This is a genomic window from Lysinibacillus sp. 54212, from assembly GCF_036662795.1.
Classification (GTDB): Bacteria; Bacillota; Bacilli; order Bacillales_A; family Planococcaceae; genus Lysinibacillus_B.
Genome location: NZ_JBAFWZ010000004.1, coordinates 1 through 115,343, shown reverse-complemented (window position 1 = coordinate 115,343; position 115,343 = coordinate 1). Strand labels below are relative to the sequence as shown.

Sequence of the window (115,343 nt, the reverse complement as noted above, 5' to 3'; positions counted from 1 at the left end):
AACGCTAATAATTAATAGCGGACCAACACCGAGTACGACAGCGATACTTTTATGAACCGATGCATGCAGAGAAGATATTCTCGCCATTTCATCATAATGCTTGTTTTTCTTGACTATTCCAAGTACTTCTAATAGTACAGCACTAGAGGATAGCGAAATAGTAAAGTTAACAAATAAAATATGCAAAATAAATGTAACAATAATTAATACTTCTAATAGACCAATACTGGCTGGTATAGGTAAAGCGATGTCGTTTGTAATGAAGGCTAGAACAAAATTATTCATTCGTAACTACCTCATTATCATTTGACGTTACTTCGATTAAATATTGGGCAAGTGCATCTAGCTCTTCTTCTGTACCCATAAAAGGTGGCATTTCTGGTCGAGCCAAGTGCATTGAAGGAATGAATGTCTTTAAATCCTCCTTAGCCCAACCGACTAAACGATCGGACATCGCTCTATTTGAACGCCATCCATCGACTGTATGGCAAACGATACATTGCCCAACAAAAACATCTCGGCCAGCTTCAGCAGGTGTTGTATAGTCATCGACATTATCATACTTCGCCCAAGTGGCATTTGCTAAATAGCCTTCCTCATTAATCTCATCCTCACGTTCCGATAGCATTCCATTAGCATACATATAGTCATAAATTATATAAGGTTTACGTACATATTCGCGGACTACCTCGAATTCACCGATAAAGCAAATGGTAGTAATACATACGCTAGCTGACAAAATCCATGGTAGCTTTTTAGGCTTAATCGTAATCCAAAATAAAAAGATAACGAGTAAAATAAATGCGATGCCGTTCATTACGTTGAAGAGGGTAATGCTCATACCTGTAGATTTTACAATCATATCAGTTGCTTGCTCTGGTATGCTCTTTAAATACCATAAGCCAGTGATCAATGTTCCAGGTAAACTAATAGCCCCCCAAAATGCAAAAACATTTAACATCTCGGACCGTAGCTCTGTATCCTTTACCCGCCATCGAATAAAGAATGACAAAATTGTAATGGCAAGAATGACAGCTAAAAACATTCGGAAGCCTAGAGAAGGTAAATATGTAGGGTTAATAAATGCATCCCAAAATGATTTTGTTGCGATCCAATCACCAGGTGTTAGCTTTGCAGCGAGTACCCCGGTAATAATGGCCATTGTAAGCCATGAAAAAATTGCGAGCGAAATACCTAAATTAATATGCTTTTTGCGCTGAGAGATCGTTTTGCATTTATCCCATGTATAGAAATAAATAACAAGAAGAACCACTTCAGTAATAAACACCATCCATTCTGCTACCCATGCCCAGAAGAAAATGCGTAACAGGGACCCTATTGAATCCGGCTGTAGCACGGTAGTTGAAAACCAAATACCAACCCCTGTCATTGCTCCGGCGGTTGTAGTGATAATTAAAACCCATTTCGCCATATTTTTTGCTAATAGATTTAATTTTTCGTTGTTCTTTTTCATTGCCCGGTACTCTGCAGATACTGTTAATACGGTCATACCAATCGCTACACCGTGGCTAATAATAACGTGAATAATCGCAATTACGGCAATTACAGTTCCGTTTCCAAACCATGAAAAATCGATCGACGGAAAATTCATTGTATATCCTCCTTTTGTTAGAATGCCTACATCATAAAGGAAAATATTGAGGGAAATTTGAAGAAAGGTTGAGAGGGAGGTGAAATTTAAGGAGTTCACTAATTTGTCCTTTAGATTTCACGCTTTTTTGACAAATAAGAATCCCGGTGAAAAGCATAATTAATAGCTTCTCACCGGGACATTGATTGTTATACTGTATTGTTTTTAGAATTGTAAATGTTTTTCGATATAAGCTTTAACGTCAGAGATCGGCATACGAACTTGTTCCATTGAATCACGGTGGCGTACTGTTACTTGGCTGTCCTCTTTTGAATCGAAGTCGTATGTGATACAGAATGGTGTACCGATTTCATCCTGACGGCGGTAGCGTTTACCGATAGATTGTGATTCATCATAATCTACTGGGAATGCTTTACGTAAGTCAGCCCATACGTCGCCAGCTTCTTCTGCTAATTTTTTCGATAGAGGCAGAACAGCTGCTTTAAATGGTGCAAGAGCAGGGTGGAAGCGTAATACATTACGAACATCGCCGCCTTCTAGTTCTTCCTCATCATAAGCGTCACATAGGAATGCTAATGTAACACGGTCAGCACCTAGTGAAGGCTCGATACAGTATGGCACATATCGCTCATTTGTAACAGGGTCGATATAAGTGAAGTCTTCACCTGAATGCTCCATATGCTGCTTTAAGTCGTAATCTGTACGGTCAGCGATACCCCATAGCTCGCCCCAGCCGAATGGGAAGCGGAATTCGATATCTGTAGTAGCGTTAGAGTAGTGAGATAATTCGTCATCCTCGTGGTCACGTAGACGCATCGAATCCTCTTTCATACCTAGGTTTAATAACCAGTCTTTGCAGAAGTTTTTCCAGTATGCATGCCACTCAAGGTCTTCACCTGGTTTACAGAAGAATTCAAGCTCCATTTGCTCGAATTCACGCGTACGGAATGTAAAGTTACCTGGCGTAATTTCGTTACGGAAAGATTTACCAACCTGTGCAATACCGAATGGCGTACGTTTACGCATTGAACGTTGCACGTTTTTAAAGTTGACGAAAATACCTTGTGCTGTTTCAGGGCGTAAATAAATTTCATTTGAAGAAGACTCAGTCACGCCTTGGTGTGTTTTGAACATTAAATTGAACTGACGAATATCTGTCCAATCCGTTTTACCGCAATCAGGACAATTCACTTCTAATTCTTCCATTTTCGCTTTCATTTGATCGAAGCTCATACCATCAACGATAATTTCATTACCTGTTTTCGATAGGGAAGCATCCTCGATTAATTTATCTGCGCGGTGACGTGCTTTACATGCTTTACAGTCAATCATTGGGTCGTTGAAGTTACCAACGTGACCAGATGCAACCCAAGCACGTGGATTCATTAAAATTGCTGCGTCAAGACCGACATTATGCTCTGATTCTTGAACGAATTTTTGCCACCAAGCTTTTTTTACGTTGTTTTTTAATTCAACACCTAGTGGACCGTAATCCCAAGTGTTTGCTAGACCGCCGTAAATTTCAGAGCCGGGAAACACGAAACCACGTTGCTTTGCTAAACTTACGATTGTTTCCATTGATTTTGCCATTATTACTTCCTCCTTGTAGTTGCCCGGAAAAGAAAAAACTCGTCTCCGGGCGATTATAGCCCAGGGACGAGTTTTTACCCGCGGTTCCACCCTGATTGCTCCTTAGGCTAATCGTGTGTTTTCAAACTTGAAAACCACAGGATAGACTAAAAAACCTCTTTCAATACGTTAGCTCACAGGTGCCGTTTCGCTTTTCTCTTGTAGGCTTTCACCATCCCTACTCGCTTCTATATCGAAAAGTTACTTATTTCCTGCTCATCGCCTATTTGTTTATAAAGCTAATATGCATGAAAACTCCCTTTGTGTCAATACAAAAAGGTTAAGTTTAAACCTTAGCATTCCGAAATGAAATAGTATATAATAATTACCGAATAAGTATAACATTTTTTGAGGCGGGTGAGTCCAATAGAACTCAATAAACGTCAAGACGCCATTTTACAAATCGTAAAAGAGAATGGCCCAATTACTGGAGAACAAATTGCTGAACGACTCAATTTGACTCGAGCCACTCTTAGACCGGATTTAGCGATTTTAACAATGGCGGGCTTTTTAGACGCAAGACCACGTGTAGGGTATTTTTATGCCGGTAAAAAATCGGTCGTATCACTAACAGAGTCTATGATGAATTTAAAGGTAAAGGATTTTCAGTCTATGCCAGTAGTTGTCTCTGAAAATATGACTGTTTATGATGCCATTTGTCATATGTTTTTAGAGGATGTTGGTACATTATTTGTAGTAGACAAGGATTCGTTTTTACAAGGTGTGCTTTCTCGAAAAGATTTACTTCGTACGAGTATCGGATCTCAGGATTTAAATAAAATACCGGTACATATTATTATGACACGTATGCCGAATATTGCGTATTGCACTAAATATGAATCTCTCATATTAGCAGCAAATAAATTAATTGAACGAGAAATTGATTCGCTTCCTGTTGTTCATGAAACAGAAGAGGGCTTAGAAATTATCGGTCGATTAACGAAAACAAATATTACAAAGGCGTTTATTTCATTAGCTGAAACGCATGATTTATAAGGAGAATACGCTTGCGGAACTTACGTATCTTTGTTGTGTCTGATTCGGTCGGTGAAACTGGAGAGCTTGTTGTGAAGGCAGTAGTAAGTCAATTTAGACCTGCTTTTGAAAATGTCATATTACGCAGATTTCCTCATATAAATACGATAGAGCATATTGAAGAAATTGTGGACGGTGCCAAAAAACAGCATGCTGTTATCGTCTATACGCTTGTGGAAAAGGAACTACGAAAGGCACTTTACAATACGAGTGTGGAAAATGGCGTTGCAGCAATAGATTTGCTAGGTCCAATGATGGAACTAATCGAACGCTCGGTGGATGAAAGACCACTCGAGCGACCAGGCTTAGTGCATCAATTAGATGACTATTATTTCAAAAAAATCGAAGCAATTGAATTTGCAGTAAAATATGATGATGGGCGAGACCCGCGTGGCATTTTATTAGCAGATATTGTGCTAATTGGAGTATCACGAACTTCAAAAACTCCGCTCTCTCAATATTTAGCGCATAAACGATATAAAGTAGCCAATGTTCCTTTAGTACCTGAAGTTGTCCCACCTGCTGAATTATTTTTAGTAGATCCGAAGAAATGCTTTGGTCTAGTTATTTCTCCACAGCATTTAAATAATATTCGGAAGGAACGATTAATAGCGCTAGGTTTAACTGAAGGGGCTGCCTATGCACAACAAGCTCGTATTGAAGAGGAAATCGCTTACTTCTACGATATAGCCCAAAAAGTTGGCTGTGATGTTATAAATGTCACTAATAAAGCTGTAGAAGAGACAGCAAATCTTATCATTGAAACGATTGAACAGGGTAAAATACTATAAAAAAAAGAAAGCCACCTCAGTATAGGTAAAAAAGAGGGGTTTTTTTTAGCTGTTTTATTTAAAAAAGTATGGAAATATGCTCATGTTTGTTTTATAATGATAAAATTGTGGTAAAAATATAGGCATAGAGGCGAAAGTACGAAAAAATATAAAATTTTTGTCGAAAATTAAAGGGTTTTTATTTTTTTTCTCGAATTGTGTTATGTAGCAAATTAAGATGGTGATAAAATGACTGGGAAAATTCCTGAACAATTAATTGAGCAGATTCGTTCACAGTCTGATATAGTCGACGTGATTAGTGACTATATGCAGTTAACAAAGAGAGGGCGTAACTGGTTTGGATTGTGTCCATTTCATGGAGAGCAAACCCCCTCTTTTTCTGTGTCTCAAGATAAACAAATTTTCCATTGCTTCGGATGTGGTGCTGGTGGAAACGCAATAACCTTTATTATGGATATGGAAAATATTCCGTTTCCAGATGCAGTCGTGAAACTAGCTGAGCGTGTTGGCGTCCATATAGATGTAACACCGGGAGTAAATGCGCACACTTCAAAGGTTATTTCGCCGACAGAGCAAAAAATGCGTGAAGCACATGAGTTTGCTGTTGAATTTTATCATCATTTATTAGTGAACACGGAAGAAGGAGAGCCTTCTCTACAATATTTGCTGGATCGTGGCTTTACACGAGAGCTCATTGATTCCCATAAAATTGGCTGGGCTTTACCTGCCTGGGATAACTTGTCAATCTTGCTCGAACGTAAGGGCTTCAATCTTAAGGATATGGCAGAATGCGGCTTAATTATTCATAAAGAAAGTGATAATTCTTATTTTGATCGCTTCCGTGGGAGAATAATGTTTCCAATACGTGATGAAAATGGGAAGGTAATTGCCTTTTCAGGGCGAATTGTAAATAAAGAGGCTGATGAAGCAAAATATTTAAATAGCCCTGAATCACCGTTATTCCATAAAAGTCAAGTATTATACAACTTAGATAAGGCTAGGGCCTCCATACGAAAAACAAGAAGAATCGTGTTAATGGAAGGTTTTGCTGATGTTCTTTCTGCTAATCAGGCTGGTGTTTATAATACTGTAGGAACAATGGGTACGTCGCTAACACCTCAGCACGTCCAAAAGCTCAAACGCTTAGTGGAGCAAATTACGATTTGCTATGATGGGGACAATGCTGGGATAGAAGCTGCAAAACGTGCCGCAGAAATGCTCCATGCAGAAAAATTAAAGGTCGAAATAGCAGTCTTGCCAGACAAGCTTGATCCCGATGATTATATTAAAAGATATGGTGCTGAGAGCTTTACGGGGCAAATTCTTGAAAAACCGTATGCGTACATTGCATTTATGATGATGTACTCACGACGCAATAAAAATTTTCAATTCGAAAATGATACATTGCAATATATTCAAGAGGTGCTCATCCATTTAGTTGGAAAAACTTCACCAGTGGAACGCGATTTGTATATTAGTCAGCTTGCTAAAGAGACGAATATTACAAAAGAAGCCATTGAGTCGGAGTATCGAAAACTCGAAGCTGAACATGTTAAACAATATAAGGGTACGGAGAAGAAGGCGGAAAGGCAGCTGCAAGAAGTAGTAAAGGTCAGCAAATCCCTTACTGCAACCGAACGTGCAGAACGTTTATTGTTATCACATATGCTGTACAACATACATGTAGTGGATAAAATAATAAATAGTGACGATCCAAATCCATTCATCCGTGATGAATATAAGGCAGTGTTTGTGAAGCTTATCGGCTTTTATGAAGAATATACAGCCTCTGATTATCAACGATTCCTAGAAATACTTGATGATTCGGAGCTCCGTAAAATCGTCATGGAAGCAGCATTAGTTGAACGAGATCCCGACCATGGGGATCAGGAAATAATAGACTGCTTAAAGCATATAAAAAAGCATCGAATAAAAATAGAAATAGACAATTTAATTCATGAAAGAAATGAAGCGGAAAAAATGTTTGATTATAAGCGAGCACTCGACCTACTTGCGAAAGAAGTGGAATTAAAACGCACGCTATCAGCAATGTAATCCGATTCGGTTTGTTTATAAGGAGGAAGGTTTATGGCGGACAAGTCAGAGCGTTCGAATGAAAAGGTTAATGAACTTACTTTAGATGAGGTAAAAACGCAGCTAAAGGCAAAAGCAAAGCAAGAAGGGGAAATTTCGATGAAAGAAATTTCTGAAAAGCTTGCTTCATTTGATTTAGATTCAGAAGAAGTTTTCAATTTTGCAGATGAAATTGAAAAAAGTGATGTGCAAGTTGAAGGAAAAGAAGAATTTGAAGAGGAAGCCTTATCGAAGCAAGAAGCGAGCGAAGAAGCTTTTGATTTAAATGATTTAAGCGTTCCTCCAGGAGTCAAAATTAATGACCCAGTTCGTATGTACTTAAAGGAAATTGGTCGTGTTGACTTACTTTCTGCCGAAGAAGAAATTCGTTTAGCAGAACGTATTGAGCAAGGAGACGAGGAAGCGCGTAAACGTTTGGCAGAAGCTAACTTACGTTTAGTTGTATCGATTGCAAAACGTTATGTTGGGCGCGGTATGCTATTCCTTGATTTAATCCAAGAAGGGAATATGGGCTTAATTAAAGCGGTTGAAAAATTCGATCACCGTAAAGGCTTTAAATTCTCAACTTATGCAACATGGTGGATTCGTCAGGCGATTACACGTGCAATTGCAGACCAAGCACGTACAATCCGTATTCCAGTTCATATGGTCGAAACAATTAATAAACTAATCCGTGTACAACGTCAATTACTTCAGGATTTAGGTCGTGAGCCTTCTCCAGAGGAAATTGGAGAAGAAATGGATTTAACGCCAGAAAAAGTACGTGAAATCTTAAAAATTGCTCAAGAGCCGGTTTCTTTAGAAACGCCGATTGGGGAAGAGGATGACTCGCATTTAGGTGACTTTATCGAGGACTCTGAGGCACAATCTCCGTCAGATCATGCTGCATATGAGCTATTAAAAGAGCAGTTAGAGGATGTCCTTGATACATTAACAGACCGTGAAGAAAATGTATTACGTCTTCGTTTCGGCTTAGATGATGGACGTACTCGTACGTTAGAAGAGGTAGGAAAGGTATTTGGCGTAACGCGTGAGCGTATTCGTCAAATTGAAGCGAAAGCTCTGCGTAAGCTTCGTCATCCATCTCGTTCAAAACGATTAAAAGACTTCTTAGAATAAACAAAAGATGAAAGCACCTTGCATGTCAAGGTGCTTTTTTATGTTTTTTATCAAACTAGTAAATGATGATACTTTTAGTGGATATGTAAAAAATAGCAAATCTATTAAAATAGGTATAACTATACATACATTGATGGAGATAAGCCTATGTCAAATCAACGAAAGCAAATTATCGTTAATGAGATTTTATTTTGGAAAAAGAATAAAATGCTGCCCGATCATTACTGTGATTTTTTAATGACACTTTATACAGAGGGGAATAATGAACAGGAAGAAGAGTTAGGAGATCCAGGGCAATCTATAAAAGCGAAGGAAAAAAGAAAGAATATTGGTTTCTTTATAGCATTACCGCTAGTTGCAATAGTGTTATTAGCAATTGTTTATACAGTCGATATCGTGTGGCTTGCGGCAATTCCAGCTAGTTTAATGACCATTGCTTGCTTTATTGGTGCATTTTATTTTGCTAAGAAAAACAAGCTGTTAGCACCGATTTTACAGCTATGTGCAGCACTCTTACTATTAGGGCTAACAGTAAAGCTATGTTTAACATATTTCGCTGGGAATCATCTAGTTTTATACAGTGCACTCATTATTAATTGTGTTATTTGGTTCCTATCAGGTCTAAAGTTAAAGCTTACGTATTTTACTATTTCAGGTGCATTAGGGATTTTAGCAATTATTATTTATGGATCGATGAATGTATAAGAAAAGGCTTCAAACCTATTATAGAAGGGTTTGAAGCTTTTTCTGGTTACTTTGTACTTGTAGCTCGACAATCCAGCTTTCGCTAATTAGGAATTGTGCTATTATTCTATTTAATGCAAAAATATTCTGTTAATCGCGTAAATATTCTTATAAAATGGATGTAGCAGTACATTTTACTAGAGGGGTGATCAGGATGTACTTTGAGTTAACGGATGAACAAAAGATGATTGAAAAAATGATAAAGGAATTCTCGGATGAGGTTGTTGCACCTGGAGCGTATGAACGAGATAAGACGAAGGAGTTTCCGCTAGAAATTTTTAAAGAGCTTGCTGCAATGGGTATGATGGGTTTGCCTTTTTCAGAGGAATATGGAGGAGGGAATGCGGATACAATAAGCTTTGCCATCGTAACAGAGCATTTAAGTCGTGCATGTGCCTCAACAGGTATAACGTATTCAGCACATATTTCATTAGGAGGTGCACCGCTTCATTTATTTGGTACAGAGGTGCAAAAGCAAAAGTATCTAGTGCCAATTTGTACAGGTGAATCTTTTGGGGCATTTGGCTTAACTGAGCCGAATGCTGGTTCGGATGCGGGCGGAACAGAAACGAAGGCAGAATTACAAAACGGACAATTTACGATTAATGGCGCTAAAGTATTTATTACAAACGCTAGCTATGCAAAGCATTTAGCTCTTACAGCCATCACAGACATAGTAGACGGTAAAAAAGAAATTAGTGCAATTATTGTACCAACAGATGCTAAGGGCTTTACGATTAAAGCTGACTATGAAAAAATGGGCTTGAATGCCTCTAATACAACTGAGCTGATTCTAGATAACGTCGAAGTACCAGAAGAAAATTTACTCGGCACTCGTGGCAATGGCTTTAAACAATTTTTAACAACACTTGATGGTGGGCGAATCGGCATAGCTGCGATGGCGGTTGGCATTGCACAAGCTGCATTTGATAAATCAGTAAAATATGCAAAGGAACGAAAGCAATTTGGCAAAGCACTTGCAGATTTTCAGGCAACGCAGTTTAAATTAGCTGATATGGCGGTTAAAATAGAAATAGCTCGAAATATGGTATACAAGGCTGCATGGCTTAAGGATGCTGGTAAACCATTTGGTAAAGAATCGGCTATGGCGAAATATTATGCCTCTGAAATGGCTATGGAAGTTTGTGATGAGGCCATTCAAATTCACGGTGGCTATGGTTATATGAGGGAATTTGAGGTCGAAAGATATTTACGAGATGCAAAGCTTTTGGAAATTGGTGAAGGTACTTCTGAGATACAAAAAATGGTCATTGCACGATATATTTTGAATTCATGACGTAGAAATGTCGAATTTGTTACAATAGAGGGAAAAGTTACGCTTTAGGTCTTTCCGTTTGTTCATTAATGCAGTACAATAATGATTGTTGAAATAATTCTATCTTAATAGAAGAAGCTTTTATATGAGGGAGGGTATACAGATGAAAAACAATCCAGTTATTCCTTACATCCTAATTATGGCATTCGGTATCGGACTTATTTTCTTTATGTCATTAGATGGTGCTGGAAACAAAAAAGAAGAGGCAGAAGGCGGAGCTTCAACTGGTGCAGAGGATAACTCAGCATTAGTACAAACTTGTATCGGCTGTCACGGTGGTGACTTAAAAGGTCAAGCTAATGCACCTACTTTAGTTGGGCTAGATCAAGAGCGTATCGTTGATGTACTTGTAAATGGAATTGAAGGTACACCAATGACACCTAATATGAAAAACGAGGCAGAAGCAAAAGCGATCGCTGAGTACATTTCAACTTTAGAATAATAATAAATAAAACTGACAAAGTCCAAAAGGTTGGACTTTGTCATTTTTTTTATATAATAGAGTAGACACGTAAGAAGAAGTGAGGTAATTAAATGAACGCAAAAAAGCTTTCAAAGCGATTGGAAACAGTGGCATCTTTCGTACCGACAGGCGCAATCCTAGCAGATATCGGAAGTGATCATGCCTATTTACCATGTTATTTAGTGCACAAAGGGATTGTTCGTCATGCCATAGCTGGTGAAGTAGTGAAAGGACCTTATGAATCAGCCTTTCGCCAAGTTCGAACAGAAGGATTACAAGAGCAAATAACGGTAAGAATGGCAGATGGGCTAGCAGCGGTCAAGCTAGAGGATCAGGTTGATACGGTGACAATTGCTGGTATGGGTGGTCCTTTAATCGTTTCTATTTTAGAAAAGAATCCTGAAAGCTTAACGAATGTTACACGATTAATCCTACAGCCTAATATTCATGCAAAGGTCATTCGAGAATGGGCGCTGCGAAATGGTTGGGCTATTTTGGATGAAGTAATCTTAGAAGAAGATGAAAAAATTTATGAGGTGCTTGTATTGCAACGCGGCGAAATGAAATTAACAGGGGCCGAAATCCTTCTTGGGCAGCATTTAATTGCTGAACGATCCGCTATTTTTGTTGAAAAATGGACTAAAGAAATTGCTAACTGGCAACGAGTGTTAGCATCCATTGAAAACGCGGAAGCAAACCCTGAAATCGAAGGGAAGCGTGCTGAGTTAACTTATTTAATTCGATTAGTACAGGAGGCACTAGCATGAAAAAAGCGAATGGACACGAAATAATCCAGATTTTTGAGAGTTGGTCTCCAAAAAAGTTAGCCTGTATGCCGAATGACCCAATAGGACTCGCGATAGGTACGTTAAATAAATCTGTTTCAAAAGTACTTGTGACACTGGATGTGACGGATGCGGTTGTTGAAGAGGCCATTCAAAAGGGCTGTGAGCTGATCATTGCCCATCATCCACCTATTTTTTTTAAGCTAGCCCATTTACGAACTGATAATCCACAAGGTAAGTTATTCGAGAAGCTAATTAAGCATGACATTGCGGTTTATGCGGCACATACAAACTTAGATGTTGCACCGGGTGGAGTAAATGATTTACTAGCAGATGCCCTTCAACTTGTAAATCGAAAGTTGTTAGAGCATACGTATAGTGAGCAGTTAATGAAGCTAGCTGTTTTTGTGCCGAAAACACATAGTGAGGGGCTACGTGAAGCGTTAGGAAAAGCTGGTGCGGGTCAAATTGGTAACTATGATAGCTGTAGCTTTACCACAGATGGAGAGGGGCGTTTCCGTGCGTTAGCCGGTGCAACCCCGTTCCTTGGTAATATCAATGAGCTTGAAGTAGCAGAAGAAGAAAAGATAGAAGTTGTTTTTCCAGCGAGCATAAAAAATAAAATATTAAAGGCGATGTTAAACTCCCACCCGTATGAGGAGCCAGCGTATGATGTATGGACACTTGATACGCAAACAAATGAACAAGGACTTGGTCGTATTGGAGAGCTAGAAAAGCCGATGAGCCTAAAGGAATTTGCTCAGTTTGTTAAAGTACAACTCGATGTACCATGTGTTCGAGTAGTAGGGGACTTACACACTACGATTCAAAAGGTAGCGGTTGTCGGCGGTGATGGCAACAAATATATTCGCACTGCAAAATTTGCAGGAGCAGACGTATTTGTTACTGGGGATATCGGCTTCCATATGGCACAAGACGCAGAAATAAACGGTCTTAATATTATCGATCCAGGTCATCATGTTGAAAAAGTGATGATTAAAGGGGTAGCCCAAAAGATGAAGGCGCTTTGTGAGAATAAAAAGCTACCGGTTATATTTATCGAATCAACAATTAATACAGAACCATTTAAGTTTATTTAAGGGGAATGAGCATGGAAAATAGAGCAGAAAATAACGGGAAGATGTGGATTATTATCGGTGTAGCCATTGCGGTTATCGGCATCTTATTCACAATTGCAATGAGTGTTGTAAGCGCTCAAAACATTGAACGACTAGAAAAAGCGTGTATTAAAGATGGTGGAGAACCAAATGTAGTAGAAAAAGGCTTTATCATTACTACTTCGTACGAATTTAAATGTGAAAAATAGAAGGTGTTACTAGCTATAGGTAAACTCTAAGAAATTTGAGTTTGCCTACAGTTTTTTAATAGGTTTTAGAGATATTGAACTTGCTTCATTTGACTTAGAATCAAAAAGAGGCTGGGACAAAACCCGAAAACACCATTTTTCTAAACGAGAAAAATGGTGTTTTCTTAGTATGGAGAAAATTGATTTCCGTTCCGGGTACGCTTTCCGGGGGCACGGCCTGAGCCTGTAGTCTCAAGCGTCGTGCTGTTCCCCCAGGAGTCGCCCCTTCTCTACAATCAATTTATGAAGTAGCAAATTCTTGCTATAGGTGTTCCTCGATTTCTATAAAATCTTTACTTATGTCCCAGCCTCTATTAATAATAGGGAGAAAATGATCTTATTAAGCTTTAGTTGGTATCGCTTTTTTTGCCATCTCTTCGTCAAATTCATTTTCTGATTTTGATACAACTACACAAGCCACACCGTTACCGATTAAGTTCGTAACAGCACGCGCCTCTGACATAAAGCGGTCCACACCAATTAAAAGGGCAATACCTTCGACTGGTACCATTGGGAATGCTGCAAGCGTAGCTGCTAGTGTGATAAAGCCTGAGCCAGTAACACCAGCTGCACCTTTAGATGTAAGCATTAATACTCCTAAAAGTGTGAGAATTTGAATCCATGTTAATTCAATCCCATAAGCTTGTGCGATAAATAGGGCAGCCATTGATAAGTAGATTGATGTACCGTCTAGATTGAATGAATAGCCAGTCGGAACAACTAAACCAACTACTTGCTTCGAACAGCCAAAGCCTTCTAATTTACGCATCATGGATGGAAGAGCCGATTCAGATGATGATGTTCCAATTACAAGGAAGATTTCATCTTTAATGTATCCGATAAATTTGAAAATATTGAACCCGTAATATTTCGCGATTGATCCTAAGATGAATACGATGAATAGGAACATCGTAATATAAACGGCAGCCATTAATAAACCTAGTGATTTTAATGAACCTAAACCGAAGTTACCAATTGTATACGCCATTGCACCAAATGCACCGATTGGCGACAACTTCATAACCATACCCACAATTTTGAAAAAGATTTCTGAAACTTGCTCAAAGAATGTAATAACTGGACGAGATTTTTCGCCAAGTGATGCAGCGGCAACACCAAATAATACAGCTGAGAATAATACTGGTAATAGATCACCGTTTGCAAGTGCCCCAACAACGTTTTCAGGAATAATGTTATAAATAAATGTCATTAAACCTTGGTCAGTTTCCTCTGCAGCTGTTGTGTATTTTGAAATATCTGCATCAGCTGCTTTTGATGTGTCAATTCCAGCACCAGCATTCACCAGCACCGCTACCCCAATACCAATTGCAAGTGCGATTGTTGAGACGATTTCGAAATAAATTAGCGCTTTACCACCAATTTTACCGACCTTCTTCATATCACCCATACCGCCGATTCCTACAACAACTGTCAGGAATATAATTGGGGCGATTAACATTTTTATTAATTTAATAAATAAATCGGCTAGGATTTTTAAGCTTGCACCGAACTCTGGCCAAATTGCACCAACTATAACACCAAGTATGATGGCAATGATTACTTGAACAGTTAAATTCTTTAACCATTTCATATTCTTTTCTCCCTTTCTATTTCAAAAATTCTATTTTGTTATCGTTTTCATATTGCTATCATAGCGGAAAATTTTCCGAAAAATAGATTTAGTTTTTAAGAATCATATCGTTTATTTTGTTCAATTTCTTGCCCAATCTGCTAAAAACATCGTTAAATCAACGTTTGTGCTGTTATGCAACGTATCTATTAAAAAATCACTTGTTATAATACAAGCTCGTAAATATAATAAAAAAACAACACTTTTCAAACGAAAGTGTTGTTTTGTTCATTTTGTTCCATTGCTTATTTTGAGTTGTTCCATTAATAATTTATAGTAAGAGTCATCGATTATGCGATTACTATTGCTATAAATAGATGAAAGCTTTTCTTTCCAAGCTTTTTTCTGTTCATCAGTTAATGTATAAATGGATACAGCATCAATTGTTCGCAGCTCATTTAAGCTCTTTTCATTCAGAAGTATACTTTGCTCGAACTGCCAATCAGACATTTCGTTTAAGGCTTCTACTATTTGCTGCTGAATATCTTTATCTAAACCATTCCAAAATGATTCATTCATCATAACAGCGTAGCCCATTATACCGTGATTTGAAAGTGTAATATGCTTTTCATACGTATGAAAGCCCTTTGAATATAGATTAGAAATCGTATTATCCTGGGCTTTAATTTTTTTATTTTCAATTTCGTTGTAAACTTCGCCGAAAGAAGTCGCAATGGGTGTAGCACCGAGTCTGGCAAATTGCTCTTTTAATAGCTCACTATTCATCACCCGAATAGGTAAGTTTTGAAAATCCTCTACCTCTAGTATGGGATAGTCATTAGAGGCAATTTGCTTAAAGCCGTTGCTCCAAAATTTTAAGCCTTTAATATCCTGTTTTCCTAACTGAGCTAATAATTGGTCTTGCAATGGTCCAGATAGTACTTGCTTTAGCTCATCCTCAGATTCGATAATAAAAGGAAGGTCGAGAACTTGCCAAGACGGTAAATAGCTTGTTACCTTTGAAAATGTAGGAGCAATCATTTGGATATCATTGTTCTTCAATGCTTCAAATTCATTATAATCATTATATAAAATACCGTTAGGATATACTCGGATGATAACCTTACCATTTGTTTTTTCATGGACAAGCTCGGCAAATTTAGTAGCTGCCAATCCTTTTGGTGTATTTTCTGCAACAACATGGCTAAAGTGGATTATAATTTGATCCTCTAAACCATTTTGTTCATCGTCATAAGGTAACGAGGAGATAGAAGTCCTCCGATCCTGGTATATAATCAGTGATACAAATATTAAAATGACAACTATACCGCCAGTAAAAAAGTATTTCATTAATTCATCACCACTTTATTTAGTTTGTCCATACTTATATGAGTATAGCGTGCTTGTCTGTTGAAAAAAAGGAGAGAGTTTATTGCTCAGGTTAACAGTGAACAGAAAAATAATGCTTATGACTTTCTTTATTATTGCTTTCTCCTTCTTAATCGCAGGAACATTTATCTTAAGCAACTTGTTAGGAGAACAGGAAGAGGATTTTGGTCAACGAGCTATGTTAGTTGCAAGAACAGTTTCGAATATGACACAAATCAGTAATTTGCTCCAGCAAGAAAATAATGAAGAATCTATGCAAGCTGTTAATACGATTGTAGAAGAAATTCGAATTATTAATAAAGCTGATTATATTGTTGTGATGAATATGGACCGAATTAAATATTCGCATCCCTCTATACATGAAATCGGAGAAAAAAGTACTTCACAAGATTTAAATGCCGCGTTTAGTGAGCATTATTATATTTCAAATGCCCGTGGTGTAGAAGGGACGATGATAAGAGCCTTCGTACCAATTTTAGCAGACAATAAAAAGCAGGTTGGAGTCGTAGTTGTTGGTTATCCAATGCCTACATTTATCAAAATCATTCAAGAAAATATGTCTGAAATTATTGTCACAGTGCTACTATCGCTATTATTTAGTATGTGGGGAGCACGTACTTTAGGTCGACATATTAAGAAAAAAATGTTTGGCTTGGAGCCTGAAGAAATCGCAAAAATGTATGTCGAGCGGCAAGAGACCTTTAATGCTATGCACGATGGGATTATTGCGATCGATAAGGATTTAAATATTACGATTTTCAATGAAAAGGCGAGCTCCATTTTAGGTGTTGGTAATAATCCGAGCCAATATATTGGGAAAAATATATACGACGTGATTCCTGATACAAGAATTCCGGAAATTGTAGAAAATGATAAACCGATTTACAATCAAGAGATTTACGTTAATAATCATAGTATTTTAAGTAATCGTATTCCTATTCGGGTGGACGGGAAAAGTGTAGGGGCTGTTGCGATATTTAAAGATTTAACAGAGGTAAAGCAGTTAGCCGAGGAGCTAACGGGAGTTAAAGCATTTGTACAAGCGCTTCGTGTTCAAACGCATGAGCACAAAAATAAGCTACATACAATTAGTGGACTCCTTCAGCTTGGTCATACAAAGCAGGCGCTAGCCTATTTAACAAACGTTACTGAGCAAGAAGAGACGCTATCTAAGTTTTTTAATGATCGATTTCAAAATGAAAATATTTCTGGGCTACTATTAAGTAAAATTAGCCGCGGTAAGGAGTTAGGCATCACTGTAAGTATTGATGAGGAAAGTAATTTTAATCGAATACCGCCCTATTTAGATTATCATGATTTTGTTATACTGTTTGGAAACTTACTCGAGAATGCCTTTGATGCTTTAAATATTGTATCGAAGGAAGATAAACAAATTCTTTTATCGATTGATGAGCATGATGATACACTAGCTATTCTGGTCACTGATAACGGCATTGGCATGAGTGAAGAGGTGCAGGAAAAAATATTTGAAAACGGATTTTCTACAAAAGAAAATAGTAACCGTGGCATTGGACTCTATTTAATCAAAGAAATTGTCTCAAAGGGGCATGGGACGATTGAAGTGAAGAGTGAAGAAGGAAAGGGTACGAGCTTTTTAATACTGTTTGAGTTAGGGGAAGATAGAGTTGGGGACAATTAAGGTTTTATTAGTAGAAGATGATCCGATGGTACGTGAGGTGAACCGCCAATTTATCGAAAGAGTAGAAGGCTTCGAGGTTATTGCAATGGCAGCGAATGGCGTGGAGGGCTTTCAAAAAATACAAGAGCTGAAGCCTGATTTGGTAGTAATAGATATCTTTATGCCTGAGCAAAATGGTATAGAAACACTCCAAAAAATTAGGCAGGAACAACTTCTAGTTGATGTCATTTCAGTTACGGCAGCAAATGAAATGCCAACGATTCAGCATATGCTTCATTTAGGTGTATATGATTATATTATGAAGCCATTTACATTCCAAAGAATGGAGCAAACTCTTCAGAATTACAAGCAATTTAAAAGAAAAAAAGATACGATTCAGGATATCACACAGCAGGATCTTGATGAGCTCCTTCAAAAATATCGTAACGCAGATGAGGAAAGTCAGCCTGATGAGGCAGTGCTTGATTTGCCGAAAGGATTTAATCGTGCAACGTTAGATAAAGTGCTGGCTTATTTAAAGCAGGCAAAACAAGGAGCATCGGCTGATGAAGTAGCTGCTGCAATAGGGGTAGCACGCGTCACAGCACGTCGCTATTTAGATTTTATGGAAAAAAGAGATTTAATAAAAGTCGATATTCAATACGGAAGTGTCGGAAGGCCGATTAATCAATATTATGTATAGTATGGGAGGTGTCACGATTGAATTTGTGGCGCCTCCTATTTATTTTTGCTGGTGATTATTTATTTCTTTGAACTAAAGCAAGTATAGTTTTTTTGTACCTGATACTTATAACATGCAAGACCACGTTCATCATAAATTTCTTTACCAACAATTAATTCCATACTTCGATCTGCATATTCATCGTAATTAGTAACAGCCAATGTCGTATTTGAAACCCAATTTACACTTACACTTCCCTTAGCATCGCTAAAATATATTGTCTGTTCCTTATTTTCTTCTTTAGTATCAATGATATTGACGATTATATTTACGCCGCCAGCTGCACCGCCATAATTCTCGTAATAAATTTGAGCAGCATATACCCCATCTGGTGAGAGAATTGGTGCACCATCCTTTACATCACCTTCAAATTGAAAATCATAAGTAAAATATGCATTGATGATATAAATTAAAATTAGGCATAAAATACTCGCTAAAATGGTAATGGCTTTTTTCAATAATTTACCTCCGATATCGAATAATATGTTACTAGCGACCCAGAATAATCTAATATGGTATCCTGACTCCTTTTAAGGGATATTGAAACACCTTGAGGTAGGAGGGGAAAAATCAATCATGTAAAAAAGAGCCCGAAACTAAAAGAAAGCCAACATTTTAAACAAACTTTTAAAATGTTGGCTTTATTATGCAATTTCATATAGATTAATTATTTATTTAGTACGGCATAATCTTATCTACTGGTTTAGGCTCTTTAATTTTCGGTAAAATTTTATTAAGTGTCACAGTTCGGTGTATTTCATGAGTAGAAGGGTCATTCTTATCAAATTTTTCAAGGAATGTAATGACTTCTTTTACAATGGGTGTTGGCGTTGAGGCGCCTGCTGTAACAGCGACGTTGTCAATATTCATTAACCATTCAATTTTTAACTCAGAAATATCTGCAATTCGGTAAGATGGCGTACCCGCAACCTCTACCGATACTTGCGTTAAACGATTAGAGTTATTTGATTTTGGATCGCCCACAACAATTAATAAATCTGCGACACCAGCTTGCTCAGCAACGGCTTCTTGACGAACTTGAGTAGCAAGACAAATTTCTTTATGCACTTCAAGATGTGGGAATTTTTCCTCTAATGCATCCATTAAGAAGGATACATCCCATTGACTCATTGTCGTTTGGTTCGTTACGAGTAGCTTATCATTGTCTAGCTCAAGCGTATCAATATCCTTCATTGACTGCACAAGATGAACATGATCTGGTGCAACACCAATCGCTCCCTCAGGCTCAGGATGTCCTTTTTTTCCGATATAAATAATATCATAGCCCTCAGCAGATTTTTCTTTGATTAAATCATGCGTAACCGTTACGTCTGGACATGTTGCATCGATTGATACAAGTCCTTTTTTCTTAGCAATTTCTCGAATTTCAGGAGATACTCCGTGAGCCGTAAAAATAACTGTTCCTTTTTCTACCTGCTCGATAATTTCTTTTCGGTTGTCACCATCTAACGTAATAATGCCATCCTGCTCAAATGCATCTGTTACATGTTTATTATGAACAATCATACCTAAAATATAAATTGGACGTGGCAATGTTTTATCTAAAGCCGCATTTCGAGCAATAACCATTGCATCGACAACACCGTAGCAATAGCCGCGTGGATTAATTTTTATAACTTGCATGCTTCGAACTCCTTTCAAGCTTGTCTATTCATTATAACGGAGGGAGGGGGGGAATACAAAGAATCATTCTGAGAACACTATGTAGAAGAAAGAAAGGTGACCTAAAAGATCGTAGCTTAACGATTTTTCGGTCACCTTATCTGAGCTATGGCTGATATATTCTAGGTAAGGATGGTCTTTGTTCATACGCTTGAACCTGTTCTCTACGGTTCGGTGCTGGTGATGGCGATGGTTGTGGGGATGCTGCAGCTGCCTGATCAATATTTTCTTCATTCGGAAGACCTTTGAATCCTTTATAAAGATTATATAAAGCCGGCAAATTTCTCATTAGAGGTACGGCCTGCTGAACATAAGGTCCATACTGCTCTGCTGTTTTCATTAATTTGTCTGTTGTTTGTAGAAATTGATCAAGCCGAGATGCTTGAGGTGCCATTTGCTGGAATGATTGAAGTTGTGACATTTGTTGGAATGGTTGTATAGGTGAAATTGGCATTCTCATTGGTATACCCATAGGCGCTCCTGTAGGCATTCTCATAGGCATAGGCATTCCTGCATATGGAAATTGACGGTAAAATGAACCTGGATACATACTTTTCTCCCTTCATTCACACTATTATTTGACGAAAGTGTTCTTTTAAAGCTATAGTATGCAGATGGTCACTTAAATGTACGATTCATGGTACAATAGGTTAGATGTAGGAGGTACGAAAAATGTCGAAATATACAGATTATCAATTTAAGCCATTTTTGCAGGACGCCATTGCAAAACTAGGCTTTACAGAACCGACACCAATTCAGAAAGAAATGATTCCACTCGTATTAAAAGGGAAGAGTGCAATCGGACAAGCACATACAGGAACAGGGAAAACACATAGCTTCCTTTTACCAATAGTAGAGCGAATTCAAGAAGAAAAACAAGAGGTACAAGCGGTTATTACGTCCCCAACACGTGAGCTTGCACAGCAAATTTTCGATGCACTAAACCAGTTAATAGAAGAAACAAATATTGGAGCGAAGTTATTTATCGGTGGAACGGACAAACAACGCTCTATTGACAAATTAAAAACGCAGCCACATATCGTAGTAGGTACTCCAGGTCGTATTAAGGATTTAGTAAAAGAAGGTGCCTTACTTGTTCATACGGCGCCGGTTTTAGTTGTGGATGAAGCTGACTTAGCATTTGATATGGGCTTTATCGAGGATATTGATGGGTTCGCTTCGCACATGCCGGATAAGCTAGAAATGTTTGTATTCTCAGCGACTATTCCTGAAAAATTACAGCCATTCTTAAAAAAATATATGGATTCGCCAGTTCATATTAGTATGAATGATAAGCGACCTGTGGCGGAAAATATTGATTTTGTGTTAGTACCAGTACGTTCAAAATCAAGAAATAGCCGCCTGCTAGATGTAATTAAAGGAATTAACCCGTTTTTAGCGGTTATTTTCTGTAATACACGTAAAACTGCAGAGTCTGTGGCGGGTTATTTATCGGAGCAAGGCATTCGTGCAGGACAAATTCACGGAGATTTAAGTCCTCGTGATCGCAAAAAAATGATGAAGCAAATTCGTGATTTAGAATTCCAATACATTGTAGCAACTGACTTAGCTGCTCGTGGAATTGACATCCAAGGTATTTCCCATGTTATTAACTATGAAATTCCAGAAGACTTAGAGTTCTTTGTCCATCGTGTAGGTCGTACTGCGCGTGCAGGCAATAAAGGAACGGCCATTACGCTATTCCAGCCAGAGGATGAGGATGCACTAGCTCGAGTGGAGAAGATGGGTATTCCTTTCGTACAAAAAGATGTTAAAAACGGTGAATGGACAGAGCTAAAGGATCGTCATCAACGTAAAAATCGTGTGAAGCAGGAAAACGAAATTGATGCGAAAGCTAAGGCATTAGTGCGTAAGCCGAAAAAAGTTAAGCCAGGTTACAAACGTAACATGAAATGGGAAATGGAAAAAATTAAAAAACGTGAACGTCGCTTAAAAAATCGCGGTAAAAAGTAGGGGGAAGTAAGGATGTTGCTAGGTTCTCACGTATCAATGAGCGGGAAAAAAATGCTTCTTGGCGCAAGTGAGGAAGCATTATCATACGGCGCTAATACATTTATGATTTATACAGGTGCGCCACAAAACACTCGACGTAAACCAATTGCCGAATTAAACATTATGAACGGTCTTCTTCATATGAAGGAGAATGGTTTATCGAATATCGTTGTACATGCACCCTATATTATTAATCTTGGAAATACAACAAAGCCTGAAACATTCCAGCTTGGCGTAGACTTCCTGCAAGAGGAAATTAAGCGAACTGCAGCATTAGAGGCAACGCAAATTGTTCTTCATCCAGGAGCACACGTAGGCGCTGGTGTGGATGCAGGAATTGCCAAAATTGTAGAAGGTTTAAATGAAGTGTTATCTCAGGACTATCCTGTTCAAATTGCGCTTGAAACAATGGCAGGGAAAGGCTCAGAAGTTGGTCGTACATTTGATGAGCTTGCAAGAATCATTGATGGCGTGACAAATAACGAGCGATTATCGGTATGCCTAGATACTTGTCACGTACATGATGCTGGCTATAATATTGTAGAAGATTTTGATGGTGTCTTAAATGAATTTGATAAAATTATTGGTCTTGATCGTTTAAAGGTGCTTCATATTAACGATTCTAAAAATGTGCGCGGTGCAGCAAAGGACCGTCATGAAAACATCGGCTTTGGTGAAATTGGCTTCGATGCACTAAAATCTATCGTGCACCATGACCAGTTAACACACATTCCGAAAATTTTAGAAACACCATTTGTTGGTGAGGATGCAAAAAATAAAAAAGCGCCGTATAAAGTTGAAATTGCGATGCTACGTGAAGGGCAGTTCCAGCCAGATGTATTAGAGTCATTGCGAGTATAAATTAAATACAGAGATTTAATTATCTCGAGCTAAAGTGAGCCGAACTAATATTTTGTATTAGTTCGGCTTATTTTGTCGTTAATCTCGAATTTACTCTATGAAGTTGTATAAAAACGGGCGATTACCAAGCCTAATTATAGAAAGATTGCTTTTTTAAAGAATTATTTTTTCTACGTTTATTTTCCCAAAAATGGCGCACCTTATATAAAAAGTACGCCAATTCTGGGGGATTTTATGAACGTGAAATTAAAAATTAGTATATGGATATTTGTCCTTGTATTGTTCGCTACTACTTTACCTGCTTATGCAAGCTCTACAGTAAATTTAGATTCAGAGGTAACAAAGAAGATCACTTCATCTTCTGTCTCCGTTTCTCTTCGTAAGGCAAGCGATGGTAAATTAGTCTATTCATTTAATGGAGATATAAAACGTAAGCCTGCCTCTAATTTGAAATTATTAACGGGTGCAGCTTCCTTACAGGTTTTAGGAGAATCTTATCGTTATAAGACCGAGTTGTATATTGATGGTCTATTATTCCATTCTTCACTATATGGTAATGTTTATGTAAAGGGGAGCGGTGACCCGACCCTTCAATACAGTGATTTAGAAATGTTTGCTCAAATATTAAAAGGATATGGCATTGAAAAAATATATGGAGATATTTATGGAGATGACACGTATTTTTCAGGTGAAGAACTGACACCAGGCATTAAAAAAATTGACGAAAGCGATTATTTTGCTGCAAGAACCTCAGCACTTGTGCTATCGCCAACAGAGGAGTTTGATGCCGCTACAATAGTTGTTGAAGTTAGCCCAACAGAAATCGGACAAAATGGCTCGTACAAAGTGATACCAAATATTAGTGGAATGAGTATTACGAATCTAACAAAAACTGTAAAGGGAAACGAAGAGAATACGATAGAAGTTAAGCGTAGATTTCGCTCAAATGAAATAATTCTTTCAGGTAATATTCCTATGCATGATATATCGAAAAAGTGGGTTACTGTTCATGATCCAACAATCAATACGTTACACGCCATGAAAGCAGCGTTAAGTGAGCAAGGGATTCTAATCAATAAAGATTCTATAGTCACAAGAAAAAAGGTTCCAAAGAACGCAACCCGCATCTATACAAAGCGTTCTCAAACATTAAAAGAAATGATGCCAGTTTTTATGAAATTAAGTAATAATAGTATGGCCGATATTTTTGTGAAAACCTTAGGAGCGGAGGTTTACGGAGTTGGCGAAACAAATACAGGCTTAAAGGTGCTACGAGAGTATGGGGAGCAAATACGAATCAATACGACAGATTGGACTTTTGAAGATGGTTCGGGAATGTCTCATAGGAATCGGGTAACGGCTAACTCCTTAACATCTCTTCTCTTTAAAGTTCAGGGTGCATCTTCGTATGAGACTTTTTTTCATTCATTACCGGTAGGAGGGCAAAAGGAGCGTCTGATAGGTGGTACATTGCGAAATCGATTTAAGGATAGCACATTACTCAATCGTGTGGTCGCAAAAACAGGCAATATTGAAGGCGTCTATACGCTCTCTGGCTACATTACAACAATGGAGAATAATCATTATATTTTTTCGATTATGACAGAAAACGGAACAAGAGAGGCAATTAAAGAAATTGATGACATTGTCTGGCACATTATTAAAAAATATTAACAGAAAAACGAGCCTCTCACAGGTTGAGGGGTTCGTTTTTTGTTTTTAAAAATGTGACAAAAATAGGTCGGGAATTATTGAGCTAAAAATGATAAATACAGTTATGAGGAAGCGCTATCAAAGCGGATGTTTTAGGGCAGCTTTTTTATATACCAATAGTAGATAAAACCGTTCGAAAATAGCTATGTTATAAAATCTAACATTTTGTTGATGTTATGTTTAGCATCATTTATCGTAAAAAGTGTGAAAGGTGAGGTGAGTTCAATGTATAAAGATAAGCGCAGAGCGATACCATTGTTACCTATTAGCACCGTCATGGGGCTAACGAATTTAACTGCAAGACAAATCCGTTACTACGAGGAGCACCATTTAATTGAACCTTTACGTCCGGATGGAAATCGTCGTTTATATTCTTTAAACAATATTGATGAACTTCTTGAAATTCAAGAGTTACTTGAGCAGGGGATTAATATAGCTGGGATTAAAATAGTTTTCTCTTTAAAAAAAGAAGCAAATTCAAAAATGTATAAAGGAAGAAGATTGCAAGATATAAACTTCCGAAAAATGATTGAAGAAGAGTTAGAGCAATCATAATTAAAAGCGCCGACAATGACGGCGCTTTTTTATAAGATAAGTATAAATTTTTGAGTTCAAGCCGTGTTTAGCTCCAGCGCTTGTCGGGGCTAAAAAGGGTGCTTTCACATTCTTAACGGACATTTTTCTCTAGTAGTAATTTTTCAATCACTTTAAAGCGCTCTTTTCCGAGTAGTTTTTTTGTTGCGCGAAGATGGGTCTCCGGAATTCCTGTTATGACCCATACGACGGATGCATCTCGGAAAATATAACGTAGCTTTTCTACCTCAGCAGCCGATAACTCAATACCATTTTTCCTTGCAAATTTACGCGCCTCATCGATAGGAGCATTGTTTAAATAATTGAATAATTCAACCTGTTTCACAATTTCATCCTTTCAAGCAATAGCCTTTACAAATCAGAGTCTTTCCACTATACTTACAAAATGTAAATCGTAATGATTTTGAATTAGAAAGAAGAGAAAACAATGACAAAAACGATTATTGAATTAAAAAATGTGTCATTTCAATATGATTATACGCAGGTGCTAAAAAACATCTCATTCCGAGTAGAGGAAGGGGATTTTCTTGCGTTACTTGGTCCAAATGGGTCGGGTAAATCAACCCTGCTAAAAATAATATTAGGATTGTTAAAGCCAATGTCTGGGGAAATCGAGCTTTTTGGGCAAACCTCTCTAGCATTTAAAAATCGTGAGCTTATTGGTTATGTGTCTCAAAAATCAAATGCCTTTAACTCGGGCTTCCCTGCAACTGTTCAGGAAGTAGTCAAAAGCGGTCTTGCTAAAAAAACGGGTCTTCTAAAACGTTTGCCAGTAGATGCCAATAAACGAGTACAAAAAGCGTTAGAGGCTGTCGGTATGGAGCATTTTGCGAAGCGAAATATTGGTCAGCTTTCTGGTGGTCAACAGCAGCGTGTATTCATTGCAAGAGCCCTAGTGGCACAGCCGAAGTTGCTTATTTTAGATGAACCAACTGTCGGAATTGACCATGAAAATGTGCAAGCATTTTATGATATGCTAGCAAAGCTAAATGAGGAACAACAGATTACGATGATTTTAGTCACACATGATGTTGATACGGTGTCTAATCGTATTAGCCATGTAGCCTGCTTAAATCAGACGATCCATTTCCATGGTTATAAAAATGATTTTGACACGATTAGTCAGGGCGAGCTTGATGCCTGGTATGGACACAGTGTTCGAAAGATTCACTAAAGGAGAAGGCAACAATGATTGAAGCAATTTTACATTATGAGTTTTTACAAAACGCCTTTTTCTCAGGGCTTATTATAGGGGTCATTGCACCGCTTCTTGGTCTGTTTATCGTAGTACGACGACTTTCTTTAATTGCAGATGCACTATCACATGTCACGCTTGCTGGGATTGCAGGTAGTCTATATTTAAGTCAAACCTTCGTAGGGCTTGCACTGTTAAATCCTATATATTTAGGAATCGTAGCTGCAGTAAGTGGCTCCGTTTTAATTGAACGATTACGCCGACTATATAAGCATTATGAGGAGCTAGCGATACCGATTATTATGTCTGGAGGGATTGGCTTAAGTGCGATCTTTATTTCGTTAGCTAGTGGCTTTAGTACAGACTTGATGAGTTATTTATTTGGTTCTGTATCGGCTGTTTCAAGACAGGATTTATACGTTGTTCTGGCGATTGCAGGAATCGTTCTGTTATTTTTATTTGCCTTCTTTAAGGAGCTTTTTGTATTGTCCTTTGACGAGGAGTATGCAAAGGCGAGTGGCTTACCAGCGAAGTGGATTCATTTATTATTTATGGTTGTCGTGGCGCTCGTTATAGCAGCAAGTATGCGCATTGTTGGGATTTTACTTGTTTCGAGTTTAATGACACTACCAGTTGCCGCGGCGATGCGTTTAGCAAGAGGCTTCAAAGAGGCTATCTTTTACGCTATTGTTTTTGGTGAATTAGCAGTTATAGTAGGGCTAGTGAGTGCGTTTTATTTAGACTTAGCACCTGGTGGAACGATTGTTGTCACTTCTATACTTATTTTACTCTTTGTCATTTTAGCAAAAAAATTATTCGTACAATTTACAGCTAAAGGGGTGTCTTCGCGATGAACGTAACGCGAGCATGGGAGATTTTAAAAGAGAATGGATATAAAAAGACGGATAAACGTGAGCTCATTTTAGGTATGTTTGCCGATTCAAATAAATATTTAACGGCTCGCGATCTGTTGTCTGTTTTGAAGCCTGATTTTCCTGGTATGAGCTTTGATACGATTTATCGTAACTTAGCAACCTTCGTTGAGCTTGGTATTTTAGATGAAACAGAGCTAAATGGTGAGCGGAATTTCCGAATGCATTGTGAATCAGATCACCACCATCATCATTTTATTTGTAATGATTGCGGTGATGTAAAGGAATTATCGTTATGCCCGATGGAAATGCTAGGTGAAAAGCTTCCGGGCTATAGTATTGAAGCACATAAATTTGAGATTTATGGTAAATGCCCAGCTTGTCTATAATTGAAAAGGCTGGGACATAGGTAAAATTATTATAGAAATCATTGTAAACCTACAATAAGAATCTGCTACTTTATAAATTGATTGTAGAGAAGCGCGAAGCCTGAGACTACAGACTCAGGCCGTTCCCCCAGAAAGCGTCCCCGGAACGGAAATCAATTTTCTTTATACTAAGAAAACACCATTCTCGTTGAGAAAAATGGTGTTTTCGGGTTTAGTCCCAGCCTCTATTACTTATATGGATTCCTAAAATTATACGCTATAAAGTTTAGAATATAGTTCTTTGTGGAGTAATAGGGTCAACTATCTTTCCTAGTCAAATAAATCGATAATACTGCTGCTGGTAGCGTGCAAACGATCATTCCTAAAAATGCATATTGAGGATTGATTTCAAATAATTGTCCCCCTAGCAAAGTAAAGGCAGCTGTTGCCCAGCTTAAAGCTACAGCTGAATAAATGCCTTGGATTAATGGAATGCTTGAAGGCGAAATGTTTTTTGTAATCCATTTTACGAATGCAAAGTGTCCCATGGCAAAGGATAATGCATGAAGAACTTGTGTAAATGTAAAAATGAGAATGCTCGGAAACAGAAAGACAAGAATCCAGCGAGCTGTTGCACCAATTGATGCAAAGGCTAGTAGCTTACCTACTGACCATTTATGGAACATTGTGTCTGCCTTTGAGAAAAATATTATTTCTGCTAGCACGGCCACATTTAGGATCACACCAATCATCATTGTAGGTGTATCTATATGCTGTAAGTACATGTAGCCGTAGCTATAATACGTTGCATGTCCACCTTGTAAAAGCATAACAACAACTAATAAGAGCAATAGATTTTTCGTTTTCAATATCGATTTTAAGGAAGCTTGGTCCTCCGATTTGTTCGGCTTTTCTGCTAAAATAGCTGGTGTCTTCATGATAGAAAGTGCAGTAAAGACAAATGTGCCAAGTAACATTGCCCAAAGGATTACACTATCACCAAGCCAGCTAATAAACAAAGTTAATATTAATCCAGCTACAACAAACCCAATGGAGCCCCATGACCGACTTTTTCCATAATGTTGCAATTGATTATGCATAAGGAGCAAGCTCGCTGTACTATCCAGTGCCGGCATTAATGTCGGATAAAAAATATGAATCGAAATTGTTACGATCATTAGGCTCGAATACGATTCTGCTGGGATATATAGTAGTACGGATAAAAGTGTCCCAATCGCCATTACTTGTAGCAATGTTTTACTACTCATCCTTCTTGAAAAATACGGATATGCAAACAGGGTAGAGACTCCTCTTGCTACTAATCCTGTACTCATAATGATACTTGCCTCGGCAACAGTAATTCCTTTCTCGCTAACCATCCAACCTGTCCAATAAGGAAGGAACACGCCCCATGTCATAAAGAACATAAAAAATCGTTGACTCATCCAACGCTGTGTATTCAAATCTAATCCCTCCAATAAACCTTGTTGCATCATAGCATTGTTCTCATTACAATAATATGAGATATCTCATATTTTGCAATGATTTAATGGAAAGGATTTCTTTTATGTATAGATTACAAAAAAGCGAATATATTCAACATTTCCCGATTAATAAGTATTTTTCATATAATGTTGAGTCCTATGTTGAGGTCTTTGAATATAAGGTTGGCGATTGGATTATTGAAGAGGGCATGAATAGTAATTATTTATTTTATATTCATACTGGGAAGGCTAAGGTATTTGTGACTCATCAGAACGGGAAAATGGCGTTAATTAATATCGTAGGTGCTGGGGAATTTTTAGGTGATATGGAGCTATTACATGAGCAATATTACTCGAAAGCCGTTCAAGCCATCTCGACGATGATTGTTTTTGCAATTCCGTTTAAGCCATGCCGAGAGCCACTGCTGGAGGATGCAAAATTTTTAAAACAACTAGCGATTTATATAAGTGAAAAGGCGACAGATATGACTGCAAAGTATTCGCAGCGTTTGGCATTTCCTCTTGAAAATCGCTTGGCGGAGTTCATCTTGCAAACAGCGGTTGATGATATTTATCGTGAAAAACATGTATTAGTATGCGACTATTTAGGGGTTTCTTATCGGCACCTATTATTTACACTCGCTCAATTTTGTGAGGAGGATATTCTTGCAAAGGACGGGCGGAACTATCGAATACGAAATAAGAGTCGATTAATCGGTCTTTCGGAAATCTTAAAATAATAGTACTCAAATTAGGTTCATCTCTTTTTTGGAGACGAACCTAAACCCGTTTATTTTTAATTGCTTAACTCTATAACTTCATTTCTGTATGGAAATGAAGTTATATTTTGAAATTTAATACATATTAAATAACACGAACGATGATTTAATTATAAAAGGGGAGTGCGATGAGGAAAAAATGGGGAGTGGCAGCTCTTATTATCTTTGGGCTGTATACGTTAGCCTTGTACTTGTATATTTTTCATGGTGGTGGAGGGGGCATACCAAACGAGCTAAAGGGTACTGCAGCGGATCCAGCTGTATTTATGAACCCGAAGGAAATGCTGTTAAGTGGTGAGCTTTCGAAAATACGAAATTTCTTATTTTTTGTTTTAATACCACTTGAATGGCTTGTTTTCTTTTTTATTTTGATATTTGGTATCTCACGTCTATTTGAAAATTGGGCAACCTTTAAAAATAAGTGGAGTATCGTTAAAAATGCCGCGTATTTATTTTCATTATTGATTACAACGAAAATACTATTTTTCCCGATTGATTATTATAGCTATAAATTAAGTAGAAGCTACGGCATTAGCACACAATCATTTTCCTCGTGGATGCACGATAATGTACTTGATTTTTGGTTAAATATAGGTATAACAATTATTGTAGTAACGATTTTATATTGGTTAATTCAAAAGAGCACGAAGCGTTGGTGGCTGTATGCATGGCTATTAACGATCCCATTTTCCATTTTTATGATGTATATTCAGCCTGTTATTATCGATCCACTCTACAATGATTTTTCTCCATTAAAAGACAAGGAGCTAGAGGCAAAAATTCTTGCATTGGCCGAGCAAGCGAGTATCCCGGCTGAGCATGTATTTGAAGTAGGCATGGCTGATCGAACGAATGCATTAAATGCTTATGTGACAGGGATCGGGAGCAATTCGAGAATTGTGCTATGGGACACTACGATAAACAAGCTATCAGATGAGGAAATTCTTTTTGTGATGGCTCATGAAATGTCACACTATGTGAATAAAGATATTTATATTGGCATAGCTAGCTATATTTTAATGATGCTAGCTGGTCTATGGCTAACAAATAAAATTGCGACGTGGATCATAAAGCGCTACGGAAAGCTATTGAAAATTGAAAAATTAAGTGATATTCGGTCGTATCCGTTACTGCTACTAGTTTCCTCGTTTTTACTTTTTGCATCGAGTCCTCTCTCTAACTATCAATCAAGATATTTAGAAATTCGCGCGGACGAGTATGCAATTGCCTTAACTGGTAATGAGGAAGCAGCGATTACGGCCTTTCAAAAATTAACAATAGCAGGCTTAAGTGATGTGAATCCTCCACTACTAGTGAAATGGTTCCGTTACACACACCCGCCAATGCTTGATCGAATTAATAGTGTTAGAGAGGAAAATGATAGTGAAGAATAGAATAGTTATAAAAGAGGATGGTCTATACGTGATATCTTCAATTTGTTCTCAACATTTAAAAGAATAACTGAACTAAAAGGATGCGATACAATATGGATTACAAACAGGAGAAAGATAGTTTGAATCATCTTTCTCAAGAAAAAAATCTACCTGCTACGGCTCCTAAAAACAGCATGTTGCAATTTCAGCAACAGAACAAGAAGAAAAAAATATACGTAATACCGGTTGTGATAGCAACGATATTATTTGTAAGTTGCTTAGTTTTCATCTTCTCACTTTTTGGTGAATCGAAGCAAATTGCAACTGAAAATGATGTAACGCAATTGGACTCACAATCGATAGTGCATTATTCTCTTGAGGTAAATGGTATAGAAGTGCCGAAAGATGGCCAAGTGGAAATTGCAATAAACGGGGAGCAAATAACTATTGGTATTGTGCAGAAGCAGCCGACATCGACGGATCATTCAAAATATACCGAGGAAGAGCTAGCGAAAGCCTATTTATCTGGAAATACTGCCGATCATTTTGTTGATATGGATGAAACAATTTGGAAGGAATACGGAGCAGAAGGTGACACTATTAAAGTAGTTGGCTTTCAAACAAAAAACCTTCAACTGAGGGACCATTTAACGGTATCTATTTCAGATGAATTAAAAAATCGGCTTCAACTAGTGACAAATACCATTACAATTACAACCTTCGTTGAGAATTCGAACCTGCCAGAAGATATCGTAATAGTTGGGCAACAGGATGAGGCTTTAAAAGAGAAACTTCAACAAGAGATTCGCTCTTTGTATGCATTGAACGATGATGGCACAAATCTTGTTCATTCCGTTTTCCTAAAAGATAGAATCGCGGTCATTGATTTTACCGATGATTTTGTTAAATTTGTGAAACCTACCTTATCGAGTGATTCAAAAAGGGAGCTCGAGAGGACCATACAAAAAGTAATGCTTATCGGTGGAGAAATTGATTCTATTCATTTCGGGATTAATGGTGATTATAATGCTTGGTGGAATTTGATGGAATGATTGAAGGGGTAAGCAAAATCCCATAATTGCTCAATCTTTTCAAATTATGAGCAATATGCTATATTGTCAGTAACATAGATGAAAGGAAGATGGGTGACCGATGAAGTTTTAATCTTATTATTTGCAAGATCGAATAGAATCGATTAACAAACAATAGGATTAGTCTGCCCATTTTCATAAATAGTTGACCTAGTTTTTCTTTAAACAGGTTTATTTGTGTATACATTTGTAGGCTAATCCTTCCAAAATAGTTGGGAGGATTTTTTGCATTTCAATAAAACCTTCCTCCCATTAGGAGGCGTTCTCATGAAAGAAATAATGAAATTACACGAAGTAACATTGACATTCCATGAAGTTCTTCTGTTTGAAGCGAAGGATTTAACAATAAAAGAAGGAGAAAGAATAGGCATTGTCGGTAAAAATGGTGCGGGGAAATCTACGTTATTAGAAATGCTTGCAGGCAATATGCAACCAACAAAGGGTCAAATCAGCTTGTTAGACCCGGCTCTTTCCGTTGCCTATGTAAAACAAGAAGAATCATCATTTGGAATTGAAGAGCTTGAGAAAGAGCAGCAGGAGTGGTTTTCTCGATGGAATATTCCAATAGCCCCGTACGATAGTTTAAGTGGGGGCGAAAAGCTAAAGGTGCGTTTAATGCGTGGTTTCCATTCAAGGGCAGGACTACTTATGCTAGATGAACCAACGAATCACCTGGACGCTGCTTCACTAGAAATTTTAGTAGAGCTAGTAAATGGCTATAAAGGAACGATTATCATTGTTTCCCATGATCGCTATTTTTTAGACAGAGTAGCTACAGGTATTTTGGCCATTGAAGACAAGCAAATTATCTCGTATAACGGAAATTATTCGGATTATAAGCAGGAACGTGAGCAAAAGCGTCAGGCACAGCAGCATCAATACGAGGTTCAGCAGGCTTATATAAACAAAATAGAGCACCAATTAACAAACTTAAACGCATGGTCTGAAAAGGCTCATAGGGAATCTACAAAACAGGAAGGGTTTAAAGAATATCATCGGAAAAAGGCAAAGCGAACAGATGCCCAAGTAAAGTCAAAGCGAAAGCGTTTAGAACAGGAGCTTGAAAAGCATCGGATAGAAGCTGTTAAACCGGAGTATAAAGTGCAGTTTCAGTTACCGGACGATATAAAGAGGGGGAAACGATTAGCTGAGCTAAAAAATGTAGCAAAGGGCTTCGGGCAACGTACCCTTTTTAAAAATGTCAATCTGACACTGCAGGCGGGTGAAAAAGTTGCATTAGTTGGCCCGAACGGTAGTGGCAAAACAACGCTATTAAATATTTTAATGGGGCTTGAAAAAGCTAACGGTACAGTGTGGATGTCACCAAGCCTTAATATAGGTTACTTAACGCAAACTGTGTACGATCTGCCAATGGATGATACGCCGGACAGATTTTTCTATCAGCCTACATTTGAAATGCGCGGGAAGGTACAAAATTTAATGAGACATTTAGGGTTCTCGAGTGAGCAATGGGCACAGCCTTTTCGCGAGATGAGCATGGGGGAAAGAGTGAAGTGCAAATTAATGCAGTTTATTTTGGAGTCAAAGGATTTACTAATTTTAGATGAACCGACCAACCATTTAGATTTGCCATCACGGGAGAGGCTAGAGCAAACATTAGGTGAATATGATGGAGCGCTTCTTGTCGTATCTCATGATCGATATTTTGTTGAAAAAATAACAAAAAGTGAATGGCTAATTGATAATGAGACAGTAGCATTGCCAATGACAAAAACGATTGCTAATAACTCTGAGCTGCAACGACTTCAGTTAGTAAACGAGCAGCAAGAAATTTTAGGGAAGCTTTCTTTTATGACACCAAAGGACCCGAATTATTCAGCATTAGATCAACGCTTCAACAAAATTTTAAAGGAATTACGAGAGCTATAATAATAGAAGTACGGTTTGCTATTGAAAGGACAATAATAGAGAACCTTCTCATCCTCTTATTGACAAAAAAGCTATTCTAAAATGATATTTGTCATATGGAAGTCATGACACATTCCTCTTTTTGATAGGGCTAATTTCAATCATACTATCATTTAAGAGGTGATAGATATGGTACAGCAAGCAGTCGTTATGGACTCAGCTTATAGTAAGAAGGAAGAGTTTTGGAATGCTCTAACACATGGTGTTGGCTGTGTGTTAACAATTCCAGGGATACTATTATTAATGAATAAGGCTTTTCAAGAGCAGTCGATGCTTCATTTAGTAAGTTATTTAATTTTTGGCATATCCATGATGCTCATGTTTTTAGCGTCTACACTGTATCATACAGTGCCTGCGAAAAAAAGCTTATTTAAAAAACTAGATCATTCTGCAATATTTTTATTAATAGCTGGTACGTACACACCTGTAGCACTTATTGCGATTGGTGGAAAGCTTGGCTGGACAATTGTAGCAATTGAATGGGGATTAACCCTCTTTGGTATTATCATGAAGCAATTTTTTGTTCATCGCTTTAAAGCACTATCGCTTATCACGTATATTGGCATGGGCTGGATTGCCATCTTTGTTTATGAGCCACTTATTGAATATATCTCAATGGCTGGACTTGTAACCTTATTACTAGGGGGCATTTTTTATACAGCGGGTACGTACTTTTATAGGAATAATAAAATTCCGTATAATCACGCAATATGGCATGTATTTGTCATGGCAGGTTGCTTAATGATGTATTTAACGGTATATCTATATCTTTAATAATGATGATAAAATAGCTAACAAATGTTGGCTATTTTTTTTTATAAAAATAAACTTCGATTATTCTAGCGTCGTTTATAAGGTAGAGGGGGGAGTAGAATGAATCGTGAAGCACACTTAACTAGAATTATGGACGATTATACAGAGCTGTTATTTCGTGTCGCCTATTATTATATAAAAGATTTACACACGGCTGAGGATATTGTTCAGGATGTCTTTATAAAATTTTATCATCAAAGTGGCTACGAGGAACGAGGGGAATTAAAGGCTTATTTAATTCGAATAACGATTAATAAATGCAAAGATTATTTAAAAAGCTGGACATACCGAAAAATTTCACTTCAGCAAAAAATCTTTCCTAAGCAAGAAATGTTGGATAGAAATGAATTGCTGCAGAAGGATGAGGAGGCATTAATTGGGGATGCCATATTACGCCTACCTTTAAAGCAACGGGAGCCAATTATGTATTTCTATTTAGAGGGTATGTCTATTAAGGAAGTGGCTAATCTTTTAAATATTCCTGAGAATACCGTGAAATCTAGATTAAAAAAGGGCCGGGAATTACTAAAACTAGATTTGCAACATATACAATGGGAGGTGCTGTTAAATGACTAAGGCAAAAGTATGGGCATTGCGTGATATAGCTGAGCATAAGGAGTCTATCATCCAAAAAGTACAATCAAACCTTCATAAACCTCCTCAAAAAAAGAAAACAAATTTTTTAATTCCAGTTACATCTCTTATCGTGACTGCAGCAGTCCTATTTTTCGTATTTATGCTAGTAGGTGATAAAGATGATGATCCTCAGCTAGCTCAGCAAGGGTTTATGGAGACAGTACCACATCCAGAATCTACTGAAATTTTATATGAGCATAAAACAGACGATTATGAGGTTATCTTTTATACGGATGAAAGCGGCTTTCGAATAGGGTATAAACCGACTGATCATGAGGTATGGACTCATACAGGGAATGGAGAAGAAAATCCTGAGGACGGCTTTGAGTGGGTAATGGACCATAACCATTATATTCCAGTTGCATTATTTGGAGGCATTATTACAGATGAAAAAATCACTTCTGTTAAAGTCATGCAGCAAACGCTAGAGCAACAGGGAACAGTATTCCAACTAAACGATATGAAAGTCTGGTACGCAGTTTTCGATACGTTAGAATCTGGTACACCCGACCCACTAAAGATAGAAGCGTATAACGACGGGCAGCAGGTAGTATGGCGACACGGTATTTATGATAATGGTTTAGAAAGTGGCTTAGTTCAAAAGGATAAAGGCGGCAATATTAGTAAATCCATCACTATTTACAAGCCGGATGAAACTGTGAGCTACCTTGAAAAGCATGAGGTAGAGTATAGTGGTGATGGTTCTGAGGCGTCGATAATTAACTTTATTTACGAGCAAGCGAAAACGTTCAATGTCACCCTTAATAGTTATAGCTTTGAAAACAATGGGGCGTCTCTCATTTTAGATTTGGGAGAAGGGGTTTTTAATATACAGGGCTCTACTGGCGGCTCGATGTTTGCTGGTACGATTAATGGATCATTTTTTGAATATTTCCCAGCTCTCCAGCAAATTACCTTTACCCATAACGGCTCCTATGATGCGATTTTAGATCATTTTATGGTAGGTGAACCATACAAGAGACCGACTGAAGAACAGGAGCTTACTAATTTAACTTCGCTCGTTTTTAGTCATTTGTATAATGGAGAGTATGAGAAATTATCGGCAATGGTAGATCCATCTGAGGGCCTTACATTCTCATTGTTTGCTGACTTCGGTAACAAACCAGGGTACGGTGGGGATTATGTAAACCTTAAGCCGGATGAGCTAGTAAATGCTAAAAATCAACAAATTGATTGGGGACATGATGATAGCAATCGAGAGTTTAAAATGACATTGGAAGAATATGTGCAAACTATTTTGTTAAAGGTGAATGGAAAAGACTTTGTTTATGACACAGTTACATTTAACGGTCAGGCTGTTCAATTTGGCGGGGTTTTAAATACTATTCATGCAAATTATCCGAATGCGAAGTATATAGAGTATTACTCTAGCCAATCCTCTCAAGCCCTGCGATTCATTTTCCATAAATCGGGAGGGGGATGGTATTTAATCGGCATTGCGAGAGATGTACCTACAGGTTAATCTATACAATATTTTATGTAATATTGTACAGAACTAGTTGTTTGCGATGATTTTCCCTTAAATTATTAAATTATTTGTCAATTTAGCTTTATTTATGTTACATTCTTTATCAGGTGAATAAGCTTGCAGGAAAGAGAAAAGGGAATTCGGTGAAAGGCCGAAGCTATGTCCGTAACTGTATGCGCTGATGAAATGAGAGGATACCACTGTCTATGGATGGGAAGGATCTCAGAAGTAAGTTGATGCGCGAGCCAGGAGACCTGTCTTTTTCTATTCGTAACAACACTCTTCGGAACTAAAGGGAATGTGCGGCAAATACGAATAACAAATAGTATTGTTTTTTGTCTTTCTGCCATCCATTTTCTGGGTGGCTTTTTCTGTTGGACGAAGTTGTTGTAGTATTTTGTAATGGTTGTGAAAGGGAGATAAGAATTGAAGAAAGATATGCGCTATAGCTGTTATCCGTTTATGCGTGAAAAAAGCTGTTTAGTAGACTACGAGATTCGTACAGATTGTTTAACGACTAGGGTGGGCGAGGTTTTTCCAGCATTAGCTGATAGTGAGGCTGAAAGGATAGTACTTGAAGATTTACGGATCATTCAGCCAAATGTTTATCATGCGAACGGCTCTGTCCGTGGCAAGCTTGCGATAACAGAAGAGGATTTACAATGGCTAAGTGACCGCTATGATTTTTATGTAGCGTATGTCCAACAAGAAATACAGCAATTCGTTTTGCCGCAAGGAACTGAAGCAGCAAGTCGATTACATAGCTGTCGAAGTGAGGCAAAAAAGTCTTACAGAGCTCTACATAAAGTAAGTGAGGAACGAGTAGTACCGGAAATTCTATTCGATTATTTAGGACTACTAGCAAATGTATTTTTTGTAATGGCAGTATATTTAAATAAACATGGGCATCACTCAGAAATAATTTTTGAAAGTAAATCTTATCCAAAAAGAAAGAAGGCAGAACAATGAAATTTAAAATGAAATGGGTAACACCAATTGCTGCAGCCCTACTATTAGCTGCATGTGGAACGGATGAAGACAAAAATGCAAAGCAAAATGAACAAGAGCAAGAAAAGCCGGAAGTAGCGGAAGGTCCTTATAAAGTTGTCGATGACCGTGATGAGGAAATTACATTTGATGAAGTACCAGAATCAATTATTTCACTTCAACCGAGTAATACAGAAATTTTATTCTCTCTAGGCGCTGGTGAAAAAATTATTGGTGCAACAGATTATGACACTTACCCAGAAGAGGCAAAGAAAATCGAACGTGTTTCAGATTCGATGACAATCAATGCTGAACGTATTATTGAATTAAATCCAGATGTTGTAATAGCATATACTGCCGGTGATCCAGCTCAAATCGAGCAGCTTGAAGCGGCTGGGCTAAAGGTATTTGTTATTGATTCGGCTGCATCATTTGATGATGTGTATGGCGATATTGTTCAACTTTCTGAGGTACTTCAAGTTGAGGATACTGGTGAGCAAGTTGTAAAAGATATTAAAGCTCAAATTGCGGCAGTTCAAGAAAAAACAGAAAAGCTTGATCAGAAGAAAAAAGTATATTTTGAAATTTCACCAGCTCCAGATATTTGGACAGCAGGTGGTAACACATTCCAACAAGAAATTTTAACAGCAGCTGGTGTGGAAAATGTATTTGAGGAACAAGACGGCTGGTTTAGTGCAGCAGAGGAAGATGTCATTACAAAGGATCCAGAAGTGATTTTAACATCTGTCTACTATACAGATGATGCAGTTGGTGAAATTTTAGCTCGTAATGGCTGGGATAAAATGCAAGCAATTATTAATAAAAATGTTTATTTAGTGGATGCTGATATCACATCTCGTCCAGCAACTCGTATTGGTGAAGCAGTTGAGCTAGTAGCAGAAACAGTATATCCTGATTTATTTAAATAGTCAGGGAGTAGGCTGGCATACGAATTAAATTTTAAAAATATGTCAAGAGCAAATCTATCATTAGATTTGCTCTTTTCAAGTAGAGGTTGGTGCCAATGGGAGGACGAATAATTTTTATAACTGGTGGCGTTAGAAGTGGTAAAAGTGCATTTGCAGAAAATTATGCCCAGCAGCTTGCTAAGAATAACAGTAAGTCCTTGCTCTATATTGCATCAGGTGTCTCATTTGATGAAGAAATGCAGCAGCGAATCAATAGGCATAAAATCGATCGTCTGCAAGCAGCTATTCCCTGGAAAACACTAGAAGTGCCAGACCGTTTCCCAACAAAATTTTCCGTTCTGTCTTCGGACTATGTTCTATTATGGGATTGTTTAACAACGTGGCTCACGAATATAATATTTAGGAACGAGCTTTCCCCAAATAGAGAAAAAAATATTACTTTAGCCGTTGAACAGTTACAAGATCAGCTAAAAGAATGGCAGCAAAAGGGTATAGTCGTATTATTAGTTTCAAATGAAGTGTTAGATGAAGGCGCCTCACGCTACTGGGAAGTAAATGAATATCGGCAAATTATAGGTAAATTACATCAATGGATTGTTGCACAATGTGATGAAGCCTATGAGTTAGATTCTGGCATTGAAAAGAGGTGGAAATAATGGGGTTAAGAACAGGGTTTACAGGTATTTTATTAGCGCTACAATTTTTCACCTCATTACCTATTAAATTTCAGCTACCGATTACACGAATGACAGCAACTGCAATGTACGGGGCTATCCCGCTACTAGGTATCGGTATGGGGAGTATACTTGCTGGAATAATAGTTTTGAATAATAGCTATTTGCAGTTTTCCTCCCTTTTTATTGCTATCCTGTTAGTTGTTGCTCACTTTATAATGACAGGTGGCTTGCATATGGACGGAGTTGTTGATACTGGAGATGCCTTTTTCTCTTATAGAGATAAGGAAAGGCGTCTTGAAATATTAGATGATCCTCGTGTAGGGGCATTTGGTGCAATGACACTCGTCATTTTTGTACTGCTGAAAGTAGCAGTTTTATACGAGCTTTTATTACATAGCATCCCTATCTATTATTTTATTGTCCTACCGTTTATGGCACGGTTATCGATTTTATTGTATTTCCTTACGATGAAAACGTTCAAAAATAAGGGTATTGCAGCCTATTTTAAAGAGAGAGTTCATGCGAGAAAGCTATGGCTTGCATTGATTATTTATAGCTTATCTCTTATTGCAGTCTCTCTTTTTTTACAGCAATTAATTTGGCTTGTTCTATTCGTTGTGATGCTGCTGTTTGTAGCCATTTATCGATACTGGACGAAGAAAAATTTCGGCGGGATGTCTGGCGATTTAGTCGGAGCATGCTTTGAAGGGACGGAGCTTCTTTTATGGTTCACGCTATTACTATTCATTTAATTCGTCATGAAAAAACACAGGCGAATATCGAGCGTAAATACATTGGCTGGACGGATGAGGAGATTATACCAAGAGCTGGACATTTTACGCTCCCGCTAAATCCAGCTGTCGTTTATGGGAGTGATCTTATTCGCTGTAAGCAAACAGCAAATTTGTATTTTCCTAAAGCAACGTTTTTATCGGCTGTAGGGCTTCGTGAGCTGAATTTCGGAGATTTTGAGATGAAAACGTATGAGCAATTAAAGGACCATAAGTTATATCGAAGGTGGATAGATGATCCGTTATGTGTAACACCACAAAACGGTGAATCGTTCCAGGTATTTAAAGAACGTGTGTATGATGCGTTTTGGAGAATTGTAACGAAGCCAGGTGAATATGTATTTGTTGTGCATGGCGGAGTAATTAGACTGTTAATCGCATTATTTCTAGAGAGTGATTTTGCAAAGATAACGGCAAATCACCATACCGTCTATACATGTGCATGGGATTATTTCAGTCAATTAAAGGAGGGGCAAAGATGCAAGTCTATATCGGAGGTGCCTATAACGGTAAAAGACAATTTGTGATGAACAAATTAGCTTCCATACCTAAAGAGCATGTTCATTTTTTTGATGGGATAATACCTGAATCTAGCTTTACTGGAAAGGATTACGTAATTTTAATGAATTTTGAGAAGCTATCGTTACAATATAAGGGAATGCCTGAGCTTGTAGTAGCACAGCAGGTAGTAGATAGATTAAGTGAGCTTGAGCAGCAGACGAATGTTATTTGTATTTGTACTGATATCGGAAGGGGAATTGTGCCACTAAATCCTACAGACCGCTTTGTTAGAGATTGCTGTGGCCGAATCTATCAAAGGCTATTTCAAGAAGCGCGATCAGTGACTAGAATTTGGTACGGCATCCCTGAAAAGATAAAAGGAGAGTTATAATGGAAAAGAAAAAATTGACAATTTATGTATTAACGGGGTTAATTGCAGCGCTTTGTGCTATTGGAAATTTCATAAAAATTCCCGGTCCTATTACAACAGCAGCTCTTGATTCTGCACCAGCATTACTAAGTGTCGCATTTTTACCCCCTCTATTTTCCGGTCTGACAGCTGCAATCGGGCACATTGCAACAGGACTCACTGCTGGTATGCCACTCGGGCCTTTTCATGCGGTTATAGCGCTAGAAATGTTTTTCATTTTATATATATTTAATATATTACATCGGAAAGGTTTCTCTGTGTTAAAATGGACTTTTGTAATTGTAGCGAATGGAATTATTGCACCAATGCCATTCTATTTCCTTGTATCACCGGCATTTTATTTCGCTTCAGTTCCTAGCTTAACTGTTGCTACGATCATTAATGTAATAGTAGCCATAATCGTATTACCTGTATTACAAAAGGTAATTGCGCGAAAAGGCGCGCTAAAGAGCATATGAGAAATGCGGTTTTATATAATGAATCAACCGTTATTACTATAGATAATTCGGGCTGTATCGGTAATAAGGATGAAGACTTGGTAAAGGTTCCAAATGAGATTACTGGATATTTTTTAGCGCGTGTCACAATTCTTGAACAGTGGTGTGCTGGAGCAGAGCCAGCTCAACTATTGTTGGCTAATTTTTCAGGTGAAAAAGCTTGGGAAGAGTATATTGATGGGATATCGCAGGTCTTTGAACAAATAGATCAACCGATGCCACCACTATCAGGTTCTACAGAATCGAATTTTCACGCTTTACAATCCGCGGTTAGTTTGACAATGATTGGTGAGAAGGTTCGTCAGCCCTCCTTAGAAAATTGCCACTATTATGTTGTCGGAAAGCCTCTCGTCGGTCAAGAGGTGATGGATGATAGAAAGAGTATAGCTAGTTTAAAGGAGCTTTCCACGTTAATAGGAAATGGGATCATTCAATGTATTTGGCCAACAGGATCGAAGGGAATTGGCGCGGAGATTAGTAGAGTTTTGGGAGTAGGATATACGTGTCTTTGTGATTTAAATAAATCGGCAGGACCTTCCACCGCTGTTATTGTAGCAGTAAAGGAAAAGGATATATCACGATTTAAAGAGATGATATCCTCCCCGATAGTTCGGATTGAAATGAGCCTATAAATCTCTTTACAGTGCAGAGTTGGATTGAATAATTAGTGAATTTTCAAGAATATTCATCGTATTTCGTTAATATATTACGTGCTTTACAATGACATGCTATACTAATAAGAAGAGCAACATAAAGGAGTTACTAGTATGCATACAATGGAGCAATATTTTTATAGTGGACAATTTCATTTAAGTTTGCAGGAGGCACGCGAGGCATTACAGGATGATCGATCCTCCCAGCAAGCAAGCCAATTAATTCAATTATACAATCGACATGAACTGGATAGCATTCCGCTTTATACAAATATCGATGCAAGGCAAAGTGAAGAGAGAGCTGATGAAACGTATGAAGAGCAGGATGAGGTGCATAAGATTCGTGAAATACAAGATGAAAGCACCTTTAATGAGAGAGTTAAAGAGCTAGAAAAGGTTGCAAGAGTAGGACAGGATATCGAGAAAGCACAATCTTTCTTCACACAGGGGCAGTTATTTTTATTCGCCCATCATTATGATGAAAGTGTACATTGTATGCTTCAAGCGGTGAAGTGGAATCCAAATAAAGCAGTGTTTTACGGCATTGCAGCGCAAACGATGCATCGCTTTGGCTGGTCTCCATTCGAAGTACTTGGTTACTTAGAGCGTGCTATTGAGTTAGATGCTGAAAATGCACGCTGGTATTGGAATAAAGGGCTAGTGTTAACGCAGCTCTATAAGGATTTGAAGCAGGACCCATTTTTAGAAAATGCCCTTATTACATTAGAGAAGGCTTTAGAGTCGTGTCGACCTCAACAAAGATCGTTAAAAATTGCGATTGAAAATACGTTGGATAATATGCGTGACTATGTATTAGAGTAACATAAGCTAGATAGCGGGAAGTGATCCGCTATCTAGTTTTTAAATGGGGAAGTAATTATATATTTTTGGAGTTTGAGCATTGTCCAACTCCAGCACCCAACTCCTCGAGGTCGCTTCATCCCGTCGGTCGAAAGCGGGAGAGCTGCTTGCGATTCGGATCTGCAAGCAGCTGTCGGGCTGAACGAGGCGCTTCCGCTTTTCTAATGTCGTAATTTAAGTGATTAAAGAGTGCCTAATATCAAAATGAATGGTACCATAAGATATGTAATTGTAAGACGTTTAAAGGAAGTGAATATGATGAATAATCAAGCGGGGCGAGATAAGAATAAATATATAGAGGGATTATTGGCTCAATTGGTTGCAAAAGCCGACGTAAAGCAATTTGAGAAAACCATTCGAAATAATATTCTATTAAAAAAGCAATCTGCAAAGGATGAGCAAGATTATTTTGATCGCTTAATGCTAAATATTACGTATTTTGTTGAAAATAAAGCAGCATGGACAAAAATTATTCAACAGACATTTGGGCAAGGAATTGTGCCACAACGAGAAATGGTCGAAAGTGAAGCACTTGCCCAGCAAATGCGTATTCGCCAATTCGTGGCTGAAAAAACGGAAGATTATACGAAGTTGTTTCATAGTCAGTATAAGGCATTAAAAGTAACGGAAGAGGCCGTTGTTTATGATTACGCCTACGCTTCTGTGGAACATTCTTTACGATTTGATTTTTTAACATACGTTACACTTCAGCCTGATGCGATCATGCTAGTACAAGGTGACTTTGATGAGACGGTACGTATTATTGATGGCTACGTTGCGTATTATGCAGATCAATTTGTTAATGGGATGGAACTTTTATAGGGAGGAAACAACATGCAATCACCATATACATTTGTTCATACGGCACCGCTACCAAGTAACGGTAAACAGCCGGCCATCTTTTTATTACATGGTCTAGGAAGTAATGAACAGGATTTACTACAATTAGTTGAGGACTTTAAATCGCAATGTCACATTTTTAGCTTACAAGGACCAATTGCGCATTCGCCCGGCTATGCATTTTATACATTTGAAGAAGAGGGAAGACCTACTCGTGAAGTATTCGATAAAGTTATTCAATATACACAAGCGTTTATTTTTGAAGCGATTCAGGAATATGATCTTGATATGGAGAAAATTTATATTGTTGGCTTCAACCAAGGAGCAGTACTAGCACAGACACTCGCTCTTGTGATGGGAAGTGCAATTCGTGGAACCGCAGCGCTAAGTGGCTATATTCCAGAATTTGTTGCAGTGGAATATAATAAGCTTCCAATGGATAAATCGAAAATTCTTATCTCTCACGGAGAGTATGATTATGTGTATCCACTCCAATGGGGAAAAGGAAGTGCAGCGTTTTTCACAGATTACGGTGCAGAAGTTACGTTTAAAACATTTGAAGATGGTCATGGGGTAACACCAGAAGTGAAGCAAGCTTTAATTGCCTTTATTGCAGAGGATGGAATTTCAGAAATAAACTAAAGAAAGGGGAAGTGCCAATTCAAGCACTTCTCCTTCTTTTTATCATGGTGGATAAGCAAGTATAAAGTTCAATGAGCATCCTATTTTAGCTTGAAATCGGCTTGCTAAATAAGTAAAGAGGCTTCGTCAAGGGACATTGGTTTGTAGAAGTAATAGCCCTGACCAATTTGACATCCCATGTTTTTTAGGTTTTCAAGTTGATCCAATGTTTCAATTCCTTCTGCAACAGCCTTCATTTTTAAATTCGATGCAAGCTGTACAATCGTTTGAACAACTGCATACATCCCGGGATTATCCATTCCGTTAATAAAGCTTCTATCGATTTTTATTTCTCTAAATGGCAGCTGCTGTAAATAACTTAATGAAGAAAAGCCTACACCAAAGTCATCAATGGAGCTTTCTATACCATTCTCCTTCAGCAGAGATAAAATGTTTTTAGCTCGTGAAAGATCGACTAGCTCTACACTTTCGGTCACCTCAAGCTTAATTAAATAAGGGGGTACATTGTATTGCTGAACTAAGGATATAAAATCCTGTACAAAAGACGCCTCATAAAAATGGTCGGGTGAAATATTGACAGCAATTGGAACGACCTTTTCACCTTGCAATAGGCGAAGCTGTAGCCAACGTAAGACCTTCGTTAATACTCTTTTGTCTATTTCCTTTATTTTTCCTGCCTGTTCTGCAATAGGTATAAACGTTGCAGGAGAAATCACCCCAAGTACGGGACTATACCAACGACACAATGCCTCAAACCCCTCAATTTCTAATGTATGAATATTCATTTTCGGTTGAAGAGCAACAGTGAATTCATCATTTCTTAGTGCAAGAGTAAGCTGGTTTAAGGTATCCATTTCAAGCTGTAGCTTAGCCGTACTATCCTCTTCGAAAAATGCAATATTCGTTCCACTTATTCCACGTGCTTTCGATAACGCAACATCCGATTTACGAATACTATCATCAACATTACTTTCTGTATCAAAGTAGCCTACACCAATTTTTAAAGTTATATATAGCTCCTGACCGTGAATAAGGTAAGGGGCAAGAGTAAGCTGTCTAACACAGGACTCATATTGAGTTAAGTTTAGCCTGCTATTTTTATAGGCAACAATAATAGATGAACTTGAAAATTTTGCAATAAAATCATAAGGATATTGATTCTCATATTGGCTTAGACGATCCACCATTTGGCGCAATACATCATCACCAGCTCGTCTTCCGTACAAATCGACTATTTGAGAATATTCACCTGGCTGGATAGTAAAGATAATACCTTCAAGTCCTTGCTCAATCCATTAGGTTAATTCCGTTTGAAAATAATGCAAATTAGGTAGGTTTGTTGCGCTATCATAATAAGCAAGCTGTCTGAGCTGCTGTGTTTGTGCGGCGTATTTAATAGCCAATGATATGACAGGCGCTAAACGATTTAAAAAGTCGATATCAGTTTGCTTTAGTATCGGTTCATTTTCAAAATAAAAAGTAAAAAAACCGACTATTGCATCTTTAGAATCACAAATAGGCTTTGACCAGCTACATCGAATAGGGAATCTTAAAGGTGCTGCTAGTGTATTTTCTATTTTGCGTAAAGATGAAATCTCTGTTGGCTTAAATTTTTTTACATACACTGTTTCACAGTCACTCGTTAAATAGCATTTAAATTCATTATCCTGTATAGCGGAAGCTATTTTTTTAGGTAAAGAGCTAACTGCTGTCACGTAAGTCGATTGATCTGTTCCTATTAAATGAATAGCACAGTAAACATTCCGTGTATAGTACGTTTCAATTTGTGTTGTAATGAGCTGTAAAATATGTTCAAGCTCGCCACCTTTTTCAATATCTCGATACACCTCATGCTCTAACTTCGAGAGCATTTTATAAAGTGTTTGAAACGTCACATCGGTAAAATGAACCATTATAAATTGGACTTTTTCATTTTCATCCTGAATCGGATGTGCTGTTATTTCATTCCAAAATGGGCTAGCATCCCTTTGGTAATGGAGTATTCTTGTTTTAATTGGTTTAAAATTTTTTAAATGGTGCTGTAATTCATTGTTTAATTTAGTATCGGTTTTTAAGCCATTAAGAATATCTAAATTTTTTCCTATTAAATCTAGTTTCGAATAACCAGTTAGTTCTGTAAAAGCTTCATTTGAATACATTATAGATAACAGTTCGTCGTGTGGATTAATAATTGCAACCCCAGTACTATATTGCTCGCAAATGTTACAGAGCGAGGAAAACAACTGTTCCTTTGATAGGGGCTTGATGTTTTGTGCTAGCACTCCTATATTTCCCCCTAAGTAAGAAAAATTTATCTAAATCAATTTCACAATTGGTATTTTCATCAAAAAATACGAACAATCGAAATCTATATAAATTGATTATTCGTGATTCTAATTTGGAAAGCTATGTAGATGAAATTGACTAATCTAAAAAAAGTATATCAAATTTAGAAAAAAATAAGAATATTATTTTAAAAAGAGCTATGTTATTTTTCTTGCTAGAATTTTATCAATTCAATGTCTCAATTAAGTCTGCACGTCTAATCCTATCTATAAAATTGATACAAAAAAACATACGTAAAAAGCCTTGTTTATCCAAAGGTGTTTTCATACTAATTAACCGATTTTGTAGGTTATAAACGTATAGATTGCTTTTAAAGGTTAATCGTTTGTTTTAAAGCAATCCATTTCTCTTGAATAACATCTTTTTCAATAGAACTGAATAGTCGATAGTTTTCATCATCTATAATTCGGTAATGATTGCTTAAAACATTTTGTTGTAGACGATAGCCTTCTAGCTCTTCAACATTTCGCCACCAAATATACCCGCCCATTGTTTTTTCTTTAGGTCGTATGATGATGTCATGTGCCGTTAGTTCAATAACGTCCATAGGATCTCCACCGAACGCATTTTGTAAAATAGAGCTCTCACGGAATAATGCACAAATGGCAACAGTTGTCGTCCAGCCGGCAGAAATTCTTCCTTTTTCAATTTGGACAAGTGTTTTTTTGGAGATACCTAATATGTCAGCCATTTTATCTTGTGTATAATTACTTTCTGTTCTTATGAGCTTCAATTTTTCTGTCACGATATCCGTTACATGTTCACGGTCCAATAAAATCACCTTTTCGTGTAAATTTACTCTTACATCGTACAATGAATGTTGTGGAATTGGAACTAAAATGCATGAAAAAGCAGCTATCTTTCCGTTTCTTTCTAATACGATCAGGATAGCTGTTTATATAAAGTATTTTATATTGGAGAGTTAATTTCATAAATCATTTTGCCAGCATCAAATACGAACATTACAGAAACAAAAAATCGAATATTCATACTGTTATGCTATAAGTGGTCGTTCGATTTGAATGTTCGTGATACTTCTTAAAAAGAGTATTTATAATATTGACTAAGGTTAATTAGCATAGGTTTCATAGAAATGATAAAGTACTTCCTTTCCTTTTTCATCTACGAGAAGCTTTTCCTTCTGCATAAGCGTAACCTTTGTTTTATCATCGAGGATAACGCCCTCGTCTATTGTTAAATATACTGTAACATGTCCGTCAAGTGCTAAAGCATTTTGTTGATCTACCGAAAATGAATAGCTATCAAATAAGTTTGGCAGCCATGTCCCTGTAACTTTTAATACACTTGAAGCACCATTTTCTTCATAATGCCATTGAACGTCACGTAGTATAGATTTAAATAAGTCATTTACTGTAAAAGTATGATTATTATAAGTGATTTCGATTGCGCGAATTGAATGTACATCCTGAGAAATCGCAGATGCCGCTTCATCGGCAGCAGAGTTTATACCAGAAGCCGCTTCCTTTAAATCTTGAAATGTATCTCCACACCCAGCCAATGTAAATGCAAGTATAGTCGTTATAATTGCTGCACTAAATTTCCGCATAGGTAAACCTCCCGTTAAAACTAATAATTACCTTCATATTACTAAAAGATTGATCGAGATAAACGACTACTTTTAGATGGATTGTGACTATTTTATAACAGATGTACAGGTAGGAGTTCGGACGAGAATGCAAAGGATGTCTTTGGAGCATTTTGAATCATTACAATCAGCTCACTTTGAAAGGAATGACCAAATGAAAATTGATGATGAAATGTTAGATAAATTAGGTGTTTATTTTGTTTATCATGAAGTGTACGATCGTTATGGAATTACCTTCGAAAGCTTTGTAGAACGATGGGTAAGAGGGATTTTAGACATCTAAAGCTTTGGCTTTTAAGCTACTACTACTTTATACTATGGAAAAAGAGAAGGTGCCTACTATTTTAGTAGGCACCCTCATTTGTTAAAACTTTTTCAAAATCCAGTCGTTTGCCTCTAGCCAGTTATTAACACGTACAACGTTAGTCGGTACTGGTAACTGATTATAAGGGGTATTAAATAAAACGACAGGTATATTTAGCTCTTCAGCAATCATAACAGCATTATCGTGCTTATCCTCGAAAAATGCCTGAACCTCGTGTTTTTTTGCCACTGAAATTTTATCATGACTACCAATTAATTCGATATGGTCATATGGTATACCCTGCTGTAAAAACCAATTTTGTGTAACGTCCATAACATTCATTCCACGTGCTGAGATATAGTATAGCTCGTAGCGATTTTGCCAGTCAGTTAAAATTGATTTTGCATTAGAGGCTAGCTCACTTGCAGCATACATGCTAGGTTCGTTTTCCTTAAACCAATGATTAAACTGATTACGGTCAATTGGGTAAGGAAAGGCACTTAAAAAATCGTATTCGATTACATCGTCTAATGTTATGTTGACTTTATATTCTTTATTAATATGAGGAATTAAAGTCGCCGGGCATGTAACGGTACCGTCAATATCAATACCAAAGCGCGGTTTAGTTATTGAAGTCATATTTATTCTCCTTATAGAGAATTAGCTGCTTCTTCTGCTGCACGTTGTTCAAGCATTTCAGAGGCTAATTTATCGATTTCTTTTTTCAATTCTTCTACCATTGTTTCTTCAGGTACTTTACGAACTGTTTTGCCCTTCATAAATAGGAGTCCTTCGCCACGTGCACCAGCAATACCGATATCTGCCTCACGAGCTTCTCCTGGACCATTTACTGCACAGCCTAGAACAGCAACCTTTAATGGAACATTTAGTGTTGAAATATATTCTTCTACCTCGTTTGCAATAGCAATAAGGTCAATTTCGATACGACCACAAGTTGGACATGAAATTAAAGTAGCCATATTTGATGCAAGGCCAAATGATTTTAATAGCTCACGCGCTACCTTTACTTCCTCAACAGGATCAGCAGATAACGAGATACGTAAAGTATTCCCGATGCCTTTTGATAAAATAGCACCTAAACCTGCAGCTGATTTTACAGTCCCTGCAAATAAAGTTCCAGATTCAGTAATGCCTAAGTGTAGTGGATAGTCAAACGCTTTTGCAGCTTTTTCATATGCCTCGATTGCTAGGTTGACATCAGAGGCCTTCATCGACACGATAATATCATGGAAATCTAAGTCCTCTAAAATTTTTATATGGTGCAGGGCAGATTCAACCATACCGTCTGCAGTAGGGTAGCCGTATTTTTCTAGAATGTGGCGCTCTAATGAACCAGCGTTTACGCCAATACGAATAGGTACACCTTTCGCTTTTGCTGCATTTACTACAGCTTCTACTTTTTCGCGGCGGCCGATATTCCCGGGATTGATTCGTACTTTATCAACGCCAGCCTCGATAGCCTTTAACGCTAATTTATAGTCAAAATGAATATCCGCTACTAAGGGGATGTTAATTTGAGATTTAATAGCTGCTAATGCATCTGCCGCGCGTTCATCTGGCACAGCAACCCGTACAACTTGACAACCTGCTTCTTCTAAGCGTTTAATTTCTGCTACTGTTGCTTCTACATCATGTGTTTTAGTAGTACACATACTTTGAATATATAGTTCGTTACTGCCACCAATAGTTAAGTTACCGACACGAACAGGGCGTGTTTTTGTACGGTGAACGATTTCACTCATGAAAATTCTCTCCTTTTCAGGCTTTTTAAAAAGCCGTCACTCCAACCCTATTTTAGCAGTGTAGGAAAGAAAAAGACAAGGCAGAAACGCTGACTTTTCATTTTTGGCATTGATTATTAGCTTTTACCTTTATTGGTATTAGTATTCTCTCGCCCGCCACAAGTGCTTGCTTTTGCAAATGAGGGTTTATATCATAAAAAGCTGTAAGTCTTTCAGGGAAGGGAATTGCGACAGGAGATGGTGTTGTTGCAAATAGGCTATAAATTGTATCATTTGCTGCAACGCGAACATTGATATTTTCATACTGGTACGTTTCTTCGCATGTTTCCTCGTAAAAGCTAGCGAGTGGAATTGTCCCTTCCTCTAAATCAATTTTAATGACCAGAGCCAACGCAAATATGCAAATAGTTGATAAGAATAAACGCAAAAGAATCCCTCCTCGCTACACTATATGTGGGGAGGGGAGATTCATGCATACAAAAATTATGCTTTTGGTTGTTTAGGATATTTTGTGAAAGCTCCAATTACTAGTGTCATCGTAATAAATACACCTATCAATGTTGCAGCTGTACTAGAAATTTGAAGAATGGCAAAGAGTACAGAAAGTAGGGTTGCCCATGTAATCGCAAAGGCTGCAGTTCGCCAAACTTGGCGGTACTCTCCGCGTCGCTTCATCGATTTCATAATATAGAATCCTGCTAACGCATATAGACTAATACGTAAAAATAGTAAAAGAGAATTCATCACAAATAAAAAAATAAAGGCGAATGGATAAAGTAGCCATTTAATATTGGAAATATAATCTGTTAAGCCTTCAATATTAAATAAATCATCTGTGATCCCTGAAGTAAATCTTCCGAACGAAAAAACGGTAATAAATGTGCTTAATAAAAATACATATTGTATCACTTTACCGATTGGCAAGATTCTATAAGCTGCTAGTTTTTTAGGGTGGATTAAGCTATCAATAAATAGTTGCGAGTGTTTCATTTTTTTCCCTCCAAACGCAAGTTTAACATGTTTCGTTCATTTGGAAAATCTTTAGTCTCTGTAGTGAAACTTATCCGTAGTTAAGTCGTATAGTTAGAAAAGGAGAGGTGTCAATTGGATATTGTTGCATGGATACTCATAATTGCATGTTTTATTATTGCCTTCGTTGGACTAATTTACCCGATTATTCCATCTGTAGTCTTTATTCTCGCAGGCTTCATTGTTTACGGGATTTTTTATAGCTTCGGTGAACTACCGTGGTGGTTTTGGTTAATTCAAGTTCTATTTGTTGTGCTACTGTTTGCAGCAGACACAGTATCAAATCTTATTGGGGTGAAAAAATTCGGAGGCTCCAAGGCGGGAATGTGGGGTAGTACAATCGGTCTATTAGTAGGACCATTTCTTATCCCGTTTGCCGGAATTATTCTAGGCCCATTTCTAGGTGCTATATTAGCAGAGCTCATCGTAACAAAGACAACCTGGCAGCAGGCTGTTAAAACAGGTGTGGGGTCTCTCGTTGGATTTTTAACTTCAATTGTCACAAAGGGTACTATACAAGCGATCATGATCGCGATTTTTATCTTCGCGATTTAAAAAACGTTGAGGCACCAGTTTACAACTGTATGCTTCAACGTTTTTATTATAATTTAAATAAAGGAAGGTTACATCGTAACGCTAGCTTATTAGCTTGAGCATCGATAGAGAGAAATTTTAATCGCGCATTTAAGTTTCGCTGTTCAATATATGAGCCGATAACGGAATGATGAACGTGAATTTCATTCAGCTTATATTTATTCATCGTATAACTGGATGGGAGAGGGCACAATAAAATCCGGTCATCCCGTTTTAAAATCTGAATTAAATGAATTGCTGATTGAGCCGCTAATAGCTTAGAAAAATCACCATAAGTTTTAAGGCCATTGAGTTCATCTAGTACGGTTTTACATACAACTAGTGTATACCCTTGCTCTAATAATTGATCTAATTGCTCACGCTTCGAAATAAAAATCGTTGTGTCAACTGCAATAAATTGTCCATTTGGATTAATAGCTCTATAGTTTTTAGCTGTTTGTTCTTTTTGCGCCTCCATTTTTTTAGCTTCAATTATCTCATCTACTGATTGTCGATCATCGTTATTCATCAGATGGGCTGGAATTGTTCCTTGATGAGAAATTCGAGAAAGCTTCCCGTGAATTGGGAAGGTCCGCTGTAGTGTCACGAGCTGTTGTTTTCTTTCATGTATGTATACCGTATGTTGCGCTTCCATTCTCGCTTCAAATATTTGGCCGATATAAAATATAAATAAAATGCCGAGTAAAATTGTTATAACAATAACATTGATAGGGTGATCGTTTAATTCGATATTCTTAAGCAACAATGAAATGGCTAAGGTCATAATCAAATATACGTAACCTTTAAGTTTTGCGCCTGAATAAAGCTGGCCTAAACCCGGAAACAAAACACTCCAAATAGTAGCAAGCTGATGATGCGGTTTCTCGGGTCGACTATAATGTAAAAATAAAAGACATAGGGTAAGGATTAAAAAACTGACAATAGAATTAAAAAGTAAAAGCATATGTCCTCCTTTCATTTAGTAGTTTAGTTAAAAAAGAGATGGGTGTAAAAGGGTATAAAGGAAAATGAATAAAAAGGATGGTAATAATTATTTAATGAAATAATCCTTGTATTTTTTGGTGGTAATATAGTTTTATTCGAAAGAGTTATAATTAGGTATTAAAAACTATGTTAAGTTTGGTTGAGAGATTGGATTCTTTGTTTAATCATTACAATACATAATTATTAAAGGAGATAGATTGCTATTATTCCGTCAAAAGGCTGAATTGTTATATCACGATTAATTTTATTTGAATGACCAGGCTAATTTTGATAACCTATTAGAGGATTCATCATTATTTTTATTTCCAAGGAGGAACTTAACATGGCATACGAATTACCACAATTAACTTACGCTTATGATGCATTAGAACCGCATATTGACGCACGTACAATGGAAATCCACCATTCAAAGCACCACGCTACATATGTAGCAAACGTAAACGCTGCTTTAGAAGGCACTGAATTCGCTAATAAAGATATTAACGAATTAATCGCTAACTTAGACGCTGTTCCAGCTGACAAGCAAACAGCAGTACGCAACAACGGTGGCGGTCACGCTAACCACACATTATTCTGGGAAGTAATCGCTCCAGGCGGTTCAAATACGCCAGTAGGTGAAGTGGCAAAAGCAATCGATGCAAAATTCGGTTCATTTGACGCTTTCAAAGAAGAGTTCGCTAAAGCTGCAACAACTCGTTTTGGTTCTGGCTGGGCATGGTTAATCGTTGATGGTGACGGTGTAGCTATTACTTCAACACCAAACCAAGACTCTCCAGTTATGGAAGGTAAAACACCAGTGCTAGGCTTAGACGTTTGGGAGCATGCTTACTACTTAAACTACCAAAATCGTCGTCCAGACTACATCGGTGCATTCTGGAACGTAGTGAACTGGGACGTAGTAGAGAAAAAGTTCCAAGAAGCTAAGTAATCGCGAAGATTCTAGCTGTTCTTAGAAATCTATAGCTTGCACCAGAAGCAAAGGGACAGGTGCAAAACTGATTCTTAAAACTAAAAAAACAGTCGATCTGAATTATTAGATCGACTGTTTTTTATTGTTGTTAGTTACATAACGGGTGAACTTAGAAGGAAATTATTTCTTTTATGAAGAATAAGTATAGTTGTATACGTAAGCGGTATATAACTGAAGAGAAAATTATTTAGAAGGGGACGTTTATAGATGGGGATTTTATCAAAACTAAGAGATGATTATGTAATTTGGCATGCAAATCGAATTACAATTCCACCGTTTGCACCTAGCAGAGTTGTGAGAAAGCAGCTGATTTTTTCTGGAAGAGTACAAATGGTTGGCTTTCGTTTAGAGTTGTATCGGATAGCACAAAGGCTCGAATTAACGGGATGGGTAAAAAATTTAGAGAATGGAGATGTAGAAGCTGAAATACAAGGAGAAGAGATGAAAATTGTCTTCCTTATAGACAGTATGAAATCCTTGAAACGAGCAGCTGTAAAAAATGTACAAATAATAGAAAGAACAAATGTTGAAGGAGACAGTGTGTTTACTATAGTGAAATAAGACTTGAATTTGAAAAAGACAGCGTGGATAAGGTAATAAATTTCACTCTCTTATTCTACTAAACATTATTTGAAAGCTTTGATTATCTATCATATGTTTTAGCTCATATTCAGTATATTTTCCATACATCGTTTCAAAGGCTAAGGAATAGCGCGTGCCGTATTGAGTATTTTTTAAAAGAGTCAAATTTCCAACAGGGATAAGTTTTAAATTTAATGTAGAAAGATCATCAACTTCAAATGAATACCTAGAGATGTTCTGGATAGTTGTAGCCTCGTTTGTACCAAGTACTACTTCATATCTAACTGCTTTTACAAGAACTTCAGTAGCACGGTCATTTAGGTCTACAACAAAGCTATTCACACTTTCGATTTGAAGGCCTGGGTTATTTACTAGCTCAATTAGAGTTTGATGTGCATAGATTTCAGGTTGATACTTTTCATTCGAGAGGTTAAAGAGAAGAATACAACATAGAATAAGAACTTTCGTAAACATCATTAACAGCCCTCCGTTCCGTAATGTGTTATTTGGAGAATGCACAGACGTCTTTCAAAGCGGGCATGATACTAGTGATAAGAAGCCTTACACTAAAGTATCATACACGCAAGAAGGACATTACTATAGTTTATGAAGATACGGAGAGTCGAATGACTGTTTCGAAATTAGCGATAGATACGTGAACGATGTATTCCTTTTTCCTATCACCATTGCTTAATTGTAAGGTGTATTGTCCGGGTGAAAAGAAAGCCAGTTCAATTCCTTGATCATCACGTGCTATTTTATACAAGCTGCTATTAACCGTTTGACCGAATTGATCTTGTACGGTTGCTGTGGTAGGTATAAAGGGAAGGGCTAAATCTTTATTTAAATAATACTGTGCATTATGTGTTAAATTCTCCAGTAAATCTAACTGTTCAACTCGCAATGATAGCTTCCCGTTGATTTTTTCTACATGGACATTATAAAGCTCGTATTTTTTTTGTTGAACCGTAGATGCTAACGATGGTCCCGCTAATAGCAGTTTACTAGTACCGACAGCTAGTGGGAGTAGTTTAATTTGATCCTTGTTGCCAATGATTTTATAAACTCCTGCTTCGGATTGATTGTCGGTAAACTGTAAAAATCCATAATTCTCGGCTATTATGTTTAATGAATTGCTGACGTTCGTTAGAGCTTCGACACGGGCTATAAATACCGCTAGATGTCCACGTGTGACAGCGCTATTTAAATCAAAGGTTGTAGCGGTTATGCCACTTGTAATTCCGTTATAATATAATGCACTTACATATGTATAGGAGGCTGAACCTTTTTTCACATCTGTGAAAGGTAGGTCAATATTTTCTGCCTTTAGTTTAAACGCTCTTGCTAAAATGATTGCCATTTGTTCACGTGTAATAGGATCATTAGGTCTAAATGAACCATCAGAATGGCCATTAATGATGCCCCTCTGTGCTAAGGCTGAAATAACACGATAGTTTTTGTGAGTTGTTGGCACATCAGTAAAATGCGCCGTAGCATTGGCAGTGTCTAGTTTTAATACACCAGCTAAAATTATAGCTGCATGTCCTCTAGTCACTACATTATTTGGCCGAAATGTTCCGTCACCATAGCCATTAACAATACCTCGATCCACTAAACTTTGTATTGCTTTACCCATTTCGGTATGGTGATCAACATCAGTGAAATCATTAGCAAATACTGTATGCGCCGCTACAATAACAGAGCTGGCGACAAGTGTAGATAGGAATAGTTTTTTGTTCATAACGAGACCCCCGTATTAAATTATTGCAGCTAAAAAAGCAAGAATCCCTCCGATTAAAGAGGATGAAATGTAAAAACATGCTTTAGCATATCGCTTTTCGGCCATGAGTTGAATGGCTTCATAGCTAAAGGTAGAAAAAGTTGTAAAAGCACCTAGAAACCCTATACCCCCAAAAGATAAATAGCCTAAAGATAGATTAGAGCTCATGACAAGCCCTAAAGCATAGGAACCTAGAATATTAACGGAAAATGTTGCAATAGGAAATCCACTTTTCATATGAGCCTTTAGGAATATACTTATTAAATATCGGCTAATAGCGCCTAAAAATCCACCTAGTGCAATGAATATCATTTTCGTTCACCAACCTTCGTCAATTTTACTCCTAAAAGGCTGAGCGAAAGTCCAGCAAGGATTGAAAGACTAACATACAGCGTAGCAATGATATAGTTTCCTGCTTGGATTAATGTGACGACCTCTGAGCTAAAGGTAGAAAAAGTAGTGAACGCACCAAGCACGCCAGTTGTAATGGAAAGCTTAAGAACAGAACTTGTTATTATTGATTGACTTGTTAATATAAAGCCAAGTAAAAAGCTGCCTATACAATTGCATAAAAATGTAGCGTATGGAAAGCCACCACTATATGGAATCAATTCACCTAAAAAAGCACGTAGTAATGCTCCAAAGGCCCCTCCAATTCCAACTGCTATAATGTTCATTATTTCACCTCAGCTTTTTCTTATCTCTTATTTAACAAGAAACAGTGAAAAAAAGAAAGTCCGACAGCATTGTCAGACCATCTCTTATTTTTTACGTCGCCAAATGATATAAACTAATACGATTGCTAATACTAAAATAACTGCCCCGAATATTAATAATGTGAAGCCAGAATTGAATTTAGTTTCGCTAGGTGTATCGTCTGTTTTTGTCGTTAGCTCAACTTTTTCCGTCGGCCCTTCACCTGTACCTAACACTTTAATATCATCCTGTGCACTTGATAATAATGAAGTTCTAGAGCACATTGTAACTTGTAGCTCACCATCGACCTCCGTTGCGTACACGAGATATTCGTTATTCTCTATAAATTCAAACCCACAGCTTGCCGAATCTCTCATAGTAGAAGCGATAACTTGTGATTGTGTAACGCCTTTCCAGATTAAATCCACTTCAAATCTTACGAACAGTGGATCTGCTGAAGAAAAAGTTGGAAAATTAATATTTCTATCTTGAATGTCAATTACCTTACCAGAAAATACGGCTGCACTACGTTCTAATTCCTTTTCTGGACTGTCTGGAGGGACACATGAGCAGGCAAAGCTACTAGAAGGAAGGATAAAAAGTGTCAAAGCAATTGTAACAAGGAAAGTTAAACCCATGACTCGTTTCAAAAAATCACCGCCTTTATCGGATTAGACGGGTTAGACTTTAGGGAGTTACAGCGAATTTGCATCGAAAGAAACCTTTTAGGGATACGGTCGTCTATTTTGTAAATTAGAATAGAAGTATAGAATTTATAGCACGATATTGCTGTACAAGTACCTTTCTAATAAGTGTCGAAAATGCTATACTAAAATTTATGAACTTATAATATGTAATCCTTATGGGAATAAGTAGGAAGGGGAATATACAGTGCGAAATCAAACGCAAAATAATCGTGGCTCAAAGGCGAAGGCACAGCAACGTGCAAACCTTACGTTCCGCATGAATGTCCTTTTCTTTTCAATCTTTTTATTATTTTCATTGCTCATTTTCCGCCTAGGCTATTTGCAAATTGTTAAAGGTGAGGATTATGTAAGTAAGCTTGAAAGTAAAGAAGAGACACGTGTAAATACGAGTGTGCCACGTGGCCGAATTTTTGACCGCTACGGCCGTATTTTAGTAGATAATGACCCTGAAAATGCCATTACGTATACGAAAATGCAAACGACAAAAACAGATGAAATGCTCGAAGTCGCTGAAGAGTTAGCTAGACTAATTGAGCAGCCTATAGATCGTGTTACGCATCGCGATAAATTAGACTTTTGGATTCTTAGAAATCGCGAAGCTGCATTAGAAAAGGTAACAAAAAAAGAGATGGATGAATACCGTGCAGCTAACGAGGATTTAGAGGAGAAAGCAATCAATGCAGAGCATGATAAGCGTATACGGGAACGAATTACGGAAGAGGAGCTAGCACAGCTATCAGACTTTGATTTAGAGGTATTAGCTATTTACCGTGAAATGTCAGCAGGGTACTTCTTGTCACCGCAAATTATTAAAAGTGAAAATGTTACTTCAGAAGAGTTTGCTCGTGTATCAGAGCGACTTGCGGACTTACCAGGAGTCAATACGACAACAGACTGGAAGCGAGTTCGTCTAGCGCCGATCTCAATTTTAGGTCGTACAACAGTTCCAAGTAAAGGGATTCCGAAAAGTAAGCTGAACTTTTACCTTGCCCGTGATTATTCACGTAATGACCGTGTCGGAGAAAGTTATTTTGAAGCACAGTACGAGGAAATACTACAAGGTGAAAAATCGGTTGTTAAAAACTTAACGAATAAAAAAGGTCAGGTTGTTGAAACGGTGACAACTTTTCCTGGGGAGCCAGGTAAAGATTTAGTAACAACACTAGATTCTGAATTACAGGCTGAAGCAGAAAAAATTGTGGAGAAATATCTTTTAGAATTAAAAGCACAGGGTAGCTCAAGTCTACTAGACCGTGCATTCTATGTTATGATGGATCCCAATACAGGCGAGCTGCTATCTGTTGTAGGCAAAAAAATAGAGTATGATGAGGAAACAGGCGAGCGGTATATTGTTGACTATTCGTACGGCTCATTTACGACTTCCTATGAGGCGGGGTCAGCGATTAAGGCTGCAACTGTTTTAACCGGATACAATGAAGGTGTTATTTCGCCAGGCACTCCTTTAATCGATGAGCCTATTAAATTAGCAGGAGCAAATCCTAAAAGCTCTTTATTCAACCGTTCTTCACGTTTTTCTATGACTGATTTACAGGCGTTAGAGCGATCGTCTAACGTTTATATGTTTAAAATCGCCATGATGATGGGAGGCAATCCATCGTATTACTACAATATGCCGTTAAAATTAAAGGAAGATACGATTCAGCGTCTACGGAATGGCTATTCACAGTTTGGGCTAGGTGTTCCTACAGGCATTGACTTACCTGGAGAAACAGCAGGGGTAATTGGTGAGGTTGACCAGCCAGGTAAAATTCTAGATATTGCGATTGGTCAGTTTGATACGTATACAACCATGCAATTAGCACAGTATATTTCAACGATTGCAAATGGCGGCTACCGTGTTCAGCCTCGTATGTTAAAGGAAATTCGTAATCCTTCTTCTGATGGAGAAAAACTAGGGACGTTAGTTGATGAGGTGGAACCAAAAATATTAAACCGTATAGCTAACTCGGATGAAGAAATTGCGCATGTACAAGAGGGCTTACGTCGAGTTTATAATGGAACCCAAGGTACTGCTCGTAGTGCATTCGGTGATACACCTTATACAGCAGCAGGGAAAACCGGTACGGCCGAAGTAGTTTACTACGGACCGCAGCGAGATAAATGGAGAACAAATACTGTTAATATTGTTCACACCGGCTATGCACCATTTGAAAATCCTGAGGTAGCATATGCTGTTATGATTCCATGGGCAACTACGAACCCAAAACCATTGCCACACGCAAATAAAATTGCTCGTGAAATATTAGATAAGTATTTCGAATTACAGAAGAAATATAGCGAAAACGGAATTTCAACAAATACTGTGGAACAAACGATTCTTCCTGCCATTACAAAAGATAAATTGGATGAGGACGAAACGGAAGAAAAAGTGAATGAATAATTAGAAGAGAGGACTTCCTATTTTAAGGAGTCCTCTTTTTCTGTCGTTTACAAAACAAAACACTCCTTTACAAACGCTTAACATTCGATTTATATCCTCTCAATATAGGAATCTTATAGTAAAGCTTGTAAGAACACTTACTATGAAATCAATTGGAGGAAACTCAAGATGAAAAAGTGGAAGTACTTAAGCATGACAGCATTACTAGGTTCGGCATTATTTTTAGGAGCATGTGGCGATGATGCTGACAAAACATCAGCAGATAGCGATCAAGCAGAAGAAGGTACTGCACAGCTTTCAGGTGATGTAATCGGAGATGGTTCTTCAACTGTAGCACCTATTACAGAAGCGCTTGTAGAAGAATATTCGGGTGTACAAAAGGATGTCCGTGTATCAGTAGGTGTATCTGGTACAGGCGGTGGCTTTGAAAAATTCGTTAATGGTGAAACAGACTTTTCAAATGCATCTCGTCCAATTAAAGATACGGAAGCTAAAAGTCTAGAGGACGCGGGCATTGATTATACAGAATTTGAACTTGCTTATGATGGATTATCAGTTGTGATTCACCCAGAAAATACATGGGCAGCAAACTTAACTGTTGATCAACTAAAGCAGCTATGGGTTGAAGATGGTACAACAAAAAAATGGTCTGATATCGATCCATCTTGGCCAGATGAAGAGGTAGTATTCTACTCTCCAGGTGCTGACTCTGGTACGTATGATTACTTTGATGAAGTAATTTTAGACGGAGAAGACTTAGTTAAATCTGCTACTTTATCAGAGGATGATAATGTACTAGTTCAAGGTGTTGTAGCTGATAAAAATGCGATTGCCTTCTTCGGATATGCGTACTATTTAGCAAATGAAAGCAAACTACAAGTAGTTTCAGTTGATGGGGTAAAACCAACAAATGAAACAATTGAATCTGGTGAATATTCTCCACTTTCACGTCCGTTATTTGTCTATGTGAAAAATAGCGCGGTTAAGGACAATGAAGCAGCTTTAGACTTCATGAAGTATACACTTGAGAACGCTGGGGATATGGCTGAATCAACAGGCTATGTTCGTTTACCAGAGGAAAAATATGAAGAAGGTCTCGCTAAATTAGAGACTTTAAAATAACTAATATTGTGTGGTAGCTCGTTTTCTACCACACAATTTGTTTCGCATAAAGAAAGGAGTTTACAACATGGCTTCTCGAGGACTACAAGAGCAATCAATTCAAGAGATGATTGCGAAGTCTCGTAATAAAAAAGGAAAAAAATTAATGGAAAAAGCTATACCAATGGCATTATTTATTGCTGCTGCAATTTCAGTCTTAACAACATTTGGTATTGTCTTTACATTAATTTTCGAGACCTTTGAATTTTTTCAGAGAGTATCAATAACGGATTATTTATTCGGTACAGAGTGGTTACCGTTTTCAGGTAAGGAGCCGCTATACGGTGTTTTACCATTAATTTTAGGTACATTAAAAGTTACCTTACTAGCTGTGTTAGTCGCAGTACCATTTGGATTAGGCGCCGCTATTTTCTTAAGTGAATATGCTTCAGATAAAACGCGTCGTATGGTAAAGCCAGTACTAGAAGTGCTAGCAGGGGTTCCAACGATTGTATACGGATTTTTTGCCTTAACTTTCGTCACACCATTGCTACAAACATTGATACCATCGCTGAAAATATTCAACGCGCTTAGTCCTGGTATTGTAGTCGGTATTATGATACTGCCGATGATTGCTTCTATGTCTGAGGATGCTATGAGCTCAGTTCCTAACTCTATTCGTGAAGGCGCAATGGCATTAGGTGCTACAAAATTTGAGGTAGCAATAAAGGTAGTTTTACCAGCAGCACTTTCAGGGATCGTAGCTTCGACAGTGTTAGCTATTTCACGTGCAATTGGGGAAACGATGATTGTTTCACTAGCTGGGGGTTCAACGCCAAAGTTTGATTTTGGGGTAACAGACTCTATCCAAACAATGACAGCTTATATTGTTCAAGTATCAACTGGCGATGCAGGCTATGGCACAACAATATATTATTCAATCTATGCAGTTGGTTTCACACTATTTATCTTTACACTATTAATGAACCTACTAGCTCAATATATCTCGAAGCGCTTCAGAGAGGAGTATTAACATGAAGTACATGAACGATGCGAGCGTAATGAAGCGCATGGGAACTCGTTTAAAATTTAATCTTGTGTGGAAATCCGTTTTCCTACTAGCAACAAGCTTTGCCTTACTTGCGCTAGTTGTATTACTTTTCCGTATTTTTTCACAGGGGCTGGGCTATTTAAATTTTGATTTTCTCACTAATTTTGCTTCTCGAATTCCTGAAAATGCAGGGATTAAGGCAGCGCTGATTGGGTCTCTTTGGTTAATGGCAGTAGTCGCACCTGTCTCGATTATATTAGGTGTCAGCACAGCTATTTATTTAGAGGAATACGCCAAGAAAAATAAGATTAATGATTTTATTCGAATGAATATTTCAAATCTAGCAGGTGTTCCTTCGATAGTTTTTGGTTTGCTTGGATTAACAATTTTCGTGCGCTTAATGGACCTCGGGAAAAGTATTTTAGCAGCTGGTCTTACGATGAGCTTACTTATTCTTCCTGTTATTATCGTAGCAGCACAGGAGGCCATTCGCGCGGTGCCAAATGAACAGCGTGAGGCCTCGTATGGAATGGGCGCAACGAAATGGCAAACAATCGTGCGAGTAGTATTACCAGCAGCAATACCTGGTATTTTAACGGGTAGTATTTTGGCGCTATCTCGTGCAATTGGTGAAACAGCACCGCTTGTCGTAATCGGTATTCCGGTCATTCTTCAGTTCTTACCTGAAAATTTACTAAGTGCATTTACAACGCTACCGATGCAAATTTTCGATTGGGCGAAACGTCCACAGGAGGAATTCCAGTATGTTGCAGCAGCCGGAATTATTGTGCTGATGGCTGTACTTGTCTTTATGAATTCGATTGCTGTCTTTATTCGAAATAAATTTCAAAAACGTTATTAAAGAGGAGTGTACTTTATGGTGAATATTGCGGAGCGTACGGCACCTAAGATTAAGATTATTGAAAAGTCACCGACAGCTGTACAGAGTGAAAAAAAGGTCGTTTTTGAAACGAAAAATTTTGATTTATGGTATGGTGAGCACCATGCATTAAAAAATATTAACATTGATATTAGAGAGAATGAGGTAACGGCCGTTATTGGTCCTTCAGGCTGTGGGAAGTCTACCTATGTAAAAGCACTAAATCGTATGGTGGAGCTAGTGCCGATTGTTCGAACTACAGGTGAAATCAACTACCGAGGACGTAACATTTTCGGTTCAGATTATCAAGTGGAGGAGCTACGTACGAAGGTAGGGATGGTTTTTCAGAAGCCAAATCCTTTCCCAAAATCAATATATGATAATATCGCATATGGACCACGTATCCACGGCATTAAAAATAAAAAAATCCTAGACGAAATTGTTGAAAAGTCATTGAGAGGCGCAGCGATTTGGGATGATGTAAAAGATCGTCTACATCAAAATGCATACGGTCTTTCAGGCGGACAGCAGCAACGAATTTGTATCGCACGTTGTTTAGCAATTGAGCCGGATGTTATTTTAATGGATGAACCAACATCAGCGCTTGACCCAATCTCTACGTTAAAGGTGGAGGAGCTTGTACAGGAGTTAAAGGATAATTACTCGATTATTATCGTGACACATAATATGCAGCAGGCAGCTCGTATTTCTGATAAAACAGCCTTCTTCCTAAACGGCGAAATTATTGAATTCGACCAGACAGATAAAATATTCTCTACACCTGCAGATCAACGAACAGAAGACTATATTTCAGGTCGATTTGGATAAGGAGGTATTAGGATGAGTGTACGTGAACGCTTTGAGCATGATATTAAAAGTGTACAACAAGATTTATTAGAGCTTTGTCAAAAATCAATCGAGTCGCTGGATTTATCGTTTCAAGCATTTGTGAAAAAGGATATTGAGCTAGCGCTTGAAATAATCGATATGGATGCTGAAATAAATCGATTAGAGGAAGCGATTAATGATCGTGTAATTTTACTTATTGCAAAGCAGCAGCCAGTTGCCACTGATTTACGCCGCTTGATGGTCATTATAAAGGCATCGGCCGATATGGAGCGTGTTGGTGATTATGCTGTAAACATTGCGAAGGAAACAATTCGAATTGGTCAGGAGCCATTTATCACATCGATTGAAACGCTAGAGGATATGTGTAGTCAAACGACGACGATGCTACGTCAAATAGTAGAGGCATTTATGAATGAAGATATTGCAAAAGCGAAAGAAATTGCTGAATTTGATGATAGGGTAGATGAACTATATGGTGAAACAGTTGGCAACCTACTTCGCTTAACGAGCGTAAAAATTGAAAGCATTCCACAAATTACGTATTTATCATTTATCGCCCGTTATATTGAACGCTGTGCCGACCACGCAACGAACATTGCAGAGCACCTATTCTATTTAGTAAAGGGTCAGCATTACGAATTAAATAATTAATATGAGAGCGTCCCGAATTAGAGTACTGAACGAAAAGTTCCTGTACTCTTTTTTTCTTCGATGCCGTTCATCTCCATTCTGGCGGACGCGTTTCAACGTAGAGTTGATTTCCGTTGCGCCAGCGCGCTTTCCTGGGGGTGTCCGATGAGCCTCCTCACTGCGTTGCGGGGTCTCATTGACGCTAATCCCCAAGGGAAATAATTGGTTCCCCAGTGAAAGGAACCGATTATTTCTGCATCGAAAGGCGTAGCCGACAGATGCACTCACGCTGGCTCCACTCCAATCAAAAACGCTTTATTTATAATGTCATCAAAATTTAGCAAAATGTATTATCCAGAATTATTTTTTTGCAATTTTTAGCACAAGTAACGTAGAGCGGCGACTCCAGCGGGACAAGCATGAGCTGAAGGCCCCGCAGGAGTGAGGTACGAACGACGAGGAGACTGAGGCCATGCCCGCGGAAAGCGTCCGCTCGGAGTGCAGTGTGCGGTTCGAAAATAGTAACTCTGACTTTTGGTGATTAATTATAATAATGTAAGTGTGGTATAATTTTTACAGTTATTGTGAAAGGAATGATGATTATGAAACAGTTACAGCGAGTGATTGAAAAGTAGAATAGAGCTTCTCTTTTCAATCAAACCATAGAAAAGAATAATTATTGAAAAGAGGATGTATATGTATCAAGATCAAGAGTTAATGATTCGACCTGTAGAAGAGTCGGATATGATTCGACTTTGGGAGCTTATTTATAAAGAGGAGCAGCCTGAATGGAAGAAATGGGATGCACCGTATTTTCCGCATAAGGCAATAGCATACGAAGAGTTTTTACCGCAAGGAAGACAGTGGATTCATCGTGATAACTTTTGGGTAATTGAAGTGAGTGGAATTGTGCGTGGCATTATTTCATACTACTGGGAGCATGAGCCTTCCCAATGGTTAGAGATGGGCATTGTTTTACATGAAGGTGATTCATGGGGAAAAGGGCTAGGAACTCGTGCGCTAAAATTATGGATCAATCATCTTTTTGTAACGTTACCATTGGTTCGTGTTGGCTATACTACTTGGTCAGGTAATGAGCGAATGATCCGTGTCGGGGAAAAGCTCGGCATGAAGATGGAAGCAAGAATTCGAAAGGTTCGCTATTATAATGGAGACTACTATGATTCTATTCGAATGGGTTTGCTAAGAGAAGAATGGGAAAGTGTTATGTAAATGTAGCGATTTATTTTTTGGAAAACCGAGCAAACTCACTGCTCGGTTTCTTCTATAGAAATATAAATCACCGTAGAAAGTTTATAGTCAATGCAAAATTATTGAGATAAGAATGTAGATACCATTTCGTACAAATATAGTTAATAGATTATTCTATTCAAAGATTTAAAAATCACATGCACAATAATAAAAATAAAAATGAGTAATTACTTTTTTTTCTCTAATATAGAATACAAGTATTTTGATGAAATAATAGATATAAAAATAATACTTGGAATAAAAATAAGTAACGTCAACATGTCTGTGAAATTATTCCATGGAATAATATTTAAATTAAAGAGCTTCTGTAGTACTTTGAATAATAATATAAAAATAAAAATAGATGTGAGAGATGTAAGGAGCAAAATATTTTTTTTCATTGTATAGTCTCCTTTAACTTATTATGCCAATCAATCTAAAGTAGCCCAATAATAATTGAGCTACTTATTTTAATTTCTTCAGTTGGACAAGAATAGATTTATATCTGGTGCATCTCCATTATGTTCTAAACCATATTTTATATAATCTAATGTTTCATATTCTTTACCCTCAACCTCTTCTACTACATTTAAGTTTAGTAATAATTTATCTCCTATCTGATAAGAGTTTGTTAAATCCCCTTTGAATGGCCACTCAGTTAAATTCCCATCTAATTCTTCGAACCCGAAATAAGTAGTATTGTCAGATGGGCTGTATCTAATAGATTGGATATCATCTTCAAAATTTATTATATCACCGATTGATAGACCCTTGAAATTCTTAACTAAAAGGTCAAGTTCTTTATCATACCCAAGATTCTGTAAATATTTTACTGAGTATGTTTGGGAAGGGGAGAAGTTATATAGAGTATCTTCAATAACATGTTGTTTAGATGGAATAGCATAGAAACCACCATTAATATATTCATTTTTAAATAATGCATTATTTTTTGTGTTTAAAAGTTCTACTATATCACCATTTTTATGTTTCATTTTAGAGTTGGATAAACTTGTTTGTTCAGGACAAGGAGGTGTAGAACAAGCAATATTACCTGTGTAGTGCCATAATGCAATCCAAAGGTTCCAAGTTTGCGCAGAATTTTGTACAAATCGAACTGTGTAAGTCCCAAGTGAACCTTTGTAAGTTGTATGTTGTTGAGGAGTGACTGAATGTGAAAGGACATCTTTTCCTGAAGGGTCTGTGATAATTACTGAAATTTTTGATGCATAATTTACTAAAGAGGTCTCTGGTACTACGTCGATTTCATCATTACTATCAAGTCTTGTTACTATATGCTTAGTAGAAGCGCCGTAATTGCTCGAGTTAAATGCAATAGAACCACTACTTACAAAGTCAACATTTGATCCATATGAAACAGTTGGTGATTTCGTGTACCAAGAGTTTCCTGCCTTGTTAATGATATACCAAGCTGCCTTAGTCCAATACTTAGAATATGCAAGTGGAGTAATCTCTAATTCAGGATCTTTATTTGGTAGTTCAATAATAGACTTGTTATTATCTGATTTTGCGTAATTTTTATCAATCTCAGCAGAACTAAATTGTTCGAATGAACAAAAGATAGCAAAAAAGAGAGCTGATATTACTGTTATTTTTCCTGATTTTTTTAACATATTAAATTTAATAACCTCCTTGACTTTGATATGTTATCTTTGATTTTTTATCGAAAAAGAAATTAATATCTAAATTATCAGATACCAATTCCGATTAACCAATCAATAAAAAGGATAATATGTTCAACCATATTCAGCCCTCCTTACATTAGAATTTGCATATGCTATAATTCATAATATCTGGAAATTTAATAATTTGAATAAAATAGGCGTATAAGCTTAAAGGGGGAGTGTATATTGATTGGGAGAACAATTAAAAAAATTCGAATTAGTAAAGGGTACACGCAAAAATTTATTTCAGAAAATATTATCCATCAAACTAGTTATTCGAAATTTGAATTAGATAAAATTCAATTAACAACGGAAAATTTTATACATATACTTAGAAAATTAGATATTTCTTATGCTGAATTTAGTTTTATACATAATGATTATGACCTTGATGAAAAAGAAAAAATTATACAAACTTTCATTAATCTAAGATTTATTGATGAAAAAGTTTTACAAGAAATTATTAATTTATCAACAGCATATTTAAATAAAAGTTATGATTCATTTCTATATGATATTCTTCAGTTGTGCAAAGGGTTTATTAAATTGAAAATGACGTCCGATTTTAAAATAGCTTCTAAGTATGCAAAGATTATATGGAGTCGATTAGAAAGAACTGATATTTGGTACTTATCAGATTTGTATTTAATAAATAATATTTTATTTTTATTCCCATTAGAGACATCAATATCTATAGCGGACTTAGCTATTACAAGATTAGAAAAATATTCTAAATTAGATAATAGATATAAGTTACTGGCCCTTACAATTCAATATAATGTAGTACATCTTTTAATAAGAGCAAATGAGTATAACTCTGCTTATATAATGAATGAGAAAGTAATATATGGATTTAAAGAAAATAAGAATTACTTTCAAACATCGTTATCTCTACTAAGGAAAGGTTTTTTAGAAAATAAATTAGGAAAACAACCAGACCATACTACGTCTATGTTATTAATTAATTTAATTGGGGTGGCAGAAATATTTGATGATAGAGATTTAGTAGAAAGACTGAAAGAAGAGGAAAAATATTTAAGACGGCTTGAAAAAGTAAAATGAAAAATACTTATTTTTGTTAATTCTGTAGATGAAATATCTAAAATACTGATATGATAACTTAGGAACGATAGCATTAAAAAATTATAGGTCAATCCTCTTTTCAAGAGCTTTACCGCTAGTTCGTGTTGGCTATACAACTTGGTCAGATAATGAGCGAATGATCCGTGTCGGGGAAAAGCTCGGCATGAAGATGGTAGCAAGAATTCGAAAGGCTCGCTATTATAATGGCGACTACTATGATTCTATTCGAATGGGTTTGCTAAGAGAAGAATGGGAAAGTGTTAATAGAAACATAGAATTATAACAAAAGGGCAGAGTGTTGTTTAATCAACATTTCTGCCTTTTTTAGTATTAGAATTTAATCTTTAAGTCGCCAAATGACCTCTAGTACATTGACAAAAATATTAATAAAATCTAAATACAAGTTTAACGCCATTCTAACTGCTTCATGTTCTTGTACATGACCATGTCGGATTTGGTTAAAGTCGTATACAGTGTAGATTACAAATAATAATACTGTAATTGCAGCAAATACTAACATTATAGTATTACTTACTGGAATGAAGAAGAATATAATGGAAAAAATAAAGACAACAATTAATGTTGCAAATAAATACATTCCAATCGATGAAATATCACGAATCATCATCCCGACAACACCTAGTAGGATAAAGACTGCAATCGTACCAATCAATACACTAAAGACAAGCCCTGCACCAAGCTCTTCGATATAAAACTGTGTTGTCCAAAATAATGTAATCCCAATTAAAAAAGGTAGAGCATAGCTAATGATGTTGGCAAGGCGTATACTGCGTACGAAAATAGAGACAATAAGTAAAATGATTGTAATGATGGAAATCGGTAAAATAATTGCAGGCGATAGTAACGAGCCGGTAAATAGACCAATTCCTGTTAGCACCCACATAAAAGTGAAATGCTTTAATACTTTGCCTAATATGTCACTGTGCATAATCAAAACCCCTTACGTATATTTAATAATAAATATACGAACTAAAGAGGAATTAGTTTCATTTTATTCGTTTTGAAAAAATGATTATACTTTTGAGATTCTATGGCTAAAGAAGTAACGTGTACTGATTTAATGCCCATAACCTAGGATTGATTTCCACTGCGCCAGCGTGATTTCCCAGGGGCGCAGCTAGGAGAGTAGTATGAGGTGCATAATTAGCATCCCCGACTTTTAATGCTTACACTCTTTCTCCATCCGAAAGAATAAATCTCATCATTTTCACCACAATAATCAATATCTAATGCAATAGACTTGAGGTGTGATGAGATGCTAAAGGCTGTCTTTTTAGATCGCGATGGTGTTATTAATGAAGTGTTAACGGATCGCGTAAAATTTGTAAACAAGCCGAAAGATTTATATTTCTTGCAGGGTGTGCCTGAAGCAATAAAAAAATTGAATGCACATTTTGACTATATTTTTGTGGTGACAAATCAAGGTGGCGTTGGTTTAGGCTTCATGAAAGAGGCTCAGCTACAGCATATTCATGAACATATGATTGCTAGACTAAAGAAGGAGGGGGCCATTGTTCATGAGGCTGCCTATTGTCCACATAAGCCGAAAGCTGGCTGTGCCTGTCGTAAGCCGAACAGCAAAATGATTCAGGATTTAGCTGCGAAATATGAAATTGACCTATCCCGCTCTTACATGGTCGGTGACACGGACACAGATATTATAGCGGGCAAAAAAGCGGGTACAAAAACAGTTTTTTTAGGAAAAAGTGACCCGCTTGCTGATGCAGTATTCCCCGATTTATTCCATGCAGCGGATTGGATTATCGAGGATGTATCTCGAAGATAAATGCATGCCTAAAGTATAGACAGCGCTAAAATGGAGAATTTAATAAATGGAGGTGATTATTCTGTCTAATAAAAATAAAAAGAGACGCGGGAAGGGATTAGGCCGAGAAGAGTTTGGCTATGGATATGATATTAGTGCGGATGATTTAGCGGTTATAGGACAAAATGAACAAGCAAAAAAACAGCATGACAATGAAAATAATGAAAAACCAACTAGTAAAAATAATCCTTCAATCCTTAACAAGTAAACGATTGCAGCACTATGGTTTAAAAGAAGCCATAGTGCTTTTTTTTAGGTGCTAATATTATCAAAAAAGTAGAAATTTTGATACATTGAGAGTAAATGTTCGTTTATTTTTGTAAGGGGTGAGCTTGATGAAGAAATGTATTTCGATTTTAGGAGTTCCTATGGATTTAGGGCAGGCTAGAAGGGGTGTCGATATGGGGCCAAGTGCAATTCGCTATGCAGGGGTAGTAGAGCGACTTCAAAGGCTAGGATATTGTGTCAAGGATTACGGAGATATTGAAGTGAATGCTAGAGTTGTAGAAAGTACTGAGCCATATAATTTAAAAAATTTAACTTCGGTGATCGAAACGAGTAAGAGGCTTAAAGATAAAGTTACGGAAATAATGAAAGGGGACGCTTTTCCGTTAATTTTTGGTGGAGATCATAGTATTTCAATTGGTACAATCGCAGCTATTGGAGATGGATTCAAAAATCTAGGTGTTATTTGGTATGATGCCCATGCAGACTTAAATATTCCTGAAACTTCTCCTTCTGGTAATATACACGGTATGCCGTTAGCAGTAAATTTAAACATAGGTCATCCGTTTCTTACGTCCATCGGTATAGAGGAGGCAAAACTAAAGCCAGAAAATATAGTCATTATCGGAGCTAGAGATTTAGATGCAGGGGAGAAAGCATTAATCAAAAAAATGGGAATTAAAGTATTTACTATGCATGAAATTGATAAACTCGGTATGGCAAAGGTGATGGAAGAAACAATTGCTTACTTAAAACATACAGATGGTGTTCATTTATCTTTAGACTTAGATGCTTTAGATCCTATGGAATGCCCGGGTGTTGGAACGCCTGTCCTAGGGGGCATTAGCTATCGTGAAAGTCATTTAGCAATGGAGATGCTTGCAGAAAGTGGAAAAATAACTTCGGCAGAATTTGTGGAAGTCAATCCAATTCTAGATGAGCGAAATAAAACGGCAACTGTTGCTGTAGCATTAATGGGTTCGTTATTTGGAGAAAAGTTATTATAATAATAAGCTGGCATAAGGTATGTGCCAGCTTATTCTCACAATAAAAATTGTTTTATACCAGAGGTAAATGCATCGGGTTCTTCAATCATTCCTAAATGACCTGTATTCGTGATGATTTTTTGTACAACGATATTATCTGTATTAATCGGTTTTACGATATTATCTTGTGTACCTTCAAATATTAGGATTGGTGTTGTAGCAGTATTTAAAAGCTCTGTTTGATCTTGCCTCGTTTTCATGGCTTCTAGTGCAATAATTAATCCATTCTCATTTGCTCTATAGCCAATTTGCTTTGCGAATTCGATATCCTTATCTTGAGCATGGGGTGCAAAAAATGCTGGCATCACATTATCAACAAACGGTCTTACCCCATTTGCTATAATATTTTGCTGTTGTGTTGCTCTTTTTTTCTGAGCTTCTGCTGTATCTGCAGATGTCGAGGTATACGCTAAAATGGCCTTCTCAATGCTGGGAGTTTTCTTTTGAAGTGCAGCTAAAACGATATAACCGCCCATCGAGTGGCCAAGCCAAGTAGCGGATACTATTCTTTCCTTTTTCAAAATATTTGAAATCGCTTCTACATAATCATATATAGAGTATGATGATTTTTCGACTGCACTTTTCCCGTGTCCTGGCAAATCTATTCGAATCATATCGAAATGATCTTGTAGTTCACCCATAATGGGATTAAAAATCGTACAATCACCTAAAAAACCATGTATCAAAACAAGCTTTTCTCCATTTCCAATCCGGTCGTAATGCAACATAATAAATCCTCCTTTGCTGTACTATTATGTACTCTTCCCAACTATCTATAAAAGAAACAAGAAAGCTTTATTATTATCGCTAATTACGATAGGTTTTAGCCGAAAAAAGTATGTATTCTGCACGGAAATATATGCTATAGTAATACAACACTTACGAGGAGTGCATATATGACACAATTACTAAATGTATCAATAGAAAAGGCAGCAAATATTTATTTTGATGGAAAAGTTACTAGTCGTACAGCAATTTTGCCAGATGGATCTAAAAAAACATTAGGTATTATGCTACCTGGTGATTATGAGTTTTCAACAGGCTTAAAAGAAGAAATGGAAATAATAGCAGGAAAGCTACTGTATAAGCTAGAGGGCTGCGAATGGGAAGAAATTGATGGTGAAGGAGTCTTTTATGTACCGGGAAATAGTAAATTTCAACTTAAAGTAGAATCAGTAACAGATTATTGTTGTTCTTATTTAGAGGATTAATACATAAAGAAAGGCCAATCCCTAAAAAAGAGATTGGCCGTGTTTACTAATTAATATGTAAACTCTTCTGCAGTATCGATTACATCTTGTGGAACAGTGATGCTATCAATTGAATTGAAGTCATAGTAATTGATAGTTGCACTTTGAGTGATTTTCGTTTCTATGCCTTCTTCATTGATATTCATAACCATATCCACTACCATATTTGTTAAATCAAATGTCTTTTTATCGATTGTTAATTCATATTTTGCATTATCGAATGTAAGACTACTTAAATCAGCAAAAAGGGCCTCACCTTCTTCACCTAACGCAGCACTTGCTTCTTCCTTAATAAATTCCAAGAATTTTTCGCCTTCCGCATCAAGCGTTAACACAAAGCTATCATCTGTTTGCTCAAACTTAAATTCTTTAATAAATTGCTGTAATTGTTTTAGTTGCTCTGTTGCATCATTTTGCATACCTGCAGCTTCTAGCATGCCTTCGAATTCTTCATTAGGAAGCTTTAACCAACCGCCTGCTGTTTCTTCGTATAAATAAAAGCCATCCTTTTCAGTCATATACATTTTCATAGGAACTTCTAATTCTTCGCCAGTGGAATCGTCAGTCATTGAAGTTGTACCATCAATAAAAAATTGTAACGGACTAATAACTGTTTCCATTGTTAATGCCGAATTTGACGTCATATTAACAGTTTCTCCATCAACTGTCATTTCGATGTCCATATCCATGTTCATGTCAACCTTTGAACTTTTAAGCTCTTGTTGTCTATCCAATGTTTTATCATAAACTTGCTGGAGTGTTAATTCTGACTTATCTGTTGTTTTTCCAGATGATGAATCATCTTTTTTTACTTCCGCTGTGTCTCCACATGCTGCTACTAGAACTGCAGCACCTACTGTCATTCCTAAAAATAATTTTTTCTTCAAATGTTTCCATCTCCTTTTCTGTGAATACAACATATTATACGTTCATAGGATGGAAAAGGTTTCAGAATTTTATAAAATATAAAAACTTTTTCTATTAATGGTATTAGTTGGGTGTATATGTGATAGAAAAAGATGTTCTCTAATTTGTTTTAAATTGAAAAGGATTTGGAAATGATAGTAGACAAATAAAGAGTAGGAGAGATGTGCATGAAAAATGGAATAGCTCTATTAATTATTAGCGGTATTTTATTAAGTGTAGGGCTAGTATTAATGCTATTAAATTATGAAGGAGCAAGTACGATGCTATTTGGAATGGGTTCTATTTTGCTCATTAGCGGTCTTACTTTTTTGAAAAAATTTCAAGGTCAGCCTGTAGGCAAACGCTCGAGTATTTGAACATTATGCTTCACAATTTTGTAATATTTTTTAAGGATGAACGGGGTAATTAATTATTATTACTATATTTGCTGCAGTTATTTCGCTATACTTACTATTGCTATTTTATCGAATGGTAAGGTGTGAAAAAATGACATACGATATTTTTAACGATAAATTTCTACAATATTTATTTACTAGTGATATGTTTCAACATTTATCTCAAGTAGAGCAACAGGCTTTTTTACAGTACTTTGCAAATGATGAACAGTTTATTAGAATAATGAATGTTGCATTAGCATTTCAAGAGGAAATTGCAGAAGTAGAGACGATGGTTCCTATACTTTTTGAAGGAAGCGAAATCCCAGCAATCAATACATCAGAAGTACGAAAAGCGACGTTAAAAGATCAAGTCGTAATAGAAGATAATGTTTGCTTTGTTCCGTTTCAAACAGAGGTGGATTTAGCAGCACCGTTAATTATAGCATTGGATTGCTCTGAAAGTATGCAGACATTAGAAGACCTCGCTAAAGGCTTAATTATTCCATGCTTTAACCTTTGTGCACAGCAAAAGCGTGATTGTATTGTGTTGCCGTTTTCAGAAACGACAAAGCAGCCTATTGTGTTTACGCATGGGAAATTACACATTCAAAATATGAACGAGCTAATTCATTTGAAAATGTGTAATCGTGCTAACCTTTTACCGGTTTTTAAACAGGCTTTAGCACTATTTGATATGTATAATGCTAAGCAGGATGCAGAATTAATGCTTGTGACAACCAACTATTTTGATGATTATGTTGACTCGAATACTTCTAGCTATATCAGACAGCTGAAAAATCATAATGTAGAGCTTTCCCTTATTGCGCTTAATGAACAACAGTTTAATGAAGAACCGCTCGATTTTATCGATAAAGTGTTTTTTTGTAGCTAAGAGTATAGAATAAGAAATATCTGCAAATGTAAGATAATCACATTCCTGGAATAGGGAAGTGCTACTATTTAAAAGTGAAAAGGGGCTACGTTTGTGCGTAGCTTTATTCAAAAGTATAAATCTTTGAATTTTGAGTATTGTCTAGCTCCAGCGCCCAGCCCCTCGGGTCGCCCCGTCCCCTCACTCGAAAGCGGGAAGGATGCTTTCGATTCGGGTCTTCCAGCGCATGTCGGGGCTAAACGGGGCGCTTCCGCTTTTCGTAATTGTCTAGCTCCAGCGCCCAGCCCCTCGGGTCGCCCCGTCCCTTCACTCGAAAGCGAGGAGGATGCTTTCGAACGAGGGGATGCAAGCAGCTGTCGGGGGTAAACGGTGCGCTTGCGCTTTTTTTTATGGGTGGAGTTAAAATACATAGATTAGAATTGAGGATAATGAAATGAGGGGAAATAATTGGAGTATTATAAATATTTAAGACAATACATAGGATCAAAGCCATTAATTTTACCAGGCTCTGTAGTCATCATATGTAACACAAAGGATGAAGTACTATTACAACAGCGGCCAGATGGAAAATGGGGCTTACCAGGCGGGTTAATGAATCTTGGTGAAAGCTTTGAGCAAGTAGCGGAGCGAGAAGTATTTGAAGAGACGGGTTTAAATGTAGAGAGTTTAAAAATGCTTGGAGTATTTTCTGGGGAAGACTATTATATGAAAGCACCGAACGGAGATGAACTATATTGTGTAACAGCTGTATTTCTTACAAAGCATGTTAATGGAAATATCTCTTGCGATTCGTCAGAGACATTAGCCTTACATTATTTTGATTATGCCCATCTTCCAGAAAATATGATAGGAAGTCATCGGGAGTTTATTAATTTATATCGTGGGGATTTAACATGTAGTAAAAAGAGTGATTAATGTAATTTCATTCTGTCTCCCTTGCTACTAAATAATATATGGAAATATTATACTTAAATATATTTGTAATTTTCTGAAAATATAAATATAATAGAGTTGTATAACAATATTAGTTTTCTACAAGGGGGTAATAATATGAATGCATTCTTAGAAACAAATGGAATGGGAGTAAATGTCGGATTAATTGTTGTTATTTTTACAGTGTTTACGTTATTGCAGCATCTTTTATTTGGTTTGATTTATAATAAGCTAGTGGAAGGACTAGGAATGCATGATAAAAAGCTTTGGGCTTGGTTACCGGTATTAAACTTAATGTTATTTTATAAGATCGTTCAAGAAGACAAGGGGTCACAAAATACGAAAACGTTGCTCGTTGTAGCCTCGCTTTTTCTAGCAGTTCTACCAGCTGTTCCGCTAATTTATATTTATCAAGGACAAGTAGAGACGGGAATAATTTTTGGTGCAGTGAATATGATTATATTACAAGTATTTTTCTACGGTTATGGAATTACGAGATTTAACGGGATTTTTGATAGAAAGCTTAGTGGAATAAAATAATCTATGCTGAAAATAGTTTGAATTATTAAAAATTTTATATTAGAATAAAACATAAGTAAAAGCGAAAATGAAAGAGAGTAGGCTAAATGGAGCTTTAGAGAGCTAGCGGTTGGTGAAAGCTAGTGCAAGATTTAGTACGAATGGACTTTCTAGCTGCGATGAGGAAATGCATCGACGTAGCTCTCACGTTACGAGAATTAGAGTGGACTATTTTTTTAGTCAATGAAGGTGGCACCACGGCTCTCCGTCCTTTAATACGGAGGGTCTTTTTTTGTGCAAAAAATGAGCAGAGAGAGGTTAGTGAGAGATGACAGTTGAGACAAAAGATTATGTAATGCGGCAGCTACAAGGTGATACTTTAACACCGATATCGATTTATAATGCGCTGCAAGGAAAGAACAAAGTATTATTTGAATCTAATACGAAATATGAGGAAAGTGGACGGTACTCTTTTATAGCGGTAGATCCGGTAGCAGAATTAAAGGGTGATGGCATGTCTTGTACATTTACAAAGCAAGAGGATGTACAGCAATTGCAAGTGCCTGTAATCCAGCAATTAAAGGAATGCCTTCCTGTACGGATGGGAGAGTATCCATTTGCCTTCTTTGGTGGGGCGATTGGTTATTTTGGCTATGAAACTGCCTTTCATTTCGAAAAAATTGGCGACATTATTAATGATGTATACAATATGCCAGATGTCCATGTATTTTTCTACGATACATTTGTAATGGTTGATCATCTATTACAAACTGTAACTGTCGTTGCTATTGATTTATTTCAAAATGATCGTAGCCAGGAAGACATGGAGGAAGCAATTACTGCAATTCAGCAACAGCTACAGGCTTTTGTACCACAGCATAATGAGAATCCGTCAAATATTGAATTTTCACATATGATTGAAAAAGAGCAATTTATTGAAATGGTTGAAAAGGCTAAGGAGCATATTCGTCGAGGTGATATTTTTCAGGTTGTATTGTCACAAACCTTTGAGGCGAATTTTGAAGGAAATCCATTTACTTTATATCGAAAGCTACGTTCAACGAATCCGTCGCCGTATATGTATTACATGGAATTTGGTGACTATACGATTTTAGGTACTTCTCCTGAAAGCCTAGTAAAAGTGCAAAACGGAATAGTAACGACAAATCCGATCGCAGGAACGAAGCCGAGGGGGAAAACACCGGAAGAGGATGCTGCAATTGCCGAAGCCCTTTTAACTGACGAAAAGGAAATTGCCGAGCATAAAATGCTAGTAGACTTAGGAAGAAATGATGTTGGTAGAATAGCTAAAATCGGCTCTGTGAGAGTGACAAAATACATGACAATTGAACGCTATAAATTTGTGATGCATATTGTTTCTGAGGTAGTAGGGGAGCTACGAGAGGATAAGCATGTAGTCGATGTATTAGCTTCTAGCTTGCCTGCTGGTACAGTGTCTGGAGCGCCTAAAATTCGTGCAATGCAAATAATTAATAGGCTTGAGCAAAGGAAGCGCGGTGTTTATGCAGGTGCAATCGGTTATATTTCGACTACGGGTAATATGGATTTAGCGCTTGCTATTCGTACGATGATTGTTAAAGAAGCGAAGGCATATGTACAAGCGGGAGCTGGTATCGTGTATGATTCCGTACCTCAATCGGAATATGAGGAAACTTTAAATAAGGCACGAGCTTTGCTGGAGGTACGAAAATGATACTACTAATCGATAATTATGATTCATTTACGTATAATCTATTTCATCAGATATCAATGTTTGATCAGGAAGTTAAGGTTGTTCGAAATGATGTTATTACAATAGAAGAAATTCGTACTATGAATCCAGAAGCGATTGTTATTTCACCTGGTCCTGGTACCCCTTCAGAGGCAGGAATTACGGTTGAGCTAATTCGTAAACTGTACAAGGAGTATCCAATATTAGGTATTTGCCTTGGTCATCAGTCGATTGGTGAGGCATTTGGTGGAGAGATCGTGCGTGCTGAGAAAATTATGCATGGTAAAACAAGTACCCTTCATTACAAAAGGATTGGACTATTTTCAGAGTTTAGTGATGAGATAGAAGTTATGCGTTACCATTCTTTAGTTATCGAGCCGACAACTTTGCATCAGGATTTTGAGGTTATGGCAACATCTCAGGATGACGGGGAAATTATGGCGATTGAGCACAAGCAATATCCTGTCTATGGATTACAATTCCATCCGGAGTCAATAGGTACAGAAGAAGGTTCGCAAATGATCCAAGCATTTTTAGATAAAGTAGAAAAGTTTGCGATTAAGAAGAAGTGAGTTCTGGGAATCAAAAAAGGGTGCGGCATAAGCCAGCACCCTTAACTTATTATGTGTGATATTTACTGTACAGCTTCTTCTTCAACAGTAGCTTCTGTTACGGTTGGTGGCATGACTGTAGCAAGTATATAATCATCTTCTGTAACAATGTCGAAACTAGCCTGCTCCCGAATATCGCCAACTGCTATCGAATTACCAATAGCAAGATGAGATATATCGATTTCAATCGATTCAGGAATGTCTGTAGGCTTTACCTTTAATCGGAGTGATAAGTTTGGCTGCATAATGACGCCACCTGCTTTAACACCGATAGATTCGCCTGCTAACACAATTGGTACGTCTACTTCCAAGTCTTCTGACATATTAATTGCTTGGAAATCAACGTGTGTAATAGTATTCTTTAATGCGCAACGCTGTACTTCACTAATAACAGCATTAACATTTTGCTCATCTACTGCTAGCTTAAAAATATTATTTAAACCGTTTGCTACAATCATTTTCGAAACCTTCTTTGCATCAACAAAGATTGGTGTCGTTACTGTATTGTAGCCGTAGACAACTGCTGGCACACCGCCATTTTCTCGAATCCCTCGTAAAATCGAACGAGATCCTGCCTCACGCTTTGTAGCTTGTAAAACGATACTCATACTTCCTCAATTCCTTCCAATGTTATTTTTCGGCTGATTGCTAATAGAGCAATCAATCGATTCAAGAATGCAACTCATCGTTTGCACACTAAACTCGTACCTCAAATAAAAAGAAACAACCCCAGCAAAACATAACTGGAAAAAGAAGTGAAAATATTTTTTTCTGCAAGCATTAAAGAAACTACATATACCATTATAGTTAAATATTAGTATAAAGCAAATTTAACGTATACTTTTGTCTATATCTACTTCTGTAATATTTTTTAAATTTGATTGAGTCCTAAATGAAATTGGGTTCGTCTATAGGGTGAGAAAGGAGGGACAGTATGAATATTGAGGAGCTCATTTATACATATAGTGATTATTTATACCGAGTCGCCTTCATTTATACAAAGGATGAGCGAGCTGCAGAAGAGGTTGTACAGGATGTGTTTTTCAACTTTTATCGGAAACGGGATCAATACAATGGGACAGCCTCGCTAAAAACCTATTTAACAAAAATGACGATAAATCGTAGCTACGATTATTTAAGAAGCTGGAAACGAGCAAAATGGGTGTTTAGTGAACGATTTAAGGAATCGACTGAAGGAACTGAAGCCAAATATATTCGATGTGAGGAGCGAGGAGAAATTACACGAGCGGTGCTTACGTTACCTGTGAAATATAGAGAGGTACTGCTGTTATATTATTATGAGGATTTTTCTGTGAAGGAAATAGCTGTCTTTCTAAATTCACCAGAATCGACAATCAAAACTAGGCTGCAGCGAGCTAGAGAAAAATTAAAACAAGTTTTACCAAGACAGAAGTGGGAGGTGTTAGCAAATGACGATGCAAGATGATTGGAAAAAGGAATTAGATAGAATGAAATTATCTCAGAATCAAAAAGAACGGGTCATTCAACATATGTATACTTCTCCTAATAAGCGGAAGGATGCGAACTGGACGTATCGCCTCGTGTTGCCTGCGTTTATCGTTCTATCATTATTTGCAATAATACTGTCACTACAGCCAAGCTCACAGCAGCAAGCTAGTACGACTCTAGCAACAGCAGCTGTTCAAACTCTTAATAGAACAACTTCGACAGAAACGGTAATATGGTTACTTGTTGTAGCTGTACTGCTGATTCTAGCATTCGTACAATTTGTGTTGTTAGTATTTCGTTTTAAACGTTGGCAGGGGAAGCCTATTATTACTGAGATACAGGCACTGCTACGTACACATAAAGAAATGTGGATTATTCATCTTGCGGCCGTCCTTTTACTATTGCTTACCTTTGCCTTTTGGTTTGGTATTCCCTTATTTTTATTTGGCTCATTAGATGCAATACATCACTTACTTGCCCTACAGATATCTTTATTAAGTAGTACTTGTATTGTAACGAGCTATTTATTGTATATTCATGTTCATGCATTGAAAAAGCTTCAACGTGAAAGGGCTTGGAAACATGCTTTCAAATGGCAGCTCTTATCGATTGCGATTGTTTTTATGATAATAAGTATGTTTGTCAGTTTAATCTATCTCAATAACATAATGATGTATATTCACTCATACTTTGGGATTTTATTATTTATAAATCTTTGTTTTATTCAACTTTGGTTTAAACGTAATGGTGAGCCTGTAACCTGTCCACACTGCGGTAAGCCATTTAATCTACGCCAAACTATAAAAAAATCTTCGCTGCGTTCGAATAAAAAATGTGATTATTGTCAGGAAGTAATTTATTTAGATACACTAAAGAGTCGTCAAGATGATATTGGTATTTATTTAATTGTCCCAAGTGCATTATTAATGTCGAGCCTGGATATCGCAACATTTATTTGGGGAAGTTTTATTCTATGTCAGGCACTGTTTATAAGGTTCGTTATGGTACCGTATTCCATGTACTATACAAATGAAAAACCAGATAAAAATAAAATCCCGCCTCTTTGGTAATGGATATGGTAATCTTTAGAAGGGGTGATAGAAATGGATCGTTTTCAAAAAGGGTTAGAAACGATGAAGGATTATGTAACAAAGGATGCGCTTAAGCAAATGGTTGATTCGGATGCTTTAGCGGATATTGCACCAGATCTACGAAAAATGATAGTTGAATTTGCGTATGGGGATATTTATTCACGTGAAGGGCTTGGGAAGAAGAAGAGAGCGCTTGTTGTCATTACAGCAGTGGTGACGCAAGGAGCAGCACCACAAACAAAAACGCATATTATTCGGGGCTTACATGCAGGTCTTTCTCCAAAGGAAATTGTCGAGGCGCTCCTACAGCTTGCACCGTATATTGGTTTCCCTCGTGTCCAAAATGCACTAACGATTGCGCAGGAAGTATTCCGTGAGAAAAAATTAAACGTAAAATAATTGAAAGACGAGATGCTAGAAAGCAATCTCGTCTTTTTGCTTTTTATAGATACTTTTCGATCTCTTGTTCGAATTTTGACGGCTTATCTGTTGGAGCGAAACGTTTGATAATATTGCCTTCCTTATCGACTAAAAATTTCGTGAAATTCCATTTAACTCTACTTCCTAGGAACCCCTTTGTTTCTTCAGTTAGTAGCTTGAATAAAGGGTGAGCTTCTTCTCCATTCACTGTAACGATTTCATGCATTGGGAATGTTACGCCGTATGTTAGGCGACAAGCTTGTGAGGCTTGATCAGCTGTTGCTACTTCCTGTTTAAACTGATTCGAAGGAAAGCCGAGTACAACAAAATCACGTGACGCATATTTTTGGTACAATGACTCCAATTCATTGAACTGTCCAACAAGCCCACATTTTGTTGCCGTATTTACAATTAATAATGTTTTTCCATTGTAACGATCTAGCTTATATTCCTCACCGTTATCTAATTTAACTTCAATATCATAAATATTCATAATGATTCCTCCGAATTCAATAGAAGTAAAAATTCATTGAGCCTTTGCAACTTTTCTTTTAAAGAGGGTCCTTCTGTAGCCAAATAGTCAAAACATAATAGTTTTTCTAGGATTGCCTGTTCGATATGTTGCTTTTGTTGTTGCGCCTTTTTAGTTAAAAATAACATTGTAGCACGTTTATCTGTGGGGGAAGGCTGCTTAAGAATCCAGCCCTTTTCTAGAAGCTTTTGTAATACAGGATTTAATGTACCGATACCTAAATTTAGTTTTTCACAAATGGTAGATGAGGTTTGCGCATCCTTTTCCCATAAAGCTAATAAAACCAAGTATTGGGGGTACGTTAAATCAAATGTTTTTAAGATTTTAGCGTAAAGCTTTGTGAACTGGTTGGCAGCTTTATACACTTCAAAGCAGAGTTGGTGCTCTAATTTATATGGCATACATGTTCACCTCAATTATATCGTACACGATGTAATCTGTTATGTAAAATTATTTGCTAGCCTGCGAGGTGAGTTATAAGGGAAGTCAAAATAGATGCGCAAAAAAGTGTCAATTTTATGTCGTTATTAACACAAAAGTCATTTCTATATGACATTTGTCACTATGCGTAAACGCTTTCAATCTATAAAGTGTAGTCTTATGAATAAGAAAGTTAGGGGAAATTAAAACGTTTATGAAAATTGCATGGGTTACAGACACAGCAGCGTTGCTATCGAAAGAGTTTATAGAACATCATAACATACATGTACTCCCATTAAATGTCGTATTTGAGGAAGGCGCTCTTCGTGAAACAGTCGACATGACATCAGAGGAATTTTATAAAAAATTACGCGAAGCAAAGGTACATCCAAAAACGTCACAGCCCAATTTTGGAGAGCAAGTTGCTCTGTATGAAAAATTAAAACAAGAGGGCTATGATTTTGCTATAGCAATCCATACGTCAGGGAAGCAATCTGGAACAGTAGCAAGTGCACCAATCGCTGCAGAGCAAGCGGGCTTCAAAACTTATGCAATTGATGCAAAAATCGGGTCATTTCCAATGCAGAAAATGCTAGAATTAGGGATCGAACTAGCAAGACAGAGCGTATCAGCAGAGAACATTGTAGAAGAGATTATAGAGATGCGCTCACGTTCGCAATTATCCTTTATCCCTGCAAGCTTAGAAAATCTTCACAAAAGTGGACGAGTATCAGGTTCAGCTATGTTTTTAAGTAACTTATTAAACATAAAACTGGTTATTTCTTATATTGATGACGGAACATGTGTCGTTACCAAAAAAGTACGTGCTGATAAGCGTGCAAAAAAAGAAATTGTTGATACATTAGACAAAGCAGTAAAGCAATCTGGCGTTGAGCAGGTTGCGATTATTCATTGCAATAATGAAATGGCCGCACAGGAATGGAAGGAGGAACTATTAGTGGACTATCCCTCTATTGAATTCATCCTAACTCCTTTATCCGCTGCCGTTGGAGTACATGCTGGTGAGGGCACAATTGGTTTAACTTGGGTACGAAAAAAATAATGAAATAAATAAACACATCTCACAATAAACGAGATGTGTTTTTGTTTCCTAAAAGGATATACATACTTGCTAGCATCCCCGCAGAAATTAACATAACGGTAATAAATAGTATGATTCCATTCCAACCATAGTGCAGCCAGAAAAATCCACCTGTCGTCCCACCTATACTAGAGCCAAAATAGTAGGCGAATAAATAGAGAGAGGATGCCTGGGCCTTATCGTAGCTAGCACGGGCTGAAACTGCACCACTGGCGATTGAATGTGCACCGAAAAAACCGAAAGTGAAAATAATGATACCGACTATTTTAACTTCTAGCGTTACAGGTAAAGTAAGAATTGCTCCGCTAAGCATAAGAACAATACCGGCCATTAATACGTATGGACGTCCAAATCGATCAGATAAGGTTCCGAACCACGCTGAACTAAATGTACCAACTAAGTAAACGATGAATATCCACCCGACCATCGTTGCACTTAAATGATACGGGGCTTCTACCAGTTTATAGCTAATATAATTATATAATGTTACGAAGCTGCCCATAAGTAAAAAACCAATTCCGAACAAGCAAAGGAGTACCGAATCTCGTAAATGGTTAAGCAATGAGCTCGTCAAGGCTAAGAGCTTTAATGGGCGTGGAGAAAAATGTCTTGATGGCGGTAATGCCCAAATAAAATAAATGCTAATGATAAGGCTTAGTAGTCCTAATACTAGCATTCCCATTTGCCAGTTGTAAAAATCGGTCATTGTTCCCATAACAATGCGACCGGCTAAACCGCCGATGGAATTCCCACTTATATAGAGCCCCATTGCAATACCTAAGCTAGAAGGATCAACTTCTTCACCTAAATAGGCCATGGCGATAGCTGGAACACCTGCGAATACAAAGCCTTGGAGTGCTCGAATAGCTAACAGTGCCTCAAAAGATGGTGTAAAGGTTAATGCAATAGTACATAGGGAGGCAGCAAAGATGGAAATGGTCATAATGATTTTTCTGCCCCAAGCTTCTGAAAGTGAGCCAAATAATAGAAGACTTATAGCTAAAGTAACGGTCGCTAAGGATAATGATAAGCTTGCTGTTGCAGGAGAAACATGAAATTCCTCAGAAAGTTGTGGCAGTAAGGGCTGTGTACTATATAGGTTTGCGAATGTAATAAAGCCCGCTGCAAATAAAGCTAAATTTGCAAGAATAAATTGTTTTGATCCTTTTTGTATAAAGTCCATGAATTTCGTCTCTCGTTCGTAAAGTGTTATATTATTTAATTGTAGACATGTAATAAGGTATAATAAAAAGGAAACTCGATACTGAGTCTCCCAATTTATTCTTCTATTTTCTTTCCAGTGATAATTTTTGCTATTTCCTCAATTGACATATTTGAGCTAAGATCAAATTGTCCCTTTTGGATCGAGCGAGCATATTCCTTCTTATATAAAAACAGTTCAAGCTCTCTTCCGTTTTGTACTACACCAGCATCCTCGGCTTGCTTGCCAATGTCGTATAGTGTAACGCCTTCATATATGTAGATTGAGCCATAAACAATGTCATCAGTCTGCTTTTGTTGCCCAGTCTCATCGTTAGAGGTATTTGATGTTTTCTCAGGTTGTTCATCCGAGTTATCTTGTTGGTTTTTAGGAACATCCTGCAATTTTTCAAGTTTGTCATTCGCTTCCTTTAGCGCCTCATTTAAATCCTTAATTTCTTCTTTGTATTCTGCTTTTTGTTTGTCTGAAAGGGGGCTTTCAAACTTTTCATAAACAGTAAAAGATGCTCCAGCTAAAAATATTCCAATACCGAATGCACGTAGTGACTTTTTCATTTACAAGCCTCCGTTCGATGCTAAAATAGATCGTACCTGTTCTGGAGATAAGGTGGAGAGTTTACATATTTCATCAAGAGACATACCTTGCTTATTTAACTCAATGACTTGACTAACTAAAATACCATGAACTGGTTTTAAGCTAAGTTCAGGCTGTGACATGGGTGGCGGAGATACATTCCCTTGATTGAGAGATTCCTGAGCCGCCTTTACTTGAGCTGCCACCTGCTGAAACGAATCCATTGCATTTTTCTTTACACTTCCTCCTGGGGATTTTACTTGAAAGCTAGGCTCGACAAATAGCTCTTCCTCTAAAATCTTTAGGCGTCGCTTTAGACCGTTTGTTTCTTGATAAATACTAATGGAGAGCTCCTCTAAATCTTTCTCTACCTTTTTTGATGAATCTTTGATGAAAAAAGAAATGGCGATTAATACAATGCCAACGATCATTACGATTAAAGATAAATCCATATGTATAGCCTCCTAATAAAATCTATTTCTCTTTTATTCCTAAAAAACAATAGCTCATCAGTGGAATGCAGAGACCAATGACTGTTTTTATTAATTTATTTTAACATAAGGAAACTTAATAAGAAATGACGCTAGATTTTTTTTAAGTTTGTGTTATAATAGGAAAGTCGTATAAATCATGCTCAATTTATAATAATTCTTGAATTAGAGTGGGAGGGTTAATAATGCGCGTAAACATTACTTTAGCTTGCACAGATTGCGGCGAACGTAACTACATTTCAAAAAAGAACAAGCGTAACAATCCAGAGCGTCTTGAACTTAAAAAATATTGCTCTCGCGAGAAGAAATACACTCTTCACCGTGAAACGAAGTAATCGCTCAATTAGCCAGAACCACGTGTGGTTTTGGCTTTTTACTTTTAATTGCAAGGGGATATGTACGATGGACAAAAAAACCGAAAGATTGAAAATGAAAAAGCAATTAAACGAACTTTCAAAGGAAGAGTATATAGAGCGATCTCAAATAATTCATCAGAAGTTACTCCAGGAGCCTTCTATTATAAATGCGGAAACTATCGCACTAACGATTTCAAATTTTCCAGAGGTTGATACTCGAAAATTGATTGAATCACTGTGGAAGTTAAATAAGAGAGTAGCTGTACCGAAGTGTAACCCAAAAACAAAGGAAATGACCTTTTATGCGATTCAAGGCTTTCATCAACTTGAATCGGTTTATTATAATTTACAAGAACCAATTGAAGAGAGAACGGATAAGATTCAACAGGAGCAAATGGATGTTATCATTGTACCTGGAATCGTTTTTGATAAAAGGGGATTAAGAATCGGCTTTGGTGGCGGTTATTACGACCGATATCTGCCGACTTTTACAGGAAAACTGATTTCATTAGCGTTTGATGAGCAAGTTGTGGCATGGGTTCCAAATGAATCATATGATGTTCCAGTACACCTCATCATTTCAGATAAGGATATATATAATTGTATTAATGTAAGAAGGGAGTACTAAAATGGATTCAATGCTAGACATATATAATTTACTAAAGCAATATGGGACTTATATTTATACGACTGATCGCTTAGGTGATCTACAGTTAATGGAAGACGAGATTAAAGAGTTATACAAAGCGAATGTGTTGGATATTAAGGACTATCAGATGGCGATGCTACTCCTTCGACAAGAGGCGACTCGGTTAAATGGTTGAAAGTAGGGCGGAAATGTATTACAATATATGACAGTTTCATGTTGTGTGTTATAAGTTTAAGGATTTCTGTTTGTTTCACAAGGGGGATTTTAGCTTGTCAACGTTTCCTTTTGTAAACAGTGGGTTTATCCGCTGTTTTGTTATTTATGAAACCTTTTTGTTATAAAAACGTAATATTATATGTACCGAAAAAATATATAGAAAAGGCATCAATATTCTGCCAATTATTAACGCTATAATTTATGTTGATAATTTTTGTGAAAAGGATTAACATAATCTTTGTTTCATTGAAATTGTAGCTTAATAATGAAAAGTAATTTTTAACTAGGAGAGGATGTTTTGGATGAAGTCAATTAATTGGTCTAAACATTCGATATTAGCTTTTGCAATAGTTGCGACTTGGATTAAAACAGTAGTTGTTTATTTAACTAGTTTTGATATGGGAATTGAAAATGGCATGCAATTGTTTATTTTAGTCATTAACCCATTAAGCTTTGTACTGTTTATTTACGGAATTTCATTATTCATGAAGTCTGCAAAAGCACGAAATCGATATATAATAGGAACAAGTTTGTTACTTTCTATTGTTCTTTATGGTAATGTAGCATTTTATCGTTTCTACAATGATTTTATAACGCTGCCTGTACTGTTCCAAACAAGTAACTTTGGAGATTTAGGAACGTCAGCGGCAGCGATTGTTAACTGGTTTGACATTTTCTATTTTGTGGATGTTATTTTACTGCTTGTTATTTTAAAGTTTATGCCAAAAGTAACGGAACAGTATTCTATCCGTAAAGAAGTTCGTCGTGCTTATTTTGTGTTGTCAGTGGCAATTCTATTCTTAAATTTAGGTCTTGCTGAAACGGAGCGTCCACAATTATTAACACGTAGCTTTGACCGTGAGCTTCTTGTGAAAAATATTGGTACGTATAATTACCACTTATATGATATTTATATTCAATCAAAATCTTCTGCACAGCGCGCATTAGCGGACGGTAGTGAGCTGATTGAAGTAAATAACTATGTTCGTGCAAACCAGGCTACACCAAAAGCAGAAATGTTTGGTAAGTACGAGGGACGAAACGTAATTTTAGTTTCTTTAGAGTCACTACAAAGCTTTGTTATTAATAATGAGATGAACGGAGAGGTTGTAACACCGTTTTTAAACTCATTAACAAAGGATAAAGATACGTATTACTTTAGTGATTTCTATCATCAAACTGGGTTAGGTAAAACATCTGACTCTGAGTTTATAGTTGAGAACTCTTTATTTGGTTTAGGTCGTGGTGCTGTATTCTTTACACACGGTGAAAATACGTATAATTCGATGTCAGAGCGTTTAGGCGAGAATGGTTATTTTACAAGTGTTATGCATCCGAACAATAAATCGTTCTGGAACCGTGACCGAATTTATCAATCTTTTGGAATTAACAAGTTTTATGATATAGACGCTTATACAATTGGTGAAGGTGAGGCAGTTAACTGGGGAATGAAGGACATTCCGTTCTTTAATCAGTCAGTGCAGCATATGGCAGAAATGCCGCAGCCTTTCTATACACGTATGATTACATTAACAAATCACTACCCATTCTATTTAGATGAAGAAGATAAATATATTAATGAATTTACATCAAATTCAGGTACGTTAAATCGCTACTTCCAAACGGTACGATATATGGATGAAGCAGTTAAACTGTTCTTTGAAGACTTAAAACAACAAGGCCTATATGATAATTCCATCATTGTAATGTATGGTGACCATTATGGTATTTCAGAAAATCATAATAAGGCAATGTCAATGTATTTAGAAAAAGAAGGAATTACAGCATTTGATAGTGCGGAGTTACAATCTGTACCACTATATATTCATATCCCTGGATCGAATGATGGTCAGGTAATTGATGAACCAGCTGGACAAATCGATATCCGCCCAACAATTCTTCACTTATTGGGAATTGATACATCTAAAGACATGCAGTTAGGTTCCGATTTATTCTCTGAGGATCACGAAGGGTTTGTTATTTTCCGAGATGGTCGTTTTGTAACGGACGAGCTAGTTTATGCAAATGAAGTATGTTATGACCGTGGTACGGGTGAGGCTACTGATATTGCAGCTTGTCAACCATTTATCGATCGATCAACAATAGAGCTTGAATACTCAGATTCGATTATTAACGGAGATTTACTTCGTTTCTATGATGGAAAAACGGGTAACTTAATTGAAGAAAATAAATAGATAACAGTCAGGTGTCATTTGAAAAGACATTTTGAGACGGTGGAATGTTTGCTCCTAAGGATGGTTGCATGTTGATGCGATTACCTCAGGAGCAAACATTCTATTTTTAAGGGTTGGAGGGGGTGCCAAGAAAGCTATTTCTTTCTGGGCACCCCCTTATTTATTGAAATTATTGACATAAAAAAACAGCCTAACAAAAAGTTAAGCTGCTTTTTTAGCTATTAATGTAGTTTTGGTGGATATCCAGCATGTAGAACTGTCATTACAACAAACCAGCCAAAGATAGCTGCAGATGCAACGTTAAATACTACACCTAAAAGATTTTTTTCCTTTATTGCTTGGAATGTGCCAACTACAGATATAATAGCAACAAGTCCGAAAATAATCATTAAAATCATTATAAGGCACTCCTTTCGACATAAAAAGTGAATGTCGCAAACAATATTCCTTCTTTATTGTAAAGCTTATTAAGTTGTTTGTCGAGCGGAAAAAATGACGTTTATATGAACATCATGAGCGAAAGTATGTATAATAAATATGAGGTGAAAATAATGTTGAATATTCGTACATATAGTTTAGGACCTATCCAAACTAACTGTTATATCGTTAGCAATAAAAATAAAGAGTGTGTTATTTTTGATCCAGGTGAAGAAGGGGTTAGACTTGTAAAAGAAATTCGTGCAATAGGTTTAAAACCACTAGCAATTTTTTTAACACATACACACTTTGATCATATTGGTGCCGTGGAGATTCTTCGGGAAGCGTTTCAAGTGCCAGTCTATGTACATGAAAAGGAAGTTGATTGGCTAGGTGATCCGATGAAGAATGGTTCTGGTAAATATGCGGAGCTGCCAAACTATGTTGTAAAAACACCGGAAGTGGAGCATATTATTCGCGAGGAACAAATATTTGAAGTTGGGAATATCACATTTAAAGCTGTGTTTACACCGGGGCATTCACCGGGAAGTGTATCCTATATTTTTGAAGAAGATGGTTTTGCAATAGTAGGTGATACATTATTTGAACGTAGTGTTGGTCGTACAGATTTAATTGGAGGCTCTATGTCTGTGTTGTTAAAATCAATTCATGATAAATTGTTGTCTTTACCAGAAGATACAATCATTTATCCGGGACATGGGGGCTATACGACACCAGCCGCTGAAATGGAAATGAATCCGTTTTTAAATGGATTTTAAATAAGAAAAGTAAAAACCGACTGATGGACTCAGTCGGTTTAATTATTAATGTCCGCCACCTGGCGTGTGCATGAATGTTGTGAAGTACGTAAATCCGGCGAAGAAGATTGTTAAATACGCACCGAAAATGTACATGTACATACGTTCTGAAAGGTTTAATAAGCCTAATAATAAGAATAACCCTGTATTACCTACGAATAATAGCGAAACCTCGTTCATACCACCAAGGTAGAACATAACGGCAAAGATACCTGTCCAGAAAGCCATAACTTTATACATATTACTCATGAAAATTCCCCTCCTTTTTCGAGTGAATACAATTGTCTCCCATACATTATAAATGATTTGAATCCCTAATGTAAACTCCAACTTTAACTTAGTTTGTGACAAAGAAGTGTATATTATTTATTCGAGTTTATAGAGATTTCATATTTACAATTAGCGCAATTGTGAACGATGCTTTCAAGCTGAATAAAATCAGTATTAGAAAATAATGAATCCATTTGGCCTCGTAAATATGACTCGTGAAATGCACATATAACATTGTCATATAATTGGAGGTGATTGTGAAAAGGGCAATTGTATATGGAAAAGTATATTTTTTGCATGTCTCCCTGTTCTATTATTTTTGGAACATACCCAATTAAAGCGGCACTTTGAGTTAGTAGCTCTATTTTCTGATTAAATGATAGCGGTCTATGTGTGGAGCTAGTTGAAGAGAGCAACTCCTTCATCGTATTAAACCCGTCTTGGTATGTAATCTCTTTTCCTTTTTCTATCGCAGGCTCTCCTAAATCTTTTACCAACTGTAGTATCCACTGGAATAATAAAGGATCCTCTCGTTTCGGAAATGTTAGTGATACACCTTCCTCTGTTACCTTATATACTCTACCAGGTCTTCCACCCTTTCCTGTTTTTATATAATCCGCAGTAATAACATTTATATCAGCTAATTTGGTTAAATGCAGTCTAGCTACATTAGGGTGAATATTAAAGTGTTCAGCTATTTCTTGTACATTATATTCTTTTTGATGTTGAAGCATGAATTCATATATTTGAAATCTAGTTTCATCTGCTAACGTACTTGTGATTTTTAATGGATGTAACAACGAACCATTCCTCCTTTTCATTTAATGATTGATATACCGTTCATGTACATTATATTGTATCAATAGTTGAAAATATAATATTTTGTAAAAAAAGTATAAGAGTTTTTTATTTTGAAACTGTCTAAATAAAAAGTTTAGACTATTGTATTCACTTTTTCTACTATTCAGATTATAATAAGCGCTAAGATAGCGATATGCCCATTGAATACACGAAAAGAGGTGTAGTGAGATGGAGCTAGAAACAATTATAGCCACACAATGTGAAAAATTATTACTAAAAGCTTGCCATTTTGGTGCTTCCGATTTACATTTAGTGCCTACGAAGGAGCATTATACGATTTTACTTCGTAAATTTGGAAAGCTTATTCATGCAGGGTCAATCCCAGAAGAAATCGGTGGAAGAATGATTTCTTATTTTAAGTTTTTATCCGCTCTTGATATTAGTGAAAAGCGAAAACCTCAAAGTGGTGCTTTTCAACAAGAACTTGCGAACGAACAGTTTGCTTTCCGTATATCAACCTTACCTTCTATTTTTGCTAAAGAAAGTTTAGTCATTCGCGTGTTACGGCAAAATTATGCACATCCGCTTACTTCCCTATGCTTCCATTCCAATTATGCTGATGAACTCTCTCAATTGGTTCACCAGAGACAGGGGTTGCTATTATTCACTGGCGCTACTGGTTCTGGTAAGACGACATCACTCTATTCATTAATTCAATATTGTCGAACAAGTTTAGCTCGTCATGTTATTTCTTTGGAGGATCCTGTCGAAAGTAGTCAGGATGATTTGCTGCAAATCCAAGTAAACGAACGTGCAGGTGTAACGTATGCTGCGGGTTTAAAAGCAATTTTACGACATTCACCAGATGTCATTATGATAGGTGAAATACGAGATAAAGAAACTGCTAAGATCGCCCTAGAAGCTGCGTTAACAGGTCATTTAGTTCTGTCCACAATTCATGCAAAAGATACAGTTAATTGTTTGTATCGGTTGATGGATTTAGGCATTTCATTAGAAGAGCTAAGACAGGCACTTGTCGGCATTGTAGCACAAACATTAGTATATGTAGATCAACAGGATGAACGAAGGGCGTTATTTGAAATATTAAGTGATGCAAACCTATGTGAAGCCTTTGCTGCAACTCTAAAAGGTGAGCCATATAGGTTACCTTATAGTGGAACGCTTTGTGGACAATTGGCCAACTTAGAGGAGAGCATTTATGAGACGTCTCCTACGTAATTGTTCTTTGAAAAACAAAAAAATAAAGGTTGTTGGGCTACCTCAGTTAATGGCAAGGGTTGGAACGCTATTAAGTGAGGGATATACATTTGCAGAATGTATTGAAATGCTACTTCCCTATCATGTAAAACAGTACGGTAAATGGCAGCAGAGTTTTCAGCAGGCCTTTCTAGATGGGGTGGGACCGACACAAATATTTCAGCTTCTTGGTGTTGAAAAGCAATATCTAGTAGGAATTGAATTAGCAGAAAAAACAGGGACCATTAGTGATACATTAGCGGTATTAGCACAGCAAATGCAATTCAATCGTAAAATGAAGGAACGTTTTGCAAAACTACTTATATATCCGACATTTCTATTTGTATTTTTGGTTGGTTTATTTATTGCTTTTCGCTTATATTTTTTACCTAATATCGAAAAAATGGTATTTTCAAGAACTACTAGCGAGGAAGTTTCTAGTATTCAATGGTCAAGGTTTTTCTTACATGTACCAGATTATATTATAATTGGTAGCTTGCTTATATTATGTGTAGTTGTCGGATTTTTAGTTTACCTTAGTCGAAAGCGGGTTGAATTTCAGCTTTCATTATTACTAAAAATACCAGTTTTAAACTATTTTTGGCGGCTGTTACTGACAAGACAATTTTCTCGTGCATTGGGCAATCTACTAATGACAGGGTTTTCATTACAGTTAGCATTAGAGCAACTAATGAAGCAGCAGCATCAAAAGCAACTTGCTTATATTGCTACAGAAGTACAGGCACGAATTATTTATGGAGAAAGTCTCGCTGATGCAGTCAAAATAACAAGCTATTTTTTTCCGAAATTTGAACAATTCATCGCACATGGGGAACATAGTGGTCTACTGGAAAGAGAGTTGATTCTTTATTCAGAACTATTAGACGAAAAACTGCGGAATTTTATTAATAGTGCCACTAAAATTCTCCAGCCAGTATTATTTATTGTAATCGCAATATGTGTCATTGCTGCATATTTAAGCATTTTGTTACCAATGTATAACCTATTAGACATGATTTAAAGGGGGAGCTTTTATGATTCGTGGGCAAAAAGGGTTTACTCTAGTTGAAATGTTAATAGTGCTTTTGATTATATCTGTACTCATCCTGATCACAATACCAAATGTCACAAAGCATTTCGCATCGATTGATGATAAAGGGTGTAGTGCATATGTTTCGATGGTTCAAGGTCAGGTGGAAGCATACCGAGTAGATAAAATGGAATATCCAACAATTGAGGATTTGATTGCAGATGACTATATTTCAGGTGATGAGGCGACATGTCCGAGTGGAGAACGTGTAACAATAGAACCAAATGGTCATGTTAAGCTTGTTGATGGACCAAAACCACCGAAAGATTCACTGCCTTGAGAAAATTAAATACACGCGGCTTTACTTTTGTAGAAATGCTCCTTGTGCTAACAATTGTTATGATAATTACAGGTATGGTGTGGAGCATTTCCTATAAACATTTTCAACGAGATGAATATAACAGGGCAGTCGAGCAGTTTCGAATTACTATGCATTATGCCCAAACTTACGCTACTGAAAATAAACAGCAAATCAACTTGATGATAGTTGATAATAAGACATTAATCATGTACTACCAATTTGAAAAAAGAATAATCGAGTGGGATTTTCCAAAAGGAATGACAGCTCAAATTTACACAAAAGATAGAAAGATTTCATTTAATTTAAATGGACATATTGTGCATCCAGGAAGTATAGAGCTGTTTACACCTGAAAAAACATGGAAGTTCACTGTGAATTTTTCCAAGGGGAGGCTTAGGTTACAATGAATAGTCAAGGAATAACATTAGTTGAAACGATGCTCTCTTTAGTGATTTTGTTTATATTAACTGTCACACTACTTCCAATGGCATCTAAGCTCCAACACCATTTATACAATAAGAAACTAGAACTACATGCAAGTGAGGCTGCCTACAATGCTGCACAAAAAATTAAGCTTTCACAAATAGGGAGTGGTTCATTCACAATTGAAGATAAACTATACATCTGGAACTATGATGGGAGTAAAATTTGTGTAAGGTATTCAAATTTAAAAGGACCGAAAGAAAAATGTATCGATTCAAGTGGAAACGTGTAGGGAATGAATCTGGCTTTACACTACTCGAAGCGATTTTACACCTAATGTTATTCGTGATTTTCTCGCATCTTATCTTTCTTATCACACAAGCTTATTATCAATTAACAAAAATTGAGGATGCAAGAATTGAGATGGACTGGGAAGGATGTGTTTATGATATAAACACGTATTTGTCGATGGGAGGAGAGGTAACTGTTTCAAATGAAGGCAAGAATATAACAATTGTAAAAGACGATCGAATAGTGGTTCTTCGGTTTAACAATAACATTTTATGGCGAAATGAAAAGGGTGGAAATGAGACGATATTAACAGATGTAAAAAGAGCAACCTTTTCTCTGAATCAGTCTGAATTAACCTTGAATGCTACCCTTGAAAATGGAGCTATAAAGGAGCGGATATTTATTGTTGAAGCAGCGATTGAATGAGAGGGGAGCGCTATTTCCGCTAACGATCCTTTTGCTCTTTTTTATCACTGGCGCGTGTGTTTCCTATGTTATAGGTTATCAAATGCAAATAAAAACTTATAATTCATTGGAATCTTTTAACGTTCGTGCTACGATAAACGTACTTGTAGAAATTGAAAATGAACAATAACGTTTGAAGTGATGAAGAAGGTGATTGGCATGCGAAAAATTTATTTAGTAGGATTTATGGGCTGTGGAAAAAGTGCGATTGGTCGAAGGTTGAGCTACTTTTTAAAAATGCCTTATTATGATATGGACCGAGAAATCGTGAGACAGCAAGGGATGTCGATTCCAGAAATATTTGATAAATATGGCGAGGCGCGGTTTCGAGAAATAGAAACGGAATTTCTAACAACATTTCGAAATGAGATTTGTATTATTGCTACTGGCGGTGGCGTTGCGATGAATGAAGAAAATCGTAAAATTATGCGTCGAACGGGTCTCGTCTTCTTCTTGGATGCATCATTCGAAGATATTTATACTCGTATCAAAAATGATTTAAACAGACCGATTGTACAACGTTCGACAAAGGAAGAGCTTAATGAACTGTACCAATACAGAAAGAAATATTATAGAGAAGCAGGTCATATTCAAGTGCTTACAGAAGGACGATCCATCCGTCAAATAGTGGAATATATTGCGTTCCAAGTGAATCGTTTGAAAGGCGAATAAAAAAACGAGAAATGGAAACAATGTTCGTGAATTTGCGGGTATTAAAAAATGATTGCGTTTCTATCTCATTCAATGTTAGGATATGGCTAAGAACGATGAATTAGAACATTGAATTTTGAATAACAATCGCGGATGATTGTACGGGGAGAGAACGTAAAGTTGCGTCGCCGAAGGAGCAAATAACAGGAAGTTATGAATCTCTCAGGCAAAAAGACTCGTACAGGACGCATCTCTGGAGAGTGCTGTACTAGTATAGACAGCCACCAAAGGGGAAAGCCTATACGTGTGACATGAGTCAATGATAGGTGTAACTTTCAGGTGCAAGGACAGGGAATTCCAATCAAAGGGATTCGTCTGTCTTTTTTTATGCCTTTGATGGAAATTTGCAACAATTAAATTGATGAGGAGGACGATTATGAGCAATTTAAAACGTACACCATTGTTCGATGAATATGCAAAATATGGTGGTAAAACAATTGATTTTGGTGGTTGGGAGTTACCAGTTCAATTTTCTTCTATTAAAGATGAGCATGATGCAGTTCGCAATCGTGCGGGGCTTTTCGACGTTTCGCATATGGGAGAAATTTTTGTTGAAGGACCAAATGCACTAAATTACTTACAAAAGCTCTTATCAAATGATATTTCTAAAATTGCGATTGGCGGTGCACAATATAGTGCAATGTGCTACGAAAATGGCGGAGTGGTAGATGATCTATTAACATACCGATTAGATGACAATAGATACTTATTATGTGTAAACGCTGCTAATATCGAAAAGGATTATGACTGGATGCTTGCGAAGGCTGAAGGTGATGTAACGATCACAAACAAGTCAGATGAATATGCTCAAATCGCTCTGCAAGGTCCTCTTTCTGAGGAAGTCTTACAAACATTAACTGACACAGATTTACAAACTATTAAGTACTTTAAATTCCAAGAGAATGTAACTGTTGCTGGTCACTCAGTGTTAGTTTCACGCAGTGGTTACACGGGAGAGGATGGCTTTGAAATTTACGGCACTCCCGCAGCAATTACCGACCTTTGGAATAAAATTTTAGAGGCGGGTAAGGACAAAGGTGTTGTTCCAGCAGGATTAGGTGCACGTGATACGTTACGCTTTGAAGTTTGTTTACCACTTTATGGGCAAGAGCTATCTAAGGATATTTCACCTCTTGAAGCAGGTATTGGCTTTGCAGTGAAATTAAATACAGACTTTATCGGTCGTGATGCATTAGCCCAGCAAAAAGAAAACGGCTTAACTCGTAAAATTGCAGGGATTGAAATGTCAGGAAAAGGGATTCCTCGACACGGCTATAAAGTATTCAAAAACGGAGAGGAAATAGGTGAAGTAACAACAGGTACACAATCACCTATGACAAAGCGAAATATAGGCTTAGCTTTAATTGACGCAAAATTTGCGGAATTAGGAAATGAAGTAGAAATCGAAATTCGTAATAAACGTATTCCTGCTGTAATTGTAGAAACGCCGTTTTATAAACGAGCTAAATAATAGAAAAGAGGGTCATACATGAAACATCGTTATTTACCGATGACGGAACAAGATAAAAAAGAAATGTTAGATCGTATCGGGGTTGCATCGATTGATGAACTGTTCTCAGATATTCCTGAAAAAGTACGCTTCCAAGGTCTATACAATATTAAAGAAGCAAAATCTGAAGCTGCTTTAGCTAAAGAGTTAACAGAGCTAGCGGCAAATAATGCAGATACAGCTTCTCATGTATCATTTTTAGGTGCGGGTGTTTACAATCACTATAAACCGATCATTGTGGACCATGTTATTTCTCGTTCGGAGTTTTATACAGCGTATACACCTTATCAGCCTGAAATTTCACAAGGTGAGCTACAAGCCATTTTCGAATTCCAAACGATGATTGCTGAGCTTACAGGCATGGATTTAGCAAACTCTTCTATGTATGATGGTGGTACGGCATTAGCAGAGGCAGGAATGCTTGCCGCAGGTCATACACGTCGTAAAAAGCTACTCGTTTCTGGTGCCGTTCACCCAGAATATAAAGATGTAGTAAAAACATATGCAGATGGGCAATCAATCGAAATCGTATCAGTACCAACAAAAGATGGTAAAACAGATATCGACGCATTAAAAGGCTTAGTGGATGATACAACTGCTGGGGTAATCGTTCAATATCCAAACTTCTTCGGTCAAATTGAAGATTTACAAACGATTGGCGAAATAACACATGAGTCAAAAGGGTTAATGATCGTATCAGCGAATCCATTATCGCTAGGTATTTTAACACCACCTGGTAAACTTGGTGCCGATATTACTGTAGGGGATGCGCAAGTATTCGGTATTGCGGAAGCCTTCGGTGGTCCACACTGTGGATTCTTCGCTGTGACAAATAAATTAATGCGTAAAGTACCAGGGCGCTTAGTAGGGGAAACAGTCGATCAAGAGGGTCGTCGTGGCTACGTACTAACGCTACAAGCGCGTGAGCAGCATATTCGTCGTGACAAGGCGACTTCTAATATTTGTTCGAACCAAGCACTTCTTGCCCTAGCTGCATCTGTTGCGATGACAGCACTAGGTAAGCAAGGTGTACAAGAAATGGCAAAGCAAAATATCGTGAAAACTCGTTATGCAAAAAATGCATTTGAAGCGGCTGGCTTTGAAATTGCATATAACGGCGCTCACTTTAATGAAATCGTTGTAAAAACTAAGAAATGTGTAACAGAAATTAATAAAGGCCTATTAGAAAAGGGCATTATCGGTGGCTTTGATTTAGGGCGAGTAGATCCTGAATTAGCCAACCATGCGTTAATTGCAGTAACTGAAATACGTACAAAAGAAGAAATTGATGCACTAGTAGCAGAAATGGGGGCTTATAATGCTTAACGAAAACCAACCATTAATTTTCGAACTAACAAAAGAAGGACGTGTAGGCTATAACTTAGAGCCTTTAGATGTACCTGATTTTGATTTAGCGGACCTTTTACCAGCAGGCTACGTACGTGATGAAGCAGCCCAATTACCAGAAGTGTCTGAGCTAGATATTATGCGTCATTATACAGCACTTTCTCGTCGTAACCATGGTGTAGATTCTGGCTTTTATCCATTAGGATCATGTACGATGAAATATAATCCGAAAATTAATGAATCCGTTGCACGTTACTCTGGCTTTGCAAATATTCATCCATTACAAGATGAATCAACAGTTCAAGGAGCAATGGAGCTTCTTTATGATTTACAAACATCTCTTCAAGAAATTACTGGCATGGATGAGGTTACACTCCAACCAGCTGCAGGTGCTCATGGTGAATGGACAGCTCTAATGATGATTCGTGCTTTCCATGAAGCAAACGGGGAAGGGCATCGAAATAAAGTAATCGTACCTGACTCAGCGCATGGTACAAATCCAGCATCTGCGACAGTTGCAGGCTTTGAAACGATTACAATTAAATCTGGTGAAGACGGATTAGTAGATTTAGACGATCTACGTCGTGTAGTTGGTCCTGACACAGCAGCTTTAATGTTAACAAACCCGAACACACTTGGTTTATTTGAAGAAAACATACTCGAAATGGCTGCTATTATTCATGAAGTTGGCGGTAAAGTGTACTATGACGGTGCCAACTTAAATGCAGTAATGTCAAAAGCACGTCCTGGAGATATGGGCTTTGACTGTGTTCACTTAAACTTGCATAAAACATTCACTGGCCCACATGGTGGCGGTGGTCCTGGTTCTGGTCCAGTTGGGGTTAAAGAGGATTTAATTCCATTCCTACCAAAACCAGTTCTAGTGAAGCAGGAAGATGGAACATTCCATTTCGATTATAACCGTCCACAATCAATCGGTCGTGTGAAGCCGTACTACGGTAACTTCGGTATTAACGTGCGTGCATACACTTATATCCGTACAATGGGTCCAGATGGCTTAAAGGCGGTTACAGAATATGCTGTATTAAATGCGAACTATATGATGCGTCGTTTAGAGGAATTCTATGATCTACCTTATAACCGTCATTGTAAGCATGAGTTTGTTCTATCTGGTCGTCGTCAGAAAAAGCTTGGCGTACGTACATTAGATATTGCCAAACGCCTGTTAGACTTTGGCTACCACCCGCCAACAGTATACTTCCCATTAAATGTAGAGGAAGGCATTATGATCGAGCCAACTGAAACGGAGTCTAAAGAAACACTAGATGCATTCTGTGACGCGATGATTCAAATTGCGAAGGAAGCAGAAGAGAATCCAACAATCGTTCAGGAAGCACCACATACAACGGTTGTTTCACGTCTAGACGAAACACGTGCAGCTCGTACACCTGTTTTACGTTATACAAAACAAGAAGCTTAGTAGTATAAGAATTTGGCTGTCCATTAGGTGATTATTCACCTTTTGGGCGGCCTATTTTTCGTTTCTATTAAAATATTCGTAGTTGCCTGAGAGTTTCTTCTGTATAATATAGGTAAAATTATCCTTTAGTAGGAGGTGTGGTATGGAATCGAAAACACCTGAAGATAGAAGAGAGCATTTGAGGCAGAAAGAGTTAAAAAAGAATCCGACTGGTACTTTAAACGATAGTATAAATCGTGGTGAGTCTGGAAGTTTATCTGATGTGGCTGGTGGTTTAGGATGGAAGGGTACCGGTATAGGGATTTTGGTGTTAATTATAGGTTATGTATTATATAAGCTGATATTTTAATGGGATGTACGAGGAGGGGATCACTTGAAAAAGAAAGGATTTATCATTTTACTTGTAATGATTCTAATCTTAGTAGCCTCGTATACAATTTATTATCGATATCATCCTAATATTATTGCACGAATTGAAATTTCTGCTATTGATGATGATCAATATGAAAGTATAGGTGGCTTATCCCATATAAAACACCCTGAGAAAGAGAATTTCAGCCAACTTCATTTTAATGTGAGGGTAAACTATAGTAAAAATATCGCGGATGTCCAAGTGGATCTCTCTAAAACGATACGAGAACTATTAGGGGAAGAGGTTTATTGTTTTGGTAGCGGATGGAATAGGAGTCCAGAAGGAGAATTACAGCATTCGGAAGAAATCGTGATTTATACAGGTGAAATACAAAAAGAAAAGATTGTAGACTTAATAAATGAAGGGCAATTGAAGGTAAACTGGAAGGCTGATGGAGAAAAGAAAAGTAAAACATATAATATGGGGGAATTAGTCGTCTTCAAAAAGTGAGTGAAGCACAGCTTCATTAATAACAATTACTATAAAAAGTCTATTGGAAATAAATTATAAATTTTCCAATCATCCGTTAACTGAAAATAGCGGATGTTTTTTTTATGCTCTCTCAAAGCGTTATTTTACATTAAAAAAAGGTGTCTAAATAGACACCTCCACGTAATGATTACGCCTTTGATTTTACTTTACCAGTCCAAGTTTTAAAGCCGCCCTGTAGCTGATAAATTTGATTGTAGCCTTTCTTCTTTAAGAAGATGGCAGCACGCGCACTACGCCCTGTATTTTGACAGTATAGGTATACTGGTAAATCTGGACGGATTTCTTTGTAGCGTTGGTTAAATTGCGTCGATGGAATGTTACGAGCACCTAAAATATGACCAGCGTCAAATTCCTTAGGTTCTCGTAAGTCAATTAGTTGCGCTTTTCGGTAGCCTTGAATAAACTCATCTTGTGCTAAATTAGTTACCGCTTTTTTTAAACGGAATGAATTGACAAGTACATAAACGATTATTACGCCTAAGATGACTGCAATTGTAATAAGTACGTTTGCCACGATGATAATTCCCCTTTCTCTCTATCCATTCTATTATAAAAGAGATTGTAGCGATAGTCGAGTGAGTTTGCTAAAATGTATACTTTAAGGAGATGAAAAAATGATGCAATGGTATTTTATAAATTCTGGTCCCTGTAGTCCGTCATTCAATATGGCTTTGGATGAAGCTTTATTAAACTGGCATAGTGAAAATTTGATTCCGCCGGTAATTCGCTTTTATGAATGGAACCCTGCTACATTATCTATCGGCTATTTTCAACAGGCTAACAAGGAAATTGATCTTGAGGAAGTAAAAAAACAAGGATTAGGCTTTGTGCGTAGACCAACTGGTGGACGAGCAGTGTTGCATGATAAGGAACTTACTTATTCTATTATTGTAGAAGAAACGTATCCAAATATGCCCCCGACAGTGACAGAGGCTTACAGGGTGTTAAGTGAAGGTTTATTATTTGGTTTTCGAAATTTAGGATTAAATGCTTATTTTAGTGTTCCGGATACGAAGGAAAAGCAGGAAGACTTAAAGAAGCCGAAAAGTGCAGTTTGTTTTGATGCTCCGAGCTGGTATGAGCTTGTGGTAGAAGGAAAAAAGGTTGCAGGGAGTGCACAAACACGTCAAAAAGGGGTTATCCTTCAGCATGGTGCTATCCTACTGGATCTAGATATAGAGCAGCTGCTTTCCGTATTCAAATTCTCATCCGAGAGTATGAAGGAAAAAATGCGCGAAAAGCTTCCTGAAAAGGCGGTGGCGATGAATCGGCTAGTTCAACAACCATTTACGATTCCACAATGCGTAGAGGCGTTTAAGTTGGGCTTTGAAAAGGCATTACAAATTGAATTAGTTCCTTATGAACTGACAGAGGAGCAGCTAGCTCAAGTCAAAAAACTAGAAATGGAAAAATATGCGAACGATGAATGGAATTTTAGAAAATAACAATCGAACGTGCGTTTTGTTTTTGGGTAAATTATTTTAAGTAGCGTATTCGTTGTGAATGCTAGCTCCACGCCAATTTTGTAAAAATCAAGCCCTTGATAGATTAAAAAATATAAGGTACTCTTTTTAAAGTGAAAAATCCCGAATCAATATATTGAATAAAAAAACCGAGCAAACACAATATATAGTGTTTGTACTGTGTGATTTCGGGTAATGATGAAAATGAAATGATTACCATAACAAAAGGGGGCTGAAAGATGGTAAATGTAATAGAGCAAACCATCCAAATCGACCAACTCAACAAAGATATTGAAAAATTCCCGCAAGTACACCAGATTACACCAGATATGAGTATAACGCATAAAGGTGTATCAAGACTTGTAATGATTGATCGGTATTCGTTTAAGGATACAGAAAAGAAAACATTAAAGTCAGGCGATTTTGTCGTGTTAACGGTAAAGGAAGATCCAAAATTTCCGGCACGTGGCCTAGGCATTATCCAATCGATTGACTGGGATGCAAAAAGAGCAGCGATTTTAATCGAGGAAGATTTTCGACATGTTTTAGAGGCTGAAGATGAGCAAGCTACAGGTATTATTACTCGCTCGTTAGATATTATCGAAAAGCCATTGGAGATTTACTATGAGCAAATTGCTAAACGAAATGCAACAGGCTTAGCAGCTGTAGAAAAAACGGCAGAGGATCGTGAAAAATGGTTCCAAAAGTTTTATGAGCAGCTGGTAAGTTTAAAGTTTATTCCTGCTGGCCGTGTAATTTACGGAGCAGGCTCGCAAACGGACGTTACGTTCTTTAACTGCTATGTTATGCCGTTTGTAGCGGACTCTCGCGAAGGTATTAGTGACCATCGTAAGCAAGTAATGGAAATTATGTCGCGCGGTGGAGGAGTGGGTACTAATGGATCAACTCTTCGTCCACGAAATACACTAGCACGCGGTGTAAATGGTAAATCTAGTGGCTCGGTATCGTGGCTAGACGATATCGCCAAACTGACTCACCTTGTAGAACAGGGTGGATCCCGCAGAGGTATGAAGATTTTAAAGTTATAATTTGTGTGCTTCTGCGTTAACAAACCTCGTGAATTGCTGGAAACTCTTTTACTGAAATATTGATCCGCTTACTAGGGGTGAAAATATGAAGGTTTATAGTGCTAAATGTAAGCAAATTTGTCATATCTGTGGTTTTACAATTTCTCACAACAAGCAAATAATAATTTCCATGGAGTGAGAAAAAGCATTATAAATGCACTAACAGCTACAACGTAACTGGAAACGGTAAACGTGAACGCTTGAAAATGTTAGTGGGAGAAAGACAATCAGCAGCCAAGCTCCTGTAAAATGGAGAAGGTTCAACGACCATCGAAAGCACGTATTTTATATACGGAAGTGAGTAGAGTAGGAATGAAGTCATTCCGAAGTGCGAGGGTGTCTCTGGACATAAGATATGGTCTCAACTTCTATGGTGACATAGAGAGAAGGAGTAACGATCCTTCGTAAGAAATTGGCACAAATGATTATGCTAGCAGATTGGCATCCTGATATCGTGGAATTTATTATTTCAAAAATGCAAAATCCAAGAATTCTGCGTTATTTGATTGAAAATACGAAGGACGAGTCAATCATTCGACTAGCAAAGGAAAAACTTAAATTTAAGCCTTTAAGCTCCTCAGAAGAAGCGATGTATCAGGGAATTGTTAATTATAAAAACATTCCTGGCTTTGGAGGGTTCGATGAAGGAATTATTCGCGAGGCGGAAACTAAGCTTCGTGATGGCGGTAATTACTCTGTTCACAACTCGGAGTTTTTAACAGGTGCAAACATTTCGGTAACATTAACAAAAGAATTTATGCAAGCTGTAGAAAACGACGAAGATTTTGAATTACGTTTCCCGGATGTTGCAAATTACAGCCCTGAGGAAATGAAAGTTTACAATGAAAAATGGCATGAGGTTGGCGATGTTCGCGAATGGGAGCAATTAGGCTATGGCGTTCGTACGTACCGCAAGATACAGGCTAGAGAGCTATGGAACTTAATTAACATTTGCGCTACATATGCTGCAGAGCCGGGTATTTTCTTTATCGACAATGCAAATGAAATGACAAATGCAAAAGCATATGGTCAAAAGGTAGTAGCAACAAATCCATGTGGTGAGCAGCCTTTAGCTCCGTATTCTGTTTGTAACCTAGCTGCTGTTAACCTAGCACAATTTGCAAGAAAGGATACAAAAACGGTAGATTATGAAGCCCTTCGAGAAACGGTTAAGGTTGGCGTTCGTATGCAGGATAATGTCATCGATGCAACACCGTATTTCTTAGAGCAAAACCGAATTCAAGCATTAGGAGAGCGACGTGTCGGTCTTGGTGTAATGGGACTAGCTGACTTGCTCATTTATTGTGAGAAAGAATATGGCTCTGAGGAAGGGAATGCGCTTGTTAATGAAATTTTCGAGACGATTGCCATTGCAGCGTATGAGCAATCGATTGAGCTAGGAAAAGAGCGCGGGAGTTTCCCATTCTTGGAGGGTGAAACAGAAGAGCAAACGGAGAAGCTTCGTGAAGCATTCATTCGTACAGGCTTTATGCAGAAAATGCCAGCACATGTAAGACAAGATATTTTAGAGCATGGCATTCGTAACTCACATTTATTAACGGTTGCACCAACGGGATCAACAGGTACGATGGTAGGGGTAGCAACAGGTTTAGAGCCTTATTTCTCATTTACGTATTACCGCTCTGGCCGCTTAGGGAAATTTATTGAGGTTAAAGCTGAAATTGTACAAGAATACTTAGAGGCAAATCAGAATGCGGATGAAAGTAATTTACCTCATTGGTTCGTTTCATCAATGGAGCTATCTCCTGAAGCGCATGCGGACGTACAATGTATTATTCAAAACTGGATTGACTCTTCAATCTCCAAAACGGTGAATGCACCAAAAGGCTATACGGTAGAGCAGGTCGAAAAAGTATACGAGCGTTTATACCAAGGCGGGGCAAAAGGTGGTACAGTGTATGTCGATGGAAGTCGCGATACTCAAGTGTTAACTTTAAAAGCGGAAGAAAATCATGATCTTGAGCAGCTTTCGTTTGAAGAAGAGCTTGTACAGCAGGATGGCGCAAAAGCACGTCCAGTTGTTCTAGTTGATACGATTGCACCATTATCACAAACAAACGTAACAATTGGTTCTGAAGTAGGCAATACTTGTCCGGTCTGCCGTAAAGGAACTGTAGAAGAAATGGGCGGCTGCAACACATGTACAAACTGTGGTGCACAGCTGAAATGTGGATTATAAAATAATGAAAACTGTTAGACGAAATCTTATCGTCTAACAGTTTTTTTTTGTACAAGCACATTAAATTAAGTAGATGCCTAATTAAAATGGTAAAGGTGCAACATTTGGAAATCAATTAAAAAAATGGTCTACACGCTGAATGACCTCGTCAGCGGAAAGGCCATTTGCATCAATCACAGGACCTTTTGTTGAGGTATCATTCATTCCCATAAAGTTTTTGTCTTGACCGGTAATTATACAGGCATCACATTTTTGGGAATCAGACTCATGACGAAGTTGGATAACTTCATACCCTTTTGCTTTTAACGCATCTTCAACATTTGTTAACGATTGTTCAACACCAATAATTCTAGACATAATTAATCCACCTCCTAAGTGTAATGTGCCGAATCGGAGAGAGAATTATTCATTAAAATCTAACTTTGTTTGATGTAGCTAAAAAAGCAGTAGATTATTTGTTGTAAAGGTTGTAGTCGGTTGTAATTAACAAATAATAGCGCAAGAATCATATTTTTCTTTCGTAAACGTTTTTTCTACGTATTCATAAAAGATATTCTAGTATTGCATTACTGATAATAATTTCTGAAGCCTAGTAGTTCTCTTTTCTCTTAAATCTATGGTAGAGTGGTAACAAGAATGAACGTAAGGAAAGTGGTTATGGAATTTATTGTATTAATTTTAGTTGTCATCTTCTATCAAATACTCTTTATCCCAATTTTAAAACACAAGATTGATTACTTACCGAGTAAAGAGCCGAAAGTGTTTTATGATTATAAAACGAAGTGGCAGCTACCATTTGAAATTGGTGTAATTGTTTTAACGATTGTATTAATACTATTATTAACACCTGCTTTAGGTTTTATGACGATTGTGCTTGTCCCTGTAGCGTTTATTGCCATTTTGGTAATGCGGGGATTTTTAGAAAGAAAATATATAGCTGATATGCGTCACCATATTATTTCGTTTGTCCAAGCATTTGCTATAGCATTTGCGTTTATTGGTATTTTAATTTATGCGCTAATCTTTAACTAATCCATCTATACGGTGGATTTTTTTGTTTTTTATGGAGAAATGAGCGGCAGTATAATTTGTATCAAAACGTAAATAGTAAAACAAAGTTTGCAAATAAAATAAAGCTTAGGAAGTGATGCATTGACACGGAAACATCTATTATTGTTAGCTGCCTGTGTTTTATTTATTTCCTTGTCTTATGTTGGAGTAACAACGAAAGCTGAAAAAGGGAGACAGTATTATGAAGAAACGGGACAAGTGGTTTGGGATATTCAAACGGAAGAAAAAATTATTGCTCTGACCTTTGATGATGGTCCACATCCGAAATTTACAGCACAAGTATTGGACATATTAGCAGAGCATGAAGCTAAGGGAACGTTTTTTATTGTTGGTCAAAATGCAAAAAAAACCCCAGAAATTGTGTTGCGTGCCCATAGGGATGGACATGAAATAGCAAATCATACGTATACCCATTCTTCAAAAATTTCGGTCACGGAGCTAAAAGAGGAATTAAAGCAAACAAATGAATTAATTTATAGTATTACGAATTATCAACCGGTCTTATTCCGTCCAGTGGGAGGACAATATACAGATGAGATGATTAAAGCAGCTTCTGACAATGGTTATCAAGTTGTGATGTGGTCTTGGCATCAGGATACAGAGGATTGGAAAAATCCGGGTGTGAAAAAGATTGTCAATAAAGTACTAAAAGGAACACGCCCAGGGGATATAATTTTGTTTCATGATGGTGGAGGAAAACGAGATCAAACTATTGACGCGCTAAAAGAAATATTACCAGTGTTGAAAAAACAGGGATATAAATTTGTCACTGTATCAGAGCTTGTCGAATATAAAAATCAAAAATATAACTAGAATAAAAAACGCCGATCACATTAGAAATTGATCGGCGTTTTACTTTTATACATTATCATGGTGTAGAGTTGCTGCAATCTCAGGATGTTTTTCGACTTCATGTAATTTGTTAAATGAAGCAATAGCAACCTCTACTTGATCGTTAGTTGGCTCCTTTGTTGTTAAAAGCTGTAGCCATAACCCAGGATAGCCTAAATAACGAAGGATAGGAACATTTCTTACTTTATTTGTTGCTTGAAGAACTTCAAAAGAAATACCAATCACAACAGGTATGAGTAAAATTCGTGAAATTAAGCGCACAACGAGAGGGTCATGTGGTACGAAGAAGTACACAAAAAAACCTACGATTACTGTGAAAAGTATAAAGCTTGAGCCACATCGATAATGTAAACGTGATTGGTTTTGTACATTTTCAACAGTTAACGGCTGACCGGCTTCGTAGCAGTTAATCACCTTATGCTCTGCACCATGGTACTGGAATACACGTTTAATAATAGGTGCCATCGAGATGAAGTATAGGTAGGCTAATAATAAAATTAATTTGAAGCCCGTTTCTAAAAAAATTTGAATCGTTTTCCCTGGGAACCATGCTTCCAATGATGCAGCTAAAAACATCGGTACAAGGGTAAAAACGAACTTTCCGAATAAGAACGATAAAACCCCAACAACTGCAACGCCTAATATCATTTGCAGCTTAGATGTCTGTTCCTCTGTTGCTTCTTCCTCTTCGCCAGGATTAACATCATATCTCTCGCTAGCAAACTGTAAATGCCGCGATCCAAAGCCAGCTGATTCAATTAGTGCAACAACACCTCGAACGAACGGAATTTTTTTAAGCTTTTGATAAATAGGCTTTTTTTCTTTTTTAACGTGAAAATAATCGATGGAATCATCGTTTCGACGAATTGCTGTAACCATATGATCTTGACCGGCAAACATAACACCCTCTAATAATGCTTGTCCACCGTATACAGGTGTTTCATTACTCACTTCTTTACACCACTCTCTACTAATCTGAAAATATATACTAGATTATTGTACTAAATTTTTAGAAATTGCACTACCGTTGCGCATACCAAAGTTTGAAAATGGAGAGGATAAAAGAAAAAAGGAGTGGTTTTATGTTTTATTTAGGGAATGTCACTAGCTTATTTTCAACCGTTATTCTTCTTGGCATGTTTAAAATTTTGCATTTATTCAATTGGGTAAAATGGCATCCGACTACTTTTCTCAAGGATGAAGGAATAAAGGATAAGGCGAGTCGGTGGTTGTTACTTGGCATTATCGTATTTATTATTTGCTTAATTATTTTTCTAGCCTTGCAATATGTCCAAAATGTACCACCGTTCCTATTGTCTTTAATTATTGGAGCAGCAATTGCACTAATGACAGAATGGGTTATTTATGATTTACCAGCAGAGATGTCTTCGTTTAAAAAACTATCTATACCATTTTTTGTTGTTATTATTACAGCCTGCCGTTTTATTATAGATACCGCCATTTTTCATCGTAAACATTTAGTTAGTCGAAATAAGTTGCCGTATAATGCGTCTGTGATAAAATAGTGAAAGGAAACCTTTTAAGGAGAATGAAAAATGAAGCTATTCATATTAAATGGACCCAATTTAAACCGCTTAGGCAAACGAGAGCCGGAAATTTACGGCTCTGAAACTTTAGATGATGTTAGAAAAAAATGTGAGAGTCTAGCAAGTGAATTTCATGCTACTGTTGATTTTCGTCAATCCAATCATGAGGGTGAGCTGATTGATTGGATTCACGAGGCCCAGGATACGAATGTTACAGCTATCGTGTTTAATCCAGGAGCTTATACACATACTAGCATAGCGCTTCGTGATGCTATTGCTGCAGTGGATGTACCGGTAATAGAAGTACACATTTCGAATATACATAAACGAGAGGCATTCCGGCACGAGTCTAAGCTTGCTGCAGAATGTGTCGGTCAAATTTGTGGGCTAGGCACTTTTGGTTATGAATTAGCACTACGTAAATTTTTACAACAGGGATAAGGGGAAAATAGAATGATAAAATTAACAAAACTTCGTCAAGCTTTAATGGATCAGGGGCTACATGCAATTTTAATAACAAACGAGTTCAACCGTCGTTATATGACAGGTTTTACAGGTACTGCAGGTGTAGCGATTGTTTCGCAAAAGGATGCGGTATTTATTACAGATTTCCGCTACACAGAGCAGGCTAATGCTCAAATTAAAGATTTTCGTATCGTTCAGCATGGGGCTTCTATCGCTGCTGAAGTAGGGAATCAAGTAGCATTAATGGGTATTGAAAAGATTGGCTTTGAAAAGGATGCAATGACTTACGGACAGTATGAGCTGTATAAAGATGCGGTAAAAGCAGATTTAGTGCCAGTTTCCGGTCTAATTGAAAAAATTCGCTTGATTAAGACTAGCGAAGAGATTAATATTATTAAGGTTGCATGTGAAATTGCGGATCATGCCTTTTCACATATTTTAGACTTTATACAGCCTGGTAAAACAGAGCTGGAAGTGTCGAATGAATTAGAGTTTTTCATGCGTAAACAGGGTGCTACAAGCTCATCTTTTGATATTATTGTAGCAAGTGGCGTGCGTTCTGCGCTACCACATGGTGTGGCTACAGATAAAATCATTGAAAAAGGTGATTTTGTAACACTTGACTTCGGTGCATTATATAACGGGTATATTTCAGACATCACACGTACTATTGCTGTTGGTCAGCCTTCAGAGAAGCTTATTGAAATGTACAATGTTGTGCTGGAATCACAGCTTCTTGCGCTTGAAAAAGTAGGGCCAGGCATGACAGGTATCCAGGCGGATGCTGTAGCTCGTGATTATTTGACATCAAAAGGCTACGGGGAGGCATTTGGACACTCAACTGGACATGGTATTGGCCTAGAGGTGCATGAGGGTCCAGGCTTATCTTTCCGTTCTGATACGGTATTAGAGCAAAATATGGTAGTAACAATTGAACCTGGAGTTTACCTACCCGGTATCGGTGGCGTTCGAATTGAGGACGATATTTTAATCACAGAAAATGGTAATGAAAGATTAACACATTCGACGAAAGAATTAATTATTTTATAATTTGGAGGAATATTCATGATTTCAGTTAACGATTTTCGTACTGGCTTAACAATCCTTGTAGAGGGGAACATCTTCCGTGTTATCGATTTCCAACACGTAAAACCTGGTAAAGGCGCTGCATTTGTACGCTCAAAATTACGTAACCTACGTAACGGTAACGTAGTGGAGAAAACATTCCGTGCAGGTGAAAAAGTAGAAAAAGCAATGGTAGAAAACCGTAAAATGCAATACCTTTATGCACAAGGTGATGAGCATGTATTCATGGACATGGAGTCTTATGATCAAACAACTTTAGCAGCAACTCAAATCGAGGATGAGTTAAAATATTTACTTGAAAACATGGAGCTTCATATTCAATCATTCCAAGGCGAAATGATTGGTATCGAACTACCAAACACAGTAACTTTAGTTGTAGCTGAAACAGAACCAGGCATCAAAGGCGATACAGCTTCAGGTGGTTCTAAACCTGCGAAAATGGAAACAGGCTTAATGGTAAACGTTCCATTCTTCGTAAACGAAGGCGACAAACTAATCATTAACACAACTGACGGTTCATACGTATCACGTGGTTAATATAAAAGGAAGAGCGGATTTCTTAGGAATTCGCTCTTTCTTTTTTTGTATAGGCATTTGCGACAAAAGCTTGAAAATGTGCCTTCCTGATTTTATTATATATAATTTATAGTGAACTAAATGAACTTGTTCTTTATTAAATAGAGTATAATTTTTAACCCCTAATTAGCCAATTTGACGGAATTGATATACGACTTATTAATAAATAAGTGCCATGATAGAAAAATACAATTTGGCGCATATTTTAAAATATGTTGTATATCAAAATCGACGTTTTTCAAAAAAAACGCTTTTTTTGCAGGCTAGTTTAATTTTTTGACAGAATTATTAGATCGTAGGTGGAAAAATGGGAACGAAAAAAATATGCTAATTCTGATGCTACTCGGACCTATTTTAGGTTGATATAAGAGCAATAACTTCATTCTTTAAAAGAAAGTGAGTTTTTTCTAGTTCGCGCCAGCTGCTCAGTTCACGGTATCTGCGTTGCAAGCACACTAGGAGCCTTTCACTAGCTGGTCACAGCTAAAAGGGGCACAAATGCGGTTTTCATCGTATGAAGTGACCCTTTTTATGCTTTTTATACATATAATCTATCCTACTAACGTACTAATATATTTGGAGGTGCTTGTACAGTAGCTGGAAGGAATGATACGCAAATAGGTGGTTTTAAAGCTCTTTTTCAACTGTTTTCGTTTGAAATTAGACCATTTTGGTATGGGGAGAGAGAAAGTAAATTATGGTAGTACAATGGTTTACTATCTAAAAGTAATACTTATGACTTTTTTAAGAAACACTTCACAGGCAACTTCATAGAGAAAACTCCGTATACTTTCTATTATTTTAATTAGAATTATTTAACATCCCATTTTTTGTTATATAATATGTATGTATGTTAAAAAAAGTATATTTAGGAGTTGTTTAGATGAAAAAACAATTTTTGCTTTATTTAAGTATGGTGATTTTTATCTTTACAAGCTGGGAAACTGCACAAGCGAACAACGAGATACATATTAACTGGAGAGAAATCAGAACGCCAGAACCTTTAGAGGATTTTTCTTTTTATGAAAAAGGAGATGGATTTTCTGTTGGTTCGGACGGCGCTCAGTTTGCATTTACGAAATCAAAGGATGGCTTTACTTTTAATGATCAGAGAATTCAGCCTCCTTATTATAAGCATCGAGATATGACAGCGGTATCTATGGTAGGGGAAGACGCATATATATTTGGAAAGCATTTCCCTTATGGAAAGATGGAAAGACAAATGTTTAATGATAAATATTCCGGTTATGGTTTTACTTTTCATGAAGTAGATCCTGTTCGTTATCCTCATTTATTGTTTAACGACTCGGCAGTTCAAGTTTTAGATAAAGGAAAGAAATACGTATGGGCTGTTGGTGAAAAAGGATTAATTTCGAGAGTAACACCTGCTACAGAAAATAGTACATGGAAAGAAATTGTTCAATCGAATGGGAATAATTGGACAAGCAATAATCTTCTTTCAGTGTTTGCAATTGGCAAAAGCGTGTGGACAGTTGGAGAGAAAGGAGCAATCTTAACATCTATAGATGAAGGAAAGACGTGGAAAACTGTCAAGGCTGGAACAGTAGACAACCTTCATTCAATCTGGTTTCTTAGTGAAAAGGAGGGCTGGATTAGTGGAGAAAACGGCATTCTATTAAAAACAGTTGATGGGGGTAAATCGTGGAATCAGATTTCGTTAGACATCTCGAATACTATTAGTAATATGTACTTCATGGATAGGGATAATGGTTTCCTAACAGTGGACAAATCAGGCGTATATTATACAAATGATGGAGGCTTCCACTGGACAAAGGTTCATTCGAATCCAAACAATACGTATAAAGCGATTGATAAAAATTCGTTGAATGAAGTATGGATACTACAAAATAATCAATCGTTCTTAGCAACATCTGATTTTGATATGACGCAGACGGGTCCATACGGCCATAGGGATGTTTTTAAAACAACGCTAGGGAATGAACAGATTGCGGCCTTAACTAAAGAGCGAATACTCAATGGATTTAACGGTTATTTTCGACCAGCTGACACATTTACAAGAGCTGAAACAGTGACCGTTTTAAGTAAGCTTGTATCATTTACAGAGCAGGGTTCGATTCCCTATACCGATGTAAAACCAGGCGATTGGTATGGGAAACCGATCGGACTTCTTTCCACGGCAGGAATTGTCAAAGGATTTGAAGATGGAAGCTTCCGTCCGACATCAGCTATAACACTAGAACAATTTAGCAAGATTTTATATGAAACAGACCGCTACCTAGGGAGGGATGTAGAAGTTCAAAATATAAATGCTTTTAAAGAGTTGTATAGAAACGCCGAACACATTAGCTCTTGGGCGTTGAATGGAATGGCCTATGCCTATGAGCAAGGTTATCTAGAAGGATTAGAACTTACCAATCTTCAACCCAATGTCCCTTTGAAAAGAAGAGACGCTGCAGTTGTAATTTACAACTATCATAATCAATAAGAAGTCTAAAAAACACGCCACTTAAAACTAAAATGTACCCTATAAGATGGACACTTAAAAAAGTCCTCTTGTAGGGTACTTTT

128 protein-coding genes, 3 pseudogenes, 2 riboswitches and 1 other annotated feature (1 of these 134 running past the window's edge) are annotated in these 115,343 nt (G+C 37.2%); of the genes and pseudogenes, 91 read left to right on the top strand and 40 right to left on the bottom strand.

Features of this window, described 5'->3' with window-relative positions:
* From V4T18_RS04345 to V4T18_RS04335, 3 genes are all read right to left on the bottom strand, one after another.
* Positions 1-285, bottom strand: partial view of a cytochrome ubiquinol oxidase subunit I gene (locus V4T18_RS04345; RefSeq protein WP_332646907.1) — the 5' portion only. The gene continues 756 nt to the left of window position 1, outside the view; the window shows 285 of its 1,041 coding nt (coding positions 1-285); its start codon is at positions 283-285; its stop codon lies beyond the left edge, outside the window.
* Positions 278-1,612, bottom strand: coding sequence for a c-type cytochrome (locus V4T18_RS04340; RefSeq protein ID WP_332646905.1), 1,335 nt, complete (start codon positions 1,610-1,612; stop codon positions 278-280). Before V4T18_RS04340 ends, V4T18_RS04345 begins: the two co-directional genes overlap by 8 nt.
* A gap of 204 nt (positions 1,613-1,816) precedes the next feature.
* Positions 1,817-3,202 (bottom strand): glycine--tRNA ligase, encoded by a 1,386-nt coding sequence (locus V4T18_RS04335; RefSeq protein WP_332646904.1) that lies wholly within the window; start codon positions 3,200-3,202, stop codon positions 1,817-1,819.
* 396 nt (positions 3,203-3,598) lie between these two features.
* Here V4T18_RS04335 and V4T18_RS04330 point away from each other — a divergent pair, with 396 nt between their 5' ends.
* The 10 genes from V4T18_RS04330 (at position 3,599) to V4T18_RS04285 (ending at position 12,935) form a co-directional block, all read left to right on the top strand.
* The gene (locus V4T18_RS04330; protein ID WP_332646903.1) at positions 3,599-4,237 is read left to right on the top strand and encodes a helix-turn-helix transcriptional regulator; all 639 of its coding nucleotides are present in this window, start codon (positions 3,599-3,601) and stop codon (positions 4,235-4,237) included.
* Between the two features lie 11 nt (positions 4,238-4,248).
* A complete protein-coding gene (locus V4T18_RS04325; RefSeq protein ID WP_332646901.1) occupies positions 4,249-5,067 on the top strand; it encodes a pyruvate, water dikinase regulatory protein in 819 nt (272 codons plus the stop codon).
* Positions 5,068-5,295: 228 nt separating this feature from the next.
* The gene (gene dnaG, locus V4T18_RS04320) at positions 5,296-7,122 is read left to right on the top strand and encodes a DNA primase (RefSeq protein WP_332646900.1); all 1,827 of its coding nucleotides are present in this window, start codon (positions 5,296-5,298) and stop codon (positions 7,120-7,122) included.
* 33 nt (positions 7,123-7,155) lie between these two features.
* A complete protein-coding gene (gene rpoD / locus V4T18_RS04315) occupies positions 7,156-8,280 on the top strand; it encodes an RNA polymerase sigma factor RpoD (protein WP_332646898.1) in 1,125 nt (374 codons plus the stop codon).
* Positions 8,281-8,427: 147 nt separating this feature from the next.
* The gene (locus V4T18_RS04310) at positions 8,428-8,985 is read left to right on the top strand and encodes a hypothetical protein (protein WP_332646896.1); all 558 of its coding nucleotides are present in this window, start codon (positions 8,428-8,430) and stop codon (positions 8,983-8,985) included.
* A gap of 193 nt (positions 8,986-9,178) precedes the next feature.
* Positions 9,179-10,321, top strand: coding sequence for an acyl-CoA dehydrogenase family protein (locus V4T18_RS04305; protein ID WP_332646894.1), 1,143 nt, complete (start codon positions 9,179-9,181; stop codon positions 10,319-10,321).
* Positions 10,322-10,463: 142 nt separating this feature from the next.
* On the top strand, positions 10,464-10,802 hold the full coding sequence (locus V4T18_RS04300; RefSeq protein WP_332646893.1) for a c-type cytochrome: 339 nt from the start codon (positions 10,464-10,466) through the stop codon (positions 10,800-10,802).
* Between the two features lie 92 nt (positions 10,803-10,894).
* Complete coding sequence (locus V4T18_RS04295) at positions 10,895-11,590, top strand: tRNA (adenine(22)-N(1))-methyltransferase (RefSeq protein ID WP_332646892.1); 696 nt, start codon at positions 10,895-10,897, stop codon at positions 11,588-11,590.
* Positions 11,587-12,708: a Nif3-like dinuclear metal center hexameric protein gene (locus V4T18_RS04290; RefSeq protein WP_332646890.1), complete on the top strand. Its 1,122-nt coding sequence runs from the start codon at positions 11,587-11,589 to the stop codon at positions 12,706-12,708. Before V4T18_RS04295 ends, V4T18_RS04290 begins: the two co-directional genes overlap by 4 nt.
* An 11-nt stretch (positions 12,709-12,719) precedes the next feature.
* Positions 12,720-12,935: a hypothetical protein gene (locus tag V4T18_RS04285; RefSeq protein WP_332646889.1), complete on the top strand. Its 216-nt coding sequence runs from the start codon at positions 12,720-12,722 to the stop codon at positions 12,933-12,935.
* A 379-nt stretch (positions 12,936-13,314) separates the two neighbouring features.
* Here the strand turns inward: V4T18_RS04285 and V4T18_RS04280 are convergent, their stop codons facing one another.
* Together V4T18_RS04280 and V4T18_RS04275 are read right to left on the bottom strand one after the other, a co-directional pair.
* Entirely contained in the window at positions 13,315-14,565 is a 1,251-nt protein-coding gene (locus V4T18_RS04280) for a dicarboxylate/amino acid:cation symporter (protein ID WP_332646887.1), read from the bottom strand.
* A gap of 267 nt (positions 14,566-14,832) precedes the next feature.
* Positions 14,833-15,894, bottom strand: a complete 1,062-nt coding sequence (locus V4T18_RS04275; RefSeq protein WP_332646886.1) for a DctP family TRAP transporter solute-binding subunit — start codon at positions 15,892-15,894, stop codon at positions 14,833-14,835.
* Positions 15,895-15,976: 82 nt separating this feature from the next.
* Between V4T18_RS04275 and V4T18_RS04270 the strand changes: the two genes are divergently transcribed.
* Positions 15,977-17,593 (top strand): sensor histidine kinase, encoded by a 1,617-nt coding sequence (locus V4T18_RS04270; RefSeq protein ID WP_332646884.1) that lies wholly within the window; start codon positions 15,977-15,979, stop codon positions 17,591-17,593.
* On the top strand, positions 17,580-18,275 hold the full coding sequence (locus tag V4T18_RS04265; RefSeq protein WP_332646883.1) for a response regulator: 696 nt from the start codon (positions 17,580-17,582) through the stop codon (positions 18,273-18,275). The genes V4T18_RS04270 and V4T18_RS04265 overlap by 14 nt, the downstream gene beginning before the upstream one ends.
* Positions 18,276-18,334: 59 nt before the next feature.
* Here V4T18_RS04265 and V4T18_RS04260 read toward each other — a convergent pair whose 3' ends face one another.
* The 3 genes from V4T18_RS04260 to vrrA all read right to left on the bottom strand — a co-directional run bounded on the left by V4T18_RS04260 (position 18,335) and on the right by vrrA (position 20,547).
* Entirely contained in the window at positions 18,335-18,772 is a 438-nt protein-coding gene (locus V4T18_RS04260) for a DUF5412 family protein (RefSeq protein ID WP_332646881.1), read from the bottom strand.
* Positions 18,773-18,989: 217 nt separating this feature from the next.
* Positions 18,990-19,958 (bottom strand): 4-hydroxy-3-methylbut-2-enyl diphosphate reductase, encoded by a 969-nt coding sequence (locus tag V4T18_RS04255; protein WP_332646879.1) that lies wholly within the window; start codon positions 19,956-19,958, stop codon positions 18,990-18,992.
* 145 nt (positions 19,959-20,103) lie between these two features.
* Positions 20,104-20,547, bottom strand: coding sequence for a VrrA/YqfQ family protein (vrrA, locus tag V4T18_RS04250; protein WP_332646877.1), 444 nt, complete (start codon positions 20,545-20,547; stop codon positions 20,104-20,106).
* A 122-nt stretch (positions 20,548-20,669) separates the two neighbouring features.
* On the opposite strand from vrrA, the gene V4T18_RS04245 reads away from it, so the two are divergent.
* The 4 genes from V4T18_RS04245 (at position 20,670) to V4T18_RS04230 (ending at position 25,139) form a co-directional block, all read left to right on the top strand.
* Entirely contained in the window at positions 20,670-21,971 is a 1,302-nt protein-coding gene (locus V4T18_RS04245; protein WP_332646875.1) for a DEAD/DEAH box helicase, read from the top strand.
* A 12-nt stretch (positions 21,972-21,983) separates the two neighbouring features.
* Complete coding sequence (locus tag V4T18_RS04240) at positions 21,984-22,871, top strand: deoxyribonuclease IV (RefSeq protein WP_332646873.1); 888 nt, start codon at positions 21,984-21,986, stop codon at positions 22,869-22,871.
* Between the two features lie 234 nt (positions 22,872-23,105).
* The gene (gene dacB / locus V4T18_RS04235) at positions 23,106-24,545 is read left to right on the top strand and encodes a D-alanyl-D-alanine carboxypeptidase/D-alanyl-D-alanine endopeptidase (RefSeq protein WP_332646871.1); all 1,440 of its coding nucleotides are present in this window, start codon (positions 23,106-23,108) and stop codon (positions 24,543-24,545) included.
* Between the two features lie 264 nt (positions 24,546-24,809).
* The gene (locus tag V4T18_RS04230; RefSeq protein ID WP_332646869.1) at positions 24,810-25,139 is read left to right on the top strand and encodes a MerR family transcriptional regulator; all 330 of its coding nucleotides are present in this window, start codon (positions 24,810-24,812) and stop codon (positions 25,137-25,139) included.
* 112 nt (positions 25,140-25,251) lie between these two features.
* Here the strand turns inward: V4T18_RS04230 and V4T18_RS04225 are convergent, their stop codons facing one another.
* On the bottom strand, positions 25,252-25,503 hold the full coding sequence (locus V4T18_RS04225) for an isopropylmalate synthase (protein ID WP_332646867.1): 252 nt from the start codon (positions 25,501-25,503) through the stop codon (positions 25,252-25,254).
* Positions 25,504-25,605: 102 nt separating this feature from the next.
* On the opposite strand from V4T18_RS04225, the gene V4T18_RS04220 reads away from it, so the two are divergent.
* The 3 genes from V4T18_RS04220 to V4T18_RS04210 are packed head-to-tail and all read left to right on the top strand — an operon-like array spanning position 25,606 to position 27,634.
* Positions 25,606-26,352 (top strand): metal ABC transporter ATP-binding protein, encoded by a 747-nt coding sequence (locus V4T18_RS04220; protein WP_332646865.1) that lies wholly within the window; start codon positions 25,606-25,608, stop codon positions 26,350-26,352.
* 14 nt (positions 26,353-26,366) lie between these two features.
* Entirely contained in the window at positions 26,367-27,227 is an 861-nt protein-coding gene (locus V4T18_RS04215; protein WP_332646863.1) for a metal ABC transporter permease, read from the top strand.
* Entirely contained in the window at positions 27,224-27,634 is a 411-nt protein-coding gene (locus V4T18_RS04210) for a Fur family transcriptional regulator (protein ID WP_332646862.1), read from the top strand. Before V4T18_RS04215 ends, V4T18_RS04210 begins: the two co-directional genes overlap by 4 nt.
* A 296-nt stretch (positions 27,635-27,930) precedes the next feature.
* Here the strand turns inward: V4T18_RS04210 and V4T18_RS04205 are convergent, their stop codons facing one another.
* Complete coding sequence (locus V4T18_RS04205) at positions 27,931-29,076, bottom strand: MFS transporter (RefSeq protein WP_332646860.1); 1,146 nt, start codon at positions 29,074-29,076, stop codon at positions 27,931-27,933.
* 104 nt (positions 29,077-29,180) lie between these two features.
* Here V4T18_RS04205 and yeiL point away from each other — a divergent pair, with 104 nt between their 5' ends.
* The 18 genes from yeiL to V4T18_RS04115 all read left to right on the top strand — a co-directional run bounded on the left by yeiL (position 29,181) and on the right by V4T18_RS04115 (position 45,015).
* Positions 29,181-29,837, top strand: coding sequence for a transcriptional regulator YeiL (yeiL, locus tag V4T18_RS04200; RefSeq protein ID WP_332646858.1), 657 nt, complete (start codon positions 29,181-29,183; stop codon positions 29,835-29,837).
* Positions 29,838-30,004: 167 nt separating this feature from the next.
* Positions 30,005-31,270, top strand: a complete 1,266-nt coding sequence (locus V4T18_RS04195; protein WP_332646856.1) for a M48 family metallopeptidase — start codon at positions 30,005-30,007, stop codon at positions 31,268-31,270.
* A gap of 92 nt (positions 31,271-31,362) precedes the next feature.
* The gene (locus tag V4T18_RS04190) at positions 31,363-32,301 is read left to right on the top strand and encodes a hypothetical protein (protein ID WP_332646854.1); all 939 of its coding nucleotides are present in this window, start codon (positions 31,363-31,365) and stop codon (positions 32,299-32,301) included.
* 306 nt (positions 32,302-32,607) lie between these two features.
* A complete protein-coding gene (gene abc-f / locus V4T18_RS04185) occupies positions 32,608-34,230 on the top strand; it encodes a ribosomal protection-like ABC-F family protein (RefSeq protein WP_332646852.1) in 1,623 nt (540 codons plus the stop codon).
* 168 nt (positions 34,231-34,398) lie between these two features.
* A complete protein-coding gene (gene trhA / locus V4T18_RS04180; protein ID WP_332646850.1) occupies positions 34,399-35,043 on the top strand; it encodes a PAQR family membrane homeostasis protein TrhA in 645 nt (214 codons plus the stop codon).
* A gap of 99 nt (positions 35,044-35,142) precedes the next feature.
* On the top strand, positions 35,143-35,658 hold the full coding sequence (locus tag V4T18_RS04175) for a sigma-70 family RNA polymerase sigma factor (protein WP_332646849.1): 516 nt from the start codon (positions 35,143-35,145) through the stop codon (positions 35,656-35,658).
* On the top strand, positions 35,651-37,201 hold the full coding sequence (locus V4T18_RS04170) for a hypothetical protein (protein ID WP_332646848.1): 1,551 nt from the start codon (positions 35,651-35,653) through the stop codon (positions 37,199-37,201). The genes V4T18_RS04175 and V4T18_RS04170 overlap by 8 nt, the downstream gene beginning before the upstream one ends.
* Positions 37,202-37,303: 102 nt before the next feature.
* Positions 37,304-37,484: riboswitch (cobalamin riboswitch) on the top strand.
* A 149-nt stretch (positions 37,485-37,633) separates the two neighbouring features.
* Entirely contained in the window at positions 37,634-38,176 is a 543-nt protein-coding gene (locus V4T18_RS04165; RefSeq protein WP_332646846.1) for an ATP:cob(I)alamin adenosyltransferase, read from the top strand.
* A complete protein-coding gene (locus tag V4T18_RS04160; protein WP_332646845.1) occupies positions 38,173-39,123 on the top strand; it encodes an ABC transporter substrate-binding protein in 951 nt (316 codons plus the stop codon). The genes V4T18_RS04165 and V4T18_RS04160 overlap by 4 nt, the downstream gene beginning before the upstream one ends.
* Before the next feature lie 95 nt (positions 39,124-39,218).
* Positions 39,219-39,779, top strand: coding sequence for a bifunctional adenosylcobinamide kinase/adenosylcobinamide-phosphate guanylyltransferase (locus tag V4T18_RS04155; protein ID WP_332646843.1), 561 nt, complete (start codon positions 39,219-39,221; stop codon positions 39,777-39,779).
* The gene (gene cobS / locus V4T18_RS04150) at positions 39,779-40,552 is read left to right on the top strand and encodes an adenosylcobinamide-GDP ribazoletransferase (RefSeq protein ID WP_332646841.1); all 774 of its coding nucleotides are present in this window, start codon (positions 39,779-39,781) and stop codon (positions 40,550-40,552) included. The genes V4T18_RS04155 and cobS overlap by 1 nt, the downstream gene beginning before the upstream one ends.
* Positions 40,525-41,118 carry a histidine phosphatase family protein gene (locus V4T18_RS04145; protein WP_332646839.1) on the top strand — a complete coding sequence of 198 codons (594 nt, stop codon included), beginning with the start codon at positions 40,525-40,527 and terminating at the stop codon, positions 41,116-41,118. Before cobS ends, V4T18_RS04145 begins: the two co-directional genes overlap by 28 nt.
* On the top strand, positions 41,070-41,483 hold the full coding sequence (locus V4T18_RS04140) for a bifunctional adenosylcobinamide kinase/adenosylcobinamide-phosphate guanylyltransferase (protein WP_332646837.1): 414 nt from the start codon (positions 41,070-41,072) through the stop codon (positions 41,481-41,483). Before V4T18_RS04145 ends, V4T18_RS04140 begins: the two co-directional genes overlap by 49 nt.
* Positions 41,483-41,980, top strand: a complete 498-nt coding sequence (locus V4T18_RS04135; protein WP_332646835.1) for an ECF transporter S component — start codon at positions 41,483-41,485, stop codon at positions 41,978-41,980. The genes V4T18_RS04140 and V4T18_RS04135 overlap by 1 nt, the downstream gene beginning before the upstream one ends.
* A complete protein-coding gene (locus V4T18_RS04130) occupies positions 41,977-42,651 on the top strand; it encodes a hypothetical protein (protein ID WP_332646833.1) in 675 nt (224 codons plus the stop codon). The genes V4T18_RS04135 and V4T18_RS04130 overlap by 4 nt, the downstream gene beginning before the upstream one ends.
* A gap of 135 nt (positions 42,652-42,786) precedes the next feature.
* A complete protein-coding gene (locus V4T18_RS04125; RefSeq protein ID WP_332646831.1) occupies positions 42,787-43,494 on the top strand; it encodes an O-linked GlcNAc transferase in 708 nt (235 codons plus the stop codon).
* A gap of 243 nt (positions 43,495-43,737) precedes the next feature.
* Positions 43,738-44,355, top strand: a complete 618-nt coding sequence (locus V4T18_RS04120; protein ID WP_332646829.1) for a DNA helicase — start codon at positions 43,738-43,740, stop codon at positions 44,353-44,355.
* A gap of 12 nt (positions 44,356-44,367) precedes the next feature.
* Positions 44,368-45,015 carry an alpha/beta hydrolase gene (locus V4T18_RS04115; protein WP_332646827.1) on the top strand — a complete coding sequence of 216 codons (648 nt, stop codon included), beginning with the start codon at positions 44,368-44,370 and terminating at the stop codon, positions 45,013-45,015.
* 104 nt (positions 45,016-45,119) lie between these two features.
* Here the strand turns inward: V4T18_RS04115 and V4T18_RS04110 are convergent, their stop codons facing one another.
* The 4 genes from V4T18_RS04110 to V4T18_RS04095 form a co-directional block, all read right to left on the bottom strand.
* Complete coding sequence (locus V4T18_RS04110; protein ID WP_332647016.1) at positions 45,120-46,274, bottom strand: putative bifunctional diguanylate cyclase/phosphodiesterase; 1,155 nt, start codon at positions 46,272-46,274, stop codon at positions 45,120-45,122.
* Positions 46,275-46,310: 36 nt separating this feature from the next.
* Positions 46,311-47,297: a PAS domain-containing protein gene (locus V4T18_RS04105; RefSeq protein WP_332646825.1), complete on the bottom strand. Its 987-nt coding sequence runs from the start codon at positions 47,295-47,297 to the stop codon at positions 46,311-46,313.
* 374 nt (positions 47,298-47,671) lie between these two features.
* Positions 47,672-48,133, bottom strand: coding sequence for a helix-turn-helix transcriptional regulator (locus V4T18_RS04100; RefSeq protein WP_332646823.1), 462 nt, complete (start codon positions 48,131-48,133; stop codon positions 47,672-47,674).
* A gap of 297 nt (positions 48,134-48,430) precedes the next feature.
* The gene (locus V4T18_RS04095; protein WP_332646822.1) at positions 48,431-48,928 is read right to left on the bottom strand and encodes a 23S rRNA methyltransferase; all 498 of its coding nucleotides are present in this window, start codon (positions 48,926-48,928) and stop codon (positions 48,431-48,433) included.
* A gap of 127 nt (positions 48,929-49,055) precedes the next feature.
* Here V4T18_RS04095 and V4T18_RS04090 point away from each other — a divergent pair, with 127 nt between their 5' ends.
* Positions 49,056-49,250 (top strand): hypothetical protein, encoded by a 195-nt coding sequence (locus V4T18_RS04090; protein ID WP_332647022.1) that lies wholly within the window; start codon positions 49,056-49,058, stop codon positions 49,248-49,250.
* Between the two features lie 81 nt (positions 49,251-49,331).
* On the opposite strand, the gene V4T18_RS04085 is transcribed toward V4T18_RS04090, so the two are convergent.
* The 4 genes from V4T18_RS04085 to V4T18_RS04070 all read right to left on the bottom strand — a co-directional run bounded on the left by V4T18_RS04085 (position 49,332) and on the right by V4T18_RS04070 (position 52,024).
* Entirely contained in the window at positions 49,332-49,901 is a 570-nt protein-coding gene (locus V4T18_RS04085) for a 5' nucleotidase, NT5C type (protein WP_332647014.1), read from the bottom strand.
* A gap of 20 nt (positions 49,902-49,921) precedes the next feature.
* Positions 49,922-51,034, bottom strand: coding sequence for a flavodoxin-dependent (E)-4-hydroxy-3-methylbut-2-enyl-diphosphate synthase (ispG, locus tag V4T18_RS04080; protein WP_332646820.1), 1,113 nt, complete (start codon positions 51,032-51,034; stop codon positions 49,922-49,924).
* Positions 51,035-51,131: 97 nt separating this feature from the next.
* Positions 51,132-51,461, bottom strand: coding sequence for a hypothetical protein (locus V4T18_RS04075; RefSeq protein WP_332646818.1), 330 nt, complete (start codon positions 51,459-51,461; stop codon positions 51,132-51,134).
* Positions 51,462-51,517: 56 nt separating this feature from the next.
* Positions 51,518-52,024, bottom strand: coding sequence for a DUF1189 family protein (locus V4T18_RS04070; RefSeq protein ID WP_332646816.1), 507 nt, complete (start codon positions 52,022-52,024; stop codon positions 51,518-51,520).
* A gap of 114 nt (positions 52,025-52,138) precedes the next feature.
* On the opposite strand from V4T18_RS04070, the gene V4T18_RS04065 reads away from it, so the two are divergent.
* On the top strand, positions 52,139-52,618 hold the full coding sequence (locus tag V4T18_RS04065; protein WP_332646815.1) for a DUF456 domain-containing protein: 480 nt from the start codon (positions 52,139-52,141) through the stop codon (positions 52,616-52,618).
* A gap of 46 nt (positions 52,619-52,664) precedes the next feature.
* On the opposite strand, the gene V4T18_RS04060 is transcribed toward V4T18_RS04065, so the two are convergent.
* Entirely contained in the window at positions 52,665-53,426 is a 762-nt protein-coding gene (locus tag V4T18_RS04060; protein WP_332646813.1) for a hypothetical protein, read from the bottom strand.
* Between the two features lie 537 nt (positions 53,427-53,963).
* Between V4T18_RS04060 and V4T18_RS04055 the strand changes: the two genes are divergently transcribed.
* Both V4T18_RS04055 and V4T18_RS04050 read left to right on the top strand, forming a co-directional pair.
* A complete protein-coding gene (locus V4T18_RS04055; protein ID WP_332646810.1) occupies positions 53,964-54,569 on the top strand; it encodes a superoxide dismutase in 606 nt (201 codons plus the stop codon).
* 249 nt (positions 54,570-54,818) lie between these two features.
* Complete coding sequence (locus tag V4T18_RS04050) at positions 54,819-55,172, top strand: acylphosphatase (RefSeq protein ID WP_332646808.1); 354 nt, start codon at positions 54,819-54,821, stop codon at positions 55,170-55,172.
* A gap of 42 nt (positions 55,173-55,214) precedes the next feature.
* Here V4T18_RS04050 and V4T18_RS04045 read toward each other — a convergent pair whose 3' ends face one another.
* From V4T18_RS04045 to V4T18_RS04025, 5 genes are all read right to left on the bottom strand, one after another.
* Positions 55,215-55,670 carry a hypothetical protein gene (locus V4T18_RS04045; protein WP_332646806.1) on the bottom strand — a complete coding sequence of 152 codons (456 nt, stop codon included), beginning with the start codon at positions 55,668-55,670 and terminating at the stop codon, positions 55,215-55,217.
* A gap of 127 nt (positions 55,671-55,797) precedes the next feature.
* A complete protein-coding gene (locus V4T18_RS04040) occupies positions 55,798-56,934 on the bottom strand; it encodes an S-layer homology domain-containing protein (RefSeq protein ID WP_332646805.1) in 1,137 nt (378 codons plus the stop codon).
* Between the two features lie 15 nt (positions 56,935-56,949).
* The gene (gene crcB / locus V4T18_RS04035) at positions 56,950-57,285 is read right to left on the bottom strand and encodes a fluoride efflux transporter CrcB (protein WP_332646803.1); all 336 of its coding nucleotides are present in this window, start codon (positions 57,283-57,285) and stop codon (positions 56,950-56,952) included.
* Entirely contained in the window at positions 57,282-57,650 is a 369-nt protein-coding gene (gene crcB / locus V4T18_RS04030) for a fluoride efflux transporter CrcB (protein ID WP_332646801.1), read from the bottom strand. Before crcB (V4T18_RS04030) ends, crcB (V4T18_RS04035) begins: the two co-directional genes overlap by 4 nt.
* An 84-nt stretch (positions 57,651-57,734) precedes the next feature.
* A complete protein-coding gene (locus V4T18_RS04025; protein WP_332646800.1) occupies positions 57,735-58,319 on the bottom strand; it encodes a hypothetical protein in 585 nt (194 codons plus the stop codon).
* Positions 58,320-58,560: 241 nt separating this feature from the next.
* Between V4T18_RS04025 and V4T18_RS04020 the strand changes: the two genes are divergently transcribed.
* The 7 genes from V4T18_RS04020 (at position 58,561) to V4T18_RS03990 (ending at position 66,521) form a co-directional block, all read left to right on the top strand.
* A complete protein-coding gene (locus tag V4T18_RS04020; RefSeq protein WP_442916898.1) occupies positions 58,561-60,777 on the top strand; it encodes a peptidoglycan D,D-transpeptidase FtsI family protein in 2,217 nt (738 codons plus the stop codon).
* 168 nt (positions 60,778-60,945) lie between these two features.
* Positions 60,946-61,899: a PstS family phosphate ABC transporter substrate-binding protein gene (locus V4T18_RS04015; protein WP_332646798.1), complete on the top strand. Its 954-nt coding sequence runs from the start codon at positions 60,946-60,948 to the stop codon at positions 61,897-61,899.
* A gap of 67 nt (positions 61,900-61,966) precedes the next feature.
* Complete coding sequence (pstC, locus tag V4T18_RS04010) at positions 61,967-62,911, top strand: phosphate ABC transporter permease subunit PstC (RefSeq protein ID WP_332646797.1); 945 nt, start codon at positions 61,967-61,969, stop codon at positions 62,909-62,911.
* Between the two features lies 1 nt (position 62,912).
* On the top strand, positions 62,913-63,791 hold the full coding sequence (gene pstA / locus V4T18_RS04005) for a phosphate ABC transporter permease PstA (RefSeq protein WP_332646795.1): 879 nt from the start codon (positions 62,913-62,915) through the stop codon (positions 63,789-63,791).
* Between the two features lie 15 nt (positions 63,792-63,806).
* The gene (pstB, locus tag V4T18_RS04000; protein WP_332646793.1) at positions 63,807-64,637 is read left to right on the top strand and encodes a phosphate ABC transporter ATP-binding protein PstB; all 831 of its coding nucleotides are present in this window, start codon (positions 63,807-63,809) and stop codon (positions 64,635-64,637) included.
* 12 nt (positions 64,638-64,649) lie between these two features.
* On the top strand, positions 64,650-65,309 hold the full coding sequence (phoU, locus tag V4T18_RS03995; protein ID WP_332646791.1) for a phosphate signaling complex protein PhoU: 660 nt from the start codon (positions 64,650-64,652) through the stop codon (positions 65,307-65,309).
* A gap of 675 nt (positions 65,310-65,984) precedes the next feature.
* Entirely contained in the window at positions 65,985-66,521 is a 537-nt protein-coding gene (locus V4T18_RS03990; RefSeq protein WP_332646789.1) for a GNAT family N-acetyltransferase, read from the top strand.
* Between the two features lie 497 nt (positions 66,522-67,018).
* On the opposite strand, the gene V4T18_RS03985 is transcribed toward V4T18_RS03990, so the two are convergent.
* A complete protein-coding gene (locus V4T18_RS03985; RefSeq protein ID WP_332646788.1) occupies positions 67,019-68,170 on the bottom strand; it encodes a hypothetical protein in 1,152 nt (383 codons plus the stop codon).
* 237 nt (positions 68,171-68,407) lie between these two features.
* On the opposite strand from V4T18_RS03985, the gene V4T18_RS03980 reads away from it, so the two are divergent.
* Entirely contained in the window at positions 68,408-69,283 is an 876-nt protein-coding gene (locus V4T18_RS03980) for a helix-turn-helix domain-containing protein (protein WP_332646787.1), read from the top strand.
* A gap of 58 nt (positions 69,284-69,341) precedes the next feature.
* A pseudogene (locus tag V4T18_RS03975) lies at positions 69,342-69,587 on the top strand (GNAT family N-acetyltransferase); the annotation flags it as partial.
* Between the two features lie 54 nt (positions 69,588-69,641).
* On the opposite strand, the gene V4T18_RS03970 reads toward V4T18_RS03975, so the two are convergent.
* Positions 69,642-70,253, bottom strand: coding sequence for a Bax inhibitor-1/YccA family protein (locus V4T18_RS03970; RefSeq protein ID WP_332646786.1), 612 nt, complete (start codon positions 70,251-70,253; stop codon positions 69,642-69,644).
* A 327-nt stretch (positions 70,254-70,580) separates the two neighbouring features.
* On the opposite strand from V4T18_RS03970, the gene V4T18_RS03965 reads away from it, so the two are divergent.
* The 3 genes from V4T18_RS03965 (at position 70,581) to rocF (ending at position 72,382) form a co-directional block, all read left to right on the top strand.
* Positions 70,581-71,111 (top strand): D-glycero-alpha-D-manno-heptose-1,7-bisphosphate 7-phosphatase, encoded by a 531-nt coding sequence (locus V4T18_RS03965; RefSeq protein WP_332646784.1) that lies wholly within the window; start codon positions 70,581-70,583, stop codon positions 71,109-71,111.
* A gap of 46 nt (positions 71,112-71,157) precedes the next feature.
* Positions 71,158-71,358, top strand: coding sequence for a hypothetical protein (locus V4T18_RS03960; RefSeq protein ID WP_332646783.1), 201 nt, complete (start codon positions 71,158-71,160; stop codon positions 71,356-71,358).
* Between the two features lie 127 nt (positions 71,359-71,485).
* A complete protein-coding gene (gene rocF, locus V4T18_RS03955; protein WP_332646781.1) occupies positions 71,486-72,382 on the top strand; it encodes an arginase in 897 nt (298 codons plus the stop codon).
* Positions 72,383-72,417: 35 nt separating this feature from the next.
* Here the strand turns inward: rocF and V4T18_RS03950 are convergent, their stop codons facing one another.
* Entirely contained in the window at positions 72,418-73,149 is a 732-nt protein-coding gene (locus V4T18_RS03950) for an alpha/beta fold hydrolase (RefSeq protein WP_332646779.1), read from the bottom strand.
* Between the two features lie 168 nt (positions 73,150-73,317).
* On the opposite strand from V4T18_RS03950, the gene ppnP reads away from it, so the two are divergent.
* Entirely contained in the window at positions 73,318-73,632 is a 315-nt protein-coding gene (ppnP, locus tag V4T18_RS03945; protein ID WP_332646777.1) for a pyrimidine/purine nucleoside phosphorylase, read from the top strand.
* Positions 73,633-73,682: 50 nt separating this feature from the next.
* Here ppnP and V4T18_RS03940 read toward each other — a convergent pair whose 3' ends face one another.
* Positions 73,683-74,558: a DUF6612 family protein gene (locus V4T18_RS03940; protein WP_332646776.1), complete on the bottom strand. Its 876-nt coding sequence runs from the start codon at positions 74,556-74,558 to the stop codon at positions 73,683-73,685.
* 207 nt (positions 74,559-74,765) lie between these two features.
* Here V4T18_RS03940 and V4T18_RS03935 point away from each other — a divergent pair, with 207 nt between their 5' ends.
* The 6 genes from V4T18_RS03935 (at position 74,766) to V4T18_RS03910 (ending at position 79,623) form a co-directional block, all read left to right on the top strand.
* Positions 74,766-74,954 carry a hypothetical protein gene (locus V4T18_RS03935; RefSeq protein ID WP_332646774.1) on the top strand — a complete coding sequence of 63 codons (189 nt, stop codon included), beginning with the start codon at positions 74,766-74,768 and terminating at the stop codon, positions 74,952-74,954.
* A gap of 130 nt (positions 74,955-75,084) precedes the next feature.
* Positions 75,085-75,867, top strand: a complete 783-nt coding sequence (locus tag V4T18_RS03930) for a hypothetical protein (protein ID WP_332646772.1) — start codon at positions 75,085-75,087, stop codon at positions 75,865-75,867.
* Between the two features lie 447 nt (positions 75,868-76,314).
* Positions 76,315-76,782 carry an NUDIX hydrolase gene (locus V4T18_RS03925; RefSeq protein ID WP_332646770.1) on the top strand — a complete coding sequence of 156 codons (468 nt, stop codon included), beginning with the start codon at positions 76,315-76,317 and terminating at the stop codon, positions 76,780-76,782.
* A gap of 135 nt (positions 76,783-76,917) precedes the next feature.
* Positions 76,918-77,340, top strand: coding sequence for a hypothetical protein (locus tag V4T18_RS03920; protein WP_332646768.1), 423 nt, complete (start codon positions 76,918-76,920; stop codon positions 77,338-77,340).
* Between the two features lie 55 nt (positions 77,341-77,395).
* Positions 77,396-77,595: a binding site (T-box leader), on the top strand.
* Between the two features lie 52 nt (positions 77,596-77,647).
* Positions 77,648-79,033, top strand: a complete 1,386-nt coding sequence (gene trpE / locus V4T18_RS03915; protein ID WP_332646767.1) for an anthranilate synthase component I — start codon at positions 77,648-77,650, stop codon at positions 79,031-79,033.
* Positions 79,030-79,623 (top strand): anthranilate synthase component II, encoded by a 594-nt coding sequence (locus V4T18_RS03910; RefSeq protein WP_332646765.1) that lies wholly within the window; start codon positions 79,030-79,032, stop codon positions 79,621-79,623. Before trpE ends, V4T18_RS03910 begins: the two co-directional genes overlap by 4 nt.
* Before the next feature lie 62 nt (positions 79,624-79,685).
* On the opposite strand, the gene V4T18_RS03905 is transcribed toward V4T18_RS03910, so the two are convergent.
* Positions 79,686-80,270, bottom strand: coding sequence for a 50S ribosomal protein L25/general stress protein Ctc (locus V4T18_RS03905; RefSeq protein ID WP_332646763.1), 585 nt, complete (start codon positions 80,268-80,270; stop codon positions 79,686-79,688).
* 326 nt (positions 80,271-80,596) lie between these two features.
* Here V4T18_RS03905 and V4T18_RS03900 point away from each other — a divergent pair, with 326 nt between their 5' ends.
* Genes V4T18_RS03900 through V4T18_RS03890 form a run of 3 tightly spaced genes read left to right on the top strand, consistent with a single transcriptional unit; the run spans position 80,597 to position 82,622 of the window.
* A complete protein-coding gene (locus V4T18_RS03900) occupies positions 80,597-81,109 on the top strand; it encodes an RNA polymerase sigma factor (RefSeq protein WP_332646761.1) in 513 nt (170 codons plus the stop codon).
* On the top strand, positions 81,093-82,202 hold the full coding sequence (locus V4T18_RS03895; RefSeq protein WP_332646759.1) for a hypothetical protein: 1,110 nt from the start codon (positions 81,093-81,095) through the stop codon (positions 82,200-82,202). Before V4T18_RS03900 ends, V4T18_RS03895 begins: the two co-directional genes overlap by 17 nt.
* 33 nt (positions 82,203-82,235) lie before the next feature.
* Positions 82,236-82,622, top strand: a complete 387-nt coding sequence (locus tag V4T18_RS03890) for a carboxymuconolactone decarboxylase family protein (protein ID WP_332646757.1) — start codon at positions 82,236-82,238, stop codon at positions 82,620-82,622.
* 43 nt (positions 82,623-82,665) lie between these two features.
* Here the strand turns inward: V4T18_RS03890 and V4T18_RS03885 are convergent, their stop codons facing one another.
* Entirely contained in the window at positions 82,666-83,136 is a 471-nt protein-coding gene (locus V4T18_RS03885; protein WP_332646755.1) for a glutathione peroxidase, read from the bottom strand.
* Positions 83,133-83,576, bottom strand: a complete 444-nt coding sequence (locus tag V4T18_RS03880; RefSeq protein ID WP_332646753.1) for a MarR family winged helix-turn-helix transcriptional regulator — start codon at positions 83,574-83,576, stop codon at positions 83,133-83,135. The genes V4T18_RS03885 and V4T18_RS03880 overlap by 4 nt, the downstream gene beginning before the upstream one ends.
* A 233-nt stretch (positions 83,577-83,809) precedes the next feature.
* Between V4T18_RS03880 and V4T18_RS03875 the strand changes: the two genes are divergently transcribed.
* Positions 83,810-84,658, top strand: a complete 849-nt coding sequence (locus V4T18_RS03875; RefSeq protein ID WP_332646751.1) for a DegV family protein — start codon at positions 83,810-83,812, stop codon at positions 84,656-84,658.
* 19 nt (positions 84,659-84,677) lie between these two features.
* Here V4T18_RS03875 and V4T18_RS03870 read toward each other — a convergent pair whose 3' ends face one another.
* From V4T18_RS03870 to V4T18_RS03860, 3 genes are all read right to left on the bottom strand, one after another.
* Positions 84,678-85,880, bottom strand: coding sequence for an MFS transporter (locus tag V4T18_RS03870; protein WP_332646749.1), 1,203 nt, complete (start codon positions 85,878-85,880; stop codon positions 84,678-84,680).
* A 95-nt stretch (positions 85,881-85,975) separates the two neighbouring features.
* Complete coding sequence (locus V4T18_RS03865) at positions 85,976-86,473, bottom strand: hypothetical protein (RefSeq protein WP_332646747.1); 498 nt, start codon at positions 86,471-86,473, stop codon at positions 85,976-85,978.
* Positions 86,474-86,944: a hypothetical protein gene (locus V4T18_RS03860; RefSeq protein ID WP_332646746.1), complete on the bottom strand. Its 471-nt coding sequence runs from the start codon at positions 86,942-86,944 to the stop codon at positions 86,474-86,476.
* Between the two features lie 224 nt (positions 86,945-87,168).
* On the opposite strand from V4T18_RS03860, the gene rpmG reads away from it, so the two are divergent.
* The 4 genes from rpmG (at position 87,169) to V4T18_RS03840 (ending at position 90,399) form a co-directional block, all read left to right on the top strand.
* Positions 87,169-87,318, top strand: coding sequence for a 50S ribosomal protein L33 (rpmG, locus tag V4T18_RS03855; RefSeq protein ID WP_008408521.1), 150 nt, complete (start codon positions 87,169-87,171; stop codon positions 87,316-87,318).
* A 67-nt stretch (positions 87,319-87,385) separates the two neighbouring features.
* On the top strand, positions 87,386-87,967 hold the full coding sequence (locus V4T18_RS03850; protein ID WP_332646745.1) for a 5-formyltetrahydrofolate cyclo-ligase: 582 nt from the start codon (positions 87,386-87,388) through the stop codon (positions 87,965-87,967).
* A gap of 1 nt (position 87,968) precedes the next feature.
* On the top strand, positions 87,969-88,163 hold the full coding sequence (locus tag V4T18_RS03845) for a YqgQ family protein (protein ID WP_332646743.1): 195 nt from the start codon (positions 87,969-87,971) through the stop codon (positions 88,161-88,163).
* Positions 88,164-88,506: 343 nt separating this feature from the next.
* Positions 88,507-90,399 (top strand): LTA synthase family protein, encoded by a 1,893-nt coding sequence (locus tag V4T18_RS03840; RefSeq protein WP_332646741.1) that lies wholly within the window; start codon positions 88,507-88,509, stop codon positions 90,397-90,399.
* 221 nt (positions 90,400-90,620) lie between these two features.
* Here the strand turns inward: V4T18_RS03840 and V4T18_RS03835 are convergent, their stop codons facing one another.
* Positions 90,621-90,800: a DUF2759 domain-containing protein gene (locus V4T18_RS03835; protein WP_332647010.1), complete on the bottom strand. Its 180-nt coding sequence runs from the start codon at positions 90,798-90,800 to the stop codon at positions 90,621-90,623.
* Positions 90,801-90,950: 150 nt separating this feature from the next.
* Between V4T18_RS03835 and V4T18_RS03830 the strand changes: the two genes are divergently transcribed.
* Positions 90,951-91,595: an MBL fold metallo-hydrolase gene (locus tag V4T18_RS03830; protein WP_332646740.1), complete on the top strand. Its 645-nt coding sequence runs from the start codon at positions 90,951-90,953 to the stop codon at positions 91,593-91,595.
* A gap of 45 nt (positions 91,596-91,640) precedes the next feature.
* Here the strand turns inward: V4T18_RS03830 and V4T18_RS03825 are convergent, their stop codons facing one another.
* Both V4T18_RS03825 and V4T18_RS03820 read right to left on the bottom strand, forming a co-directional pair.
* Complete coding sequence (locus V4T18_RS03825; RefSeq protein WP_332646738.1) at positions 91,641-91,883, bottom strand: DUF2626 family protein; 243 nt, start codon at positions 91,881-91,883, stop codon at positions 91,641-91,643.
* 113 nt (positions 91,884-91,996) lie between these two features.
* On the bottom strand, positions 91,997-92,704 hold the full coding sequence (locus V4T18_RS03820; RefSeq protein WP_332646736.1) for a helix-turn-helix transcriptional regulator: 708 nt from the start codon (positions 92,702-92,704) through the stop codon (positions 91,997-91,999).
* A 229-nt stretch (positions 92,705-92,933) separates the two neighbouring features.
* Between V4T18_RS03820 and comGA the strand changes: the two genes are divergently transcribed.
* From comGA to V4T18_RS03760, 12 genes are all read left to right on the top strand, one after another.
* Entirely contained in the window at positions 92,934-93,944 is a 1,011-nt protein-coding gene (gene comGA, locus V4T18_RS03815; protein ID WP_332646734.1) for a competence type IV pilus ATPase ComGA, read from the top strand.
* A 7-nt stretch (positions 93,945-93,951) separates the two neighbouring features.
* The gene (gene comGB / locus V4T18_RS03810; protein ID WP_332646732.1) at positions 93,952-94,983 is read left to right on the top strand and encodes a competence type IV pilus assembly protein ComGB; all 1,032 of its coding nucleotides are present in this window, start codon (positions 93,952-93,954) and stop codon (positions 94,981-94,983) included.
* Positions 94,984-94,996: 13 nt separating this feature from the next.
* The gene (comGC, locus tag V4T18_RS03805; protein ID WP_332646731.1) at positions 94,997-95,332 is read left to right on the top strand and encodes a competence type IV pilus major pilin ComGC; all 336 of its coding nucleotides are present in this window, start codon (positions 94,997-94,999) and stop codon (positions 95,330-95,332) included.
* Complete coding sequence (comGD, locus tag V4T18_RS03800) at positions 95,329-95,760, top strand: competence type IV pilus minor pilin ComGD (protein WP_332646729.1); 432 nt, start codon at positions 95,329-95,331, stop codon at positions 95,758-95,760. The genes comGC and comGD overlap by 4 nt, the downstream gene beginning before the upstream one ends.
* Positions 95,757-96,068, top strand: coding sequence for a type II secretion system protein (locus tag V4T18_RS03795; RefSeq protein WP_332646727.1), 312 nt, complete (start codon positions 95,757-95,759; stop codon positions 96,066-96,068). Before comGD ends, V4T18_RS03795 begins: the two co-directional genes overlap by 4 nt.
* A complete protein-coding gene (comGF, locus tag V4T18_RS03790) occupies positions 96,041-96,493 on the top strand; it encodes a competence type IV pilus minor pilin ComGF (protein WP_332646725.1) in 453 nt (150 codons plus the stop codon). The genes V4T18_RS03795 and comGF overlap by 28 nt, the downstream gene beginning before the upstream one ends.
* Positions 96,494-96,691: 198 nt before the next feature.
* A complete protein-coding gene (locus tag V4T18_RS03785) occupies positions 96,692-97,204 on the top strand; it encodes a shikimate kinase (RefSeq protein WP_332646723.1) in 513 nt (170 codons plus the stop codon).
* A gap of 132 nt (positions 97,205-97,336) precedes the next feature.
* A riboswitch (glycine riboswitch) is annotated at positions 97,337-97,431 on the top strand.
* Between the two features lie 185 nt (positions 97,432-97,616).
* Positions 97,617-98,714 (top strand): glycine cleavage system aminomethyltransferase GcvT, encoded by a 1,098-nt coding sequence (gcvT, locus tag V4T18_RS03780; protein ID WP_332647009.1) that lies wholly within the window; start codon positions 97,617-97,619, stop codon positions 98,712-98,714.
* Between the two features lie 18 nt (positions 98,715-98,732).
* On the top strand, positions 98,733-100,079 hold the full coding sequence (gcvPA, locus tag V4T18_RS03775) for an aminomethyl-transferring glycine dehydrogenase subunit GcvPA (RefSeq protein WP_332646721.1): 1,347 nt from the start codon (positions 98,733-98,735) through the stop codon (positions 100,077-100,079).
* Positions 100,072-101,541: an aminomethyl-transferring glycine dehydrogenase subunit GcvPB gene (gene gcvPB, locus V4T18_RS03770; protein ID WP_332646719.1), complete on the top strand. Its 1,470-nt coding sequence runs from the start codon at positions 100,072-100,074 to the stop codon at positions 101,539-101,541. The genes gcvPA and gcvPB overlap by 8 nt, the downstream gene beginning before the upstream one ends.
* Positions 101,542-101,683: 142 nt before the next feature.
* Complete coding sequence (locus V4T18_RS03765) at positions 101,684-101,890, top strand: DUF6366 family protein (protein ID WP_332646717.1); 207 nt, start codon at positions 101,684-101,686, stop codon at positions 101,888-101,890.
* A 24-nt stretch (positions 101,891-101,914) separates the two neighbouring features.
* Positions 101,915-102,403, top strand: coding sequence for a hypothetical protein (locus tag V4T18_RS03760; RefSeq protein WP_332646715.1), 489 nt, complete (start codon positions 101,915-101,917; stop codon positions 102,401-102,403).
* 169 nt (positions 102,404-102,572) lie between these two features.
* Here V4T18_RS03760 and V4T18_RS03755 read toward each other — a convergent pair whose 3' ends face one another.
* A complete protein-coding gene (locus V4T18_RS03755) occupies positions 102,573-102,959 on the bottom strand; it encodes a rhodanese-like domain-containing protein (protein ID WP_332646713.1) in 387 nt (128 codons plus the stop codon).
* A 100-nt stretch (positions 102,960-103,059) separates the two neighbouring features.
* Between V4T18_RS03755 and V4T18_RS03750 the strand changes: the two genes are divergently transcribed.
* The 3 genes and pseudogenes from V4T18_RS03750 to V4T18_RS03740 all read left to right on the top strand — a co-directional run.
* Complete coding sequence (locus V4T18_RS03750; protein ID WP_332646711.1) at positions 103,060-103,890, top strand: lipoate--protein ligase family protein; 831 nt, start codon at positions 103,060-103,062, stop codon at positions 103,888-103,890.
* A gap of 257 nt (positions 103,891-104,147) precedes the next feature.
* Positions 104,148-104,936 (top strand): annotated as a pseudogene (locus tag V4T18_RS03745) (ribonucleotide reductase N-terminal alpha domain-containing protein); the annotation flags it as partial.
* Positions 104,937-105,411: 475 nt separating this feature from the next.
* A pseudogene (locus V4T18_RS03740) lies at positions 105,412-107,196 on the top strand (vitamin B12-dependent ribonucleotide reductase); the annotation flags it as partial.
* Between the two features lie 111 nt (positions 107,197-107,307).
* On the opposite strand, the gene V4T18_RS03735 reads toward V4T18_RS03740, so the two are convergent.
* Positions 107,308-107,553 carry a YkuS family protein gene (locus V4T18_RS03735; protein WP_332646709.1) on the bottom strand — a complete coding sequence of 82 codons (246 nt, stop codon included), beginning with the start codon at positions 107,551-107,553 and terminating at the stop codon, positions 107,308-107,310.
* Positions 107,554-107,853: 300 nt separating this feature from the next.
* On the opposite strand from V4T18_RS03735, the gene V4T18_RS03730 reads away from it, so the two are divergent.
* A complete protein-coding gene (locus V4T18_RS03730) occupies positions 107,854-108,228 on the top strand; it encodes a DUF4181 domain-containing protein (protein ID WP_332646708.1) in 375 nt (124 codons plus the stop codon).
* Positions 108,229-108,348: 120 nt separating this feature from the next.
* Positions 108,349-109,080 carry a polysaccharide deacetylase family protein gene (locus tag V4T18_RS03725; RefSeq protein WP_332646706.1) on the top strand — a complete coding sequence of 244 codons (732 nt, stop codon included), beginning with the start codon at positions 108,349-108,351 and terminating at the stop codon, positions 109,078-109,080.
* Between the two features lie 45 nt (positions 109,081-109,125).
* On the opposite strand, the gene V4T18_RS03720 is transcribed toward V4T18_RS03725, so the two are convergent.
* Positions 109,126-110,070: a DUF1385 domain-containing protein gene (locus V4T18_RS03720; protein WP_332646705.1), complete on the bottom strand. Its 945-nt coding sequence runs from the start codon at positions 110,068-110,070 to the stop codon at positions 109,126-109,128.
* Positions 110,071-110,201: 131 nt separating this feature from the next.
* Here V4T18_RS03720 and V4T18_RS03715 point away from each other — a divergent pair, with 131 nt between their 5' ends.
* The 5 genes from V4T18_RS03715 (at position 110,202) to V4T18_RS03695 (ending at position 115,260) form a co-directional block, all read left to right on the top strand.
* A complete protein-coding gene (locus V4T18_RS03715; protein WP_332646703.1) occupies positions 110,202-110,645 on the top strand; it encodes a DNA helicase in 444 nt (147 codons plus the stop codon).
* Positions 110,646-110,675: 30 nt separating this feature from the next.
* Positions 110,676-111,107 carry a type II 3-dehydroquinate dehydratase gene (aroQ, locus tag V4T18_RS03710; RefSeq protein ID WP_332646701.1) on the top strand — a complete coding sequence of 144 codons (432 nt, stop codon included), beginning with the start codon at positions 110,676-110,678 and terminating at the stop codon, positions 111,105-111,107.
* Between the two features lie 12 nt (positions 111,108-111,119).
* Entirely contained in the window at positions 111,120-112,181 is a 1,062-nt protein-coding gene (locus V4T18_RS03705; protein WP_332646700.1) for a M24 family metallopeptidase, read from the top strand.
* A gap of 15 nt (positions 112,182-112,196) precedes the next feature.
* A complete protein-coding gene (gene efp / locus V4T18_RS03700) occupies positions 112,197-112,754 on the top strand; it encodes an elongation factor P (protein WP_332646698.1) in 558 nt (185 codons plus the stop codon).
* A 922-nt stretch (positions 112,755-113,676) separates the two neighbouring features.
* Positions 113,677-115,260 carry an S-layer homology domain-containing protein gene (locus V4T18_RS03695; protein ID WP_332646696.1) on the top strand — a complete coding sequence of 528 codons (1,584 nt, stop codon included), beginning with the start codon at positions 113,677-113,679 and terminating at the stop codon, positions 115,258-115,260.
* Positions 115,261-115,343 lie beyond the last annotated feature (83 nt).

Bases quoted from the DNA above. Each gene is read 5' to 3' on its own strand.
- V4T18_RS03960 (WP_332646783.1), top strand. From the start codon at position 71,158: ATGGAGGTGATTATTCTGTCTAATAAAAATAAAAAGAGACGCGGGAAG.
- V4T18_RS04290 (WP_332646890.1), top strand. From the start codon at position 11,587: ATGAAAAAAGCGAATGGACACGAAATAATCCAGATTTTTGAGAGTTGG.
- V4T18_RS04210 (WP_332646862.1), top strand. From the start codon at position 27,224: ATGAACGTAACGCGAGCATGGGAGATTTTAAAAGAGAATGGATATAAA.
- V4T18_RS04275 (WP_332646886.1), bottom strand. From the start codon at position 15,894: ATGAAATACTTTTTTACTGGCGGTATAGTTGTCATTTTAATATTTGTA.
- aroQ (WP_332646701.1), top strand. From the start codon at position 110,676: ATGAAGCTATTCATATTAAATGGACCCAATTTAAACCGCTTAGGCAAA.
- V4T18_RS03900 (WP_332646761.1), top strand. From the start codon at position 80,597: ATGAATATTGAGGAGCTCATTTATACATATAGTGATTATTTATACCGA.
- V4T18_RS04305 (WP_332646894.1), top strand. From the start codon at position 9,179: ATGTACTTTGAGTTAACGGATGAACAAAAGATGATTGAAAAAATGATA.
- V4T18_RS03930 (WP_332646772.1), top strand. From the start codon at position 75,085: ATGACATACGATATTTTTAACGATAAATTTCTACAATATTTATTTACT.
- V4T18_RS03795 (WP_332646727.1), top strand. From the start codon at position 95,757: ATGAATAGTCAAGGAATAACATTAGTTGAAACGATGCTCTCTTTAGTG.
- V4T18_RS03825 (WP_332646738.1), bottom strand. From the start codon at position 91,883: ATGAGTAATATGTATAAAGTTATGGCTTTCTGGACAGGTATCTTTGCC.
- V4T18_RS04125 (WP_332646831.1), top strand. From the start codon at position 42,787: ATGCATACAATGGAGCAATATTTTTATAGTGGACAATTTCATTTAAGT.
- dacB (WP_332646871.1), top strand. From the start codon at position 23,106: ATGAACGTGAAATTAAAAATTAGTATATGGATATTTGTCCTTGTATTG.
- pstC (WP_332646797.1), top strand. From the start codon at position 61,967: ATGGCTTCTCGAGGACTACAAGAGCAATCAATTCAAGAGATGATTGCG.
- V4T18_RS03695 (WP_332646696.1), top strand. From the start codon at position 113,677: ATGAAAAAACAATTTTTGCTTTATTTAAGTATGGTGATTTTTATCTTT.
- V4T18_RS03750 (WP_332646711.1), top strand. From the start codon at position 103,060: ATGATGCAATGGTATTTTATAAATTCTGGTCCCTGTAGTCCGTCATTC.
- comGC (WP_332646731.1), top strand. From the start codon at position 94,997: ATGATTCGTGGGCAAAAAGGGTTTACTCTAGTTGAAATGTTAATAGTG.
- V4T18_RS03905 (WP_332646763.1), bottom strand. From the start codon at position 80,270: ATGAGTATCGTTTTACAAGCTACAAAGCGTGAGGCAGGATCTCGTTCG.
- V4T18_RS04195 (WP_332646856.1), top strand. From the start codon at position 30,005: ATGAGGAAAAAATGGGGAGTGGCAGCTCTTATTATCTTTGGGCTGTAT.
- V4T18_RS04280 (WP_332646887.1), bottom strand. From the start codon at position 14,565: ATGAAATGGTTAAAGAATTTAACTGTTCAAGTAATCATTGCCATCATA.
- V4T18_RS04045 (WP_332646806.1), bottom strand. From the start codon at position 55,670: ATGATGTTTACGAAAGTTCTTATTCTATGTTGTATTCTTCTCTTTAAC.
- V4T18_RS03840 (WP_332646741.1), top strand. From the start codon at position 88,507: ATGAAGTCAATTAATTGGTCTAAACATTCGATATTAGCTTTTGCAATA.
- gcvPB (WP_332646719.1), top strand. From the start codon at position 100,072: ATGCTTAACGAAAACCAACCATTAATTTTCGAACTAACAAAAGAAGGA.
- ppnP (WP_332646777.1), top strand. From the start codon at position 73,318: ATGACACAATTACTAAATGTATCAATAGAAAAGGCAGCAAATATTTAT.
- V4T18_RS03985 (WP_332646788.1), bottom strand. From the start codon at position 68,170: ATGTTAAAAAAATCAGGAAAAATAACAGTAATATCAGCTCTCTTTTTT.
- V4T18_RS04145 (WP_332646839.1), top strand. From the start codon at position 40,525: ATGGTTCACGCTATTACTATTCATTTAATTCGTCATGAAAAAACACAG.
- V4T18_RS03715 (WP_332646703.1), top strand. From the start codon at position 110,202: ATGTTTTATTTAGGGAATGTCACTAGCTTATTTTCAACCGTTATTCTT.
- efp (WP_332646698.1), top strand. From the start codon at position 112,197: ATGATTTCAGTTAACGATTTTCGTACTGGCTTAACAATCCTTGTAGAG.
- V4T18_RS04175 (WP_332646849.1), top strand. From the start codon at position 35,143: ATGAATCGTGAAGCACACTTAACTAGAATTATGGACGATTATACAGAG.
- V4T18_RS03845 (WP_332646743.1), top strand. From the start codon at position 87,969: ATGGATTCAATGCTAGACATATATAATTTACTAAAGCAATATGGGACT.
- V4T18_RS04285 (WP_332646889.1), top strand. From the start codon at position 12,720: ATGGAAAATAGAGCAGAAAATAACGGGAAGATGTGGATTATTATCGGT.
- V4T18_RS04050 (WP_332646808.1), top strand. From the start codon at position 54,819: ATGGGGATTTTATCAAAACTAAGAGATGATTATGTAATTTGGCATGCA.
- dnaG (WP_332646900.1), top strand. From the start codon at position 5,296: ATGACTGGGAAAATTCCTGAACAATTAATTGAGCAGATTCGTTCACAG.
- V4T18_RS03785 (WP_332646723.1), top strand. From the start codon at position 96,692: ATGCGAAAAATTTATTTAGTAGGATTTATGGGCTGTGGAAAAAGTGCG.
- V4T18_RS03965 (WP_332646784.1), top strand. From the start codon at position 70,581: ATGCTAAAGGCTGTCTTTTTAGATCGCGATGGTGTTATTAATGAAGTG.
- V4T18_RS03920 (WP_332646768.1), top strand. From the start codon at position 76,918: ATGAATGCATTCTTAGAAACAAATGGAATGGGAGTAAATGTCGGATTA.
- V4T18_RS04040 (WP_332646805.1), bottom strand. From the start codon at position 56,934: ATGAACAAAAAACTATTCCTATCTACACTTGTCGCCAGCTCTGTTATT.
- V4T18_RS04115 (WP_332646827.1), top strand. From the start codon at position 44,368: ATGCAATCACCATATACATTTGTTCATACGGCACCGCTACCAAGTAAC.
- V4T18_RS04095 (WP_332646822.1), bottom strand. From the start codon at position 48,928: ATGCGGAAATTTAGTGCAGCAATTATAACGACTATACTTGCATTTACA.
- V4T18_RS03890 (WP_332646757.1), top strand. From the start codon at position 82,236: ATGGATCGTTTTCAAAAAGGGTTAGAAACGATGAAGGATTATGTAACA.
- V4T18_RS04015 (WP_332646798.1), top strand. From the start codon at position 60,946: ATGAAAAAGTGGAAGTACTTAAGCATGACAGCATTACTAGGTTCGGCA.
- V4T18_RS03865 (WP_332646747.1), bottom strand. From the start codon at position 86,473: ATGAAAAAGTCACTACGTGCATTCGGTATTGGAATATTTTTAGCTGGA.
- V4T18_RS03860 (WP_332646746.1), bottom strand. From the start codon at position 86,944: ATGGATTTATCTTTAATCGTAATGATCGTTGGCATTGTATTAATCGCC.
- V4T18_RS04245 (WP_332646875.1), top strand. From the start codon at position 20,670: ATGTCGAAATATACAGATTATCAATTTAAGCCATTTTTGCAGGACGCC.
- V4T18_RS03765 (WP_332646717.1), top strand. From the start codon at position 101,684: ATGGAATCGAAAACACCTGAAGATAGAAGAGAGCATTTGAGGCAGAAA.
- V4T18_RS03705 (WP_332646700.1), top strand. From the start codon at position 111,120: ATGATAAAATTAACAAAACTTCGTCAAGCTTTAATGGATCAGGGGCTA.
- trpE (WP_332646767.1), top strand. From the start codon at position 77,648: ATGACAGTTGAGACAAAAGATTATGTAATGCGGCAGCTACAAGGTGAT.
- V4T18_RS04120 (WP_332646829.1), top strand. From the start codon at position 43,738: ATGAATGGTACCATAAGATATGTAATTGTAAGACGTTTAAAGGAAGTG.
- pstA (WP_332646795.1), top strand. From the start codon at position 62,913: ATGAAGTACATGAACGATGCGAGCGTAATGAAGCGCATGGGAACTCGT.
- V4T18_RS03950 (WP_332646779.1), bottom strand. From the start codon at position 73,149: ATGTTGCATTACGACCGGATTGGAAATGGAGAAAAGCTTGTTTTGATA.
- rpmG (WP_008408521.1), top strand. From the start codon at position 87,169: ATGCGCGTAAACATTACTTTAGCTTGCACAGATTGCGGCGAACGTAAC.
- V4T18_RS04170 (WP_332646848.1), top strand. From the start codon at position 35,651: ATGACTAAGGCAAAAGTATGGGCATTGCGTGATATAGCTGAGCATAAG.
- crcB (WP_332646803.1), bottom strand. From the start codon at position 57,285: ATGATATTCATTGCACTAGGTGGATTTTTAGGCGCTATTAGCCGATAT.
- V4T18_RS04295 (WP_332646892.1), top strand. From the start codon at position 10,895: ATGAACGCAAAAAAGCTTTCAAAGCGATTGGAAACAGTGGCATCTTTC.
- trhA (WP_332646850.1), top strand. From the start codon at position 34,399: ATGGTACAGCAAGCAGTCGTTATGGACTCAGCTTATAGTAAGAAGGAA.
- rpoD (WP_332646898.1), top strand. From the start codon at position 7,156: ATGGCGGACAAGTCAGAGCGTTCGAATGAAAAGGTTAATGAACTTACT.
- V4T18_RS04190 (WP_332646854.1), top strand. From the start codon at position 31,363: ATGGATTACAAACAGGAGAAAGATAGTTTGAATCATCTTTCTCAAGAA.
- V4T18_RS04335 (WP_332646904.1), bottom strand. From the start codon at position 3,202: ATGGCAAAATCAATGGAAACAATCGTAAGTTTAGCAAAGCAACGTGGT.
- V4T18_RS03850 (WP_332646745.1), top strand. From the start codon at position 87,386: ATGGACAAAAAAACCGAAAGATTGAAAATGAAAAAGCAATTAAACGAA.
- V4T18_RS04070 (WP_332646816.1), bottom strand. From the start codon at position 52,024: ATGAAACACTCGCAACTATTTATTGATAGCTTAATCCACCCTAAAAAA.
- V4T18_RS04220 (WP_332646865.1), top strand. From the start codon at position 25,606: ATGACAAAAACGATTATTGAATTAAAAAATGTGTCATTTCAATATGAT.
- comGF (WP_332646725.1), top strand. From the start codon at position 96,041: ATGTATCGATTCAAGTGGAAACGTGTAGGGAATGAATCTGGCTTTACA.
- V4T18_RS03880 (WP_332646753.1), bottom strand. From the start codon at position 83,576: ATGCCATATAAATTAGAGCACCAACTCTGCTTTGAAGTGTATAAAGCT.
- phoU (WP_332646791.1), top strand. From the start codon at position 64,650: ATGAGTGTACGTGAACGCTTTGAGCATGATATTAAAAGTGTACAACAA.
- V4T18_RS03885 (WP_332646755.1), bottom strand. From the start codon at position 83,136: ATGAATATTTATGATATTGAAGTTAAATTAGATAACGGTGAGGAATAT.
- V4T18_RS04160 (WP_332646845.1), top strand. From the start codon at position 38,173: ATGAAATTTAAAATGAAATGGGTAACACCAATTGCTGCAGCCCTACTA.
- V4T18_RS04155 (WP_332646843.1), top strand. From the start codon at position 39,219: ATGGGAGGACGAATAATTTTTATAACTGGTGGCGTTAGAAGTGGTAAA.
- vrrA (WP_332646877.1), bottom strand. From the start codon at position 20,547: ATGTATCCAGGTTCATTTTACCGTCAATTTCCATATGCAGGAATGCCT.
- V4T18_RS04300 (WP_332646893.1), top strand. From the start codon at position 10,464: ATGAAAAACAATCCAGTTATTCCTTACATCCTAATTATGGCATTCGGT.
- V4T18_RS03730 (WP_332646708.1), top strand. From the start codon at position 107,854: ATGGAATTTATTGTATTAATTTTAGTTGTCATCTTCTATCAAATACTC.
- comGA (WP_332646734.1), top strand. From the start codon at position 92,934: ATGGAGCTAGAAACAATTATAGCCACACAATGTGAAAAATTATTACTA.
- V4T18_RS03875 (WP_332646751.1), top strand. From the start codon at position 83,810: ATGAAAATTGCATGGGTTACAGACACAGCAGCGTTGCTATCGAAAGAG.
- V4T18_RS04090 (WP_332647022.1), top strand. From the start codon at position 49,056: ATGCAAAGGATGTCTTTGGAGCATTTTGAATCATTACAATCAGCTCAC.
- V4T18_RS04140 (WP_332646837.1), top strand. From the start codon at position 41,070: ATGCAAGTCTATATCGGAGGTGCCTATAACGGTAAAAGACAATTTGTG.
- V4T18_RS03990 (WP_332646789.1), top strand. From the start codon at position 65,985: ATGTATCAAGATCAAGAGTTAATGATTCGACCTGTAGAAGAGTCGGAT.
- abc-f (WP_332646852.1), top strand. From the start codon at position 32,608: ATGAAAGAAATAATGAAATTACACGAAGTAACATTGACATTCCATGAA.
- V4T18_RS04215 (WP_332646863.1), top strand. From the start codon at position 26,367: ATGATTGAAGCAATTTTACATTATGAGTTTTTACAAAACGCCTTTTTC.
- V4T18_RS03935 (WP_332646774.1), top strand. From the start codon at position 74,766: ATGAAAAATGGAATAGCTCTATTAATTATTAGCGGTATTTTATTAAGT.
- pstB (WP_332646793.1), top strand. From the start codon at position 63,807: ATGGTGAATATTGCGGAGCGTACGGCACCTAAGATTAAGATTATTGAA.
- V4T18_RS04340 (WP_332646905.1), bottom strand. From the start codon at position 1,612: ATGAATTTTCCGTCGATCGATTTTTCATGGTTTGGAAACGGAACTGTA.
- V4T18_RS03895 (WP_332646759.1), top strand. From the start codon at position 81,093: ATGACGATGCAAGATGATTGGAAAAAGGAATTAGATAGAATGAAATTA.
- cobS (WP_332646841.1), top strand. From the start codon at position 39,779: ATGGGGTTAAGAACAGGGTTTACAGGTATTTTATTAGCGCTACAATTT.
- rocF (WP_332646781.1), top strand. From the start codon at position 71,486: ATGAAGAAATGTATTTCGATTTTAGGAGTTCCTATGGATTTAGGGCAG.
- V4T18_RS03735 (WP_332646709.1), bottom strand. From the start codon at position 107,553: ATGTCTAGAATTATTGGTGTTGAACAATCGTTAACAAATGTTGAAGAT.
- V4T18_RS04255 (WP_332646879.1), bottom strand. From the start codon at position 19,958: ATGCAAGTTATAAAAATTAATCCACGCGGCTATTGCTACGGTGTTGTC.
- V4T18_RS04055 (WP_332646810.1), top strand. From the start codon at position 53,964: ATGGCATACGAATTACCACAATTAACTTACGCTTATGATGCATTAGAA.
- V4T18_RS03910 (WP_332646765.1), top strand. From the start codon at position 79,030: ATGATACTACTAATCGATAATTATGATTCATTTACGTATAATCTATTT.
- crcB (WP_332646801.1), bottom strand. From the start codon at position 57,650: ATGAACATTATAGCAGTTGGAATTGGAGGGGCCTTTGGAGCATTACTA.
- V4T18_RS03830 (WP_332646740.1), top strand. From the start codon at position 90,951: ATGTTGAATATTCGTACATATAGTTTAGGACCTATCCAAACTAACTGT.
- ispG (WP_332646820.1), bottom strand. From the start codon at position 51,034: ATGAGTGAAATCGTTCACCGTACAAAAACACGCCCTGTTCGTGTCGGT.
- gcvPA (WP_332646721.1), top strand. From the start codon at position 98,733: ATGAAACATCGTTATTTACCGATGACGGAACAAGATAAAAAAGAAATG.
- V4T18_RS04130 (WP_332646833.1), top strand. From the start codon at position 41,977: ATGAGAAATGCGGTTTTATATAATGAATCAACCGTTATTACTATAGAT.
- yeiL (WP_332646858.1), top strand. From the start codon at position 29,181: ATGTATAGATTACAAAAAAGCGAATATATTCAACATTTCCCGATTAAT.
- V4T18_RS04310 (WP_332646896.1), top strand. From the start codon at position 8,428: ATGTCAAATCAACGAAAGCAAATTATCGTTAATGAGATTTTATTTTGG.
- V4T18_RS03970 (WP_332646786.1), bottom strand. From the start codon at position 70,253: ATGCACAGTGACATATTAGGCAAAGTATTAAAGCATTTCACTTTTATG.
- V4T18_RS04135 (WP_332646835.1), top strand. From the start codon at position 41,483: ATGGAAAAGAAAAAATTGACAATTTATGTATTAACGGGGTTAATTGCA.
- V4T18_RS04230 (WP_332646869.1), top strand. From the start codon at position 24,810: ATGTATAAAGATAAGCGCAGAGCGATACCATTGTTACCTATTAGCACC.
- V4T18_RS03870 (WP_332646749.1), bottom strand. From the start codon at position 85,880: ATGGACTTTATACAAAAAGGATCAAAACAATTTATTCTTGCAAATTTA.
- V4T18_RS04240 (WP_332646873.1), top strand. From the start codon at position 21,984: ATGTTGCTAGGTTCTCACGTATCAATGAGCGGGAAAAAAATGCTTCTT.